This window comes from Metapseudomonas cellulosilytica (genome assembly GCF_049334135.1).
Classification (GTDB): Bacteria; Pseudomonadota; Gammaproteobacteria; order Pseudomonadales; family Pseudomonadaceae; genus Metapseudomonas.
Genome location: NZ_JBHZGN010000007.1, coordinates 110,486 through 224,017 on the forward strand (window position 1 = coordinate 110,486; position 113,532 = coordinate 224,017).

Here is a 113,532-nt window from a genome sequence, read left to right on the forward strand (position 1 = left end):
CAGCTATGGGGATGAAGACTGCTATCTGATTGCTGGTACCGGCGGCTCCCTGGCCGTGCCCACCATGCGCCTGAAGTGCTACGAGCGTCCGCAGGACCGCTCCTGGTGGAAGCCCTTCACCTGCGAGGTGGCCGAGTTGCGCCGCGAAGACCCGCTGGCGCTGCAGCTGGAGCATTTCTGCCAGGTCATCCGTGGCGAGGCCGAGCCCCTGGTCAGCGTGCGCGATGGCTTGCAGAACCTGCGGGTGGTGGAGGCCATCGCCCAGGCCGCGCGGGACGGCGGGGTGGTGACAGTGCCTCAGGGGATTGCCGGGCTTGCGTAGGTTGGCGCTGAGCCTGCGAAGCCCAACGTCAGGCGTTTGCTCCGGGCAGGTTGTTGGGCCTCGCTGCGCTCGGCGCCAACCTACGGTGCGGTATTTGTGGGAGCGAATTCATTCGCGATGAGCTCTCCACCGTGCATAAGCCGTGCAGGGTGGATAGCGCTTTTCTATCCACCAGCGAGGCATTGCAAGACACCGATGGTGGAAATCCTCAAAGGGATTTCCACCCTTGTACGACATGGAGTCCCCCACAGGAATTGTGGGAGCGAATTCATTCGCGATCGGCCTTTCACGCCCGATACGCATCCTGCAGGCATCGCGCACGTGGCCGATACCCCGCCCCCCGCACATACCCGCCCCAGGCAATTCACGCCTCGGCTTCGCGCTCCAGCAGGCGGCGTTTGCGTTCCACGCCCCAGCGGTAACCGGAGAGGTTGCCGTCGCTGCGCACTACGCGGTGACAGGGGATGGCCACCGCCAGGCTGTTGGCCGCGCAGGCCTGGGCCACGGCGCGCACCGCGCGGGGCGAGCCGATGCGTTCGGCGATCTCCGCGTAGCTGGCGGTGCTGCCGGCGGGGATTTCCCGCAGCGCCTGCCAGACACGCTCCTGGAAGGCGGTGCCGCGCACATCCAGCGGCAGGTCCAGGCCCAGCTTTGGCGCCTCGATGAAGCCGATGACCTTGGCCACCAGCTGTTCGAAATCGCTGTCGCCGCCGATCAGGTGGGCACGGGGGAACTTGTCCTGGAGGTCGCGCAACAAGGCCTCGGGGTCGTCGCCGAGCAGGATGGCGCAGACGCCGATGCCGCTTTGCGCTACCAGGAACGAGCCCAGCGAGCATTCGCCCAGGGCGAAACGGATGTCGTTGTTGGTGCCGCCGGCGCGATAGTCCGCCGGCTTCATCCCCAACACCTGGGCGGAGTCGGCGTAGAAGCGGCTGTTGGAGTTGAAACCGGCGTCGTAGAGCACGTGGGTCACCGAGGCGCCCGGGCCGAGCTGGTCACGCACCTTGCGCGCGCGGCGGGCGCGGGCATAGGCCTTGGGGGTGAGGCCGGTGACGGCCTTGAACACCCGGTGGAAGTGCGACGGGCTCATACCCGCCGATTCGGCCAGGGCCTCCAGGCCCGGCTCATCCTCGGCATCTTCGATCTTCCGGCAGGCGGCGGATACCAGGGCGGCGTGCTGCGCCGCCACGCAGGTCTTGTCGGCTGCGCTGCGGCGGCTGGGGCGGTAGCCGGCGGCCTCGGCCTGCGCGGCGCTGTCGAAGAACTCCACGTTCTCCGGGCGCGGCAGCCGCGTCGGGCTGCTGGGCCGGCAGTAGACGCCGGTGGTTTTCACGGCATAGACGAACTGCCGGTCGGCAGCCGGGTCGCGGGCCTGTACGGCGGCCCAGCGCGGGTCCAGCTCGGTGGCGATCTTGGCAGGGGCTTTCATGGCGCTATCCGCATGAGGTTCGGTCATGGCAGAGAGTATGCGGGCAGCGGGCCGCCCGCATCCTGACTCTTGCTGTCGAATTCAGGGACGGGAGTAGACCTTGAACAGAGTCTGATCCAATTCGCTCGGGGTGCCAAAGTACTTGCTGTAGAGCGGCATTATCCCGCCGGAGCGGTAGAGCTGGCTCAGCGCCGTATCCACCTGCAGGCGGAAGTCCTCGTCGCCACGGGCCATGGCCAGGGAGACCGGTTCGAACTCGAAGCGGCGGTCCAGCACCATCAGGTTGGTGTTGGCCGTGTCCCGCGCCACCAGGCTGCGCAGGATCATCTGGTTGGCGAAAAAGGCATCCACCTTGCCGCTGGCCACCTGGTCCACGCCTTCGACGGGGCTGGCCACAGTCTCCAGGGTGACCAGCAGCTTCAGCAGGCGCAGCTTTTCTCGCGCCCAGGTTTCCACCGGGGTGCCGCCCTGCACCGCGAAGCTGTGGGCGGCCAGGCCACGATTGAGGGTGGCGCGCCAGGTGGGGCCGGTCTGCTCCACTTCGCCATTGAGCACCTTGACCAGCGACAACGGGGCGTTCTTGCGCAGCACCACGCCGATTCCAGCGGTGTACACGGGTTGGGAGAAGGCGACGTCCTGGCGGCGTCTGAGGGTTTCCACCATCGGGCTGCAGAGCAGGTCCACGCCGCCGTCGCGGACCACGTCCAGGGCCTTGTCCGGCGCCAGGGGCACGAAGCGTACCTTGAGCGAGGCGAGGCCCGGCTGAGTGCGGAGCTGGTCGGCGACCTTCTGGCAGAGGTCGATGGCGTAGCCGGAGGCGCCTTCGCCCTCGGTAGCCGTGAAGGGTGGTTGGTTCGGCAGGTAGCCGAGGGTGAAGGTGCCGCTGGCGCGGACCCGGTCCAGGGTCTGGGCGCCGGCCAGCAACGGCAGCAGGGCAGCCAGCAGCAGCGCGGCGCGAGGGAGAAGAGGTTTCATGGCCGGACCTCCGCTTCCAGGGTCGCATGCCGTTCGAGGAACCGGTCGGCGATGTAGCCGAACATCAGGTAGCCGACCGCGGTGACGATCATGCCGCCGAACACCGCCTCGGTCCCCGAGGCATAGAGCGCATAGAAGCTGTAGGCCATGGCCACGAGCAACACGATGACGTTGCGGTGGTGCGGGAAACCCGTCACCCCGGCTTTCTGCATGATCACCAGCAGCGCCGAGAGCGAGGTGATGTAGGGGACGATATTGGTCACCGCAGCCAGGCTCACCAGCTTGCCGAACTGCTCCGACGCGTTGGGCGAGATGGTGGATATCGCCATGGCGCTCTGCAGGATGGCGTTGGCCACCAGCCCGGCGATGGGCGCGCCCAGCAGGGTGACCTTGGCGAACAGGGCCGGGAACATCTGCTGGTCGGCGGTGACCTTGGCGGTCTGTGCCAGGGTGAACTGCCAGCCCAGCAGCGAGCCGACGCAGGCCATCACCGCCAGGCCCATGATCAGGTTGCCCACCAGAGGGTTGAACATCTTCGCGTAGACGAAGGCGAAGGGCGCACTGGAGTTGGCCAGCTCGGGGTTCGGCACTATGCCCATGATCACCGAGGTGGAGAGCACGTAGATCACCGCCGCGCCGAGGGTGCCCAGCAGGCAGGCCAGCGGCACGTTGCGCTTGGGGTTCTCCACGGCATCGGAGTTCTGCGCGGCGGACTCCATGCCGAGGAAGGCCCAGAGGGTGAGCGGAATGCTCTGGGTGATGGCGTCGCCGGTGCTGATCTGGTTGGGGTTCCAGGCCGCCGCGAAGACCTCGGCGTCGAACCAGAACCAGCCGATGACCGACAGGCCCGCCACCGGGATGATCACGCCCCAGACCGTGATCGAACCGATATGTCCGGTGATTTTCGGCCCGCCGAAATTGGCCAGGGTGGTCAGCCAGATCAGCCCCACGGCCCCAATGAACAGTGGCCCCGCGCCGCTGCCCAGCCAGGGGAAGAAGGGCGTCAGGTAGCCGACGGCGGAAATGGCGATGGCCACGTTGCCGATGGCCAGGGACAGGAAGTAGAGGTAGGAACAGAGGAAGAAGGCCGACTTGCCGTGGGCCTCTTCGGTGTAGGCCGACATCCCGCCTGAGCGCGTGCAGTAGATGCCGCACTGGGCGAAGCAGTAAGCGATGGCCATGGAGCCCACTGCGGTGATCACCCAGGACAGCAGGGAGATCGCGCCCAACTGCGCCATGCTGGAAGGCAGCATGATGATGCCCGAGCCCATCATGTTCACCGCTACCAGGGTGGTGAGCCCGGTCAGGCCCATTTTCTTCTCGGAAGCTGCCATGCGCGAGTCCTTGGAAGGAAAGTGTCCCCAGAAAGATAGGTGCCGTCCGGCGATGTTGCCGCCAACCCGGGAGTAGAATTCATCTTCCCGCCACATGCCGTGCCGAGCCGCCCATGCCATTGCGTCCCGAAGACCTCGACAGCATCACCGCCACCACCCTCGACGACTACAACCGCAACGCCGAGGGCTTCCGCGAAGGCACTCGTGACCATGACGTGAGCCAGAACATCGAGGCGCTGTTGCGGCACATCCGGGGTAGCGCGCCCTTCACCCTCCTCGATTTCGGCTGTGGGCCGGGCCGTGACCTGCGGGCCTTCACCCGGCTGGGTCACCAGGCCATCGGCCTGGACGGCGCACAAAGCTTCGTCGCCATGGCCCGCGCCGACTCCGGCTGCGAAGTCTGGCACCAGGACTTCCTCCACCTCGACCTGCCCGCGAAGCGCTTCGACGGCATTTTCGCCAACGCCAGCCTGTTCCACGTCCCGCGCCAGGAGCTGCCCCGCGTCCTGCGCCAGTTGCGCGCCGCCTTGAAGCCCGGCGGCGTGTTGTTCAGCTCCAACCCCCGTGGCCATAACAACGAGGGCTGGAGTGGCAGCCGCTACGGCGCCTGGCACGACTACGAAAACTGGAAGGCCGTGGTGGAGGACGCGGGCTTCGAAGCCCTGGAGCATTACTACCGCCCGGCCGGCCTGCCAAGGGCGCAGCAGCCCTGGCTGGCGAGCGTCTGGCGCCGGGTGGGCTGAGCGGCGGCCGGCGCCCGCGGCCTATTCATGCCAGGGTGCCGGCGCCCCGACCAGGCGCCCCATGGCGCCCTGGATGCCCAGTTCCCGCAGCGTGTCCAGCTCGCCCCGGGTTTCCACCATCTCGGCGATCAGCGGCAGGTCGATGCTGTTGGTGGCGCGGAACAGCGCCTCGATGAACAGGCGCTTGTCGCTTTCCTGGTCGATGGCGCGGATGTAGGTGGCATCGATCTTCAGGTAGGCCAGGCCCAGGTGGGCGAGGTTGCCGATCAGGCTGAAGCGCCCGCCGAAATGTTGCAGGCCCAGGTTGTAGCCGGTTTCACGAATGGCCTGGCAGATCTGCGCCAGTTGGCTGGCTGGCGGCAGGTGGCGTTCGTCCAGCTCCAGGGTGAGCAGCGCGGCCTGCTGCGGGTGGGATTTGAGCAGCGCCACCAGGCGCTCGCGGTTGGCTTCTTCCCCCAGGCTGGCGGCGGACAGGCTGAGGGCGATGGGAGCGGGGTGCTGCTCCAGGTGGGCGAGGCAATGTTCGAGCATGGCCAGGTCGAAGCGCGCGGCCCAGCCGAGGCGTTCGATCCAGGGCAGGAAGCGGCCGGCCGCCACGGCCTCGCCCTGGGGATCCTGCAGGCGCGCCAGCACCTTGTGGTGCAGGGTTTCGCTGATGTTCGAACACAGCCCCACGGGCTGGAAGTACAGGCGCAGCTTGCCCTGGCTCAGCGCATCGTCGATCCAGGCGCGCCAGTCGTGCTGGCTCTGGCCGGGTGCGGCGTCGTAGTCGTCCAGGCGTACCCAGGAGCGATCCAGGCCTTGCGTGGCCTGGGCAAGGGCCTGGTCGGCGCGGCCCAGGACCTTCTGCATTTCTTCCCCCGGGCGATAGGCGGCGATACCGAGGTAGGCCACCGGGCTGCGGTCGCTGGCGCCGGTGGCGTGCAGGTGTTCCAGCTGATCGACGAGGCTGTGGGCCAGTTGCTCGGCGTCATCGCTGCCGAGGCCGGGGGCGAGCAGGGCGAACTCGCCGCCACGGCTGCGCGAGGCCAGCCAGTCCGCCGCGCCGCGCTGGCGCAGCAGGTTGTCGAGGGTCTGGCCGATGTCGCGGATCAGGGCGTCGGTGTGCTGCCCGCCGAGGCGCTGGTTGAGCCCGGCCAGGTCATTGACCCGCAGCAGCATCAGGTAGCCGGCGGCGTTCTGCTCGTTGGGCACCAGCTGGTTGGCCAGGCGGATGTCGAACTGGCGGCGGTTGGCCAGGCCCGTGAGGCTGTCCTGGTAGGCCTCCTCGCGCAGGCGTTCGCTGCGGGCCGCTTCCTCGGCGAAGAGGTTGCGCAGCTTGTCCACCATCTGGTTCATGGCCAGCACCACGCGGCGCAGTTCCGGCGTGCGCGGCACCTTGGGCAGGGCGAGGAATTCGCGACGGCTGATGGCTTCGGCCTGCTGCACCATGTTGTCGAGCGGGCGCAGCTGGGTACGTAGCAGCCAGGCGCCGACCAGGGCGCTGAACACGCCGCAGAGCAGCAGCCAGGCCAGGCTGCCGAGGGCGCTGTCCCACAGCTTGGCGAGGGCGAACTGGGGGTGGCTCAGCACCTCCACCCGTGCCGCCTGCTGCCAGCCGCGCATGATCAGCGCATCGCCGCCCTGGGGCCGCAGGTTGACCAGGTGGGCGAACCAGTTCGGCACCTGCTCGCTGCTGGTGGTGGCGCTGCGCTCGGCGATCACGCCGCCATCGGGAATGCGCACGACGCGGATGCTGGCGAAATAGCCGCTGTCGAATATGGAGCTGACCATCAGCTCGATCATCGCCGGGTCGTCGACATGGGGTGTCATGGACAGGCCGAGGGCGGTGGCGGCGTCCTGGGCATGGGAACGCAACTGGCTGAGCAACTGCTCGCGGGAGCTTTCCACCCCGGCGAGGAAGCTGCCGGCGAAGGCCAGTGCGAGCAGCAGGCAGATGGCCAGGAACAGTTGCTTGAGTAAGGACATGGGCTAACCCTCTCCAATGGCGAAGCCTTCGGCTTTCATCTTTTTCAGCAGGTCCTGCCAGCGCGACAGTTTCTTGGTGTCCCCGGCGCGCTTGGCGCCGGTGTAGAGCCCCTCGGCGTTGAAGGCGTACACCGGCAGCAGGTCGCTGCGCTGCGAGGCGGGACTGATGTCGCCGACCAGGTTGTCCAGCACCAGGGGATCGGCGGTGGGCGTCTTGTAGTAGGTCAGCACCATGTGCGCCTGGTTCTGCCGCAGGGCCTTGACGTAGGTGATGCGCAGCTTCTCGGCGGGAACGCCGAGGCGGCGCAGGGTGAAGTACTTGGCGATGGCGTAGTCCTCGCAATCGCCGGCCCCCTGGACCAGGGCTTCGACCGGGGTGGCCCAGTAGTCGTTGTCGCGCCAGATGCGGGTGTCGTCGGAAAAGCGCAGTTCATGGTTGAAGAAGCGGTTCACCGCGCCGAGCTTTTCCGCCTCGGGCAGCTCGACGCTGGCCTGGATCAGATCGCTCCAGGCGAGGATGCGTGCCTTGGCCGGGCCCAGGTCGCCATAGTGCTTCTCGGCGTTGCGGATGATCAGGTCGAAGTCCCAGTTGGCCAGCACGCTGGCCAGGCACAGCAGCAGGCCGGCGAGCAGGCAGGCGCCTTGCCATGCCAGCCACGAGGGTTGTCGCAGTCCCATTGCCACCCGCCGTTGCCGCATCGGCCTTCTCTCCGCCCGGGATGGAGAGATTCTAGGCAGGCATTCGCGGGTCTGCCGGCTGGATGCCGGGTGTCACTGGCTGCGCAGGGTCTTCTGGCGAAGGATATAGATGCTGACCAGCACGGCGCTGGTGAGCATGAAGCCGCGTGCCCAGGGCAGGGGCACGAGGAAGCAGGAGAGGCTGATGCTGGCCCACATCAGCACCAGGGCGTAGACCTTGCCCTTGAGCGGGATGCCCTGGCCTTCCAGGTAGTCGCGGATCCAGGGGCCGAGCTTCGGGTGTTCCACCAGCCACAGGTAGAAACGCCGCGAGCTGCGGACGAAACAGGCCGCGGCGAGGAGCAGGAAGGGCGTGGTGGGCAAGACCGGCACGAAGATGCCGATCACGCCCAGGACGACGCTGAGCCAGCCAATCAGCAGCAGGATCATGCGCAGCGCCGGGTGGCGCTGCTGCTGGATATCGCTGTGCGCCATCCGCGCCGGCCTTAGTGGTGGCGGGGCTTGAGCAGTGCGGGCTTTTCTTCCGGGGCGTTGCAGAGGAGGAAGAGGGCGGTCAGCAGTTCGGGGATCTGCTCGACCATTTCATCCACCAGGTTGCGGTCCTTGGCGATATCGGCGAACTCGGGCTGTTCGTCGAACAGGCCGGAACCCACCATGATCGGCAGCAGCAGCTCGCTGACTTCCTCTTCGGCGTCCTCGAACCAGGTCTCCTCGCGCAGGAACACGCCTTCCATGAAGCCGATGCACCAGCCGCGCAGGTCGGAGTCATCCGGGTCGTCACCCAGGTCCAGGTCGCAGGGCAGCTCGGGGTCGTCATCGCTGGCCAGCTGGCGGGCAATGTGGGCCTTGAGGGCCAGCAGGGTGGCTTCGATCTCTTCGCGCTCGGCGTCGCTGCGGTAGTGCGGCGGCTCGGCGAACAGGGCGTCGATCCACTCGCGCTCCGGCACCTGGTTGGGGCAGATCGACAGGGCCGTCAGGTAGCCGTGGGCGGCCACATAGTCCAGAGCCTCCTCGTGCAGGTCATCGGCATCGAGGAAAGCTTGCAGGCGGGACAGTTGCTCAGCGAAGGACATCGTGGGACTACCTTGAGAAAGAATCGACGCTGAATTCTAGTCGAGTGCGAGGCCCGCGGCAAAAGCGGGGGCGATGGGCGTGGGCACCTTGCCGGTTCTGCTGACGTATAATGCGCGGCTTGTTCCGGAGACCCCCATGCTCGACCAGGCACAGCGCATCCTCAAAGACGTATTCGGCTACGACGCTTTCCGCGGCAACCAGGCCGCGATCATCGACCGTGTCGCTTCGGGCGGCGATGCCCTGGTGCTGATGCCCACCGGCGGCGGCAAGTCGCTCTGCTACCAGGTGCCGGCGCTGCTGCGCGACGGCCTGACGGTGGTGGTTTCGCCGCTGATCGCCCTGATGGAGGACCAGGTCGCCACCCTCGACGAACTGGGCGTGCCTGCGGTTGCGCTGAACTCCACGCTGTCGGCCGAGGCCCAGCGGGATATCGCCGAGCGCATCCGCCGCGGCGAGATCAAGCTGCTCTACCTCGCCCCCGAGCGCCTGGTGCAACCGCGCATGCTGGCCTTCCTGCAGCGCCTGCAGATCGGCCTGTTCGCCATCGACGAAGCCCACTGCGTGTCCCAGTGGGGCCATGATTTCCGCCCCGAGTACCTGCAACTGGGGCAGTTGGCCGAACTCTTCCCCAACGTGCCGCGCATGGCCCTGACCGCCACCGCCGACATGCGCACCCGCGAGGAGATGGTCCAGCGCCTGCACCTGCAGAACGCCGAGCGCTTCCTCTCCAGCTTCGACCGACCGAACATCTTTTACCGCATCGTCGCCAAGGACCAGCCGCGCAAGCAGTTGCTGGGCTTCCTCGCCGAGCGCCGCGGCGATGCCGGCATCGTCTACTGCATGTCGCGCAAGAAGGTGGAGGAGGTGGCGGCCTTCCTGTCCGAGCAGGGCTTCCCGGCACTGCCTTACCACGCGGGCCTGGCCAATGACCTGCGGGCCTATCACCAGAAGCGCTTCCTCAATGAGGAGGGGCTGATCATGGTGGCTACCATCGCCTTCGGCATGGGCATCGACAAACCGAACGTGCGCTTCGTGGCCCATCTCGACCTGCCCAAGTCCCTCGAGGCCTATTACCAGGAAACCGGCCGCGCCGGTCGTGACGGCCTGCCGGCGGATGCCTGGATGGTCTACGGGCTGCAGGATGTGTTGCTGCTCAAGCAGATGCTGAGCAATTCCGAAGGCGACGAACGACACAAGCGCATCGAGCAGCACAAGCTGGATGCCATGCTCTCCCTGTGTGAGGAAACCCGCTGCCGCCGCCAGGCGCTACTGACCTACTTCGACGAAGTGCTGGCCGACCCCTGCGGCCATTGCGACATCTGTACCGACGGCGTGCAGACCTGGGATGCCACCGAGCCGGCGCGCCAGGCGCTATCGGCCATCTACCGCAGCGGCCAGCGCTACGGGGTCGGCCACCTGGTGGACCTGCTGCTGGGGCGTGACAACGAGAAGGTGCGCTCCGCCGGCCACCAGCACCTGTCGGTGTTCGGCGTGGGCAAGGGTATGTCCGAGGGCGAGTGGCGCACCTTGTTCCGCCAGATGGTGGCGCGCGGACTGGCCGACGTCGACCTGGAAGGCTTTGGCGGCCTGCGCCTGACCGAGGCCTGCCGCTCGCTGCTGCGCGGCGAGGTACGCCTGGAGCTGCGCCGGGATCTCTCGGCCAAGGCGCCCAAGCCCGCGGCCAGTGCCGCCAGCCAACTGGTGCGGGGCGAGGAGCGCGCGCAGTGGGAGGCCTTGCGTGCATTGCGCCGCAAGCTGGCCGAGGAGCACAGCGTGCCGCCCTACGTCATCTTCCCCGACGCCACGCTGCTGGAGATGCTGCGCAGCCAGCCGCGCAGCCTCGCCGAGATGGCGCGCGTCAGCGGCGTTGGTGCGCGCAAGCTGGAGCGCTACGGCGAAGCGTTCCTCGAAGTGCTCAATGGCGCGGGTGAGGCGCCCCGCGCCGTTACCGACCTGCGCCATGAACTGGTCAGCCTGGCCCGCGCCGGCATGACCCCGGCGCAGATCGCCCGCCAGCTCGATTGCAGCGAGAAGAACGTCTACAGCCTGCTGGCCGAAACCATTGGTAACCAGCAGCTCAGCCTGGAACAGGCCCTGGACCTGCCGGAGGACCTGCTGAGCGAGATCCAGGACGCCTTCCTCGACGGCGAAGGCGAGCTGCCAGCCGTCGCGGAAGTGGCCGAGCTCTTCGCCGGCCGCGTGCCCGATGGCGTGCTGCATTGCGTGCGTGCCGCCCTGCAGGCGGAATTCGAGGCCTGATCGGGGCGCAAGCCTGTGTAGTGCCAAGGGTGGATCACGCTTCACCGATCCACCATCGGAGCCAGGTTTGGCCGCGTTGGTGGATATAAAAAGCGACATCCGCCCTACGAAGTCCGGAGCGCGGGGTAGTGGGGCGTGCATGGCGTCGGAATCATGACGGGGCAAAACGACGAACTTGTGACGCATCTCCCAACCAGCTAATGTGCGTCAGAGGCCTCCGATAGAAGAGGTAGAAGTGTCCTACAGCAACATTGCCTGGCTGAATGACGTTCGTCCCAACCCCTATGCTGACCAGCTCGCCCTGGGGTTTCGCCAATTACGTTTCGCGCCCTCCCTGGAGCGCGAATACCGCGATTATTTCCTCGAAGAGAATTTCGACCTCAAACGCATCGCGCTGAGCGTCGGCCTGGTGATCTGGCTGGCGTTCGCCGTGCTTGATTTCTACCTGGTCAGCAGCGAAACGCGCTGGTGGTTGCTGGCGGTTCGCCTGGGCGTGCTGGTCCTGCTGCTGGGCTGCGGCGTGCTGATGATCCAGCGGCGCCATCGCAACCTGCTGGCCCCCCTCAGCCTGACCTGTATCGGTGCCCTCGGCATCGGCGCCGGGGCGGTCGTGGCGATAGCCCATCGCAGCGCCCCGTCCTTTCCTTATGAAGGGCTGCTGCTGGTGTGCATGGCCGCCTATTTCCTGGTGGGACTGCGTCTGGTGGAGGCCCTGGGTGTTTCACTGGTGATACTGGTGGCTTATGTGGGCCTGGAGCTGTGGGCCGGGCTGCCCTGGGTGCGGCTGATCAACAACCTGCTGTTCCTGTTGTTCGGCAACCTGGCCGGCGCCGTGGGTTGCTACCTGCTGGAGTTCAAGTCTCGCGAGCAGTTCCTCGTCAGCCGCCTGATGCGGGTGCTGGCCGATCACGATAGCCTCACCGGGCTCTGCAACCGGCGCAGCTTCAACCGCCAGCTGGAACGCCTGTGGCGCCAGGCCCAGCGCGAGCAGCACGGCCTGGCGCTGCTGCTGTGCGACGTCGACCATTTCAAGGCCTACAACGACCGCTACGGCCACCAGGCCGGCGACCAGGTGCTGCAGCAGGTCGCCCGGGTGCTGGAGGACACCGCGCGGCGCCCGCTGGACATGGCGGTACGCCTGGGTGGCGAGGAATTCGCCGTGCTGCTCTATGGCATCAATGACGAGGAAGCGCGGTACTGTGCCGAGAAGCTGCGAGACGCCCTGGAGCGCCGGGCGATCCGCCACGAGGCATCGCCCACCGCACAGGTGTTGACCATGTCCATTGGCGTTGCCTGCGTGCGCCCGGGCCCGGGCATGCCGCTGGACAGGCTGTACGAGCTCTATGAGCAGGCGGATCGTGCCTTGTACGAAGGCAAGGCACTCGGTCGCAACCGCGTTGTGGCCTGACGTCTGACGAAAGCGGCCTTCGCTCGGCGACTTTTCCTGCAGAACTCAATTCGTCGCTCGCCTTGGCGCGGCCGGTGACTGTCCGGGGCCACCGCCGGTGCTAGCATCGCCGCTCCTCCTGCCATGAGCGATCCGCATGGACAAGCTGATCCGGGCCGACGGCCAGCCGCACTTCGGTATCTTTCCCGCCGCGCCGGGCCTCATCAATTACCGTGACTTCGACTTCCGCTCGCCCATGGGCCGCCGCCTCGGAGCCCTGGCCAAGTGGCGACGGTTCCACCAGTTCCAGTACTTCGGCCTGATCAGCGACGAGCTGATTGGCGGCTGCGCCCTGGCCAACCTGAGCCTGGTGGGCATCGGTTTCGTCTACCTCTACCACCCCGCCAGCGGGCGCATGGTCGAGCGCCAGTTCAAGCTGCCGCTCGGCCTGGGGATGCGCTTTTCCCAGTCGCCGGATGACGGCGTCTGCGAGCTGCGGCAGGGCCGCAATCTCCTGCGCCTGGAGAACAGCGCGCTTGCGGGCGAGAAGCGCCTGCTGGTGGAACTGGACGACGGCACCCGTATCGACGCCTGCTTCAGCGACCGGCAACCGGCCTTCCAGCCCATGTGCATCTGCACCCCGGCCGCGGTGAATGGCTGGGTCTATGCGCAGAAGGTGGCCGGTGTCACCTGCCGTGGCGAGGTGCAGAGCGCGCTGGGTCATTTCGACCTCGGGCGGATCGGCGCCTTTGCCCATCACGACTGGTCCGCCGGCTACATGCGCCCGGAGACCAACTGGAACTGGGCCTGCCTGTCCGGCCTCGCCGCTGGGCAACGTGTCGGGCTGAACCTGTCCTGCGGGGTGAACGAGACCAGTTTCACCGAGAACTGTTTCTGGTTGGATGGCCAGCTGTTCAAGGTCGATACCGTCAGGTTCACCTTCGATCGTGACCGGCCGTTGGACTCTTGGACCATCCGTTCCCATGATGAGCAGGTGGAGCTCCGCTTCGTGGGCGCGGGGCTGCATCAGGAGCGGCTGAACCTCGGCTTTATTGCAAGCAATTTCCGCCAGGTATTCGGCCGTTTCAACGGCACCCTGCGGCCGCCGGGGCGGCCAGCGCTGTCAATCGATGGAATCTGGGGGTTCGTCGAGGACCAGTATGTGAAGTGGTAGAGGAGGGGGCTTGCTCGTGGCTTGCGGCTATGATTAGCTGGCTAATAATTAGTATAAGAAGTCCGAGTCAATTCCGATGTCCTACCCCGATCAACACCGCTTCGCCATGCAACTCGCGCAGATGTCCCGTGCCTGGCGCGCCGAACTCGACCGCCGGCTGGCCGGCATGGGGCTGTCCCAGGCCCGCTGGCTGGTGCTGCTGCACCTGTCCCGTTTCGAGGATTTACCCACCCAGCGCGAGCTGGCCAAGAGCGTCGGCGTCGAGGGGCCAACCCTGGCGCGTCTGCTCGACAGCCTGGAGGCCCAGGGCCTGATCCAGCGCATGGCCGTCGCCGAGGATCGCCGGGCGAAGAAGATCGCCCTGTGCCCGCCGGCCCGTCCCTTGATCGAGAAGATCGAAGCCATCTCCAGCCAGCTGCGCCAGGAGCTTTTCGACGGTATCGACGACGAAGAACTGCGCCACTGCCAGCAGGTCCACGCCCGGATACTGACCAATCTGGACCGTCTCTGATGGCCGAGGATCTGGAAGCGCTCCAGCAGCGCTTCGGAGCCCGCTATCCGCAATGGCTGCTGGGGCTGCTGATGCTCGGCAGCATGGCGATGATCCTCGCGTCCACCAGCATCAACGTCGCGCTGCCGGCGATCATGGCCGATTTCTCGATCGGCCGTCCGCTGGCGCAGTGGCTTGCCACCGGTTTTCTCGCCGCCATGACCGCCGGCCTTCTGCTGGCCGCCTGGTGCCAGGCGCGGCTGGGGGCGCGGCGAACCGTACAGATCGGGCTGGGCCTGTTCGGCCTGGCTTCAGTCCTGGCCCTGGTGGCCACTTCGGCCTGGCAGCTGATCGCCCTGCGCATCCTCATGGGCGCCTGCGCGGGCATCATCCAGCCCCTGGCCATGGTGCTGATCTTCCGCGTCTATTCCGACGGCGGCCGCGGCATGGCCCTCGGTATCTACGGATTGGGGATCATGGTTGCACCCACCCTGGGGCCGACCGTGGGTGGCTACCTGATCGACCATTTCGGCTGGGGCGCGGTGTTCTGGCTGCCGTTGCCGCTCTGCCTGATGGCACTGGTCGGCGCCCAGTGGCTGATGCCCAGCGACCGCGATCGGCGAACGCCTGCCGTGGACCTGCCAGCGTTCGCCTTGCTGAGCGTCGCGCTCTTCACCCTGCTCGGTGCGCTGGCGGAGGCACAGCGTTTCGGCTGGCTGGCCCCGAGCGCCTGGTTGCCGGGGCTGATCGGACTGGGTTGCGCCCTGGCCTTCCTGCGTCGCAGCCGGTCCAGCGAGCGGCCCCTGTTGCCGCTGCAACTCTGGCGGCATGCGGCGTTTCGCAAGGCCAGCTGGGTGGCCCTGGTGCTTGGGCTGGGGCTCTACGGCTCCACCTACCTGATTCCACTGTTCCTGCAGACGGTAGAGGGTTACAGCGCTGGCGAGGCCGGCCTGCTGCTGCTGCCGACCGGCGTGGTGCTGGGGCTGTCCTCTTTCCTTGGCGGCTGGGCCAGTGATCGGCTGTCGGCAGCTTCCATGCTGGTGTTCGGCCTGTTGGTATTCGCCTTGTCATCCGCCGCCCTGGGGTTGGTGGGGGCGGGGGCGTCATTCCTGGCACTCTGCGCCTGGGCCTGCGTCGGCCGCCTGGGGCTCGGGTTGCTCCTGCCGGCGATGAGCACCGGTTCGCTGGACGTCCTCAGCCGTGACGAACTGGCCCTGGGGGCGGGCGCCATCACCTTCGTTCGTCAGTTGGGTGGCGCCTTCGGTGTCAACCTGCTGACCTTCTTCCTGGAGTGGCGTCATACTGCGGGCGGAGGCGATGCTGCGGCTGAGGCGATGGCGTTCGAACAGAGCTTCTGGCTGGTTGCGCTGCTCTTCCTGGTGGCGGTTGTACCTGCCCGGGGCGTGCGTCCTGCAAGGGTTTGAGCGTGCAAATCGCACGATGAAAAATTTGTCAAGACCCTAGCGAAATCTTTCCTATAGTGGAGTAAGCTACAGGCCTGGCTTGTGGCCAGCTGCCATTACGGTGGGTGAAGGAGCAGGGAGCCCGCCATCACGGATCTTCAGTGGGATGGATAAGGAGCATTATCCCGCTATCACTGTTGTTTTGAGGTCTGCGTTTCTCACGTCACCTCGAGAACGTCCAGGCAGGACGTCGAAGGTGCAACTCGTGGGTGCGAATGGCCGGGGAGGACATATGGCAAGGGTGCACAAGCTCCTTTTGACGCTTGCTTCAGGTTCTGCGCTCTATTCGGGCCTGGTGCCGGCGCTAGGGCTAGGCGAAATCTCCCTGCACTCTGCCCTTAACCAGCCACTGAATGCCGAGATCGAACTCCTTGAGGTCGGTGATCTCGACGACAGCGAAATCAAGGTCAGGCTGGCATCCGCCGAGGCCTTCGAGCATGCCGGCGTCGATCGCTTCATCTTCCTCAACGACCTGCGTTTCAGTCCGATGATCCGTGGCGCGGGCAGCCGCATTCGCGTGGTGTCCAGCCAACCGGTCCGCGAGCCCTACCTGAATTTCATCGTCGAAGTGGCGCGCCCCAACGGCAAGCTGCTGCGCGAGTACACCCTGTTGCTGGACCCGCCCGGTTCCGCCTATACCGCGAGTGCCGCGCCGGTCGTCCAGGCTGATGCCGTTCCCGTTCCTGTCGCCGCGCCGCGCCCGGCACAGGTGCAACCCGGCCCCGCACCGGCTGCCACCGAGGGCAGGCGCTACCAGGTTGCACAGGGAGATAACCTCTGGCTCATCGCCAAACGCCTCAGCGCCGCCAGCGGCATGACCCAGCGGCAGATGCTGGACGGCATCTATGCCCTGAATCCACAGGCCTTCCCCGGTGGCGATATCAATCGCCTGCACGTCGGCCAGTCGCTGTTATTGCCGGATGCGGCGGCGCAGGTGGCAACGCCGGTGGCTGCCGCCGCGACCGTCCAGCCGGCCGAAGCGCCGGCCCAGCCCGCCGCGCCGTCCGGACCGACGCTGGACGAGCTGACCCAGGCCCAGCAGCGCGTCGATTCCAGCATCGCCCAGGGCGAAGCCGAGCGCGCCGAGCTGCGCCAGCAAATCGCCGAACTCCAGGCCAAGCTGGACTCCATGCAGAATCAGTTGAGCGGCAGCGACCAGCAGATGGCCGAGCTGCAGACCCAGGTGCAGCAGATGGCCGCCGTGCCGGTCAGCGACGCTCCGCAGGCCCAGCCGGCCCCGGCCGCCGTGGCGATCCCGGCCGCCCAGGCTGTCGAGCAAGCGACCCTGGCTCCGGTGCACGAAGGCAATTCCGGCATCAGCCCCGTCTGGTGGGCGATCATGGTGTCCGGCCTGGTCCTGCTGTTCCTCCTGGACTGGGTGCTGCTGCGTCGTTCCCGCCGCGAGGCGCAGGAACAGGAGCTGCAAGAGGCCCAGACCACCGGCAAGGCCAAGGTGGCCTTCCAGCACCGCCATCAGGATCTGCAGCCTGTCGCCCCGACCAGCCCCGAACCGGCTCCGGTCGTCGTGCCGTTGCCGGTGGCTGCTGCATCCAGTTCCAAGGTCAACGCCGACGCCCTGGAAGGCGCCAACATCTACATCGCCTATGGCCGCTGGCGCGAAGCGCTGGGCGTGCTGCGCCCGGCCGTCGCCCACGAACCGCAACGCCTGGAACTGCGTTACCGGTTGCTGGAGGTGCTGGGTGAATTGCGCGATCCGGTGGCCTTCACGCTCGAGGAGGCTGCGCTGCGTGACCTGCAGGCTGACGAAGAGCGCCTGGCGGCCATACGTGCGCGCTACGCGGATGTCGGTTCGGCTGCCGTAACCCCCGTCGAGCCCGTTTTCGTGCTGGACGAAGCCACGCCTGGCCTGGCCGTGGCAAGCAACGAGCCCATGGACGGCGTGCAGATCGATTTCGATGGTTACCCCCTGGATGCGGACTGGGAACAGGTCAGCCCGTTCAGGACTGCCGAGCCCAAAGGCAAGGCTGCCGTGGTCCAGGCCTTCCCGACCGTGGAAGAGGACGTGGGCTTCCCCACCAATCTCCAGGAACTGCCGGAAGTCTTCGAGCTGACCCTGGACGCCGACACCCTGACCCCGTTCGGCGAACTGCCGGAATTGTCCCGTGCCGAGGGCCTGGACGAGTTCACCGTCGAGTTCGCCGACCCCCTGGTCAGCCTGGAGGAACTGGACAAGCTGGACGCGCGCCAGGAGAACCTCATCAAGCTCAACCTTGCGCTGGCCTACATCGAGCAGGGCAATATCGAGGCGGCCTGCAGCATCCTCAATGAGGTCATCATCGCAGGCGACGACCAGCAGAAACAGGAAGCACGGGACCTGCTGGCGAAGATTGCCTGAAGCCTGTCAGCCTGAACGAAGAAGCCCGGACCTGATCCGGGCTTTTTCATTTGAACTCGGGAAACCACGCCCTTCGGACGTAGCCATGAGTCACCGGCTCTGCCTATTACGACTCAAGTTGTCTGGCTGAAGCGGGGTAGGGTGCGCCGTGCGCACCAATGGTGGTTGAGCGAGGCGCAGGGGCTGATCCGGTAATCGGTGCGCGTGGCGCACCCTACGGTGGAGTCGGTAGCCCGGATGAAGTCCGGGTTTCGTACCTCTGGGATTCCCGATGGGCAGCCCTTCGGCCTGCTTGGCGAATGAATTCGCCCCTACAAGGTCCCTGAGGCCGCCCGCTTCGCCAGGCCCAGCATCCGCTTGGCCGCCAGCACCAGCCAGCAGGCGAGGATGAAGGGCGCGGTCATGGCTGGCAGGCCAATGGCCGCGAAGCCCGGCTGCAGCGTGACACCCAGCGCGATGCCCGCCAGCGCACACCAGGGGCGGCGGAAGTCCTTGCCCAGGGCCAGGGCGATCAGTGCCCCATTGAGGCTGAACAGCCCACCCAGCACCGCCTGCTCAGGCATGCCCTGGAGCAGCGCGAGGAGCAGGGCGAGGGTCGAACCCAGCAGCGCCCAGAGCGCAACCCGCCAGCCGGCGAGGAAGAGGGCGCCCAGCACCAGGGCCCCGGCCAGGGGCTGGTCGAGGAAGATGACCTGGCCGATGCCGCGCACGATCGCCAGCGGTGTGTCTACCCAGCCGGCTTGCAGGGTGGCGGCGGCGATGGACGAGGGCGCCAGCTCCAGCGGAGCGCCCAGGGCCAGTAGCAGCCAGCCGAGTCCGACGAAGGGCGAGGTGTAGGCCGGCAGCCAGTTGCGCTGCCGCACTGCTTTCAGCAGCGCATTGAGCAGCAGGCTGGACAGCCCGCTGGCACAGAAGATCAGCAGCGCCAGATAGAGCGAAGGTTCGAAACGGACGCTGAGCAGCAGGCCCAGCAGCACGCCGTTGTAGCCGTAGAGGCCGGCTTCGATGTCTTCGCGGGCGTAGCGCCGGCGCACGGCGGTGAGCCAGGCGGTGGCGCCGCCGAGCAATGCGCCGCCCAGCAGGCTCGGTGCGCCCACGGCGATGGCGAGCAGGATCAGCGCGCCGCAACCGGGATGGCGCTGGAGGAATATCTGGCTGAAGCCGTTCAACTGGGCGGAGGCCCAGTTGCGGACTTCGGGTCGTAGAGGCAGTCGATGCATGGCTGTTTGAAAAAAGAGGCGCCCCGGTAAAGGGGCGCCGACTAACTGGCAGTGGCCAGATGGGATGCTCAGGTCCGCCCGGCCTGGCCGGTGCGGGGAGCGCGGGTTCTCATCGGACCCCCGGCGCTCCGGGTAATTCACATCAAATCAGGGTTTCGATCCGCAGGCTGTTGGTACTGCCCGGCTGGCCGAAAGGCACGCCGGCGGTAATTACCACGGTATCGCCACGTTTCGCCATACCCTGGGCCTGGGCGATCTCCAGCGCAGTGCTGGTGACCTCCTCGACCTTGTGCAGGCGTTCATTGACGACCGAATAGATGCCCCAGGCCACAGTCAGACGACGCGCGGTGTTGAGATTCGGCGTGAGGCTGAGGATCGGCGCCTTGGGCCGCTCGCGGGAAGCGCGCAGGCTGGAGCTGCCGGACTCGGTGTAGTTCACCAGGGCGACCACCGGCAGGATGCTGCTGATGCGGCGGATGGCGCAGCTGATGGCGTCGGAGGCGGTGGCTTCGGCCTGTGGACGGCTGACGTCGAGCTGGCTCTGGAAGTCCGGGCCGTTCTCCACCTGGCGGATGATCTTGCTCATCATCTGCACGGTTTCCAGCGGGTAGTCGCCGGACGCGGTTTCGGCGGAGAGCATCACCGCATCGGTGCCTTCGGCCACGGCGTTGGCGACGTCGGTCACCTCGGCGCGGGTCGGGGCCGGGGAGAAGCGCATGGACTCCAGCATCTGGGTGGCTACCACCACCGGCCGGCCGAGCTGGCGACAGGTGCGGATGATGTCTTTCTGGATGCGCGGCACGTTCTCGGCCGGCACCTCGACGCCCAGGTCGCCGCGAGCCACCATGATGGCGTCGCACAGGCGGGCGATCTCTTCCAGGTGCACGACAGCGGACGGCTTCTCGATCTTGGCCATGAGGAAGGCGCGGCCCTTGATCAGCTCGCGGGCTTCGACGATGTCTTCGGGGCGCTGCACGAAGGACAGGGCCACCCAGTCCACGCCCAGGTCCAGGCCGAAGTCCAGGTCACGGCGGTCCTTGGCGGTCAGCGGGGAGAGCTGCAGCACCGCTTCCGGCACGTTGACGCCCTTGCGGTCGGACAGCTCGCCACCGGCGATGACCTTGGTCTCCACCGCGTCGGCATGCTTGGCGGTCACCTGCAGGCGCAGGCGGCCGTCGTCCAGCAGCAGGTTCATGCCCGGTTCCAGGGCTTCGATGATTTCGGGATGGGGCAGGTTGACCCGCTTGGCGTCGCCCGGGGTGGCGTCCAGGTCCAGACGGAAGGCCTGGCCGCGTTCGAGGTTGACCTTGCCATCGGCGAAGCGGCCTACGCGCAGTTTCGGGCCCTGCAGGTCCATGAGGATGCCGATGGGGTAGTTCAGCTGGCGTTCTACCTCACGCACCCACTGATAGCGCTGGGCGTGGTCGGCGTGCTCGCCGTGGCTGAAGTTCAGGCGGAAAAGGTTGACGCCGGCCTCCACCAGTTGGCGGATGTCGTCGATGCCTTTGATCGCCGGACCGAGGGTGGCGAGGATTTTTACTTTCTTGTCAGGCGTCATTTTTCAGGGCTCTCGAGGATCAGGATGGCGCGGAAGTCGTTCACGTTGGTGCGGGTCGGCTCGGTGACGATGAGATCACCGAGGGCGGCGAAGTACCCGTATCCGTTGTTGTTGTCCAGCTCATCGCTGGAAGAAAGCCCCTGCTTCGCGGCGCGGGAGTAGCTGCAGGGGGTCATGAAGGCGCCGGCGTTGTCTTCCGAACCGTCGATGCCGTCGGTATCCCCGGCCAGGGCGTAGACGCCCGGCAGGCCCTTGAGGGTGTTGGTCAGGCTCAGCAGGAACTCGGCGTTGCGCCCGCCGCGGCCGTTGCCGCGCACGGTCACGGTGGTCTCGCCGCCGGAGAGAATCACGCAGGGCGGCTTGATCGGCTGGCCGTGCAGCACCACCTGGCGGGCGATGCCGGCATGGACCTTGGCCACTTCGCGGGACTCGCCTTCCAGGTCGCCGAGGATCAGCGGGGTGAGGCCGGCGGCGCGCACTTTCTCGGCGGCGGCGTCGAGGGACTGCTGGGGTGTGGCGATCAGCTGGAAGTGGCTACGCGACAGGCACGGGTCGCCCGGCTTGACGGTTTCCGAGCGCGGGTCCTGCAGCCAGGCGCGGACGTGGGCCGGTACCTCGATCTCGTAGCGGGCGAGGATGGCCAGGGCCTCGGCGGAGGTGGTCGGGTCGGCCACGGTCGGGCCGGAGGCGATGACGGTGGCCTCGTCGCCAGGCACGTCGGAAATGGCGTAGGTGTAAACGGTGGCCGGCCAGCAGGCCTTGGCCAGGCGGCCGCCCTTGATCGCCGAGAGGTGCTTGCGCACGCAGTTCATCTCGGAGATGGAGGCGCCGGACTTCAGCAGGGCCTTGTTGATCGCCTGCTTGTCCTTGAGGGTCAGGCCTTCGGCGGGCAGGGCCAGCAGAGAGGAGCCGCCGCCGGAGAGCAGGAAGATCACCCGGTCGGATTCGGACAGCCCGCTGACCAGCTTGAGCACGCGCTGGGCGGTTTCCAGGCCGGCGGCATCGGGCACCGGGTGCGCGGCTTCCACCACTTCGATCTTCTTGCAGTCGGCGCCGTGGCCGTAGCGGGTCACCACCAGTCCGGAGATCTCGCCCTGCCATTCGCGTTCGATCACTTCGGCCATGGCGGCGGCGGCCTTGCCGGCGCCGATGACGATGACGCGGCCGGAGCGGTCGGCAGGCAGGTGGTCGGCCAGGACCTGGCGCGGGTGGGCGGCGGCGATGGCGGTGGCGAACAGGTCGCCCAGGAAGGCTTTGGGATCGAGGGACATGGCTGGCTCCAGGTGGCCGGATGCTTCTTGCAGGACGGCGTGCCGGCGAGCGGCGTCGCCGGGCGTATGTGGCCGATTTCAGTCCCGAACCGCCGCGCACGGCGGCTCGGGACTGGAATCGACCTTCCTGGACCTTGGCGCCGTGTCACCGCGGACCAGGAGGGTCGAAAGGGGCCCACCGGCAAGGTCGGGCTTTGGTAGGTTGGTGCCGAGCCTGCGAGGCCCAACGATCGGAGCTGCCGGCTCAATGTTGGGCTTCGCTTCGCTCTGCACCGACCTACGGGGTATTCCAGCTCAACCTTGCAGTGGGTAACGCATCACTCCTCGCGAATCGAGAAGTTGGCCATGTGCTCCAGGCCCTTGATCAGGGCGGAGTGGTCCCAGTTGCTGCCGCCGATGGCCGCGCAGGTGCTGAACACTTGCTGGGCATTGGCGGTGTTCGGCAGGTTCAGGCCCAGTTCGCGGGCGCCGGACAGTGCCAGGTTCAGGTCCTTCTGGTGCAGGCTGATGCGGAAGCCCGGATCGAAGGTGCCCTTGATCATACGCTCGCCGTGGACTTCGAGGATCTTCGAGCCGGCGAAACCACCCATCAGCGCCTCGCGCACCTTGGCCGGGTCGGCGCCGTTCTTGGCGGCGAACAGCAGGGCTTCGGCGACGGCCTGGATGTTCAGGGCGACGATGATCTGGTTGGCCACCTTGGCGGTCTGGCCGTCGCCGTTGGCCCCGACGCGGGTGATGTTCTTGCCCATGGCCTGGAACAGCGGCAGGGCGCGTTCGAAGGCATTCGGGCAGCCACCGACCATGATGCTCAGGGTCGCGGCCTTGGCACCCACTTCACCGCCGGATACCGGGGCGTCCAGGTAGGCGGCGCCGGTGGCCTTGATCTTCTCGGCGAAGGTCTTGGTGGCGGACGGGGAGATGGAACTCATGTCGATCACCACCTTGCCGGCGCCAACGCCTTCGGCCACGCCGTCCTTGCGGAACAGGACGTCTTCGACCTGGGGGGTGTCTGGAACCATGATGATGATGAACTCGGCTTCCTGGGCCACTTCCTTCGGGTTGGCCAGGCCGACGCCGTTGTCGCCCAGCAGGTCAGCCGGAGCCTTGTCGAAGTGTTCGGAGAAGAACAGGGTGTGGCCGGCTTTCTGCAGGTTCTGAGCCATGGGCTTGCCCATGATGCCGGTGCCGATGAATCCGATCTTGGCCATGTTGAATACCTCGTTCTTAGATGGCGTTATGGGTTTTCAGCCAGCCCAGGCCGGCGACGGTGGTGGTGGCCGGCTTGTATTCACAGCCGATCCAGCCCTGGTAGCCGATGCGGTCCAGATGCTGGAAGAGGAAGCGGTAATTGATCTCGCCAGTGCCCGGCTCGTTGCGGCCCGGGTTGTCGGCGAGCTGCACATGGTTGATCGCGGCGAGGTTGGACTCGACGGTGCGCGCCAGGTCTCCTTCCATGATCTGCATGTGGTAGATGTCGTACTGCAGGAACAGGTTGGCGCTGCCGACCTTCTCGCGGATGGCCAGGGCCTGCTGGGTGTTGTTCAGGTAGAAGCCGGGGATGTCGCGGGTGTTGATGGCTTCCATCACCAGCTTGATGCCGGCGGCCTCGAGCTTCTCGGCGGCGAACTTGAGGTTCTCGACGAAGGTCTGCTCGATGGTTGCGCAGTCGTAGCCTTGCGGGCGGATGCCGGCCAGGCAGTTGATCTGGGTATTGCCCAGCACCTTGGCGTAGGCGATGGCCTTGTCGACGCCGGCGCGGAACTCTTCCACGCGATCGGGGTGGCAGGCGATGCCACGTTCACCCTTGCCCCAGTCGCCGGCGGGCAGGTTGAACAGCACCTGTGTAAGCGCATTGGCGTCCAGGCGGGCGCGGATTTCCTCGACCGGGAAATCATAGGGAAACAGGTATTCGACACCACTGAAACCGGCTTCGGCGGCAGCGGCGAAACGGTCCAGGAAGTCCACTTCGGTGAACAGCATGGACAGGTTGGCGGCAAAACGGGGCATGAATGTCTCCTTCTGGTTCCCTTCTCCCGCGAGCGGGAGAGGGGAGGTGAAAGCCCCTCTCCCACCACGAACGGGAGAGGGGAAGACGGCAATCAATCCAGCAGCGAGATGGCGGTCGGGGCGTCGGCGCCGGTCAGGGCCAGTTCCTCGAACTCGTTGATCGCGTTGATCTCGGTACCCATGGAGATGTTGGTGACACGCTCCAGGATGACCTCGACCACGACCGGTACGCGGAACTCTTCCATCAGCTGCTTGGCCTTGGCGAAAGCGGCTTGCAGGTCGTTGGCGTCGTGCACGCGGATCGCCTTGCAGCCCAGGCCCTCGACCACCGCGACGTGATCCACGCCGTAGCCGTTGAGTTCCGGTGCGTTGACGTTCTCGAAGGACAGCTGCACGCAGTAGTCGATCTCGAAGCCACGCTGTGCCTGGCGGATCAGGCCCAGGTAGGAGTTGTTCACCAGCACGTGGATGTAGGGCAGGTTGAACTGCGCACCTACGGCCAGCTCTTCGATCATGAACTGGAAGTCATAGTCGCCGGACAGGGCCACGACCGGACGGGTCGGGTCGGCCTTGACCACGCCCAGGGCTGCCGGAACGGTCCAGCCCAGCGGGCCCGCCTGGCCACAGTTGATCCAGTGGCGCGGCTTGTACACGTGCAGGAACTGGGCGCCGGCGATCTGCGACAGACCGATGGTGCTGACGTAGCAGGTGTCCTTGCCGAAGAACTCGTTCATCTCTTCGTACACGCGCTGCGGCTTGACCGGCACGTTGTCGAAGTGGGTCTTGCGCTGCAGGGTGCGCTTGCGCTCGCGGCAGGACTCGACCCAGGCGCTGCGGTCCTTCAGCTTGCCGGCGGCCTTCCACTCGCGGGCGACTTCGAGGAAGGCGTCCAGTGCGGAACCGGCGTCGGAGACGATGCCGAGGTCCGGGGTGAACACGCGGCCGATCTGGGTCGGTTCGATGTCCACGTGGATGAAGCGGCGACCCTTGGTGTAGACGTCGACGGAACCGGTGTGGCGGTTGGCCCAGCGGTTGCCGATGCCGAACACCAGGTCGGATTCCAGCATGGTGGCGTTGCCGTAGCGGTGCGAGGTCTGCAGACCGCACATGCCGGCCATCAGCGGGTGGTCATCGGGGATGGTGCCCCAGCCCATCAGGGTCGGGATGACCGGTACGCCGGTGATTTCAGCGAACTCGACCAGCTTGGCGGAGGCGTCGGCGTTGATGATGCCGCCACCGGCGACCAGCAGCGGGCGCTCGGCGTCGTTCAGCATGGCCAGGGCCTTCTCGGCCTGGATGCGGCTGGCGGACGGCTTCTGTACCGGCAGCGGCTGGTAGGCGTCGATGTCGAATTCGATCTCGGCCATCTGCACGTCGAACGGCAGGTCGATCAGCACCGGGCCGGGGCGGCCACTGCGCATCTCAAAGAAGGCCTTCTGGAAGGCGTAGGGCACCTGGCCCGGCTCCAGAACGGTGGTCGCCCACTTGGTCACCGGCTTGACGATGCTGGTGATGTCGACGGCCTGGAAGTCTTCCTTGTGCAGGCGTGCACGAGGAGCCTGGCCGGTGATGCAGAGGATCGGGATGGAGTCGGCGGATGCCGAGTACAGGCCGGTGACCATGTCGGTGCCGGCGGGGCCGGAGGTGCCGATGCAGACGCCGATGTTGCCCGGGTTGGTACGGGTATAGCCCTCGGCCATGTGCGAGGCGCCTTCGACGTGACGGGCCAGTACATGGTCAACGCCGCCGATCTTGTTCAGGGCCGCGTACAGCGGGTTGATGGCAGCGCCGGGGATGCCGAACGCGGTGTCGATGCCTTCGCGGCGCATCACCAGGACGGCAGCCTCGATTGCTCTCATTTTGGCCATGTTTTGTGCCTCTTTCTTGTGAAGATTGTATACAAGCGTCGTGGCTGGATTCTATGCAGCAGCTGACTGATGGGTCAAGGCCATTCGTGAGGTCAAAGGTCGCAGGGTGGCGACTCTTTTGAAACGCCCGTTTCATGGGGGTCTCAACGTATGGTCAGAACGCTGACGAGCACACTGTATACAAAAAATAGTGTGATTGTATCTATGTGTTGATTTTTTTGTGTTCGGTGGGATAGTGGTCTACAGCTTTCGGATGCGTCGCAGGACGGGCTGGAAAATGCCCGCATGGCCGTAGGGCTTTCTGTAGCCCAGGCCCGGACGACGCCGCACATGGTTCAACCACTCACGAGGAACGCTTGAAAATGACCACCCTGACCCTGGAAACCGCTGTGAGCATTTCCAACCACGCCCTGGCCACTGGCCGGGAGCTGCGCACGGCGCCGCTGACCATCGCCGTGCTGGATGCCGGCGGGCACCTGATCACCCTGCAGCGCGAGGATGGCGCCAGCATGCTTCGTCCGCAGATCGCCATCGGCAAGGCCTGGGGCGCCGTGGCCCTGGGCAAGGGTTCGCGCCTGATCGCCGCCGACGCCCAGCAGCGCCCGGCCTTCATCGGTGCGGTGAACAACCTGGCCGATGGCAACCTGGTGCCGGCACCGGGTGGTGTGCTGATCCGCGATGGTCAGGGGCAGGTGATCGGTGCCATCGGCATCAGTGGCGACACCTCGGACATCGACGAGCAGTGCGCGGTGAGCGCGGTGGAAGCGGCCGGCCTGAAGGCGGACGCCGGCGCGGCCTGATGCTTGATGGGGGCCGCTGCGCGGCCCTCAGCGAATGAATTCGCCCCCGCAGGGAGTGGGGCGAATCTCATTTGTGGGGGGCGAAACGTATTTTGTAGGGGCGAATTCATTCGCCAAGCAGTCCGAAGGGCTGCCCAATCCGGTTGTTGGTGTGGAGAGAAGGACGGCTGGGGCTGCTGCGCAGCCCCTGGCGAATGAATTCGCCCCTACAGGGAGACGCCTCAGGCGCTCTTCGCCCGAGCCTTCTCCTCAACCTCGCAACCCTTGATCACCAGGCGGATGATGGTTTCCGCCGCGGCGTCGTAATCGGCATCGCTGAGCGCGGATTTGCCGGTGACGGTGGAAATCTGCCAGTCGAAGTCGGCGTAGGTCTGGGTCGCGGCCCAGATGCTGAACAGCAGGTGGTGGGGGTCGACCTTGGCCATCAGGCCCTGGTCGATCCAGCTCTGGATGCACTCGATGTTGTGCTTGGCCTGCAGGTTCAACTGCTCGGTCTGCTCGCTGGAAAGGTGCGGAGCGCCATGCATGATCTCGCTGGCGAACACCTTGGAGGCGTAGGGCAGATCGCGGGAGATGCGGATCTTCGAGCGGATGTAGGCGGTCAGCACCTCAAAGGGATGGCCGGCCTTGTTGAAGGGCGCGGAGGCCTGCAGGAGCGGCTCGACGATACTCTCCAACACCTCGCGGTAGAGGTTCTCTTTCGACTTGAAGTAGTAGTAGACGTTGGGCTTGGGCAGGCCGGCCTTGGCCGCGATGTCGCTCGTCTTGGTGGCGGCGAACCCTTTGTCGGCGAATTCCTCGCTGGCCGCGCGCAGGATCAGGTCTCTGTTGCGCTCGCGAATGCTGCTCACATCGGCTCCTTGTTTGGCTCACCGAAGCGCCAGGAAGGCCGGCCGGCGAGAGGTCGGGCATGTTAGCACCGGGTTTGCGGGACCCTCAAGCGAGCCCCCTGGATGAATTTCCTGTATACAAAGTTTTTCGATTCTGTTTCCATTCGGCATCCGTCCATGTCACCGGAGCCCTGTCCGGTGCGTGTTGCGGCAGACTTCACCCATGCAAGACAACCACTTGCTCGACCCCTTCGGGCGTCGAATTTCCTATCTGCGCCTCTCGGTCACCGACCGGTGCGACTTCCGTTGCACCTATTGCATGAGCGAGGACATGGTCTTCGCTCCCCGGGCGCAGATCCTCAGCCTCGAGGAGCTGTATGCCGTCGCCGATGCGTTCATCGGCCTGGGTGTCAGGCGCATCCGCATCACCGGCGGCGAGCCGCTGGTGCGCAAGGGCCTGACCTCGTTGCTTTCCCGCCTCGGTGCCCGCAGCGAACTCGAGGACCTGGCCATCACCAGCAACGGTTCCCAGCTCGGGCACATGGCGGCCGGGTTGCGCGCGGCTGGCGTGACCCGCCTGAACATCAGCCTCGACTCCCTGCGGCGCGAGCGTTTCGCCGCTTTCACCCGCCGCGACCGCCTCGACCAGGTGCTGGCCGGAATCGAGGCCGCACGGGCGGCGGGGTTCCGCCGCATCAAGCTGAACACCGTGGTGCAGAAGGGACGCAACGACGACGAGGTCGAGGACCTGGTGGCCTTCGCGGTGGAGCGCGGGCTGGACATCAGTTTCATCGAGGAAATGCCGCTCGGCAGCATCTCCAGCCATGAGCGCAAGGTCACCCTCTGCACCTCGGAAGAGGTGCGCGAGCGGCTGGAACAGCGCTTCCGGTTGCTGCCCAGCAGCTACCGCACCGGCGGGCCCTCGCGCTACTACCAGGTGGTCGGCAGCGATAGCCAGGTCGGCTTCATCTCACCCCACAGCCGCAACTTCTGTGGCGACTGCAACCGCGTGCGGGTCACCGCCGAAGGCAAGCTGGTGCTTTGCCTCGGCCACGAGGGCGCGCTGGACCTCAAGGCGCTGATCCGCCGCCATCCCGGTGATGACGAGCGGCTCCGCGCGGCGCTGATCGATGCCCTCAGGCTCAAGCCCGAACGGCACCACTTTGAAGCTGATTCGCAGGTTCAAGTAGTCCGCTTCATGAGCATGACCGGCGGCTGATCGAGGCCCCTGGGTTAGCCCTGGCTGCGTTGCTTCATCTCGCCGTAGGAAACCTACTGTCTTCGATGAAGCGCCTTGCCATGGCGTCCCCAGGAACCTCGATCCCTTTCTGACCAGTTTTCGTAGGGTGCGCCGTGCGCACCGAAATTTTCCTGCCCGCAATCCGGTGCGCATGGCGCACCCAACAAGGAGCCCCGAATGGCCAAGACACTCTTGATCAAGAACGCCGACCTGCTGGTGACCATGGACGGCCAGCGCCGGGAAATCCGGCAGGGCGGGATGTTCATCGAAGACAATCGCATCAAACAGGTCGGCCCGAGCGCCGAGCTGCCGCAGACCGCCGACGAGGTGCTGGATATGACCGGCAAGATCGTCATTCCCGGCCTGATCAACACTCACCACCACATGTACCAGAGCCTTACCCGCGTGGTGCCGGCGGCCCAGGATGGCGAGCTGTTCAACTGGCTGACCAACCTCTACCCGATCTGGGCGCGGCTGACCCCGGAGATGATCCAGGTCTCCACCCAGACCGCCATGGCCGAGCTGATCCTGTCCGGCTGCACCACGTCCAGCGACCACCTCTACATCTACCCCAACGGCTGCAAGCTGGACGACAGCATCCATGCCGCCAAGGAGATCGGCATGCGCTTCCACGCCGCGCGCGGCAGCATGAGCGTCGGCCGCAGCCAGGGCGGCCTGCCGCCGGACTCGGTGGTGGAAAAGGAAGCGGACATCCTCAAGGAATCCCAGCGCCTGATCGAGGACTACCACGATGCCGCCCACGGTTCGATGCTGCGCGTGGTGGTGGCGCCGTGCTCGCCCTTCTCGGTGAGTCGCGACCTGATGCGCGAGGCCGCGGTGCTGGCGCGCCAGTACGGCGTGTCGCTGCACACCCACCTCGCCGAAAACGTCAACGACATCGCCTACAGCCGCGAGAAGTTCGGCATGACCCCGGCCGAGTACGCCGAGGACCTGGGCTGGGTCGGCCATGATGTCTGGCACGCCCACTGCGTGCAGCTGGACGAGCACGGTATCGAGCTGTTCGCCCGCACCGGCACCGGGGTCGCCCATTGCCCCTGCTCGAACATGCGCCTGGCCTCGGGCATCGCCCCGGTACGGCGCATGCGCGATGCCGGCGTGCCGGTGGGGCTGGGGGTGGACGGTTCTGCTTCCAACGATGGCGCCAGCATGATCGGCGAAGTACGCCAGGCGCTGCTGTTGCAGCGGGTCGGCTTCGGCCCCGATGCCATGACCGCCCGCGAGGCCCTGGAAATCGCCACCCTGGGCGGCGCCAAGGTGCTCAACCGCGATGATGTCGGCGCCCTGGCGCCGGGTATGGCGGCGGACTTCGTCGCCTTCGACCTCAACCACATCGCCTATGCCGGCGCCTTGCACGACCCGCTGGCGGCGCTGGTGTTCTGCACCCCGACCCATGTCTCCACCAGCGTGATCAACGGCAAGGTGGTGGTGCGTGACGGCCAGATCGTCACCGTCGACCTGCCGCTGGTGCTGGAGCGCCACAACCGTCTGGCGCGGCAACTGGTGTCGGGCGAGTAACACCTGCAGGAGTCAGCTTGCTCGCGAAAAACTGGCGCATGCCCGTACGTGAGCAAGCTCGTTCCTGCCTGTCAGTACCCCAAGAAAACAAGGAGAAGGTAATGAAGCCTCAGGTTTTCGGCTGGCTGGCTGCCGGCCTGTTGTCCGCGAATGGCGCCCTGGCGCAGACCTATGTGATCGGAGTGGAGAGGCAGTCCTTCCAGCCCCACTACTGGGTCAACGATCAGGGCCAATACCAGGGCTTCGCCCGCGACCTGCTGGACCTGTTCGCCCGCGAGGCCGGGCTGGATATCCAGTACCAGCCATTGCCGGTCAACCAGCTCACCCGACACCTGCTCAATGGCAGTGTCGATTTCAAGTATCCGGACCATCCGAACTGGGCGCCCGACCTGAAGGTCGGCAAGGCCATCACCTACAGCGCCCCGGTGGTGGAGTACGTGGATGGCGTGCTGGTGGCGCCCAAGCGGCAGGGCAGCGGTGTCGACCAGCTCGGTCGCCTGGCGGTGGTGGATGGCTGGACGCCCTGGGCCTACCAGGCGCGCATCGAGGCCGGCCAGACCCGGCTGGTGCACAGCGCCGACCTGGGCGAGATGATCAAGCAGGCGATGAAGCAGCAGGCCGATGGCGCGTACTACAACGTGGTGGTCGCCACCTACTACCTCGACAACATCCGGGCCCGTCCCGGCGCCCTGGTGTTCGACCCGAAGCTGCCCCACACCCGCGGCACCTTCAACCTTTCAAGCCTCAGGTATCCGGAGCTGGTGGCGCGCTTCGACCGCTTCCTCGCCGAGCACCGGCAGGAGGTGGACGCCCTCAAGGCCCGCTATCAGGTGGAAGCCAACCTGGACTCCGAGTACCTCGGCATGGAGCAGTGGAAGGTGGATTTCCTCAAGCGGCAGAAGGAGAAGGCCAATCCCTGAGCAGGCCGTCCCAGAGCCGTCCGGAAGCTTTATCCGGTCAAACGGCTGGGGATTTTGTACACAATCCTGAAAGAAACTGTTGTTTGTGATGTTCACAACGTGTATATAGTTCGAAAAATCCTGACCGCCAGATCAGCTTTTTCAGAAGCAACTGCATGGGGTGTCCATCTCCACCCTGTAAGCCCACGACCGAAAACAACAATAGGCAGGCTTTACCCATGAGTTCGTTCGACATTTCCGGGGCTCGCCCCGAACGCCATCGCCTGGATGACGCCCTTGCGTCCTGGCGCTACTGCGCGGGCTGCGCCCGACAGCGACCCGGCATGGCCACCTTTGCTCCGCAGGCATCGGCAAACGCTGCTACCGGCGCCATTGAATTCGATTTCCCGACTTCCATCATCGAGGTTCTGTCGAACCTCCTGGACGCAGCCGAACAGCGCAATGCTGAAGACAGCCCGTCCGGCGCCGCCCGCCACTCTCGCCTCGGCCTGACCGGCTGACGCGCGGCGCGCGCAACCCCCTCCAAAGCCGACTCCATCAGCAGCCTGCCTCGACCCCGAGGCGGGCTCCGGGTGGGCGCGGGACGGAAAAACCTGAAACCCACTACAACAAGGGAACAACCATGAATGCCAAGTATCTGCCGCACTGCCTCGCCCTCACGACCGGAATGCTCGCGGGCGGCCAGGCCATTGCCGGTGACCTGCTGTTCTGGCAGAACAACAGCCTGACCTACCTCTACGGCCAGAACTACAAGATCAACCCGGAGATCCAGCAGACCGTGACCTTCGAGCACGCGGACGGTTGGAAGTACGGCGATAACTTCTTCTTCCTGGACAAGATCTTCTACAACGGCGACAAGGACCCCCTGGTCGGCGACAACACCTATTACGGCGAATTCCAGCCGCGCCTGTCCTTCGGCAAGATCTTCGACCAGAAGATCCAGTTCGGACCGGTGACCGACGTACTGCTGGCCATGACCTACGAGTTCGGCGAAGGCGATGTCGAGTCCTACCTGATCGGCCCGGGCTTCGACCTGGCCATCCCCGGCTTCGACTACTTCCAGGTCAACTTCTACAACCGCCAGACCGATGGCAGCCGCCCGGGCGACGACGTCTGGCAGATCACCCCGGTGTGGAGCTACACCATCCCGGTGGGCAATTCCGACATTCTGATCGACGGCTTCATGGACTGGGTGGTGGACAACGACGAGAACGACCGCGGCACCTACCACGCCAACCTGCACTTCAACCCGCAGGTGAAGTACGACCTGGGCAAGGCCATGGGCTGGGGCGAGAAGCAGCTCTACGTCGGCTTCGAGTACGACTACTGGAAGGACAAGTACGGCATCGACAGCGAGAGCTTCCTCGGCGACGAGATCCTCGACGGCACCGACCAGAACACCGCCAGCCTGCTGGTCAAGGCACACTTCTGATCCGACGGGAAAAAGACCGGGGGAAGACACTCCATGTCTTCCCTGCGGTTGGAAGGGGAGGTGGAACATGTCTGTTCCTGTAGGGGCGAATTCATTCGCCAAGGGCCGCGCAGCGCCCCCCAGCCAGGCAGTGTGCCGTGGGCCGGGGGCAGGCCGTTGGCCTGCTTGGCGAATGAATTCGCCCCTACAGATGAGGTCATGCGATCACGAGCAGGCCCGTCTTGCGGCGGGCCAAGGCTCAGAAGCTGATTTCCATGTTCACCGTCGGCGTCGAGGTGCGGCTGCCGCGGCCGCCGTCCACGCCGAACTTGTTGTGCCAGTACTCGTAGCCCACGCCCAGCCAGAGGTTCGGCTTGCGCTTGGCGCCGGGGAAGGTGGCCACCATCAGCGAGGTGCGCATCAGGGTTTCCGGTGCGGTGTCCTTGTCGAAATAGTCTTCACCCTTCTCGCCGACATAGTTGACGAAGCCCTGGAACTTGGCGTCGTGGTCGCCCAGCTGGAAGGGCTTGAGCCAGGTCAGGTTGACCATGTAGGTGGTGTCGAAGGTGTGGTCCGGGTGCTTGGCCCCGGGAATGCCCGAGTGGTTCTTCTCGCGGTAGTAGAACAGGCTCAGGTCGAGGACGCCGGCGCCGTTGAACTTCAGCGTCGGGCCGAATACCAGGGCACGCTTCTTGGCCGACGCGCGGTTGTTGTTGCGGTTGGCGTCGAAGCCGAAGGTGAAGGCGTAGTCCTTCACCAGGCCGGTGCCCAGCGGCTGGTCGAACACCCGCGAAGCGAACAGTTGGTGCCGGTACACCGCGTAGACCTCGCTGCCGCCGTGATCGGTGCCCTTGCGCGGGTCGCGGCTGTCGGAGAGGAACACGTCCAGGTTGAAGAAGTTGCTGCCGTAGCGGTACCCATCAGCGTGGGTGAAGCTGTAGATGCGCTTGGCGAACTTGTCCGGATTGTTCGGGTTGGTGAACTGCTGGCCGTAGCGGAAGCCGACGCTGTTGTTCATCCATTCGAAGACTTTGCCCTGTTCAGCGGCAAAGCCCGCTGGGCTGGTGGCGAGCAAAGCGGCGCCAAGCGCCAGGCTGGGGTAGCGAAGCATTCAGGTTTTCCTTCTTGTTGTATTTCTGAAATCACGCCGGGACCTGCACGGAGTCTCCGCGTGGCCGGAATGGTCGTGCGCAGCGCACGGCCGGGTACCTGGGGCAGGGTTAAAAGAGCCCGCCGGGTAGGCGGGCTATGGAGTTCCGGACAAACCTCTTGGGTTCAGCCGGATGGGAGCGAATTCGTTCAGTGGGCAGCGCACTGCCGGCTGCGTTCCTTCTCGCCGAGGATGTTGAACAGCAGGTTGAGGGTGAGGGCGCTGACCGTGGCCATGGCGATGCCGCTGTGGGTGATGGGCTCCATCCAGTGCGGCAAGTGGGCGAAGAGCTCGGGACGCACCACCGGGGCCATGCCCATGCCGATGCTCACGGCCACCAGCAGCTGATTGCGCCGGTCGGTGATGTCCGCTTCGTGAAGGATCTTGATGCCGGTGGCGGCCACCATGCCGAACATGGCGATGCCGGCGCCGCCAAGCACCGCGGGCGGGATGGAGGCGACCAGGAATGCAGCTTTCGGCATCAGGCTGAGGCCGATCAGGAAGCCGCCTGCCGCCACCGTCACATAACGGCTGCGCACGCCGGTCATCTGCACCAGGCCGATGTTCTGGGCGAAGGACGAATGGGTGAAGGTGTTGAAGAACCCCGCCAGGAAGGAGGCGCCGGCGTCGCACATCAGGCCGCGGCGCAGGGCGTTGGGGCAGATCTCGCGGCCGGTGATCTTGCCCAGGGCAAGGAACATGCCGGTGGACTCGACGAAGATGATCACCACCACCAGGCACATCGACAGCACCGAGGCCAGCTCGAACTTCGGCGCCCCGAAATGCAGCGGCTCCACCACCTGGAACCAGGGTGTCTGGTCCAGGCCGTTGAGGTCGACCATGCCGCAGGCGCCGGCCAGGGCGTAGCCCAGGGCCATGCCGATCAGCACCGAGACATTGACCCAGAAACCCTTGAGGAAGCGATTTACCAGCAGGATCGTACCCAGCACCAGGGCGGCGATGGCGAGGTACTCCAGGGCGCCGAACTGGGTGGCCTGGTTGCCACCGCCGGCCCAGTTGACCGCCACCGGAAACAGGCTGAGGCCGATGGAGGTGATCACGGTGCCGGTCACCAGGGGCGGGAAGAAGCGCACGATGCGCGACATGAAGGGGGCGAGCAGCAGGCCGAAGGCGCCAGCGGCGATGGTGGCGCCGAAGATGCCCTGGATGCCGACGCCGGGCATCCCGGCCATCACCACCATGCTGCCGACGGCGGCGAAGCTGGCGCCCATCATCACCGGCATGCGGATGCCCACCGGGCCGATGCCCATGGACTGCACGATGGTGGCGATGCCGGCGACCAGCAGGTCGGCATTGATCAGGAAGGCGATTTCTTCACGGGAGAGACCGGCGGCCTGGCCGACGATCAGGGGTACGGCAACAGCACCACCGTACATCAGCAGGACATGCTGGATACCGACGAGCAGCAATTGCATCAGGGGCAGGCGCTGGTCAGCGGGCGAAAGGGCGATTTCTCGCTCTGTCGGAGTGGTCATGCAACACCTCGGGCGATTTTTTTCTTGTAAGTCGCTTGGCAACGCCGCACCTCGTGGGTGCGGTATGCCGGGTATTCATGTTGCGGGCCGGGTGGGTGCACCCGGCCTGGGTACTGCCTGGAAGAAAAAAAGCCCGCCTGGGGGCAGGCTTAAGAGCGGACGGTGCTTGGGGTCACCGCCCGCCGTGGTCTTGCGCGGGGGCTGAAGACCACTGCGCCGGGTCTTCAGTCCCCTGGGGAACGGCTCAGTTGGTCTTCGCTCCCTGGGCGATCCAGCGACCGATCAGGTCACGCTCTTCCTGGGTCATCTGGGTGATGTTGCCCAGCGGCATGATCTGGCTGGCGACTGCCTGGGCCTGGATCTTCGGGGCGAGCATCTGGATCTGCTGCGGGGTGTCGAACATCACGCCGCCCGGGGCCGAGGTGAACATCGGGCTGGTGGGCTTGGCGGAGTGGCAGACGGCGCAGCGTTCCTTGATCACGCTGTGGACCTTGTCGAAGCTGGTGCCCGCAGCGCTGGCCTGGGCCGGTTGCGCGGGAGCGGCAGCCGGTGCGGCAGCCTGGGGCTTGCTCTCGGTGCCAGCCGGTGCAGCGCTGGTGGTGGGCGCGGCCTGCTCCTGGTGGGCGGGTTCCACGGCAAGGCTCGGTTCGGCGGCCTTGTAGTTCGGCGCGGTGACGAAGGCCAGGCAGATCATGCCCAGGGCGCCGGCCGGCAGGGTCCAGGCAAACTTGTTGCTGTCGTGGCGGGTGTTGAAGTAGTGGCGCACCAGCACTGCGATCACCGCGATCCCGGCCAGGATCAGCCAGTTGTACTGGCTGCCGTAGGTGCTCGGGAAGTGGTTGCTGATCATGATGAACAGCACCGGCAGGGTGAAGTAGTTGTTGTGGCGCGAGCGCAGCAGGCCCTTGGCCGGCAGCACCGGGTCGGGGGTGCGGTTCTCTTCGATCGCCTTAACCAGGGCACGCTGGGCCGGCATGATGATGCGGAACACGTTGCCGACCATGATGGTGCCGATCAGCGCGCCGACGTGGATGTAGGAACCACGGCCGCTGAACACATGGGTGAAGCCCCAGGCGGCGCCGACCACCAGCACGAACAGCACCAGGCCGAGCAGGGCGGGGGTCTTGCCCAGCGGCGAGTCGCAGAGGAAGTCGTAGATGAACCAGCCTGCGACCAGCGAGCCGATGCCGATGGCGACGGCGGCAGCCGGGGAGATGTCCACGCCGGGGGCGATCAGGTACAGGCTCGGATTCAGGTAGAACACCACGGTCAGCAGGGCGACGCCCGACAACCAGGTGAAATAGGCTTCCCATTTGAACCAGTGCAGGTTGTCCGGCATTTTCGGCGGGGCGAGCTTGTATTTCTCCAGGTGGTAGATGCCGCCACCGTGGATGGCCCAGAGGTCACCCGACAACCCTTCGCGAGGGTTGGAACGATTGAGGTTGTTCTCGAGCCAGACGAAATAGAACGACGCGCCGATCCAGGCGATGCCGGTGATCATGTGAACCCAGCGAATGCCCAGGTTCAGCCATTCGGTCAGATGTGCTTCCACAGTTGTAACCTCTTTCCCGCCGACCGGCACGCCGATCGTTGGGCTTCTCTTATTAGTGGTGGGGATCGAGGAGGAGCTGCTCGTCCTCGGTGAAGTAATGCTCATCGCAGTTGTTGCCAGAACCGCTGCGATCAACCACCAGGAAGTCATCCCGCTTTTCGATCGTCAGCACCGGGTGGTGCCAAACGCCGCGATGGTAATTAACGCCCTGCCTGCCATTGGAGATGAAGGCACGGACCAAGCCCGGTACAGGTACATCGCCAAGTGGCGCGACCACGACCAGAAAGGGGTTGCCGAGCAGCGGAATGAAGGCCTGGCTGCCCAGCGGATGTCGTTCAAGCATGCGGATGCGCAGGGGCATCTCGAGGGATTCGGCACTGAAGATGCTGATGATCGCCTTGTCGTCCGGCTGCGCGGTCTCGACCGTGGCCAGCTTGTGGTAACGGCGGGTGGAGCCGTTGTTGATCATGAAGTAGTCGCTGCCGTCGGTTTCGATGACGTCGCCGAAGGGGGCGAAGGCTTCTTTGGTCAGGGGCTCGATCTTCAGGGTGCGCATGGCTGTTCTACTTGTTCGTTACTGGTTCCCATCCCGCTTTCGGGAGGGGCCGGAGGGGGAGGCGGTCATTCCATCCTCTCCCCTGGCTCTCCGGATCGGTGGAGAGCCGATGGGCGGGCCGTGGCCCGCCCGGCTGCCGCATGGGGGCGGTGCGCCTGCGGCTTACATCTGCTGCAGACGGAACAGCGCGATCTTGTTGATCTCGGTCAGGGCCCGGTTGAACTCGGCTTCGGGGGAGTTGTGGATGCGCTCCTCGAAGGCCGCCAGGATCTGGTGCCGGTTGCTGCCTTTCACCGCCATGATGAAAGGAAACCCGAACTTGGCCTTGTAGGCGTCGTTCAGCTCGGTGAAGCGTGCGAACTCTTCAGCCGTGCACTCTTGGATGCCGGCGCCAGCCTGTTCGCTGGTGCTGGCTTCGGTCAGCTCGCCACGGACGGCTGCCTTGCCGGCCAGGTCCGGGTGAGCATTGATCAGTGCCAACTGGGCTTCACGGCTGGCGCTGAGCAACAGGTCGGCCATGCGCTGGTGCAGGCCGTCGATTTCGTCGATGCGGTCGTCCTGACCCAGGTCGAAAGCCTTCTCGGCCACCCAGGGGGAGTGCTCGTAGATGTCGGCGAAGGCCTTGACGAAGGCTTCGCGGGACAGGCTGGACGGGGTCAGGGTCTGGAAGCGGCTCATTTCACTTGCTCTTTGAAAGGGTGGGTGGCGTGCCAGTGGCGGGCGATGTCGGCGCGGCGGGCGAACCAGACCTTCTCGTGGCCTTTCACGTAGTCGATGAAGCGCGCCAGGGAGGCGAGGCGGGCCGGACGGCCCAGCAGGCGGCAGTGCATGCCGATGGACAGCATCTTCGGTGCGCCGGCGGTGCCTTCGGCGTAGAGCACGTCGAAGGCGTCCTTCAGGTACTCGAAGAAGTCGTCGCCCTTGTTGAAGCCCTGAACCTGGGTGAAGCGCATGTCATTGGTGTCCAGGGTGTAGGGGATGACCAGGTGGGGCTTTTCAGCGGTACTGGCCGGGTCCCAGTAGGGCAGGTCGTCGTCATAGGTGTCGGAGTCGTAGAGGAAGCCGCCTTCCTCCATCACCAGGCGGCGGGTGTTCGGGCCGGTGCGGCCGGTGTACCAGCCCACCGGGCGTTCGCCGGTCAATTCGGTGAGGATGCGGATGGCTTCGAGCATGTGCTCGCGCTCCTGGGCCTCGTCCATGTACTGGTAGTCGATCCAGCGGTAGCCGTGGCTGCAGATCTCATGGCCGGCCTCGACCATTGCACGGATCGCGTCCGGGTGGCGCTGGGCGGCCATGGCGACGGCGAAGATGGTCAGGGGGATGTCGTGTTGCTTGAACAGGTTCAGCAGGCGCCAGACACCGGCGCGGCTGCCGTACTCGTAGAGGGATTCCATGCTCATGTTGCGCACGCCCTGCAGCGGCTGGGCGGCCACCATCTCGGACAGGAAGGCTTCGGATTCCTTGTCGCCGTGGAGCACGTTGCGCTCGCCGCCTTCTTCGTAATTCAGCACAAAGGAGAGGGCGATGCGGGATTCACCCGGCCAATGCGGGTGCGGGGGGTTGTTGCCATAACCGATCAGGTCGCGTGGGTAATCAGCGCTCACTGCAGTCTTCCTTCTTGTCTATTGGGCGATCCGCGACAGCCTGGGAAGTGGTGCGCGACCGTGGATGGGGTGATTGTATACAAACTGTCTTGCGTTTTGTAAATCAAAACTTTGTCAAAATCGTCATCCGCCGATCGAGCCTGGAAGCTGTCCATGTGGTCAGGACCTGGAGGCGGAAGGCTCGGCCCCTGGCCGATGCGTACAAATCCGCATTGGGCGTGGGATGGCCGAGGTTCAGCAGGATACGAGGCGGATATTGTGTACAATTTTTTGAGTTTATGTCTTACATTTCGTCAGGCGCATGTTATTCTGCGCACCGTACCGGGGCCTTGGCCCTGACCACGCACCTATTTGAACAAGCAGAGGAGGTGTGGCGTTCCGATCCTGGCCCGCTCGACGGCCCGGTGGACGCCCAGCGAGCAATGGGACGTTTGACCACGCATGTACTGGATGCCGCCCACGGCTGCCCTGGCCGTGACATCAAGATCGAGCTCTACCGCGTGGAAGGCGCGGGCCTGGAGCTGGTCGCCACCACCACCACCAACGACGACGGCCGCTGCGATGCGCCTCTGCTGCAGGGCGCCGACTACCAGACCGGCGTCTACCAGATCCATTTCCACGCCGGCGACTACTACCGCGCCCGCGGTGTTGCACTTCCCGAGCCCGCTTTCCTCGATGTAGTAGTGCTGCGCTTCGGCATTTCCGCCGAGCAGGACCACTACCACGTGCCGCTGCTGATCTCCCCGTACAGTTACTCCACCTATCGCGGCAGCTAGTTCTCGACTCTCGTTACCCTCGACTCACTGGAGTCTTTAACGGCCCGTCCACACTGCGGGCCTTTTTTTCGCCTGCAGAAAAGTGAAGGTGCCAGCTGAGCCGTCATGCCGGTTGCGCCGGGACTGCGAGGCCCAGCAGAGGGTCTGTGGGTCAGCACAGGCGCTGCGTCGTTGGATACCCCGTAAAAAAGAAGCCCGGCACGCGGCCGGGCTTAAACGCATCACGGGGAGATGCGCAAGGGATCGGAGCAATCCGAAAGGCAAGACCTCTGCGCCAGCCTTCAAGGGCTGCTCGGGGCTGGGCTGAAGTGCGGATCAGGGATGAGTCTAGGCGGCATTTACGAGTTCGCTGGCCAGCAGTCGGAAATCGAAAGTGCGCGTCGTTACCAGATAACGGACAGGGATTGTCGTGCGAGAGGGAAGGGGCGCCAGCGCGACAGCAGGGACGCAGCGCCTGCACCGCCGAACAGGGTGGCACCGGTGCGGTTGAACCAGGCTTGTAGGATGGGTGGAGCGGAGCGATACCCATCAGCCCTGTCCGCATAGGCATCGCTCCGCTCGCAGAACGCCGCCCGACCCATCCTAATGACTACGAAGCACACCAAAGCCACCCCGACCCCAAATGAAAAGGCCCTGCCGCGGTGCGGCAGGGCCCGGTGTTGCTGAGCGGCGCTTACAGGAAGATGAACTTGGCCACGAAGATGGCGCAAAGGGCATAGAGGCTCACCGACACGTCCTTGTACTTGCCGGTGAAGGCCTTCATGGCCACGTAGGTCACGAAGCCCAGGGCGATACCGTCGGCGACCGAGAAGGTCAGCGGCATCATGATGACGGTGACGATGGCCGGGATGGTTTCGGTGTGTTCTTTCCAGTCGATGTGGGCCATGCCGCCCATCATCAGCATGGCGACGTAGATCAGCGCACCGGCGGTGGCGTAGGCGGGGATCATGCCTGCCAGCGGGGCGAAGAACATGGCGGCGATGAACAGGATGCCCACGGTCACGGCGGTCAGGCCGGTACGGCCACCGGCGGCAACACCGGCGGCGCTTTCCACGTAGCTGGTCACCGGCGGTACGCCGAGCACGCCACCGAACACGCTGGAGGCGCTGTCAGCCTTCATGGCTTTGGACAGGTTCTCGATGCGGCCGTCTTCCTGCACCAGGTTGGCACGCTGGGCCACGCCCATCAGGGTACCGGCGGTGTCGAACATGTGCACGAAGAGGAAGGCCAGGATCACGCTGACCATGGTCACGTTGAAGGCGCCGCTGATGTCCATGGCCATGAAGGTCGGGGCCAGGCTCGGCGGCATGGAGAACACGCCGCCGAACTTGACGATCCCCAAGCCGACGCCGATCAGGGTCACGGTGAGGATGCTGATCAGGATGCCGCCGAAGATGCGACGGTATTCCAGCACCGCGATCATCAGGAAGCAGATGGCGGCCAGCAGCGGACCGGGGGAGGTCAGGTCACCGATATGCACCAGGGTGGCGGGATGCGCGACTACGATGCCGGCGGTCTTCAGCCCGATCAGGCCGAGGAACAGGCCCACGCCAGCACCCATGGCGAAGCGCAGACTGCTGGGGATGCTGTTGAGCAGCCATTCGCGGATGCGCGAGAAGGTCAGGATCATGAACAGCACGCCGGAGAGGAACACCGCGCCAAGCGCGATCTGCCAGCTGTAGCCCATGGTGTTGACCACGGTGTAGGTGAAGAAGGCGTTCAGGCCCATGCCCGGGGCAAGACCCACCGGCCAGTTGGCGTAGAGGCCCATGAGGAGGCAGCCGAAGGCTGCGGCGAGGCAAGTGGCAACGAAGGCCGCGCCATGATCGATCCCGGCATCGGCCATGATGTTCGGGTTGACGAAAATGATGTAGGCCATGGTGATGAAGGTCGTCAGACCTGCAGCCAGTTCGGTCTTCACGGTGGTGCCGTGAAGGCTGAGCTTGAAGAGACGTTCAAGCAGGCCGTTGGCGGGCGGTGTTGCGGCGTACGTTCCTTGTTCTTGTTGTTTGATGCTTTCCACAGCGTGGTACTCCTCATCTCTTTTGTTTTGGTCACCCAGAGCCTGGAGCGGGCTCCGGACTGACTGAGGCGGATGGCGTGAGTGGTGCACTTCCACCAATACTTGACCGCAGGGTCAGGAAGTCACGGCGCGATTATGCCTTTGTATACAAAAAAAACAAATAATGTTTTCAATGTTCGACAAAACGAACCAATCCCCGAAAGCTGACTTTTCGGGCAGGTTTTGTCGGGACAATTTGCACCCTAACGAACTAACTAAACTGTTAAAAAACAATAAGTTATGAATTTGTATGAATTGCGCGGCGCTGGTGGGCGTGAAGGGGGAAAGGTCGGAATGGAGCAGATGCGGCCGTGCTTATGAGAAAAAGATGTAGGAAAAGACGGCCATTGGTCTTCTCGGGCTTCCTCGGAAATGACGGAATCGGATCCTTCTGGAAAACCTGTGCAACTGGTCAGGAAATAGGCTTGACATGCGGCGAATCTGTTCAAGGCGGGATGATTGTGTACAATATCTCTCGCTTTTTCCCTGATTTCCCTCGCTGACAGACCTGCTCAGCCCGGCGGAGAGGGGCAAAAAGGGCCCTGGAAGACCGCCGACCCCACTGACGCGAGCCCCCATGAACGAACAGTTGCAGCCACTGAAGAAGCAGCCGCGCAGCGCCAAAAGCACCCGCAGCGGCACGCAGGACGACGTCGTCTACGCACATATTTTCGATGCCATTCTCGAACAGCGCCTGGCGCCCGGCACCAAACTGAGCGAAGAGGCCCTGGGCGAGATTTTCGGCGTCAGCCGTACCATCATCCGCCGCGCCCTGTCGCGCCTCGCCCATGAAGGCGTGGTATTGCTGCGGCCGAATCGTGGCGCCGTGGTGGCCAGTCCCAGTGTCGAGGAAGCCCGCGAGATCTTCTACGCCCGCCGCCTGGTGGAACGTGCCATCACCGAACTGGCCGTGGAGCATGCCACCGCCGAGCAGTTGCAGGAACTGCGGCAGATGGTCAACGAGGAGCAGGCGTGTTTCTCCCGTGGCGATCGTGGCGCGGGTATCCGCCTGTCCGGCGAATTTCACCTGAAGCTGGCCGAAGCGGCGAAGAACGCTCCCCTGGTGAGCTTCCAGCGCAGCCTGGTGTCCCAGACCTCGCTGATCATCGCCCAGTACGAAAGCGGCAGCCGCTCCCACTGTTCCTTCGACGAGCACAATCGCCTGATCGATGCCATCGAGTCCCGGGACGCCGAGCGTGCAGTGATGCTGATGATGCATCACATGGACCATATCGACGACAAGCTGAACCTGGACGAAGGCGGCGCTTCGGATGACCTGCACGCGGTGTTTTCCCACCTGCTGCAGACCAAGAAGAAGCCCGGCCGCGGCAGCAGCCGCAGCGCCTGAGTCGGCCTGAACGAAAAAGCCCCGCCAACGCGGGGCTTTTCGTTTGGGTGAAACAGGGGCGCAAGAACAGGGCAACGCGAATTCGTCGTTCAGGTAAGGGGGCAGATCGTAGGGGGCATGCGGTACCCAGCGAGTCCTTGGCTGTTGGGCATCGCGTCCCACCACGCACGATTGGCCCCGAAGGTGGGGCTTGCTTCAGCCAGGATTGGGTCCCAAGTCCATTTGTCCATGCTTATGGAACATCGTATCGACCCGTGTCGAACTACTGCCAACTCGCCAGCCGACGCGGTCCTGCCATTCGAAGCTTCCGGCGTCCCTCCCTCAGGTGTGACCCTTGCATGGGTCGCGTCAGCGTCTTCAGGGTTCAAGGCAATCCGGGCGTGGGGAATCGATGTCGGCAACCCGACCGCGATCCAGGACATTCGCATTCAGGGCAAAACAATGGATAGAGAAACCTTGGTCCTGTTGGAGGGAGTACTCGAGCGAGCTGCCGCAAAGGTAGCGGCCGAAGGCTTTGCCAGGGAGAGCGTCAAGCTTGCGAACCCGACCCGCGAGCGGATTCGGCTCGCGGGGGAATATTTACTGGAGCGGGCGGCGGACAGGCTCCCGGCTCTTGATGCTTATGTCTCATCCAGTGTGGATGGCAACATCACCCTGGTCCTGGATCGCCAGAAGACCAGGTGATGCAGGGTGCCGTCGTGAGGAGCGGTAGGGGGCATCCATCCGCCCCATATGGATCGTCCTAGACCGACTGCACCACCCCCGCGTCCACTGCCGCACCCGGCTCCGCATCGATCGCTTCCATCCCCAGGTGCGCGGTCTCCTTGAGCAGGAAGGAACACAAGGCCACCAGCGCCAGCGCCGCCGCACCATAGGCTGCCACGCCGAAGGGACTGCCGGTGGTGATCAGGATGGCCGTGGCCAGGCTGGACGCCGTGCCGCCGCCGAAGGCCGCGCCGATCTGGTAGGCGGCGGACATCCCGGAGTAGCGCATCGAGCGGGGGAACTGTTCGGCGAGGAAGGCCGGGATCGGGCCCTGGGTCGCGCCCATCAGGGCGCCCACCACCACGTAGGCGGCGCAGGCGACGGCCAGGCTGTGGCGGCCCACCAGGGCGAAGAAGACGAAGAAGCCGGCGGCCATCAGAACCGAGCCGAGGATCATCACCTTGCGCCGGCCGAGGCGGTCGGAAAGGGCGGCGAACAGCGGCGCGCTGATGACGATGGCGATGGACAGGGACACGTCGAACAGCAGGGCCTCGGTGCTGCCGTAGCCGACCTGGGTGGCGTAGGCGAGGAAAAAGGTGCTGCCGATGTAGGCGATGGTCACGTAGCCGAAGGCGATGCCGGTGCACAGCAGCATTTCCCGGGGGCGCGAGCGCAGGGCGGCGAGCAGCGGCATGCGGACGTTTTCCTCGCGTTGCAGGGGCTTGCCGGCGGGGTTCGACAGGCGTGCGTAGAGGCCGATCAGCACCAGCACGCCGCCCAGCCAGAAAGGGATGCGCCAGGCGAAGTCGGCCAGGTTGTCGTCATAGGCGGCGCTGACGATGGCGAACACCGCCGAGCCGAGGATGCCGCCGATGCCGATGCCCATGCTGGTAAAGCTGCCCCAGAGACCGCGCTTGCCGCGTGGAGCCGATTCGATGCCGAACAGGGCCGCGCCGCCCCATTCACCGCCAGCCGCGAAACCCTGTACCAGGCGCAGCAGTACCAGCAGGACGGGCGCGGCGGCGCCGATGCTCGCGTGGGAGGGCAGGCAGCCGATGGCCAGGGTGGAAAAGCCCATCAGCAGCAGGGTGATCACCAGGGCCTTCTGCCGCCCGGCCTTGTCGCCCAGGTGCCCGAACACCATGCCGCCCAGGGGGCGGGCGAAGAAGCCGGCACCGAAGGCACCGAACGCCACCAGGGTGGCCGTGAGGCGGTCCAGGTCGGGGAAGAACACCTGGGGGAAGACCAGGGCGGCGGCGACGCCGTAGATGACGAAGTCGTAGAACTCCAGGGCGGTGCCCATGCCCGAGACGAAGAAGGTCCGGAGCGCCGATTGCGATTGTTGTTGGTTAGCCATTTGCCTTTGCTCGTCTTGTCGTTGTTGGGGCTGCAGGCGGCCGCCGACTATGGGGTCGGCGGCCGGGGTTCAGGCTTCAGAACCGCACATGGCCGCTGCGCGCGAGGGCCAGGGGAGTGGCTGCCGCGTACTCCAGGGCGAAGTGTTCGGTGTCGATGCCGATGGTGAGCAGGGTTTCCCAGCGCTCGGTCGGCGGCAGGGCCAGGTCGGGGATGAAGCAGATCGGCGCCGCATCCCCCAGGCCGCCGCACATGGCTTCGGCGCGGCTGGCCAGGCTGGCGCCGGTCATCTGGCCACGCGCGGCGTTCACGTGGTCCAGGCGCGCGTAGGTGGTGGAGACATCCAGGGTTCGCTCGCCCGGCACCAGCCCGGGGGCGAGGAAGTGGTTGGTGTGGGTGATCCAGCCGTCTTCGCCCGGTAGCACCACGGCGGTGGCCTGGGGGGAGAGTTCGATGCTGGCGGCGCGCGGGGCGCGGTCGTGGCGGGAGAACACGGTCAGCACGGTGGAGGCGCTGACTCGCGCGGAGCGGGCGAGGGCGATGGCTTCGTCCACGCTGCGCGCCTCTTCCAGCAGGCGGCGGGCGACGGCGTGCACCGGCACGCCGGCGCTGCCGTTGTCGCTGGCGTGGTGGAGGATATTGAAGTGCAGGCCGAGGCCGGCGCTGTTCACGCCGATCTTGCCGAGCATGCCGAACTCGGTGAACAGCTTGACGTCGAGGCCGGCGGCGCCGGTCAGCTGCAGCATCAGGCCGTGGGGCACCAGGGAGTCGTGCCAGTCCCAGGTCTGCACGGTGCGTGGGGCGTTGGCGCCCAGCGGCGCGAACACGGCGGTGGAGCACTCGCCCTCCGGCGGGGTCGGCATCACCGCGAGGATTTCCGTGCGGGCATTCAGTGCCGCCAGCTGCCAGAAGGGCAGCCCCGCACCGATGGCGATTCCCGCCACTTCCTGGGCCAGGTTCGGGCTCCAGGCCTCCAGGGCGCCCAGGCTGGCCTCGCCCAGGCTGCGCACCCGCTCAGGGGCCACGTCCACCTGGGTGAAGAAATTGAGGTAGAGCGAGACCGTCTGGCGGATCTGCTCCGCCCACCGTTCCCCGATCTGGCGGCCACGGAGCTGCGGGTTCTGGGTGTCGGTGACGAAGGTATGGAGTTTCACGGCATATTACCTGTTCAGCGTTGGAGTATTTCGGGATGACGCGGCCGCAGGACACCGAAGCGGCGCCCTGTGGCTTCAAGCAAAGAGGTCAGCGATTGCGGGTGTAGATATCGCCGCCAGCGAACCAGGTCTTCAGCACCTGGGTGTCGCGCAGGGCCTCGGGCTCGACCTGGAACACGTCGCGGTCCAGCAGGATCAGGTCGGCCTGTTTGCCGGGGGCGATGGAGCCGATGCGGTCGTCCAGGCGAATGGCTCGTGCCGCATTCAGGGTGTAGGCCTGGAACATGGTTTCCCGGTCGATTTCCTCGGCGGCGTTGAGCACGCCTTTCGGCCCCTTGCGGCTAACGGCCTGGTAGATGGCCTTCCAGGGTTCCGGGGTGGTGATCGGCCAGTCGCTGGCGCCGGCGATGCTGGCGCCGTTCTTCAGCAGCGAGCGGGCCGGGTACTGGTACTGGAAGGCCATGGCGCTGACGTAGGGCTTGACCAGATCCACGCTCAGCTCGTCGGCACTGGCCCAGTAGAGCTGCATGGAGGCGATCACATCCAGCGGCTTGAAGCGGGCGAACTCCTTCGGGTTGACCATCTGCAGGTGGGTGATGGAATGGGGGATGCCGCTGTTGCGCGCCTTGCGGGCCTGCTCGATGCCGTTGAGGGATTCGCGCACCGCGCGGTCGCCGATCGCGTGCACATGCACCAGCCAGCCACGGGCGTCGGCCGCGTTGACCAGTTCGCCGAACTGGGCCGGGTCGAAGAGCAGCTCACCGCTCTTGTCGGAGTTCTTATAGGGCTCCAGCATGGCCGCGCTTTGCGCCGGGTGCTCCGCCACGCCGTCGGCGAACACCTTGATGCCGGGCAGGGTAAGGTTGGGCACGCCCTGGAATTGCTGGCGCACCTTGTCCAGCTCATCGAGGTCCGCAGGGGTAGCCTTGGAGTCGGCCATCAGCAGGGCGGCGACATGGGCGGTCAGCTCGCCGGATTCGGCCAGGGATTTGTAGGTGGGCAGCACGCCGACGGAGCTGTTGTCGATCGGGCCACCGGGAATCTCGTTGGCCAGCGGGTCCATCCAGGCGGTCAGCCCCAGGCTGTTGTAGTAGTGCAGGGCGTCGCGGCCGCCGGCCAGCAGCTCTTCCTGGGAGGGCAGGGGAATCAGTTCCTGGACGGCGTAGAGGCCGGCGTCGACGAGGAAGCCATTGGGCTGGCCGTCCGCGTGGTGGCCGATGGTGGCCAGTGCTTCGCCCTTGAGGGATTTCACCTTGGCGGCGTCGATGCCAGCGCGCTTGAGCATGGCGCAGTTGGCCCAGCCGGTGTGGTAGTCCCAGCCTGCCAGGAGGATCGGCGTATCGGCCCATTCGCCCTTGTTGAAGCGCTCCTCGAAGGCGTCGAGCCGGTCCCAGTAGCTTGTGGGCAGGCCGCCCACCACCAGGAACTCGCCGCGCCTGGCCTTGCCGTCTTCACGCCATTGGCGCAGGCGCTGCTCCAGCTCATCCAGCGGAACCTCTTCGCCATTGAGGCTGGCCTGGCGCATCTGCAGGCCGCCCTTGATCACGTGGGCATGGGAGTCGATGAAGCCCGGCATCAGCACCTTGCCGCCGAGGTCCAGCACTTGCGTATCCGCCTGCTTGAGGGGAAGCACCTCGGCGTCGGCGCCCACAGTCAGGATCTTGCCGTTCTCGATGGCGACCGCCTGTTGCAGCGGCTGGCCCGGCTCGGCGGTGTAGACCTTGGCGTTGTGCAGGATGAGATCGACAGCTGCCATAGTTTCCGTGGAAGAAAAGGCGAGGGCGACAGAGAGCGCCAGGGATGCAATCGGCTTCATGGGTGTTGGCCTTGATTCTTGTTGGTCTGCGGCGAAGACTACCCAGTCGTGGCGCCGGGAATAACGCTGGGCCCGGCATAACTTCTTTTCTGAAGCGGAAATAAAAATGGACCGATTGACCGCGCTGGGCATGTTCGTGGCCGCCGCCGAACAGGGCAATTTCAGCCGCGCCGCCGAGCAGCTCGGCACTACGCCGTCGTCGCTGACCAAGGCCGTGGCCCAGTTGGAAGAGGGGCTCGGCGCCAAGCTGTTCGAGCGCACCACCCGTCGGATGTCGCTCACCGAGGCGGGTCACATCTACCTGGAAGGCGCCCGCCAGGCGCTGATGCAACTGCAACTGGCCAGCGAGGGCGTCGAGCAACTGCAGCACGAACTGCGCGGAAGCCTGCGCATCACCGCGCCACCGTCCTTCGCCCCGGCCTTCCTCAACGCCGTGTGCTGCCGCTTCCTCCGCGAGCATCCCCATGTGCATCTGGATGTCGACCTCTCCGACACCTATGTCGACCTGGTGGACGGCGGCTACGACCTGGCCCTGCGTGACGGCCCGACGGACCTGCCCGGGGTGATCGCCCAGCCGCTGGTGGAGAACCGCATCACCCTCTGCGCGACCCCGGAATACCTGGCGCGCCGGGGAGGGGAAGTGACCCTGGAAAACTACCTGCAGCACGACTGGCTGACCCTCCGCCATCCGCTGCTCAACCGGCATTTCTGGTGGGTGACCCGGGGCGACCAGCGCATCCGCCTCAACCAGCCGGTGCCGCGCGTGTCCAGTGACAACTACGACTTCCTCCTCGCCTGCCTGCTGGACGGCCAGGGACTGCAGTTTATCCCGCAGTGGAGCGCCGCCCCCTATCTGCAGCGCGGCGAGTTGGTGGAAGTCATGCCCGAATACTGGCGCGAGCCCAGCGGCTTCGGCCCGATGGTCTACGTGCTCTACCTCACCCACCGGCGCAACACGCGCAAGGTGAAGGTGTTCATCGAGTGCCTGAAGGCCTATTGGGAGAAAAGTGAGCTTGCCGGTTGACGGCCACGGTTGCGTTTCATCGCGAATGGACAGCACGCCATCTACGAAGCTTCGATGCCATCGGTGATGCGGCCTATTTGGCGAACAGCTGGCCGATGTCCTTGAACGCCTTGAATTCCAGGGCGTTGCCGCAGGGGTCGAAGAGGAACATGGTGGCCTGCTCGCCGACCTGGCCCTTGAAGCGGATATAGGGCTCGATCACGAACTTGATATCGAAGGATCGCAGGCGCTCGGCCAGGGCTTCCCACTGGTCCCACTCCAGTACAACGCCAAAATGCGGTACCGGTACGTCATGGCCGTCGACCGGGTTGCTATGCACGCTTTCCTGCGAAGAGGTCTTGGGGTGTTCGTGGATCACCAACTGGTGGCCGAAGAAATTGAAGTCCACCCACTGGGTGCTGGAGCGGCCTTCTTCCAGGCCGAACACCTCGCCGTAGAAGGCTCGGGCGGCGGGGAGGTCGTAAACGGGAATCGCCAGATGGAACGGGGAAAGGCTCATCGAATTCTCCGGTAGGGATGCTGTCGTTGCAGACAGAGGCTATATGGGCAGGCAGGTCGAGCGCTTGATCTCCTTGAGCGAGAAACCGGTGTACATCTCCTTGACGTTGCCCAGGGTGCGGATGCGATGCAGGGCGAGTTCGTGGAAGGCCGCCATGTCCTTCACGACGACCTGCAACAGGTAGTCGTAGCGTCCCGAGACGGTGTGGCAGGCCACGACATTCGGCAGCTTCTGGATGCCCTGTTCGAACTTCAGCATCGCCTCCTCCGAGTGGGAGTCCAGTGTGATGTTGATGAAGGCGAAAAGGCCAAGCCCCAGGGCCTCCTGGTTCAAGGTGGCGTGATAGCCAACGATGACCTCTTCTTCCAGGCGCTTCAGCCGCTTCCAGCAGGCTGGCGGCGACAGGTTGATCCGGGATGCCACCTCCGCGTTGGTCAGCCGGCCGTTGATCTGAAGAATCTCCAGGATCGCGCGATCGACGCTGTCCAGTTCCGTCATGCCTTGTCCTCCCGTTGATTGTTGGGTCCGCCTCAGCCGCGTCAGGGCCTGCATTCCCTGTTGAATGGATAATTTTATTAACCATAAACGCGAAAAAACAAAATAAAAGGAAAGAACATTTCCTGATCAAAAAAATAACATTCCATTACGGCCCGAGCTTTCTCCGCAGTGCTGATGTCGCCTTTACCCAGGTCTTCGGCACGGAGACAGGCCGCCTGCAGCCCAACAAAAACAAGTAGCCCCGGAGGCAGCTGTGAGCCTATTCAGAACCAAAAACCTCGACGCAATGGTCATGAGCAGCCAGGCACCTGGCGGATTGAAGAAGGTCCTCGGCCCCTTCGATCTCGTATTGATCGGCATCGGTGCAATCGTCGGTACAGGGATCTTCGTGCTGACGGGAACCGGAGCCCTGACCGCCGGTCCCGCCCTGACCATTTCCTTCGTCATCGCAGCCATGGCCTGCGCCTTCGCCGCGCTCTGCTACGCCGAATTCGCTTCTTCGGTTCCGGTTGCCGGCTCCATCTACACCTACAGCTACGCGACCATGGGCGAACTGGTCGCCTGGATCATCGGCTGGGATCTGATGCTCGAATATGGCCTGGCCAGTTCGGCGGTATCCGTCGGCTGGTCCGGGTACTTCCAGTCATTGCTGAGCGGCTTCGGGATTTCCCTGCCGGTTGAACTCACGGCGGCCCCGGGTTCGGTCCCCGGCGTCGAGACCTGGATCAACCTGCCCGCGCTGCTGATCATGATCGGCCTGACCGCCATGCTGTCGTTCGGCATTCGCGAATCGGCGCGGGTCAACAACCTGATGGTGGCGATCAAGATTGCCGTGGTCCTGCTGTTCATCGTGGTGGGCGCCAACCATGTGCAGCCGGCCAACTGGCAGCCGTTCGCACCTTTCGGCTACAGCGGCGTCTTCAGCGCGGCGGCCCTGGTGTTCTTCGCCTTCATCGGATTCGATGCCGTTTCGTCGGCGGCCGAAGAGGTCAAACGCCCGGATCGGGACCTGCCTATCGGCATCATCGGTTCGCTGGCGGTCTGCGCCATTCTCTACGTCGCGGTGTCCATGATCATGACGGGCATCGTTCCGTACCAGGAGTTCCTTGGCGTGGATCACCCGGTCTCCCTGGCGCTGCAGCGAGCCAACGAAAACTGGTTCGCCGGCTTCGTCGACCTGGGCGCCATCCTCGGCATGACCACGGTGATCCTGGTGATGGCCTACGGTCAGACCCGGATCATCTTCGCCATGTCGCGCGACGGTCTTCTGCCCAAGCGCCTGTCCAGCGTTCACCCCGGCTTCGGCACGCCGTTCTTCGCCACCTGGATGGTCGGCATCGTCTTCGGCCTGGTGGCCGCGCTCGTTCCCCTGAACGTCCTCGCCGAGCTGATCAACATCGGTACCCTGGCCGCCTTCTGCCTGATCGCAGTCGCGGTGATGGTGCTGCGCAAGAGCCGCCCGGACCTCCCCCGCGCCTTCCGTTGCCCGGCCGTCCCTGTCGTGCCGCTGCTGGCCATCGGCTTCTGCCTCACGCTGATGACCTTCCTCCAGGCCGCCACCTGGATCGCCTTCGGCGCCTGGCTCGTCATCGGCCTGGTGGTGTACTTCGCCTATGCGCGCAAGCGCTCGTTGCTGAACTGACCGCTCGGGTCTCTTCACCGCCCAAACCATCCTGCGAAGCCAGGGCCCCAGGCCCGCAGGATGGGGCGGGCACAGACCCTTGTGGGGGCGAATTCATTCGCCAAGGGCAACGCAGTTGCCCCCGACAACTTCCCGGAGCGTCCAGACGGTCAAAAGCGATTACGCATCCGGCCTGCCCTGGTGGGCCGGCAACGCTGCGGAAAATACGGCAGCCACGACCACGAAAACCGTCGACGTCCACAGGCACGCCTCCAGCCCGTAAGCCTGGAAAATCCAGCCGGACAGCAGGGTTCCGATCAGCCGTCCCAGGGCGTTGGACATGTAGTAGAAGCCCACATCCAGCGACACCCCGTCTTCCTTCGCGTAGCTGACGATCAGGTAGCTGTGCAGCGAAGAGTTCACCGCGAACAGCGCACCGAACAGCAGCAGTCCACCGAGCAGTGTGGCCTGGGCCGGCCACCCCGCGGCGAGGCCCACGGCGATGGCGGCGGGCAAGCCGGCCAACAAGGCCGCCCAGGCAAAGGCGGCTCGTCCATCCGGCACATGCCCGCGCTGCTTGCCGGTGATGGCTGGCGCGAGGGACTGCACGATGCCGTAGCCGATGATCCAGGCGGCGAGGAAGCCACCGACCTGCCAGAAATCCCAGCCGAACGCTGTGCTCAGGTAAACCGGCAGCGCCACCACGAACCAGACATCCCGCGCTCCGAACAGGAACAGCCGCGCCGCCGAGAGGATGTTGATCGCCCGGCTCTTGGAGAGGATGTCGCGGAATTTGGGTTTGATCCTGGCCTTGCCGAGATCCTTCTTCAGCAGGAACAGGCTGGAGAGCCAGATCAATCCCAGCACGGCGGCCATGGCCAGCACGGAGCCGGTGAAGCCGAGCAGGGCGAGCAAGGCGCCGCCGAGGAAGAATCCGACGCCCTTGAGGGCATTCTTAGACCCCGTGAGGATCGCCACCCACTGGTACAGCCTGCCCTGTTGGCCGTCCGGCACCAGGAGCTTGATCGAGCTCTTGGCGCTCATCTTGTTGAGGTCCTTGGCGATACCGGAAAGCGCCTGCGCGCCCATCACCCAGGGCACGGTCAGCAGCGGAGCCGGCACGGTCAGCATCAGCAGTGCCACCACCTGCAGGGCGAGGCCAAGGTTCATGGTGCGGTTCAGACCCAGGCGCGCGCCCAGGTAGCCGCCCACCAGGTTGGTGACGACGCCGAAGAACTCGTAGAAGAGGAAGAGGGCGGCGATCTCAAGCGGCGTGTAGCCCAGGCTGTGGAAGTGCAGCACCACCAACATGCGCAAGGCGCCGTCGGTAAGCGTGAAGGCCCAGTAATTGCCGGTCACCAGCAGGTACTGGCGCACCTCCGGAGCCAAGGCTGACAAGGTATTCATGCTCGCCGCTCGCTCCTGTTAGCCGGCCTGGCCGACCAGCCGGGCCAGCTCGACGGTGCGGTTGGCGTAGCCCCATTCGTTGTCGTACCAGGCGTAGAGCTTCACCTGGGTGCCATTGACCACCAGGGTGGACAGGGCATCGATGATCGACGAGCGCGGGTCGGTGCGGTAGTCGATGGACACCAGCGGACGTTCCTCGAAGCCGAGGATGCCTTTCAGCTCGCTCTCGGCGGCGGCCTTGAGCAACTGGTTGACTTCCTCCGCCGTGGTTGCGCGTTCCACCTCGAACACACAATCGGTCAGCGAGGCGTTGGCCAGCGGCACGCGCACGGCATGGCCGTTCAGCCGGCCGCGCAGCTCGGGGAAGATTTCCGCAATCGCGGTGGCCGAGCCGGTGGTGGTGGGAATCAGGCTCATGCCCGAGGCGCGGGCGCGGCGCAGGTCCTTGTGCGGCTGGTCGAGGATGCTCTGGGTGTTGGTCAGGTCGTGGATGGTGGTGATCGAGCCGTGGCGGATACCGAGCTTCTCGTGGATCACCTTGACCACCGGCGCCAGGCAGTTGGTGGTGCAGGACGCGGCGGTGACGATGCGATGTTCGGCGGCATTGAACAGATGCTGGTTGACGCCCATGACCACGTTCAGCGCGCCCTTTTCCTTCACCGGCGCACTGACCACCACCCGTTTCACGCCCTGGTCCAGGTAGGCCTGGAGCACGGCGACGGTTTTCATCTTGCCGCTGGCCTCGATCACCAGATCGCAGTCCGACCAGTCGGTGTCGGCGATGGCCCGGTTAGCGGTGACCTGTATCCGTTTGCCGCCGATCACCACGCAATCCCCATCGGCGCCGGCTTCGTGGTGCCAGCGGCCATGCACCGAGTCGAAGTTCAGCAGGTGGGCGTGGGTGGCGGCGTCGCCGGCGACGTCGTTGATCCGGACGAATTCGAACTCCGGCCAGTCCCAGGCGGCGCGCAGTGCCAGGCGACCGATGCGACCGAAACCGTTGATCCCGACTTTGATGCTCATGCTTGTGTTCTCAGATGGTTATTCGGGGAAATGCGAATGCCAGGCGGGGCCGCTCAACCAGCGGTCGGCGCCTGACAGCAGAAAGTGGCCCGTTCAGGACGGTCGCCCATGGCGTCCAGGCGCCTGGCATCGGGACTCATCCAGTGCTGGTTGGCCGCCAGCGCGGTGCTCAGCACGCTGCGCACCCAGTCAGGGAGATCGGGATGGAGGCGGTAGTACACCCATTGGCCCTGGCGCCGATCCGCCAGCAGGCCACAGGTGCGCAATTGCGCCAGGTGGCGTGAAACCTTGGGCTGGCTCTCGTCCAGGGCGCAGGTGAGTTCGCACACGCACAACTCTTCCTCGCGGGTGATGAGCAGCATCAAGCGGACGCGGGTTTCATCGGCCAGGCACTTGAATACGGTGGTCGGGGTCAGCAGATCAGCCATGGGGCGAATCCCGGTATATGCGGAAAGCCGAATATATGGATTTTCGCATGTGCGTCAACCGAGTCTCGCAATTCCCCACAGCACAGCAGCGGATTCACCGCGCAATCGCGCAGTGACTCGGGCGATTACTGGACCATGCCGTTCGGCGCGCCCTGAGCAGCGGCGCCCTTGCTCGCCAGGCGTTCCCGGCAGAAGTCCACGAACAGTTGCGCCGGCTTGGTCAGCTGGCCGCGCTTGAGGCGCGCGGCCACGAGGCCCGAGGTGGCCACGGGTTCGCTGATGTCGACGGTGACCACCTTCTTGCCGTCGTAAGTGCATTCCGAATGCGGGCGGGTGACCAGCAGGGAGAAGCCGAAGCCCTGGCCGACCATGCCGCGCACCATCTCGATGGATGGCGAGCTGAAGACGATGTTGGGCGTCAGGCCGAGTTCGTGGAACAGGCTGACGAAGTAGGTCCGGCTGGGTTGCACGTCCAGCAGGATCATCGGCTCCAGGCAGAGGTCGCGCAGGGAGACCTGGGCCTGGCTGGCGAAGCGGTGGTTTTCCGGCAGCAGGGCGTAGGGCTTCTGCGGCGGCATCAGTGGCTCGGTCGCGATGGTGCTGTCCAGGTCGTGGTCGTAGAGGAAGGCGAGGTCGAAGGTGCCGGCGGTGAGCCCCTGCACCAGCTCCTGCTGTTCGCCGTCGCGGATGCGGATGTCCACGCCCGGGTACTTCTCGCGAAAGCCCGCGATCAGCTGCGGCAGGTAGAGCGGGGCGACGGTCTCGAAGCAGCCGATGTCGATCTGCCCGGCGACGATGTCGTTGTCGGCCAGGGCGTTCTGCTCGAACTCGCGGGCCACCCGCAGCAGCTCCTGGGCCTTCTGGTAGAAGCGCGTGCCGCTGGGCGTCAGGGACACGCCCTGGGCGTGGTGGCGGATGAACAGCTGCACGCCGAAGCTTTCTTCCAGGCCCTTGATGGCGGTGGAGATGGACGGCTGGGCGATATACAGCTTGCGCGAGGCCTCGGCCACGCTGCCGGCTTCCACCGTCGTCACGAAATACTTGAGTTGTCGCAAGGTATAGGTAGCCACGGGCACCTCTGTCGCTGGGCCGCGGGCGCTCGCGCGGGCGGCTCGTTGTGCTTGTCGTTGTGGGTTGCACCTTACCCCAGACGGCGCCTGTGGAACCGCGCGGGCTGCCGAGTTTTTTCATATGACTCGAGCATATTTTTAATAATTTTCCTCTGCCGGAAGCTGTCGCACCATCTGCCTCGACCCGAATAACAACATGACCGCGCAGACGGTCGACTGGGAGTGCAGCGTGTTCGATCTCGGCTATTGGCAGCAGAAGGCTGCCCGGCAAGCATTCAACGACAAGGCACTGATCGGTGGCCGCCAGGTGGCCGCCGCCTCCGGTGCCACCTTCGACTCGATCAACCCGGCCACCAACCAGCTGCTGGCCCGCGTCGCCGCCTGCGGCGAGGCCGAGGTGGACCTGGCCGTACGCACCGCCCGCCGCGCCTTTGACGAAGGCCCCTGGGCACGCATGGCGCCGGTGGAGCGCAAGAAGGTGCTGTTGCGTCTGGCCGAGCTGATGCTGGCCCACCGCGAAGAGCTGGCCCTGCTGGATTCGCTGAACATGGGCAAGCCGGTGATGGATGCCTACAACATCGACGTGCCCGGCGCCGCCCATGTGTTCGCCTGGTACGGCGAGGCGCTGGACAAGCTCTACGACCAGGTGGCGCCCACCGCGCCGAATGCCCTGGCCACCATCACCCGTGAGGCGCTGGGCGTGGTCGCCGCGGTGGTGCCCTGGAACTTCCCCCTCGACATGGCCGCCTGGAAGCTGGCGCCGGCGCTCGCCGCCGGCAACAGCGTAGTGCTGAAACCCGCCGAGCAGTCGCCGTTCTCCGCCCTGCGCCTGGCCGAACTGGCCCTGGAAGCGGGCATCCCGGAAGGGGTACTGAACGTGGTGCCGGGGCTGGGCGAGAGCGCCGGCAAGGCCCTCGGCCTGCACCCGGATGTGGATTGCCTGGTGTTCACCGGCTCGACCCAGGTGGGCAAGTACTTCATGCAGTACTCGGCCCAGTCCAACCTCAAGCAGGTCTGGCTGGAGTGCGGTGGCAAGAGCCCGAACCTGGTGTTCGAGGATTGCCGCGACCTCGATCTCGCCGCCGAGAAGGCCGCCTTCGGCATCTTCTTCAACCAGGGCGAGGTCTGCTCGGCCAACTCGCGTCTCTACGTGCAGCGCTCCATCCAGGAAGAGTTCACCGAACGCCTGCTGGCCAAGGCCCGCGCCTGGATGCCCGGCGACCCGCTGGACCCGGCCAGCCGCGCCGGCGCCATCGTCGACGCCGGGCAGACCGCCCGCGTGATGGCCTTCATCGAGGGCGCGCAAGGGGAGGGCGCACGGCTGCTCGCCGGCGGCAAGCGCCTGACCTTCAACGGCTCCAGCAACTTCGTCGAGCCTACCGTTTTCGCCGATGTGCACAGCGACATGCAGCTGGCACGGGAAGAGGTGTTCGGCCCGGTGTTGGCCATCAGCACCTTCGACGACGAGGAAGAGGCCGTGCGCCTGGCCAACGACAGCATCTACGGCCTGGCCGCCTCGGTGTGGAGCGATGACCTCAGCCGCGCCCACCGCGTGGCCCGCGCGCTGAAGGCGGGCACGGTATCGGTGAACACGGTGGACGCCCTGGACGTCGCCGTGCCCTTCGGCGGCGGCAAGCAGTCCGGCTTCGGCCGCGACCTCTCGCTGCATTCGTTCGACAAGTACAGCCAGCTGAAGACCACCTGGTTCCAGCTGCGCTGAGGTTGCGATGACGACCCGGTCGCGTGCCTCTGCAGCAAGCGGCCGTTCACAACAAGAAATCCAATCCCGTCGCGTGGTGCACGCGCGGGCTCCGGCCGCCTGGCCACCACTGCCTCAGCAACTGACCACAACTTACAAGTAGTGAGGGAGTAACCATGTTCAAGTCCTTGCCCCCGTGCATCCGCGCCACCCTCGGCCTTGCCCTGCTGGCCGCCGCCAGCGGTTCGGCCCAGGCCCAGTCCGACAAGCTCACGGTGATCTCCTTCGGCGGCGCCACCAAGGCCGCGCAGGATGCCGCCTATTTCAAACCCTTCGAACAGAGCGGCGCCGGCAAGGTAGTAGCCGGCGAGTACAACGGTGAGCTGTCCAAGGTCAAAGCCATGGTGGATATCGGCCAGGTGACCTGGGACGTGGTGGAGGTGGAAAGCCCCGAACTGCTGCGTGGCTGCGAGGAGGGCCTGTTCGAGCGTATCGACCCGGCCGTACTCGGCGAATCGGCCAGCTACATGCCCAATACCGTCAGCGAATGCGGCGTGGCCAGTTACGTCTGGTCCATGGTGCTGGCCTACAACTCCGACAAGCTGGCCAGCGCGCCCAGCTCCTGGGCGGATTTCTGGGACGTCCAGCGCTTCCCCGGCAAGCGCGGCCTGCGCAAGGGCGCCAAGTACACCCTGGAAGCCGCGCTGCTGGCCGACGGGGTCAAGCGCGAAGACCTCTACAAGGTGCTGGAAACCCCGGACGGCGTGGCCCGCGCCTTCCGCAAGCTGGACGAGATCAAGCCGCATATCCAGTGGTGGGAAGCTGGCGCCCAGCCGCCGCAGTGGCTGGTGGCCGGCGACGTGGTGATGTCCGCGGCCTACAACGGCCGCATCGCCGCCGCGCAGAAGGAGGGCTCCAAGCTCGCCATCGTCTGGAACGGCAACCTCTACGACCCGGACCACTGGGCCATCGTCCGCGGCAGCCCGAACAAGGCGCTGGCCGAACGCTTCATCGTCTTCGCCAGCCAGGCGCAGACCCAGAAGGCCTTCTCCAGCCAGATCCCCTACGGCCCGGTGCACAAGGACGCCCTGGCGCAATTGCCGGCCGCCACCCAGGCGCAGTTGCCCACCGCGCCGGCCAACCTGGCCGAGGCGCAACTGGTGAGCGCGGAGTTCTGGGTCAACCACGGCGAGGAGCTGGAAGAGCGCTTCAACGCCTGGGCGGCGCGCTGAGCGAGATGCGTAGGGTGGGCTTCAGCCCACCTTGCGGATGTGTGCTGCGCGTAGGCATCGCAGGGGGCGGGCGACGCGGAGCGAGAAAGGCGAGGGCGCCAGCTGGCGCGCATCGCAGCATGAACCCACCGGCCCTCGGGCCGGCCGGGCAATAACAAGTACAAGATTGGAGAGTGTCATGAGTGCAAGTGTGTCCGTTCCTGCCCATGGGCAGGCGGAAGCCGGCGGTTTTCGCCGGGTGCTGGGTCTGGGGGCGCTGCTGTCCGTCGCCATCGGCCTGGTGGTGTCACAGGGGGTAATGGTGCTGATGTTGCAGGGCGCCGGATTCTCCGGCCTGGGCTTCATCGTGCCGCTGGGGCTGGCCTACCTGCTGGCCCTGAGTTACGCGTTTTCCTTCTCCGAACTGTCGCTGATGATTCCCCGCGCTGGCGGCCTTTCCAGCTACACCGAAGTGGCACTGGGGCATTTCCCGGCCATCCTCTCCACCTTCTCCGGCTACGTGGTCGTGGCCATGTTCGCGCTGTCGGCCGAGCTGCTGCTGCTCGACCTGATCGTTGGCAAGATCTACCCGGGCGTGTTCCCGCCGTTCACCATCGCCTTCGGCGTGCTGGGCCTGTTCACCGTCCTCAACCTGATGGGCATCGACATCTTCGCCAAGCTGCAGACCGCGCTGGCGGTGGTGATGGTGTTCGTGCTGCTGTTGCTGGGCATTGCCGCCATCGTCGAAGGCGCGCCGAGCGAAACCGCCAGCACCGTGATCCAGGGCGACTGGAACCCCATGGGCGCCGGTGTGCTGACCCTCACCGCGCTGGCCGTGTGGGGTTTCGTCGGCGCCGAGTTCGTCTGCCCGCTGGTCGAGGAAACCAAGCGGCCGGAGCGCAACATCCCGCGCTCGATGATCATCGGCCTCACGGTGATCTTCCTCACCATCGGTCTCTACTGCCTGGGTGCGCTGTTCATGGTGCCGCAGGAAGCGCTGACCACCGACGCGCTGCCGCACTACCTGTTCGCCACCAAGGTATTCGGCAAGGCCGGTGAGCTGTTCCTGGTGATCGCCTCGGTGACCGCCACCTTCAGCACCCTGAACTCCTCGCTCGCGTCCATTCCGCGCATGCTCTACGGCATGGCGCAGAACGGCCAGGCCTTCCCGATCTTCAAGCGCCTCAGCCCACGTGCCCGTACCCCCTGGGTGTCGGTGCTGTTCGTGTCGGCCATCACCGGCCTGCCGATCCTGGTACTGGGCCAGGACGCAGCCTCGGTCAACCTGCTGCTGCTGGCCGCCGCGCTGGCCTGGCTGCTGGCCTACATCATTGTCCACCTGGATGTGATCGCCCTGCGCCGCCGCTACCCGGCCATCGCCCGTCCGTTCAAGACGCCGTTCTATCCGCTGCCGCAACTCTTCGGCATCGCCGGGATGCTCTACGCCATCTGGTACGCATCGCCGAGCCCGGACATGACCGGGAAGATCTTCGGCATCGCCGGCGTGGTGCTGGGGCTGGTGTCGGTGATCGCGGTGGTGTGGATCAAGGTCGTGATGCGCAAGGACCTGTTCCGCCCCGAAGCCCTGGAGGGCACCCACTGACCCAGTGACCGATTCACCCGGGGCCGGTCCGGCCCCGATCCCGCCCGGCAGCATGCCGGGCCCCTGCCTGCCGCCGGCCCACCAGAGGCCGGCGCAGTGGAACGACCTTGGCCTTCTGGCCAGCAACTGCCCTGCAATCCAACAACAAGCAAAGCCATCAGGCTGCGGGAGACTGTTCCATGTTCAAACTGCATCGCATCACCCAAACCCTCTGCTGCACCGCCCTGGCGGCCGGCGTCGCCACCGGCGCACAGGCCGGCACCCTGTCCATCGGCCATACCACCTGGGTCGGCTACGGCACCCTGTACCTGGCCCGCGACCTCGGCTTCTTCAAGGAGCAGGGCCTGGACGTCGAGCTGACCACCATGGAAGAGGCCTCGATGTACATGGCCGCCCAGGCGTCCGGCCAGCTCTCCGGTTCGGCCTCGACCATCGACGAAGTGCTCAAGTACCGCTCCGGCGAGTTCTGCTTCAAGGCCGTGGCCGCGCTCGACGACAGCTACGGCGGCGACGGCGTGCTGGTGGGCGACAAGGTCGCCAGCCTGAAGGACCTCAAGGGCCAGTCGGTGGCGGTCAACGAAGGTTCCGTCTCGCAGTTCTGGCTGTCCTACCTGCTCAAGCACAACGGCATGAGCATGGCTGACCTGGATATCCAGAACATGACGGCCGACGACGCCGCCACCGCCTTCATCGCCGGCCGCGTGCCCGCCGCCGTGACCTGGGAACCGCACCTGTCGATGGTGCGCCAGAAGGGCCAGGGCAAGGTGCTGATCGACAGCACCGAGACGCCCGGCGTGATCGTCGACGTGGTGGCGCTGTCCTGCGACGTGATCGAGAAGCAGCCGGAAGACGTCAAGGCGCTGGTCAAGGGCCTGTACAAGGCCGTGCAGTTCACCCGCGACAACCCCGACAAGGCCCACGAGATCATGGCCAAGGGCGTCGGCGGCTACCTGTCGGACCCGAAGGAACTGGCCAATGCGGCCAAGGGCGTGCGCTTCTACGACCAGGTCATGAGCGAGGCGCTGCTGGGCACGCCCGGCAAGCCGGGGCAGATCAAGGGTGTGATCCGCCTGGCCAACGAAACCTGGAGCAGCCTGCAGGGCAAGCGCTTCGATGTCAGCTATGACGACCTGGTCGATACCCGGTTCGTCACCCCGTAAGCGGAGAGCATCATGACTTCCAAGCAGAACTGGCTCAGCCGCTGCCTGACCCCCAAGGTCGAGTTGCCGGCGAAGCTGATATTGAGCGCCAGCACCCTCGGCTGGCTCCTGGTGCTCGGCCTCTGGGCCGGGCTGTCCTACGGCGGCCTGGTGCCGGCGATGTTCCTGCCCACCCCGGGCGCGGTGCTGGAGGCGGCCGGGCGCCTGGGCGCCGACGGCACCCTCGGCAAGCATGTGCTGGCCAGCGTCGAGGTGGTGCTGATCGGCTTCATCCTGTCGTCCCTGGTGGCCGTGCCGCTGGGGCTGCTGATGGGCAGCTTCCGCATCGTCCAGGCCTTGCTCGAACCCCTGGTGAACTTCATTCGCTACCTGCCGGTGACCTCCTTCGTACCGCTGTTCATCCTGTGGATCGGCATCGGCCTGGAGCAGCGGGTGACGGTGATCATCTTCGGCGTGTTCTTCCAGCAGCTGGTGATGATCGCCGACGTCTCCAAGGGCGTGTCCAAGGACCTGATCAACGCCTCCTACACCCTTGGCTCGAACCGCCGCGATGTGATCTTCCACGTGCTCGGCCCGGCATCCTTGCCCGGCGTGCTGGATACCCTACGGGTGACCATGGGCTGGGCCTGGACCTACCTGGTGGTGGCTGAGCTGGTCGCCGCCAGCAGCGGCCTGGGCTACATCAGCCTGAAGGCCATGCGCGGCTTCCAGGTGGACGTGATCTTCCTCGCCATCGCCATCATCGGCCTGCTCGGGCTGGTGACCGACCAACTGTTCCGTCTGCTCCGACTGAAGGTGGCCTCATGGGCGCAGTAACCGCAATGCACAGAGATTCCCCGGTCGGCGTTGCCGCGACCGACAACCAGCAGGCCCGGCTGCGGGTGGAGCAGGTCAGCCTGCGCTACCAGACGCCCGATGGGCAGACCTTCACCGCCCTGGAGAATGTCTCCCTCAGCGTGCCGGACCAGCAGTTCGCGGTGCTGGTGGGCCCCTCCGGCTGCGGCAAGTCGAGCCTGCTCTACCTCACCGCCGGGCTCGCCGAACCCACTTCGGGCAGCATCTTCGTCGGCGGCCAGCGGGTGGAGGGGCCGGGCGCCGACCGCGGCATGGTGTTCCAGAGCTACACGCTGTTCCCCTGGCTCAGCGTGCGGCAGAACATCGAGTTCGGCTTGAAGCGCAAGGGCATGCCCGTCGCCGAGCGCGAGGAGATCGTCGACTTCTACCTCAATGAGGTGGGCCTGGCGCAATTCGCCGACCGTTATCCCAAGCAGCTTTCCGGCGGCATGATGCAGCGGGTGGCGATTGCCCGGGCCTTGGCCAACGACCCGCAGATCCTGCTGATGGACGAGCCCTTCGGCGCGCTCGACAGCCAGACCCGCATGCAGATGCAGCAGTTGCTGCTGCGGGTCTGGGAGCACAGCAAGAAGACCGTGGTGTTCGTCACCCACGACATCGACGAAGCCATCCTGCTGGGTGACCGGGTCTATGTCATGGGCGCGCGGCCGGGGCGGATCAAGCGCGAGATGGACGTGCCCATGCCACGCCCGCGGGACATGGACATGGTGATGGAGCGCCAGTTCATCGAGATGAAGCGGGAAATCCTCGGCCTGTTGCACCACGAGATGGAAGAGCCTCACTGACGCTGCGAGGGACGGGCGGCGTGCACTTCGTCGCCCGTCATCCTGCCCCAGTGCCCGGCACCCAGCCGGGCAGCCGCCGTCTGGGCGTCCGGCGGGCAAGGCAGTTTTTTCATATAGCTCGAAGACAAATTAAGTATTTTCCCTGCCCGGCGGCTTCGGCCAGCATCGGTGCAACAGAAAACGGGACGAGGAGACCCCATCGATGAACGCAGAATTCAAGGCCCAACGCGAAACCCGTGACTACCAGGCAGCCGATGCGGCCCACCACATCCACGCCTTCCTCGACCAGAAGGCGCTGAACGCCGAGGGTCCGCGGGTGATCGTCGGCGGCGAGCGCCTCCACCTCTGGGACAACGACGGCAAGCGTTACCTCGACGGCATGTCGGGCCTGTGGTGCACCAACCTCGGCTACGGCCGCAAGGACCTCACCGCCGCGGCCACCCAGCAGCTGGAGCAGCTGCCGTACTACAACATGTTCTTCCACACCACCCACCCGGCGGTGGTGGAGCTGTCCGAGCTGCTCTTCAGCCTGCTGCCGGGCCACTACAGCCACGCCATCTACACCAACTCCGGCTCCGAGGCCAACGAGGTGCTGATCCGCACCGTGCGCCGCTACTGGCAGATCCTCGGCAAGCCGCAGAAGAAGATCATGATCGGCCGCTGGAACGGCTACCACGGCTCCACCCTGGGCGCCACCGCGCTCGGCGGCATGAAGTTCATGCACGAAATGGGCGGCATGCTGCCGGACATCGCGCACATTGACGAGCCGTACTACTTCGTCAATGGCGGCGACCTGACCCCCGAGGAATTCGGCCTGCGCGCCGCGCGCCAGCTGGAGGAAAAGATCCTCGAGCTGGGGGCCGAGAATGTCGCCGCCTTCGTCGCCGAACCCTTCCAGGGCGCCGGCGGCATGATCTTCCCGCCGGAAACCTACTGGCCGGAAATCCAGCGCATCTGCCGCAAGTACGACGTGCTGCTGTGCGCCGACGAAGTGATCGGCGGCTTTGGCCGTACCGGCGAATGGTTCGCCCACCAGCACTTCGGCTTCGAGCCGGACACCCTGTCCATCGCCAAGGGCCTGACTTCCGGCTACATCCCCATGGGCGGCCTGATCCTCAGCAAGCGCATGGCGGAGGTACTGGTGGAGCAGGGCGGCGTGTTCGCCCACGGCCTGACCTACTCCGGCCACCCGGTGGCGGCGGCGGTGGCGATCGCCAACCTCAAGGCGCTGCGCGACGAAGGCGTGGTCAGCCAGGTGAAGAACGACACCGGCCCCTACCTGCAGCAGTGCCTGCGCGAGGTATTCGGCAACCACCCGCTGGTGGGCGATATCCAGGGCACCGGCTTCGTCGCCGCGCTGCAGCTGGCCGAGGACAAGGCCACCCGCAAGCGCTTCGCCAACGAGAACGATATCGCCTGGCGCTGCCGCACCATCGGCTTCGAGGAAGGGCTGATCATCCGCTCCACCCTCGGCCGCATGATCATGGCGCCGGCCCTGGTGGCCACCCGTGCCGAGATCGACGAGCTGGTCGGCAAGACCAAGATCGCGGTGGATCGCACCGCACAGGAGCTGGGACGGTTCTGAGCCCCCGGCGCCCCGGCTCGCTGACGAGCCGGGGCGCCACCTACCTGATCCGCGCCTGATACGGCGGCTCCTCGGTTCGCGCCGGGCCACCGCGGCGGCGCTCATCCGCGAAAAGCCGTGTGAGACCTGGCATGAACAACAATGACAATCCGCAGGCTCCAGCCCTGGAGTTGAGCACCATCCAGCCCATTTCCCCCGACGAGCGCCATGGGCGCCCACGGGACCTGTTCACCATCTGGTTCGGCTGCAACCTGATCCTGCTGACCGTGATCACCGGCGCGCTGGCGGTGACCGTGTTCAAGCTGCCCTTTTTCTCCGCCCTGGCGGCCCTGGTGCTGGGCAACCTGGTGGGCGGCGTGTTCATGGCCCTGCACTCGGCCCAGGGGCCACAGCTCGGCGTACCGCAGATGGTGCAGACCCGCGGCCAGTTCGGTTCCGTCGGATCCTTGCTGGTGGTGGCCCTCGTCGTGGTGATGTACCTCGGCTTCTTCGCCTCGAACCTGGTGCTGGGCGGCCAGTCGCTGCACGGCCGCTTCCCGGCGGTGGACACCAACGTCGGCATCCTCCTGGTGGGCTTCATCAGCCTGGTGGCGGCGTCGGTGGGCTATCGCCTGATCCACGCCTACACCCGCGTCATGACCTACCTCTCGGGCGCGGTATTGCTGCTGGCCTTCGTCTGGCTGGTGGTCATCCACGGCTTGCCGGCGGACTTCCTGCAGCGCAACGAAACCACCCTGGCCGGATTCCTCGGCACCCTGTCGGTGGCCGCGCTCTGGCAACTGGCCTATGCACCCTACGTGTCTGACTATTCCCGTTATCTGCCGGAAGCCACAGGTTCGCGCAGTGCTTTCTGGTCCAGCTACTGGGGCTGCTGCCTGGGCTCCCTGCTGCCCATGCTGCTGGGGGTGATGGTGGCCCTCGGTATCGAAGGCGATGACGTGGTGGGCGGCCTGATCGCGGCCACCGGCGGCCTCAGCGCCCTGCTGGTGGCGGTGCTCTCCGTCGGCATTGCCGCCACCAATGCCATGAATCTGTACTGCGGCGCCCTGTCCACCATCACCGTGGGGCAGACCCTGGTGCCGTCCTGGTCGGCCGGGGCCGGCGCACGCATCCTCATCTCGCTGATCCTGTTCTCGGGCTCCCTGGCGTTGGCGCTGCTGGGGCAGGACGACTTCATGGTCAACTACACCAACTTCATCCTCCTGCTGCTCTATGTGCTGGTGCCCTGGAGCGCGATCAACCTGGTGGACTACTACCTGGTGGCCCATGGGCGCTACGACCTGCCGTCCTTCTTCCGGCGCGATGGCGGCATCTACGGCCGCTGCAACTGGACGGCGGTGAACTGCTACCTGCTGGGCATCCTGGTACAGATTCCGTTCATGTCCACTGCCCTCTACACCGGCCCGGTGGCCGAGGCCATGGGTGGCGCCGACATCTCCTGGATCGTCGGCCTCGGCGTGATCTCGCCCATCTACTACTTCGCCTGCCGCTTCGGTGGCCGCACCCGCTCGCTGCAACAGGCCGCCCAGGGAGGTGCCCGATGAGCCGCCGTACCGGATTCTTCTTCGATGAGCGCTGCTTCTGGCATGCGGCCGGCCTGCACAGCCTGGTGCTGCCAGTGGGTGGCTGGTTGCAGCCGCCCAGCGGCTCCGGACACGCCGAATCGCCGGAAACCAAGCGCCGGCTGAAGAGCCTGATGGACGTGTCCGGGCTGAGCGATCGGCTGGTGCTGTCCAGCGCGCCGATGGCCAGCGAAGAGGACTTGCTGCGGGTCCACCCGGCCCAGTACCTCGCGCGCTTCAAGGCCATGAGCGATGCGGGCCACGGCGAACTGGGCGAAGAAGCCGCGGTGGGGCCGGGCACCTATGAAATCGCCCGGCAATCGGCGGGCCTGGCCATCGCCGCGGTGGACGCGGTGCTGCGCGGCGAGCTGGACAATGCCTATGCGCTGTCGCGGCCGCCGGGCCACCACTGCCTGGCGGATCGCGGCATGGGTTTCTGCTACCTGGCGAACATCGCCATTGCCGTGGAGACTGCCAAAGCCCGCCACGGTGTTGGCCGCGTGGCGGTGCTGGACTGGGATGTGCACCACGGCAACGGCACCCAGTCGATCTTCTACGAGCGCGACGACGTGCTGACCCTGTCGATCCATCAGGACAACTGCTTCCCCGTCGGCGAAGGCGCGGTGGAGGAGCGGGGCAGGGGGGCGGGGCTTGGCTACAACCTCAACCTGCCGCTGTTCCCCGGCAGCGGCGACGATGCCTATCGCTACGCCATGGAGCGGGTCATCGTGCCGGCGCTGGAGCGTTTCGAACCGGAGCTGATCGTGGTCGCCTGCGGTTTCGACGCCAACGGCGTGGACCCGCTGGCGCGGATGCTGATGCACAGCGAATCCTTCCGCGCCATGACGGCCACCCTCCGCGAGGCCGCCGATCGCCTCTGCGGCGGGCGCCTGGTGCTGGTGCACGAAGGCGGCTACGCGGAAGCCTATGTCCCCTTCTGCGGCCATGCGGTGATCGAGGAGCTGTCCGGCATCCGCACCGAAGTCACAGACCCCTTCCTGCCCATGCTGGAAGGGCAGCAACCGAACGAGGAATTCCGCGCCTTCCAGCGCCGGGCGATCGACCGGATGGCCTTGGCGTTCCAGGTCTGAAAGAACACAGCGGTGCTCGCCACCGCCCAGAAGTCGGGGCTGTTCCCAGCCCGACGACGAACCGCCGGTACAGGGCCGGCAGTTCGCTCACCACAGCTGCTAGGCAGTGTTACGGCGCTCGGGGTGCTGCCCGCGCGCCGTTTTTTTATGGGCGGGTTGTGCAACAGGGCAAATCCTTTGTAGGGGCGAATTCATTGGCTATGTCTGCATTAAGTGTTGCTAGAACGTCCTGAGCCAAGCTGATTATCGAGCGGGCGGCGAGTCCCTGTTTCGCCCTCCCGGGCGAGTCCCTTTTTCAAACGACGGATGGCCGCCCCCCAAAAAGGAACCAAAAGGCTTGCCCCTACATCCGGGTTTGGCTTCGCCAAACTCCCCTCGCTCCATCGTTGCGCCGGGGGCCCGGCGTGAGGGGCCATCCATGGCCCCGCACGCCTCTCGCGGCATCCATGCCGCTCGTCCCCCTGCGCAACGCTTCCGCTCGGCCTCCTGACGGGGCGCAGTCGCTGCCCCACCGCTTCTGCGCCGGTTCAGGCACTGACCAGGCATCAGGACTGCCGCGCCCTGTCAGGCGCGAGTCACCCCTCTCCCGGCGGGAGAGGGGCCGGAGGTGAGGGAAGTGTCAGGCGGGTACGAAGGTCTGAAGGGGCCGTACTAGACGCCTCTATTCGGTTCTGCAACAGCTAGCGCAGACATAGCCAATTCATTCGCCAAGCAGACCGGAGGTCTGCCCCACACGTCCCATGGGGGCTGCTTCGCATCCCTTGGCGAATGAATTCGCCCCTACAGACCGTAGGATGGGTGGAGCTTGCGATACCCATGCGGACAGGACTGATGGGTATCGCAAGCTCGCGGAACGCCGCCCGACCCATCCTTGAAATGGCTCGGTGCTTGCCTGATTCGCGAATGAATTCGCCCCCACAGGAAAACCACGACTCCCGGGCCGGCAGGGGAAATTGCGGCCAACCCCGAAGCCACCTGGCCAGTCGCATTGTTCGCGATCCGCAAACTCTGATATCGGCAAAAGCGGCATTGTTGGAGGAGGGCGCCTTTTGTAGTTTGGGCCTGCCGCACGGGCCGTGCCGGCGGGGCTGCCTCCCCGCGGGGGCGCGGTCGCGGCCACCGGCAAACACATAACAACAAGGTCAATGCCATGCGTCCTCACCCATCCCGCTCCCGATCGATTTCGCTTGCTTCCCGTTCCCGCGCCCCGATTCCGGCTGGCCGTCCAGACGTGCGGCAGCGCCGTGCCTAGCCGGTGTCCGGCTGGCTGACGCCGGCACCGCAACCCCGATAGCAGATGCCCCATCGCGCGGCCCGCGAAGTCGCGCGAACGGGCGGCCTTTGCCCCGAAAACAAGAACACCAGCAGGAACATCCTGAATGCGCGTCAACAACAGCCGGGTCACATCATCGGCGCTGGGCACCCTGATGCTGGGTGCCGGCCTCCTTTCCTCCTGGAACGCCCAGGCCTCGGGCATCCCCTTTGCGGGCAACCGGCCGCAGAGCTTCCAGTTCAGCTCGGACTTCACCGAGCCCTACGATTCCTTCGGCCAATACGTGCAGTGGAACGACGACAGCAAGCGCTTCGACGATGACGGCGACAAGGTCAAGGGCAGTGGCACCGACACCTACGTGGGCCTGTCCTCGCTACTGCACTACTGGAAAGTCGACGGCCTGCCGAACAACGGCTTCATCGCCAGCATCACCGTGCCGGAAGTGGCGGTGCGCGGGAACGGCGTGCGCGTCAGCGGCCTGGGCGACCCGCTGGTCGGCGGCCTGGTCTGGTACAACCCGACGCCGCTGCGCACCCTCGGTGCCCAGGCCTACGTCCAGGTGCCGGTGGGCGCCGACTCGGTGAGCAGCGACACCTGGTCCTTCTGGCCGTCGCTCTTCTACAACGAGTGGTTCGACAAGGTGAACGTCGACCTGCTGGTGGGCGGCATCCTCCGTGGCGACGGCCCGCACGATACCGAACCGGGCAACACCTTCCACGCCAACCTGCGCCTTGGCTACAACGTGATCGACCGGCCCACCTACCAGATGACGCCGTTCTTGAGCTACGACCACCAGAAGACCTGGGGTTCCGACGACCGCTGGGGCCGGATCATCCCCGACTCCGAATCCAACGAAACCGCCCTCGGCGCCGGCGTGCTGTTCCAGCTCAAGCCGGGCATCCAGAGCCTCTACGCCCAGAAGATGTGGGACCAGGTCTCGCTGCACTACTCCAAGGGCGTGCACGGCCGCAATACCAGCGTCACCGACGGCCTGTTCCTGCAGCTCTGGCACTACTGGTGAGCCCTCCATCCCGCTGATTCCTCCCGCCGCCAAGCGCGCGGCGGGCCTTCGATCCCCTGGAGAATCGACATGAACGACGAACAGAAACTCGCCACCTCGCGGCGCAACTTCATCAAGGCCGCCGGTGCCGGCACCGCCGCCATGGCCCTCGGCGGCCTGGTGGCCAGCAAGGCGAGCGCCGCCGAAACCCCCTTCGACAGCGAACACGACATCGTGGTCTGCGGCGGCGGTGGCGGCGGCCTGCCCACCGCGCTGTTCGCCCGCTGGCTGGGCAACGATGTGGTCATCCTGGAGAAGGCCGCGAGCCCTGGCGGCACGGCGGCCAAGGCGGCGTTCTGGTACTGGGTGCCGAACAACAAGGCCATGCGCGACGCCGGCATGAGCGACCCCAAGGCAGACTTCCTGCGCTATGTGGCGCGCCTCACCCGGCCGCAATCCTTCGACCCGGCGTTGCCGAAACTCGGCCTGAGCGACTGGGAGTACGAAATGTGCGAGGCCATCTATGACAGCGCTTCGCCCGCCGCCGAGCTGCTGGCCGAGAAGGACGCCTTGCCCTATCGCCATTGCGCCGACGTGCCGGACTACTGGTGCGAGATGCCCGAGGACAAGGCCCCCAAGGGGCGCGTGCTGGTGCCTCGCGATGCGCGCCCGAGCATGTCCGACGGCGGCCGCGTGGCGATCCGCACCCTGACCGCCGCCGCCCGCCGCGATGGTGTGGTGATCCGCACCGGCCATCGGGTCACCCGCGTGATCACCAACGAACAGGGCGCCGCCATCGGCGTCGAGGTGGAGACCGAGGAAGGCACCCTGCAGCGGGTGCGTGCGCGCAAGGCGGTGATCTTCGCCAGCGGCGGCTTCACTCACGATGCGGAGCTGCGCCGCAACTTCCTCAACGCACCGGTCTACGGCGGTTGCGCCACCCTCACCAACGAGGGCGACTTCATCCGCATCGCCAGCGAACTGGGTGTGCAGCTGCGCAACATGAACTATGCCTGGCATTGCCCGATCCTGCTGGAGAAGGCGCTGGCCAAGGACGGCTCCATGTCCGGCATCTTCACCATGACCGGCGATTCCATGCTCATGGTGAACAAGTACGGCAAGCGCGTCATGAACGAAAAGACCGTCTACAACGAGCTGGTGCCGGGCTTCTTCCAGTGGGATGGCAGCAAGGCCGAGTACCCCAACCTGGTGATGATCTCCGTCTGGGACCAGCGCGCCCAGACCTACTGCGCCAGCGACGAGTACGGCTCGCCCATCGTGCCGGCCGGCGGCAACGACCGTCATGTGATCAAGGGTGACACCCTGGAAGCCCTGGCCAAGGCCATCGGCGAGCGCCTGGAAAAATACCGCTCCGAAACCGGCGGGCTGACGCTCGCGGACGACTTCCTCACCAATCTGAAGACCAGCATCGGACGCTTCAACGAACTGGCGAAGGCCGGCAAGGACAGCGACTTCCATCGCGGTGAGCTGACCGTCGAACAGCTCTTCAACGGCAGCGTGAAGCCGGGCGAGAAGCGCGAGAACCCGACGCTCCACCCGCTGGCGGGAGAGGGGCCGTACTACGCCGCGCTCATCACCGGCGGCAACCTGGACACCAAGGGCGGGCCCAAGACCAACTCCCACGGCCAGGTGCTGGACAACGCCAACCAGCCCATCCCGGGACTCTACGGCGTCGGCAACTGCGTCGCCTCGGCCTCCGGCCGCGCCTACTGGGCCGGCGGTGCGACCCTCGGGCCGATCCTGGCCTTCGCCTACCGCGCCGCGAACAAGGCCCACCTCGAATCCAAGAAGGCCTGACGGCCGCCACTTCCGCGAGGTAATCACCATGCGACACCTCATCGAATCCGCGCTGGCCCTGGGCATGCTGCTCACCGTCGGCGGCTTGGCCCAGGCCGACGACCTGGCCCTGGCCGAAAAGCTGACCAGCAATCACTGCGCGGTCTGCCACACCTTCAAGCAGGGCGAGCCCCATGGCCAGGGCCCCAACCTCTACGGGCTGATCGGCCGCAAGGCGGGCAGCGCGGCCGGTTTCACCTACTCCGACGGCTTCCGCCAGGCCATGGCCGACAAGACCTGGGACAGCCAGTTGCTCGATGCCTGGCTGGCCGACACCCAGGCCGTGGCACCGGGCAATGCCATGACCTACTTCCAGGATGACCCGGCCAAGCGCGCGCGGATCATCCAGTACGTCCAGTCCCTGCACTGATTCCTTCGACAGCGAACCGGGAGATTCCCATGCTGAGTACACAGACCATGACCGACGAGCAGCGCAAATCGGTTGCCCTGGAATACCTGAAAGCCTTCGACAACGGCGGCATCACCTCCACCGGCGGCAGCATCCTCGACCTCTTCGCCGAGGACGCCCAGGTGCTGTTCCCCAAATGGGGCCTGGCCACCGGCCGTGAGCAGATCGGCCGGATGTTCGGCGACCTCGGCGGCCGCCTGAAGTCGATCACCCACGACTACTCGCACTTCAACTGGATCTTCTCCGGCGCAGACACGCTGGTCTGCGAAGGCACCAGCTTCGGCGAGCACGTCGAAGGTCCGTGGCGGGCCGGCGTGCCGAGCTGGGGGGCGGGGTACTGGTGCGATGTGTTCGAGATTCGCGACTGGAAGATCCAGCGCTGCTTCATCTACCTCGATCCCGACTACGGCGGCCGCGACACCGCGCGCTATCCCTGGCTGAACCTCTGAGGGCGCGGGCGGGCGTTCCCGGCGAGCGTCCGCCTCATCCGACTTTCCCGCGAGGAGCGAACATATGGGTATCACCGACTGGAAGCATTGGCTGGTCATCATCGTCGTCGCCGTCCTGCTGTTCGGCACCAAGCGCCTGAAGACCCTCGGGCCGGACCTGGGCGAGGCCATCAAGGGCTTTCGCCGGAGCATGGGCACGGAAGCGGCGGACAGCCCGCCGGTGGCGCCGGCCCCGTCGCCCGCCATTGGCCAGACGGTGGTGCAGGCAGCCAGCCCTGACGCCGAGGTGCCGGCGCCCTCGTCCAGGGGCTGAGGTGGTTCGATGGGATGACGAGTGGTGATACAGCTATATTGCGCTCGTAATATTACGAATGTAATTTAAGTCCATCGCTCGAATCCCCGAGCCCTATCCCTGGAGTCATGAACATGAGCGAACAGAAGCACCAAGGCGTTGCCCTGATCACCGGCGCGTCCACCGGCATCGGTGCCACCTATGCCAAGCGCCTGGCCGAGCGGGGTCACGACCTGCTGCTGGTCGCCCGTGACCAGAACCGTCTGGAAGCCCTTGCTGCTCAACTGCGCGAGCAGTCCGGGGTGAAGGTGGAAGTGATGAAGGCCGACCTGACCGACAAGGCCGATCTGAACCGCGTGGCCCAGCGCCTGCGTAGCGACGCCGCTATCAGCACCCTGGTGAACAACGCCGGTGTGGCCGTCAGTGGCAGCCTGCTGGACGCCGACCTGGACCGCTTCGACGCCATGATCCAGCTCAACGTGGTGGCCGTGACCCACCTGGCTGCGGCGGCCGCGGCGAACTTCGTCGCCCAGGGGCGCGGTACCCTGATCAACATCGCCTCGGTACTGGCCCTGGCGCCGGAAATGTTCAACGGCACCTACAGCGGCACCAAGGCCTATGTGCTCAACCTCAGCCAGTCGCTGAACAAGGAAGTGGGGGACAAGGGTGTGCGTGTGCAGGTGGTGCTGCCGGGGGCGACCCGTACCGAGATCTGGGAGCGCTCGGGCACCGGCATCGAGAACATCCCCCAGGAAATCCTGATGGACGTGGGCGAGATGGTGGACGCCGCGCTGGCCGGCCTGGACCAGGGCGAGCTGGTGACCATTCCTTCGCTGCCCGAACAGGCTGACTGGGAACGCTTCACCGCCGCGCGCTTCCACATGGCGCCGAACCTGTCCCGGTCGGAGGCCGCCGCCCGTTACAAGGCCTGACCAGGTACATGAAAGCAAAGGCCGGGCAATTGCCCGGCCTTTTCGCGAATGAATTCCCTCCTACGGGGGAACGTGGCGCGTAGGGGGGTAGGGTGGGCTTCAGCCCACGCGACTCCCTTGGTGGGCTGAAGCCCACCCTACAGCCGCTGCATCAGGCAAACACGAAGTACTTGCGCACCGTCTCCACCACTTCCCAGGTGCCTTTCATTCCGGGTTCGATGACGAATACGTCGCCGGCCTTCAGGTGCTTCGGCTCTTCGCCTTCGGGGGTGATGATGCAGTAGCCATCGAGGAAATGGCAGAACTCCCACTTCTCGTAGTTCACCTCGAACTTGCCGGGGGTGCAGATCCAGGTGCCCATGATCTTGCTGCCGTCCTGGGAGACGTAGGCGTTGAGGTTCACGGTGTGCGGGTCGCCGCCGATGCGCTTCCATTTGGTGGCATCCACCACCGGAGTGGGGCAGGTTTCGCGCAGAACGGTGATGAAGTCGGACATTTCAGCTCCAAACGATCTGATGAAAGGTCCGTCACCATAGGTCTAATACCGTGCCGGGAGTTGTCTGGATTCGACCCCGAGGTGCCTGTATGCGCGCCAGCAGAAGTGGCAAAAGGGCGCTAAGTTGAATTCCAGGGGTCAGGTCTCCGGCCTCAGGCGGCGGCCCGCGACGGGTTGCCTTGGCAGTAACCCTGTGGGGCGGTCGCTCCGCAAGGAGGTGCTCCCATGAACACCCAGTGGTTCAGGCACGATAACGCCGCCTCGGATGGCAGCTTCGACAAGTGGTGGGATACCTACGGCGAGTGGTTCGACTCCCAGGACCAGCTGTTCAGCGGCGAGAGCGGTATCCAGCGCCTGCGAGCCCCGGACGGCCAGGTGCTGTACAGCAAGCGCCAGATCAACCATTTCCACCGCGATCTGGTCCATCCCTTCGGTGAACCCACCATCCTCCATGAGATGAAGGCCTTGCAGGCACTGGCCCAGCTGGGTATCCGAGTGCCCAAGGTGGTGTTCAGTGCCGCGCGCAAGACCGAGACCGAATGGCAGGCGCTGCTCATCACCGAAAGCCTGGATGGCTTCATCAGCCTCGAGCAATGGTATGGCCAGCCGGCATCGCCCGAACTCCGCCAGCAACTGATCCAGCAACTGGCCAACACCGTCGGACGCATGCACCGCGCCGGCTGGGAGCATGGCCGGCTCTACCCGAAGAACATCTTCGTCAAGGTCAGCGGCGATCAGGAGAAGAAGGTGGAGATCGCCTTGCTGGGCCTGGCCAAGAGCTGCCACCGCCTGACCGCCCACAGCGCCTCCCTGCATGACTTCGAGCAGTTCAAGCAGCACCGCAAGCCCATGCCGGATGATGACTGGAAGGCCTTTGCCAGCGCCTACGGGGATGTCATGGAAAGCGACTACGTGCGTTGAATGGCCGCCGGCCAATCGCGAACAGGTTCGCGGTGGCCGCCCGGTCCTGCAATTTTGTCCAAGAAAGCCGACGTGCCACGGAGTAAGGTGGCGCCCATGGACCAGAGCAATCACATTCCCAGCTGCCTGCCCGGCGTTCGCCTGATCGACGCCCAGTACCAGCACTTCAGCTTCCCCCGGCACTTCCACCTGGAGTACCACCTGGGGCTGCTGGTGCGCGGCGGGCAGCGTTACCTGCACCAGGGTGAACGCCACCAGGCCGGCGCCGGGGATGTGCTGCTGATGGCGCCGGAACAGATCCACGATGGTGCCAGCATCGATGGCGCGGGCTACCAGCTTCGCGTGCTGGCGTTCGACCCGCAGTGGCTGGACGAAGCCAGCCGCAGCCTCAGCGACGGCCGTCAGGGCGCGCCGCGCCTGACCACCAGCATCCTCCGCGATGCCGGCCTGCGCGGCCAGCTGCAGGGCCTGCACAGCGCCTTGCTGCAAGGCTCGCGGCTGGAGCAGGAGAGCCTTCTCTGGCCGGCCCTGGCCAATCTGCTGGAGCAGGGCTCCACCCTGCGCATCCGCGAGCCGGAGCAGGGCTTCGACGCGCGCACCTGGAAACAACTGCGGGAGTGGCTGGAATCGCGCCTGGATTCGCCGCCTTCACTGGAGGAACTGGCCGCGTTCTGCGGCCTCAGCCCCTGGCAGGCCCTGCGTCGCTTCAACCGCCAGTGCGGCCTGCCGCCGCACCAGTGGCTGACCCAGTTGCGACTGGAGCGGGCGCTGCCACGGGTGTTGCGCGGCGAGAACCTGAGCGAAGTCGCCCTGGACCTGGGCTTCTACGACCAGGCGCACTTCTCGCGACTGTTCCGCCGTACCTACGGCGTGCCACCGGCCAAGCTGCGCAACCGCTGACGCCCATCCCCGCTTAACCCTCACGATCCTGGAGAATTTTCATGCAGGAGACTTCCGTCTTGCTGTCGCTGGCGGCCGTGTTCGCCATCGCCCTGGTCAGCCCCGGACCCGACGTCGCGCTGGTGGTCCGCACCGCCGTGCACCAGGGCCGCCGTGCCGGCCTGCTCAGCGCCCTGGGCCTGGCCTGCGGCATCCTCATCCACGGCACCCTGGTGCTGACCGGCGTGGCGCTGCTGGTCAGCCGCTCACCCATCCTCTTCGATCTGCTGCAGCTGCTGGGGGCGAGCTACCTCGGTTGGCTGGGCGTTAGCGCGGTGCGGGCCTGGCTGCGGCGCGGGCAGGGCGGTGGCGGGAGCCTGGACGGCGCACTGGCACCGTCCGCCCTGGGACCCTGGCTGCGCGGGCTGGCCACCAACCTGTTCAATCCCAAGGCCCTGGTGTTCTTTCTCGCCCTGCTGTCGGGGCTGATCCCGGCGGACATGTCCGTCGCCGGCAAGCTGGGGGCCGCCGCCATCCTCTTCGGCATGGGCCTGGCCTGGTTCAGCCTGCTCGGCCTGATGCTCACCCGTGGCCGCAACCAGCAGCTGCTGCTGCGCGCCGCGCCGGCCATCGACCTGGCCTGTGGCCTGGTGTTCCTGCTGGTGGCCCTGGGGCTGGTGGGGCGATTGCTGGCACCGGGGGTTTGGCAGTAGAGCCATCATCACTGGCGGTTACGGTCATTGCCGCGCGCTCTGGGCTGCCGGACAATCCCGGCATTCCCCGACGAGCCGGACGCCATGCACACCATATTCTTCGCCCATGCCAACGGCTTTCCTTCGGCCACCTACGGCAAGCTCTTCGCCGCGCTGGCGCCGGACTTCCGGGTCGAGCACCTGGAGCAGCACGCCCATGACCCGCGTTTCCCGGTGAACGACAACTGGGAAAACCTGGTGGACGAACTCATCCACCACCTGCAGGAGCGTGGCGAGCCGGTGTGGGGGCTGGGCCATTCCCTCGGCGGCGTCCTGCACTACCACGCCGCCCTGCGCCGGCCGGACCTTTATCGCGGCGTGGTGATGCTGGACTCCCCGGTGCTGACCCTGGCCGACCGCATCGTCATCCGCGCCGCCAAGCGTTTTGGCTTCATCGACCGCATCACGCCCGCCGGGCGCACCCTGGGCCGTCGCGAGGAGTTCGGCGATTTCGACGAAGCCCGTGATTATTTCGCCGGCAAGACCCTGTTCCGCCGCTTCGACCCGGACTGCCTGGACGCCTATGTCCGGCACGGCCTGGCGCGCCGGGGCGAAACCTTGCGGCTGAAGTTCGATGCGGCCACCGAGATCAGCATCTACCGCAGCGTGCCGCACTGCACGCCGGGGCGCCCGCAGCAGCTCGAAGTACCGCTGGCCCTGGTGCGCGGGCGCCACAGCCGCGTGGTCCTGCCGCACCATGCGCGACTGGTGAAACGCGTGCCGCAAGGCGAGTACCTGTCGCTGCCGGGCGGACACATGTTCCCCCTCGAGCGCCCCGAGGAGACCGCCGATCTGCTCAAGACCCTCATCGATCGCTGGAACGCCCGTCGTCAGGAGGCTCGCGCATGACTGCCCAGGTCGAAGAAATCCGCCTCAACCTGCCCCATATCGAGTTGGCCGCGCACCTCTACGGCCCGGAGGACGGGCAGCCGGTGATCGCCCTGCATGGTTGGCTCGACAACGCCAACAGCTTCGCCCGCCTGGCCCCACGCCTGCCGGGGTTGCGCATCGCCGCCCTGGACTTCGCCGGCCACGGGCTTTCGTCCCATCGCGCCCCGGGCGCCAGTTACCTGCTCTGGGATTACGTCGCCGATGTGCTGCTGGTGGCCGAACAACTGGGCTGGGAGCGTTTTTCCCTGCTGGGCCACTCCATGGGCGCCATCGTTTCGGTGATGCTGGCCGCCTCCATGCCGGACCGGATCGAGCGCCTGGCGCTGATCGACGGTCTGATGCCCTACACCGGCGAGGCCGAACAGGCGCCCGCGAAACTGGGCGAAGCCCTGCGGGCGCAGCTGGCGCTGCCGGACAAGCGCAAGCCGGTCTACGCCGATATCGACCGTGCGGTGCAAGCGCGCATGCGCGGCACCGGTGCGGTCAGCCGCGAAGCTGCCGAACTCCTGGCCCGGCGCGGGCTGATGCCGGTGCATGGTGGCTACACCTGGCGCACCGACAGCCGCCTGACCCTGCCATCGCCGCTGCGCCTGACCCGCGCCCATGCCCTGGCCTTCGCCCGGGCGGTGCAGTGCCCGGCCATGCTGGTGCTGGCCGAGGAGGGCCTGCTGCACGTGGAGCCGAACTTCGCCAGTCTTCTGGAGGGGTTGTCCTTCGAGGTTCGCCTTCTCCCCGGCAAACACCACCTGCATCTGGACGACGAGGCGGGCGCGCAGGCCGTAGCAGACTGTTTCAATCCCTTCTTCGCGATTCCTTGACTTGCACCCGCCAACCGGGAAGGCTGGCGGCTTTTGGTCAAGGAGCAGGGGTATGAGCGACCATCGCGGCAAAGGAGCGCAGGGCGGTGCGGCCAGGGGCCATCGACAGGAAAAGGCTGCGAAGCTGGTCCAGACTGCTCAATCCAGGATTCATCGATAAGGATGCGCATGCGCCTCACCTTTCTTGTCGGCCTGCTGCTGACCACGTCCGTCCAGGCTGCCGACCTGCCCGACAGCCATGACCTGGCGGCCCTGCCACGCTTCTCCCACGCCGAGATCACCGATTTCAGCGAGTCCCCCGCTCAGGAGCGGGTCTTCCCGCAGAGCTCGATCCGCCGCATCAGCAACCAGCTGCGCATGGAACGCAAGGTGGATGCCGAGGGCAAGCAGACCTCGGTGACCTACCGCCTGCCCGCCGGCCACAGCTCCTTTGATGCCTTCGACCGCGCCCGCCAGGACCTGCTGGCCGGCGGCGCGGAGCTGCTCTACTGGTGTCAGGGGCGAGACTGCGGCTCGAGCAACCTCTGGGCCAATGCCATCTTCGGCAACTCGAAGCTCTACGGCCCGGACGAGCAGCAGGCCTACCTCCTGTTGCGCCTGGCCGAGCCGCGCCAGGACAGCCTGCTGGCGCTCTACAGCATCACCCGCGGCAATCGCCGGGCCTACTTGCACGCCGAGCAACTGGACGCCAGCGCCCCCCTGGGCGACCTGCTGCCCACGCCCGACACCCTGATGCGCGAGCTCAAGAGCAGCGGCGAACTGCACCTGGCGCGCCTGCCGGCCGAACCGCCGGCCACCTGGGCGACCCTTCTGGCGCGTTGCCTGAACCTCGACAGCACCCTGCGCATCAGCCTGTCCGGCCCCGGTGCCGAGGCCTGGCGCGAGGCGCTGGTGGCGCAGGGCGTGCGCGCTTCGCGGCTGGAACTGGGCGAGGGCGGCGAGCCCGGCCTGCATCTGAACCTGCTGCGCTGAGTAACAGCCAGCATCAGTCTCTATGCTTGTGCCTGCCGAATGCGCGTTGCGTGCAGGCAGGCACGGCCTTTCCCTTGTGTAAGCCGGAGTGATCCACGGATGTTCAACAACGACCGACTTTTGGTGCAGATCCTCCTGTTGGCCTTGCTCGGCGCCAGTCTCTGGGTGCTTGCCCCCTTCGTCTCGGCTCTGTTCTGGGCCGCGGTGCTGGCCTTCGCCAGCTGGCCGCTGATGCGCCTGCTGAGCCATGCCCTGAACGGCCGCGAGTCCACTGCCGCCGCGTTGCTCACCGCAGGCTGGATGATTTTGGTGGCGCTGCCCTTGGTCTGGTTGGTGAGCAACGTGGCCCAGCATGTGCGCGATGCCACCGAACTGGTGAAGGACGTGCAGATGGAGGGCCTGCCGCCACCGCCGGACTGGTTGATGCATATTCCCCTGGTGGGCGAGCGCCTGGTGCGCGTCTGGCACTCGATCGACGCCCAGGGTGCGGCCTTCTTCGCCAGCCTCAAGCCCTACATGGGGCAGGCCGGCAACTGGGTCCTGGCGCGCACTGCGCAGGTGGGCGGCGGCATGATGGAACTGGTGCTGAGCCTGGTGCTGGTGTTCTTCTTCTACCGCGACGGGCCGCGTATGGCGGCCTTCGTCGAACGCGCCCTGGAGCGGCTGATCGGCGACCGCGCCGAGCACTACCTGGCACTGGTGGCCGGTACCGTGCAGCGGGTGGTCAACGGCGTGATCGGCACCGCCGCCGCCCAGGCGCTGCTGGCCCTGATCGGCTTCTGGATCGCCGGCGTGCCCGGCGCCCTGCTGCTCGGCATCGTCACCTTCGCATTGAGCCTGATTCCCATGGGCCCGCCGCTGGTCTGGGTGCCGGCCACCGCCTGGCTGGTCTGGCACGGCGACTACGGCTACGCGGTGTTCCTCGGTATCTGGGGCATGTTCATCATCAGCGGCGTGGACAACGTGCTCAAACCCTACCTCATCAGCCGCGGCGGCAACCTGCCGCTGGTGGTGGTGCTGCTCGGGGTGTTCGGCGGCATCCTCGCCTTCGGCTTCATGGGCCTGTTCCTCGGCCCGACCCTGCTGGCCGTGGCCTACAGCCTGATTTCCGACTGGATCGGTCAGCCCCATCCGCAACTGGTGGTCCCCACCGACGCCAAGGACAAGGAAGACCGGCCCTCCTGAGGATTGGGGGGGCTTGCCATTCCAGAGGCTGGAGGGGGCATGCCTCGCCAGGGCAAGGAACCTCATCAGGAACTATTGGATGACGCACTGGAGATGTCGGAACAGACCGACGTCTGAACATCCATAGCAGTGATCCAGGTTAGATCGTTGCTAGCCAACCGAAGCACTCATGCATCGATCTTGTGCTATCAGCAGCCTCCTCGGTATTCGCGGAGGATACCTATCGGCTGCTCAGTATTCCGCCAAGAAATAGCGCACCGCTCATTCTGTGCTCGCACCGTAACCGTCTTCACCCAGGAAGCGAACAATCTGCTCGCGCAGCCAGCGCTCGGCGACATCGCAGTCCTGCATGCCGCTCCATACCATTGACAACTTCGCCGGCACTATTTCGAAGGGTGGCGGCTCCGCGCGCAACTCCCCGCCCGCGACCAACTCGCCCGCGGCATAGTCCGGCACCGTGGCGATCATCTCGGAGTTGGCCAGTAGCGCACGCAGACCGTTGAACTGGGGTATGGCTAGCGCCATTACCGCTGGCGGTCACCCGGAAGCGTGCTGCTTCGCCCGTCTCATTGAGCAAAACTGGGGTCAGCCAGCCTGTCCAGACAACAGGTGGTGGATCTGAATCGCAATGCCTTCGGTTTGGTAACGCCTGGCCCGCGCCTCAATGCGTTGTTCGGCACGGGTGACTCGGTTGTGGTGGCGCAGATGTTCTAGCCAGGACTCGTCGAAGAAGAACTCCGACCAGCGGCGGGGGTTCTCCGTATCCTGCATCAGCCCCCAGGAGAACGAGCCGTTGCGCTGGCGCATACGCTGTACGTCGACCATCGCCGCCTGGAAGGCCAACCAGTGCTCGGGGGCGATGTCGTATTCGAGGGTGACCATCACAGGCCCGTGGTCAGGGTCGTGGCCGGCGATCAGCACTGGTACCGGCCAGTGCAGCGAGGGAGCCAGGTCTTCCGCCTCGGTGATCGGCAACTTGAACCATACAGTGGTGCCGACACCCAACAGCAAAGCCGCGGCGGCGGCACAGAGCGCCAGTGGAATCGAGCTGTGACTGGCGATGAAGCCCCAGAGCATGCCTCCAGCGGCCATGCTGCCGAAGAACACCAGGATGTACACCGACAGCGCCCGGGCCCGGACCCAGCTCGGCACCGAGGTTTGCGCCGCAACCTGCAGGTTCGACAGCACCGCGATCCAGGCCGAACCACTGAGCAGCATCACTGGAATCAGCAGGTACAAGTCGCGCACGAAAGCCAGGGCGACTATCACCAGCGCGTACACCAGGCTGGCCAGGGCAACCATCCAATCAGCGCGGATATAGGGACGCAGACGCGGCAGCAGCATGGCCCCAGCGATCGCGCCGACGCCGACGCTGCCGAGCAACAGCCCGAAGTCGGTGGCGCTGCCCGCCAGTTCGGTGCGCACGATCAGCGGCAGCAGCGACATGCCGGCACTGGCACCGAAGAAGAATGCCAGGGCGCGGACCATCACTGCCTGCAGCGGCTTTGAGGCGCGGCTATGGCGCCAGCCGGCGCGAATCGCACCGAACAGCCGCTCCGCTGGCAATACCGCCGGAGCCACTTCACGGTGCCAGAAGAACAGCACCGCGATCACTGCGAAGAACGACAGGGCATTCAGGGCGAACGTCGCCCAGGGACCGCTCAGGCTGACCAGTACCCCGGCGATCGCCGGTCCGACAGCGCGCGCCACGTTCACCCCGACGCTAGACAAGGCGATGGCGGCCGGCAGCTCGGTCTTGTCCACCAACTCGGGGGTCAGGGCAGACCAGGCGGGCATCATCAAGGCTGTGCCGATGCCCATGCCGAGCGTCAACAGCAATAGCAGCGGTGCCGTGATCAACCCAATCAGGGTCAGCAGGGCCAGCCCCATGGCGACCAGCGCCATCCACAGCTGCACCCGCAGCAGGTAGCGGCGCCGGTCGACGATATCAGCCATGGCCCCGGCCGGTAGCGCCAGAAAGAACATCGGCGCGGAGCCGGCGACCTGGACCAGCGCCACATGCATCGGGCTGGCGGACAACGAAGTCATCAGCCAGCCGGCGCCCACCTCGTGCATCCAGGTGCCGATGTTCGAGGCGATGCTTGCCAGCCACAGCCAGCGAAAGGTGGCATGGCGCAGTGGGCTCCAGGGGGAGGTGGCGGGTGGGGTCATGGTCAGAGCCAGCCTTTCAGAGGGTATTCGAGAATCAGATATATACGGTCGATATCATCCGCAGCCTGGGCGTCGTTGCCACGATGGATAACGTGCGACAGGTTCAGCATGAGGTCCTTCGCTGGACCGGACGGGATGACATAGCGCAGGTCAAGATCGCGCTCCCAGTGACGTCCACCCTTGCCTTGCTGTGGGATGGGCAGGCCGCTGACCGGATCCAGCGGGTTGTAGGCACCACCGACGGGAGCCTTGCTGCCATCGATGCCACGCCCACTGACGTAGCGAGCCATAAAGGTCAGGCCGGGAATACCGAGGTCGCCCAGGTCCAGGTCATAGCGGGCCTGCCAGGAACGTTCGTGCGGGCCGTTGAAGTCAGCGTATTTGATCGAGTTGGCCAGGTAGATCGAATCACCGCCAACGAAATCGAATGGTGTATCGCCCTGGACCTGCTGGAATGCGAGGGTAAAAGCCTGGCCACCGATCTGGTACTTCGCCAGCAAGCTGTACGCCAGGACATCGATGTCGCCGGCGCGGGCGTCGCCTTGGTCGCCTGTCTTGTAGAGGTTTCCGTCTAGCGTCAGGGCATCCTGCTGGAAGTGCAGGTTGAGGTAGGCCTGGCGCCAGGTATCGTCCAGTCGTGAGGCATAGAGCGCGGCGCCGAACGGTGCCTCGGTAGCGAGTGACGCGCCTACGAAGCTGATCGCGCTGCCTCGCGTGGACACCCCAGAGCCCGTGAACTCGTCGTGCCCCGAGCTGGCGTTCTGGTTCTTAAAGCGGGTGAAGCGTCCGGCCTGGACATGCAGGTTCAAGAGGTCGCGGCTGTCGAGCAGCAAGCCGGTGGCGTATTCCGGTTGCAGGCGCTTGTCTGCCGTGTCAAATACCGGTGTCTCGACCGTCATCTCGCCATACCTGATCTGGCTTTGCCCCAGGCGCAGCTTCAACGCGGCTCCGGCGCTGGAGAAGTTGTCGGCGGCGCGGCCTTCGGCATCGCGCGGCAGCAGGCCGGTACCGGCATGTCCGCGACCGCCGTCCAGCTTGAGACCGAGAAAACCGTGGGTGTCGATACCCAGGCCGATGGTGCCGGGCGTGAACCCGGACGTAACGTCGGCGATAAAGCCTTGTGCCCATTCCTGCTGGTAGCTCTGGCCAGTAGGAGATGAACCACGAAAATCGTTATGCAGGAAGTAGTTGCGGCCAAGCAGGGACCAAGCTGTATCCCCGGGCTGACTCGCCGTGCCTGCCTTGGCTTCGGGCGTATCGACCAGAACTGCCAGCAGAGCCAGACGTGCCAGTGTCAGGGCCATGTCTGCAGATCCCCTCGACAAGGAAGCGAACCGGAAACCCGGCTCGCTCGTGGGGGCAGCTTAACCAGGTCAGAAGGCAAAGCAGGAACAACCCAAGGCACCCCAGAAGCCCTGGAAGTCACTCACCGGCACGCTGGACTGGCGCGCCCGCTCGTGGCTGTGGGCGTGCACCGCGCAGGCGCCGACGCACTGGTGCACCTGGGCGGTCAGCGGCGCGGCGGGCTTCCAGTGGCCGGGCACCTTGGCCACCGGCGACCAGTCCGGCAGCACCGGCAGTTGCCGGGGGCCGAGCTGGTCGAACTCGCCGGCGGCGTAGACCACCTTGCCGTCGACCACGGTCAGCACCGACTCGATCCACTTGATGGCTTCCTCCTCGACGCTGAAGAAGTCCGCCGACAGCGCCGCCAGGTCGGCCAGCTGGCCCACCTTGATCTGGCCCTTCTTGCCCTGCTCGCTGGAGAACCAGGCGCTGCCGTGGGTGAACAGCTCCAGCGCGGTGTCGCGGGACAGGCCCTGGGGGTAGAGCTCCAGGCCGCCGACGGTGCGGCCGCTGACCAGCCAGTAGAGCGAGGTCCAGGGGTTGTAGCTGGAGACGCGGGTGGCATCGGTGCCGGCGCCCACCGGCACGCCCTCGGCGAGCATGCGCTGGATCGGCGGGGTCTGCTCGGCGGCCCGGGCGCCGTAGCGGTCGACGAAGTACTCGCCCTGGAAGGCCATGCGGTCCTGGATGGCGATGCCGCCGCCCAAGGCGCGAACGCGCTCGATGTTCTTCGGGCTGATGGTCTCGGCATGGTCGAAGAACCAGGGCAGGCCGTTGAAGGGAATGTCGCGGTTGACCTTCTCGAACACATCCAGCATGCGCGCGATGGATTCGTCGTAGGTGGCATGCAGGCGGAACGGCCAGCGCTGCTCGACCAGGTGGCGCACCACCGGCTCCAGTTCCTGTTCCATGGTCTGCGGCAGGTCCGGGCGCGGTTCGAGGAAGTCCTCGAAGTCGGCGGCGGAGAACACCAGCATCTCGCCGGCGCCGTTGTGGCGCAGGAAATCGCTGCCGTCCCCCGGCTTGACCTGCTTGCTCCAGGCCTGGAAGTCGGCCAGTTCTTCCTTGGGCTTCTGGGTGAACAGGTTGTAGGCGATGCGCACGGTCAGCTGGTCCTGCTGGGCCAGCTCCTGGATCACCTGGTAGTCGTCCGGGTAGTTCTGGTAGCCGCCGCCGGCGTCGATGGCGCTGGTCAGGCCCAGGCGGTTCAGTTCGCGCATGAACTGGCGGGTGGAGTTGACCTGGTACTCCAGCGGCAGCTTCGGCCCCTTGGCCAGGGTGGCGTAGAGGATGGTGGCGTTGGGCCGGGCGATCAGCATGCCGGTGGGGTTGCCGTTGGCGTCACGCTGGATCTCGCCGCCGGGCGGGTTGGGGGTGTCCTTGGTGTAGCCGACGGCCTTCAGCGCGGCGCGGTTGAGCAGGGCGCGGTCGTAGAGGTGGAGGAGGAACACCGGGGTGTCCGGCGCCGCGCGGTTGATCTCGTCCAGGGTGGGCATGCGCTTCTCGGCGAACTGGAATTCGTTCCAGCCGCCGACCACCCGCACCCACTGTGGGCTGGGGGTGCGCTCGGCCTGGTCTTTGAGCAGGCGCAGGGCGTCGGCCAGGGACGGCACGCCTTCCCAGCGCAGCTCCAGGTTGTAGTTGAGGCCACCGCGGATCAGGTGCAGGTGCGAGTCGTTGAGGCCGGGGATCACCGTGCGCTGCTTGAGGTCGATCACCCGGGTGGCGTCGCCGCGCAGGGCCATGGCGTCGGCGTCGGTGCCGACGGCGAGGAACTTGCCGTCCTTGATGGCCACCGCGCTGGCGGTGGGCTTGGCGCGGTCGACCGTGTGCAGACGGCCATTGAATAGGATCAGATCGGCGCTCATGGCACTCCCCTTGGGGTTGGTGGGTGATAGGCCGGCAGCAGCGGCAAAAGGCAAGGCGGACCATAGGGCGCCTGTCACACCGAGCACGGAGCTGCTGGCGAGGAACTTACGGCGCCCGGGGTTGGTGTCATCATGGTTCATGGATTGTTCCCTCCCTCAGCGCGCGTTCAGCCAGGCGGAGAACAGCCGCGTGACCTTGGGCATGAACAGGTACACGACCATTACAACGATGCTGAGGGTGATGACCACGTTGCTCGGCACGTAGCCACCGAGCCAGGGCAGCCGGGCGAACACCGGCTGCCACAGTAGCGGCACCAACAGGCTCAGGGGCAGGATCACCAGGAAGGTGATGCAAGCCTGCTTCCAGCGCGGCGGTTGCGGCGCAGAACTCGGGGTGAACCAAAATTCGTGGCTGGTCTCGGTTTCGGTCTGGTCGCCTTCGACCAGCAGTGGCGTCACCTCGTCGATCAGGTGCCGCCGCTCGCTGGAGTCCAGCCAGCACTGCAGCTCACGAGTACCGACGAAACGCAGCACGCAGACGAACCGCTCCGTATCGCGCATCACGTTCACCCCCAGATGACCCGGGTAGGTACTGGCGATGCGGGTGGTACGCCGCAGCCATTGCTCGTAGGCAGCTTCCTGACCCGCTTTGACCCGGTGCCGCACGATCAATGTGACTACGTCGAGTTCGTTCATTAGAAAGTCCTGTGGTCGTCCACGCCTCAATAGAGCCTGAGCGCCCTGCCCAGTGGACCGGCAACGCGCTGACCGAGAGCAATGGCACCCGGCCCGGAGATCGCCAGGGTTACGAAGATGATCAGCAACAGCCAGCCGAACTGCCCCTCTGCCAGGCTCCACTCCGGGTGCACCAGCAGCAGCGACACCAGCAGCAGCACCAGAATCGGCAGGCAGGCCAGACGAGTGAAAACGCCTAGCAGGATCAGCAGAGGGCAGAGCACCTCGGCGAATATCGCCATGCACAGCGTCAGCCCCGCCCCCAGTCCAAGGGGGTCCTCGATCCGTTGCAGCTCCTCGCTGAACTGCAGCAATTTGGGCATGCCATGCACCTGCAGCAACAGCAACGAGCCACTGCTTCTGAGGAACAGCAGGGCCCAGTCAACGGGATGGCGCATGCTCGTGGCTCCGTCGAACGTTCGAGGAAAGCGCCGCACGGCGGACGTGCGGCACCGACGCTTAGTGGCCTTCGGAGGCGTTGAACATGGTCTTGGCGTAGATCAGCCCCAGGCCGTAGGCCCCGCCGTGCTCGATGGAGGTCTTCACGGTCTGGTCGTAGGTTTCGCCACGGGCCCAGTCGCGTTGCAGTTCCAGCAGGTATTGCAGCGAGGTCATGGGGCGGGCGCCGAGCTGGATCATGCGCTGCATGGCCATCTCGTGGGCTTCATCGGAGACATCGCCGCAGGCATCGGCGATCACGTACACCTCGAAACCCTGGTCGAGGGCCGACAGAGCCGGGCCGACGATGCACACCGAGGTCCACAGGCCGGCCAGGACGATCTTCTGCTTGCCTGCCGCGTTCACCTCGACGGCGATACGCTCGTCTTCCCAGGTATTCATGCTCGTCCGGTCGATGACGTGGTGATCCGGGAAGACCGACTTGATCTCATCGAAGATCGGCCCGGAGAAGCTCTTTTCCGCGACGGTGGTGAGGATGGTCGATACCGCGAATTCCTTGGCGGCCTTGGCCACCAGAGCGGCGTTGTTGCGCAGGGTCACCGCGTCGATCGACTTGGTGGCGAAAGACATCTGCGACTGGTGATCGATCATGATCAGGGTGTGATTGGTCGGGTCGAGCAGGGTCTTGCCGGGAGCAGCTTTGGCGATTGCCATGGTGGTTTCCTCTTGGTTAAAGCGGGTGGTGTAGGTGAGTGTCACCGGCTACGCGTTAAACGACTGGCGCCTGATGGACGGAGCGAGCGCGAAACTGCACCGCCGAGCTCAGCCCGAGCTCAGATTCAGGCACCGTTGTGGCGCGGTATCGGGGCCCATGAGTGAAGCCCCCGATGGGTCCGTATCGGGTGGCTTACCGCAGGTTCTTCTTCAGCTCCACCCCGGCCTGCAACATGGCCGACTGCGTAGCGTTGATATGCGCCAGCGGGTTGAGCAGGCCGAAGTCGTGAATCATTCCGTTGTAACGAGTAGCGGTCACCGCGACGCCGGCTGCGTCGAGCCGGCGCGCATAGGCTTCGCCCTCGTCGCGCAATACGTCGAACTCGGCAGTCTGAATCAGAGCGGGCGGCAGCCCCTGGAGTTGCTCGAGAGAAGCGCGCAAGGGCGAGGCATCGATTTGCGCGCGCTGCTTCTGGTCGGTGGTGTAGCTGTTCCAGAACCACTTCATCAGTGGCTTGGTCAAGAAGTGGCCTTGGGCGAACTGGTTATAGGAGGGAGTTTCCAGATTGGCGTCCGTAACCGGCCACAGCAACAGCTGGAAACGGATCTTCGGGGCTCCCTGTTCCTTGGCCATCAGGCTGACCACCGCCGCCATGTTGCCTCCCACGCTGTTGCCTGCTACCGCCAACCGGGAAGAATCGACACCGATCTCGTCACCATGCGTGGCTACCCATTGAGTAGCGGCGTAGGCCTGATTAATCGCTGTCGGGTATTGCGCTTCTGGAGAGCGGGTATAGTCGACGTAGACAGCTACCGCCCCGGAATTGACCACCAGATCGCGAATCAGGCGGGAGTGGGTTGGGTAATCACCCAGCACCCAGCCTCCACCATGGAAGAACATGAACACCGGCAAACTGCCCCCAGCTCCGTCAGGGCGAACGATGGTCAGCTTGATCGGCTGACCGCCCGCCTGGATGGTCTTTTCCTCGGTGCGGATTCCGGAGAGGTCAACCTTGACTGAGGCCTGCGCGCCCACCAGAACGGAGCGTGCTTCCTGTGCGGTCATCTGCTCAAGCGGCTTGCCGCCAGCTGCCTCCAGGGCGTCGAGAAACCTCTGCGTGTCCTGTTCCACTCCCGGACTGCCGGCGGCAAAGGCAACACCGCCAGCCAGGCCAAGTACAGCGGCAATAAGGCTTTTCTGCAGATTCATGCTGCATGTCCCCTGATGGATTGAGTGAGGCTGCCCTGAGTGCGGCGCCTGGTCGCTAGTTTTGGCCTTGCCTGGCAACTAGGCGAGTTAATGGTTGTTAATCCTCGCTGCTTCGCCAATTGGTTGTCTGTTTGGCAGCACACCGTTGCACCAGAGGAAAAGTCCTTGCAAAATTTCTGAGAACTAGCGGCACGGACCTATGCCCCTTCACCCGTCAAAGACGAGGATTCGCGCATGGATTTGGACGGAGTTGCCGCCGTGGTTGAACCGGCTCCAGTCGGAGGAAACGACCAGCAGGTGCAATCGCCCTTTGCCACTGATCGAGTGGCCCGAATTGGAAACCTCCAGATTCTCCCGCACAAACGCTTGGTGCGGGCCAACGGCCTTCCCCTGCATCTGGGCAGTCGTGCGTTGGATATCCTGCTGGTACTGCTGGAGCACGCCGGCAATGTGGTCAGCAAGGAGCAGCTAATCGCTCGGGTGTGGCCTCGCAGCGTAGTGGAAGACATCAACCTGCGGGTGCATATCGCCGCCCTGCGCAAGGCACTTGGCGAGGATCGAGACGGCCGGCGCTATATCGCCACCATTCCCCTGCGCGGCTACAGCCTGGTCGCACCGGTGTCTTGGCACGCGCCTGCAGACTCGCTCGATGCGCACACGCACAATCTCCCCCGCCGACTGAACCCCGTGATCGGTCGCGGAAAAATGGTCGACAGTCTGGCCCGGAAGATACGTCAGCAGCGGTTCGTCACCCTGGTGGGCCCAGGAGGCATCGGCAAGACCACCTTGGCGCTGCACGTCGCTGAACGGCTGCTGGCAAACTACCCGCAGGGCGTCCGACTACTCGACCTGGCCCCGCTCGACAAGGCTGCGCAACTACCTCAAACCCTTGCTGCGGCGTTCGACCTGACCCTGCAGGGCGATGAGCCGATAGACGAATTGGCCCATTACTTGCGCGATAGGCAGATGCTGCTGATTCTGGACAACTGCGAACACTTGGTTGAATCGGTGGCCGGGTTGGCAGAAACCCTGCTCAAGGCGGCTCCGCTCATCGACATCCTGGCCACCAGCCGTGAAGTCCTGCGTGCCGAAGGCGAACATGTTCAACGCGTGGGGCCACTTACCTGTCCACCACCCGCGCCGACTATGGCTATGTCCCAGGCGCTTGGCTTCCCGGCACTACAGCTGCTGGTGGAGCGGGCAATCGCCAACGAGGGCCGGTTTGAACTGACGGACAGTGAACTGCCGGCGGCCGCCGAGCTGTGTCGTCGACTGGACGGTATACCCCTGGCGATCGAAATGGCCGCTGCGCAGATTAGTGCCTTGGGCGTGGCCGAAGTGCTGTCGCAATTGGCCGACAGCTTTCGCCTGCTCAACAGAGGGCGGCGCACTGCCCCCGCTCGCCAGCAGACACTCCGCGCCACCCTGGACTGGAGCTATGAGCTGCTGCCGGCGTCAGAAAAGGCCAGCCTGCGCTGGCTCAGCGTGTTCCCTGCAAGCTTCTCCCTGGACGCCGCAGCTGTCCTGATTGGAACCGACGAATCAATGGTCCCGCCGTGCCTCACGATTAGCCAACTGGTAGCCAAATCACTGGTGAGCACAGAGGTGACCGACGAACAGGTGCATTACCGACTGCTCGATACGACCCGCACTTACGCTCTCGGCAGGCTGCGTGAAGCAGCAGAGGAGCAGCAAGTACGCCGGTGTCACGCGCAGTACTGCCTGACACTGATGAGCCAGGCTCAGCGGGAGTGGGAAGCCACCCCTCCCCAGTACTGGATCAAGCGCTTCGCACCGCGCCTGGACGATCTGCGCTCCGCGCTCGACTGGGGGTTCTCGACACAAGGCGATGAAGAGATCGCCATCCGCCTCACCGCCTGTTCGACACCGCTCTGGCAGGAGTTGTCGCTGCTCAAGGAGCACGGCGACTATGCGACCAGGGCCCTCGCCATACTGCAAGCCTGCGACCAGCCCTGCCCGACACTGCAGATGACGCTCTCGCTGGTACTGGGCAGCATCTGGTACCACACCCGCGGCGGTACCCCGGAGACGATCGATGCCTTCGTCAACGCGGGGCGACTGGCGGAGCGCTGCCAGAACGTGGCCGGGCAGCTCAAGGCCACTTCGGGGCTAATGGCAGTCAACCTGAGCCGCGCCGACTATACAGCGGCGCTGGAGCAGACTCGGCACTTCGACCGACTTTGCCGGCGTGACGCCCCTGAACTGTTCCTCAGCTTGCAGCGTATGAGCGGACTGGCCCAGCACTTTGCCGGCAATCAGCAGCAGGCCAGGCAGCATGCCGACTACGCACTGGCGAATATCGCCTGTAACCCACCAGCCGGCCATTTCACCAACGGCTTCGGCGTACAGTACGACCAAAAGGTCGCCGCCCTGACCCTGCTGGCCCGCGTCCTCTGGCTGCAGGGCTTCCCGGAGCAAGCTTGGCACCATGCAATGCAGGCGCTGGACCTGGCCCAGCGCATTGAGCACGGCACCTCGCTCTGCTACACGGTGGCGCTGTCGGCCTGGGTAATCGCGCGCTACAACGGCCACGTCGTAGCCAGCCGCGAACTGCTCGCGTTGCTGCTGGAGCAGACTCGCAAGCTGTCCATGAACATGTTCCACGGCTGGGCCCAGCACTACGAACGCGAAACCCTGACACCGGGTTCGCCCCCAGGGAGCGAACCCGCCCTACCAGGCGAAGGGATAATCAAGGACATCATGGTCACCCTGAACCCGGCCTATGTCGATGGCACGCTGCTTGCTCGCGCGCAATCCGGCCAGGCCGGGTGGGTCACCGCGGAAGTGCTCCGCGCCGGGGCCGTGGACCTGCTGGCCCGCGAGACCCCCGAATTGAATCGGGCGGAGTCGATCCTAGGGGAGGCGCTGACCATCGCCCGCCACCAAGGCGCCCTGGCCTGGGAGCTGCGTGCGGCCTGCAGCCTCGCACGGCTGTGGCTGCAACAAGGCCGCCGGCAGGAAGCCCGCGCGCTGCTCAAGCGGGTGTATGACCGCTTCACCGAGGGTTTTACCACCCCGGACCTGCTCAGCGCCCGGCAACTGATCGACGAATGCTCGGCCTAGCTTGCCGTTTCCGCCTGAGCCTGCACTCAGGGCAGTTTTTAGCCCTGGATCACTTGCGTGTTGCTGTGTCGGGCATAACGCTCCTGGCTCTGCCAATACTCGGCACTGACCCTGAGCTTCTCTAGCGCATAGGCACGCGAGGTGTTCAGCAGGCGGTAATGCACCACGGAATCGATCAGTTCCACCGACAGCCAGGATTTGGCCACCAGTTGGGTAATAGCCTCGAACACCTGCGCTTCGTCGATTGCCCGGCAGGCGATGAGCCCGACCGCCTGGTCCAGTGAGAGTGCTACCTTGAACACCGCTAATCGGTGCAGCACGGCTTGCTCCAGCGGACTCAACAGGGCATGGCCCCAATCCAGCACCGCCCACAGCGACTGGTGGCGGGGCGCCGCCGTTCTTCGCCCAAGAGCCAGCAGTTGCAGACTGTGCTCCAGTTGCCCCAGCAGACCATGCAGTCCCAGCACCTCGACCTGCGCGGCGGCCAACTCGATCGCCAGTGGCATGCCATCCAGCCGACGACAGATCTCCGTGACCACGGCGACATCCTGGGCGCGCAGGACAAAACCGGGGAGGTATGCTGCCAGCCGGGTGACGAACAGGCGCACGGCCGAATAGGTTAGCGCCATCTCGCTGGGCAACGACGTCGCGGGCGCGGGGACGGTCAGCGCCTCCAATCGTTGCACGCACTCGCCCTCCGTCAGCAGTGGCTCGCGGCTGGTCGCCAGGATGGCCAGGCGCGGGGCGCTCATGAGCAGGCCCACGGCCAGCGAGGCGCAGCTCTCGATCAGGTGCTCGCAGTTGTCCAGCACCAGCAGCATGCGGCGATGATGCAGATAGCGTTCCAGGCCGCGCAAGGCGTCCTCGTCGGGCAGCGCGAGGCCAAGGGTGCTGGCGACCTCGGCTGCGACCAGCGCCGGGTCGGCCAGGGTGCTGAGGTCGATGAAGTAGACGCCGCTCTCGTAGTGCGGTAACAGCAGTTCAGCGACCCGCAGGGCGATGCTTGTCTTGCCCACCCCCCCTGGCCCGACCAGCGTCATCAGATGCCGTGCTGGCATCTTGCGCACCAGGTCGTCGACGATGGCATCCCGTCCGATGAGCGGCGACAAGCGTCCGGGCAAATTGTGCGGTATCTCGCCAGATGGCCGGGCCGGGACGACTTCGGCGGCTTCGTTCACCTGCACGTCGGCGACGAAGCTGTAACCACGCAGCGGGATGTTGGCAATGTAGCGCTGGCCACCCTTGCCGTCGGACAGGGCGCGGCGCAAGGCGGCGATATGCACCCGCAGGTTGATCTCCTCGACCACCGTCGTCGGCCACACCCGCGCCAGGATGGTTTCCTTACTGACCACGCTGCCGGCGTGTTCGAGCAGCAGGTGGAGGATTTCCAGGGCCCGACTGCCCACCCGCAGCGGTCGCTCGCCTTGCAGGATAAGCCGGCGCTGCACGTAGTAGTGGAACGGGCCGAATTTCAACACCGCATCGGTATGGATCGTTCTGAGTTCGTTCACGCAATCACAGGCGCCGAAACACCCAGCCAGGTTCACCGCAGCCAACTACAGGCAATGCAATCTCCCGCCCGAGGTCGAGCACCTCTCCAAATCGAGGCTTCACGCATAGCATGTCAGTCATTCACGACCGGACAACCTCGACACGGAGACGAAGACGGCCAAACAAAGGCGCTATACGGACATCGTCTGCCTAGCTGAACTGGCGCCGGTATTGCGCGGGCGTGAGCCCAAGCTTGTTGCTGAACAGCTCGCGCATCTGCCGCACACTGCCGAAACCACTGCGATAGGCCACAGTCTTTAGCGGGGTATCGGTAGCTTCCAGCAGGCTCCGGGCACGATCAATACGCGCGCGCTGGACGAACTCCATGGGCGTCATATTCACATCGCGGATAAACACCCGGGAGAAATGACGTGAACTCATGGCAGCCAGTCCGGCCAATCGCTCGACACTGAAGTCCTCGGTCACATTTTCCAGCACATAGTTCTGTACTTTGGTGATGGGCGAATCCTCCTTGGCGACAGCGGCAACCAGGGGACTGAACTGCATCTGCCCGCCCTGACGCTTCATCACCACCAGCAGTACTTTGGCGACCGCCAGCGCAATCTCCTTCCCGTGATCTTCAGCCACGATGGACAGTGCCAGATCGATGCCGGTGGTAACCCCACCGGAGGTAATTAAGTTTCCGTCTCTCACGAAGACCTGGTCCGTTTCGACTTCGGCCTTGGGGAAGCGTTTGGCCAGCATCTCGGTGTAGTTCCAATGCGTTGTGACGCGTCGACCATCGAGCAGCTCAGCCTGCCCCAGGATGAAGGCCCCAGTACAGATGGAGGCCAGGCACCTGACCCGGGGGGCAACGGTGCGCAACCAACCCTGCAGTCGCGGGAACACCTGGTTGTACGCACCCGGGCCGCCCGGCACCAGTAATACGTCATAGGTCTCGGGCGCATGCTCGATGGGCGTGTCAGCGGTAAGAGCTATTCCATTGGAAGCGCGCACACGCAGTTCATCCGAACCAATCGTCGTTATCTCGTAGGAATCCGCCGGATCGAGGAAACGATTGGCGATAGAAAACACCTCTGCCGGCCCGGCCACATCGAGCAGAAGAAGGTCTTGAAACAACACAATTGCGACGCTTTTCATGGACTACAACCAACGGGAATACGAAAGGGCGTAGCTTGCTCCCGGCGGCGTCGATTGATCAAACGCGCTCTGGCTCTCTGCGCACAAAAGCGACCAGGGTGATAACCGGCAACACGCCCCCACAAGCATGACCGCAGGCCAGCCAGCTGCCTCGTAGAGTGGACCGGCCAGCGCGGAACCGATGGCGCCGCCAATGAAGATGCTGGTCATGCACGGCGCATGACGCCGAGCTGGCCTGCGTGGCGAGCAAGGTGCCGACCTTCGAGTCGATGGGGTTTCAGGTACTGGCAGCGCAGGGGCCGCACGTGCTGCTGAACACCCGCGATCACCGCTCGGACGGCATGGTGGCGGTGCAGGATCTGGCCCCGATATTCCAATCCAAGGAAGTGCGGCAGATCCACGCCTACTTGGTGCAGCAACACGGCAAAAAGGCCATGAGCGAGGCCGAGTGCAAACGCGACCGCCTGCTCGATCAGATGGCCCATCAGGCTCAGGCATTGGTGAAAGAGCGTCTCCCTACGATTCACTGACGACCAAGGGGAACAAGTTTATTTTTCCTGCTTTGAAGGTCCGTTACCGGCCAGCAACTTGCGTGTTGATTAGCGACGTCAGCGCATCCTCAAGCTCCGAGCAGGTGCAGCCTCAGCCTCAGCCTCACTCCCTTACATTCATATGGTCCCGCGCCCAGGTGATGTAGTCGTCGGGGTAGGTGTATCGGGTGACCAGTTCCGAGGCACTGAGGCCGTTACCGCTTGAGATGCCGCGCTGCTCACGCAAACTGTCGTAGGTAGCCTTGATCGCCGCAAAGTAGGCGGCATGGCCATCCACCACGATGCGCACGCCCAGCTCCGCCAGGCGGACGTCATCGCGCAGTTCCGGGTTGCCGTAGGTCACCAGCATCAGCGGCACGTGCAGGTCCTCGGCGATGGCCTCGAGATGGGCGAAGTCCTTCACGCCGACCAGGCAGATGCCGTCAGCGCCGGCATCCTGGTAGGCCCGGGTACGGTGCACGACCTCGGCAAGCGGCTGCACCCCGGCGTGGGTGCGGGCAATGATGGCCAATGCCTTGTCGTCGCGGACTTCCTGGGCGGCGCGCAGTTTGCCGATGCCTTCTTCGACGCTGATCAGGTCGTAGGATTTGCGTCCGAACTGGGCCGGCAACAGCGTGTCCTCCAGTGTGAGCGCGGCCACACCGGCGCGCTCCAGCTCGATCACCGTGCGCATGGCGTTGAGGGCGTTGCCGTAGCCGTGATCGGCATCGGCGATCACCGGCAGGCGGGCGACCCGGCCAATGCGGGTGGCCTGCTCGGCGAACTCGCTGAGGGTGATCAGGGCGATGTCCGGTGCGGCGAGCACTTGCAGGGACGCGACCGAGCCGCCGAGGATGCCGACCTCGAAGCCGAGGTCGGCGGCGATGCGTGCCGACATGGGGTCGAACACGGAGGCCGTGTGATAACAGGCGGGACTGTCGAGCAAGGCACGGAAGGCGTTGCGCAGATCGTGGTGACAGGCTTTCTGCATGGTCTTATCCCTTGGAACTTTTATCGGGTCTTCTTGTTCGAGCGTTGCAAGTCCTGTACCTGACGGCCGAGACGCCCGGTACTTCGCCGATTCGACCGGCGTAACTGACCGGCGAATGGAGGAAAGCCGCCGCAGTCCAGGGAAAGGAAGGCGGAAACCCGCCGCAAGCCGGTCCATGGCCCCTTGCACGGGCAGCATGATGAGGGGCGATCACGGCATCCGGGCCGAGACCGCCCAAAGGGTCACTTGATGAAGCGCACCTGGCTGTTGATCTTCTCGATGACAGCGCCCTTGCGTTCGTTGAAGCGCGCCTTGTTCTGCTCGAAAAGGTTATTGCCCTTGGTGTCGATGGAGATGATCAGCGGGCCGAACTCACGAACACGGTTGACCCACAGGGTTTCCGGCATGCCCAGGTCCTGCCATTCGGCGCGTTCGATTTCCTCCACCTTGGTGGCCGCCAGTACCGCGCAGCCGCCGGGGAACACCGCGTGCACAGCCTTGTTTTCCAGACATCCGGCGGTGGTTTCCGGGCCCATGCCGCCCTTGCCGATGATCAGCTTGACGCCGGTTTCCTCAATGAACTGACGTTCGAACTTCTCCATGCGCATGCTGGTGGTCGGGCCGATGGAAACCATCTCGAAGCTACCGTCATCCTTCTTGCGCACGATCGGCCCGGCGTGGAAGATCGCCCCGCCGCGCAGGTCAACCGGCAGTTCGCGTTTGAGCTCGATCAGGCGGCGGTGCGCCACGTCGCGGCAGGTCACCAGCTGGCCGGTCAGGTAGACCACATCGCCGACATTGAGGGCGGCGAGGTCTTCGTCCTTGATCGGGGTCGAGAGAACTTTTTTCACAGTACTACTCCTTCGTGGGAGAGGATGTCGTAGGACAGGTCGGCGTTGATGCGGATCTTGCCGCGGCGGTGCGCCCAGCAGCCGGTGGAGACGGCGACGCCGATGGTCGACGGGTGCCGCGCCGAGGATTCGATGTTCACACCCATCACGCTGCTGTTGCCGGTCAGGCCCTGCGGGCCGATGCCGATCTCGTTGAGGCCTTCCTCGAGGAGCCTTTCCATCATCGCCGCGTTCTCGTTGGGGTGGCTGGAGTCCACCGGGCGCAGGATCGCCCGCTTCGACAGGCGTGCGGCGGTCTCCACCGAGGTGGACACGCCGACACCGACCAGCAGCGGCGGGCAAGCGTTGACGCCGCGCGAGGTGATCACGTCGAAGACGAATTCGGTCACGCCCTCGTAGCCCTGGCCGGGCATCAGGACCTTGGCCGATCCCGGCAGGGTGCAGCCGCCGCCGGCCATGTACACGTCGATCAGTGCATAGTCGGCGTCGGGGATGATTTCCCAGTCCAGCCACGGGATCTTCGAGCCGGTGTTGGTGCCGGTGTTCTTCTCGTCGAAGGTCTCCACGGCGTTGTGGCGCAGCGGCCCCTTTTTGGTGGCTTCCAGGGTCGCGTTCTGCAGGATGCCTTCCAGCTCGCCCAGCAGCGGGAACCTGGCGCCGGCGGAGATGAAGTACTGGATGACCCCGGTGTCCTGGCAGCTCGGACGGTCGAGCTTGTCCGCGTAGTCCTGGTTCTCGGCCATCGAATCGTAGATCTCGATGGCCAGGGAATTGGTTTCCGCGGCGCGCAACTTCGCGGTCTTTTCCTTGACGTCCTTCGGCAGGCGCTTGCCGATATAGGCGGTGAACTTGGCCATCACGTCGGTAAGCGATTGAACGGCTGATTCGTTATCCACTTTGATTCTCCTCACTGCATCACAAGGCGTGTCTGTTGGTGTTTCTGGCGTGCCCGCTGATCAGGCGCCGGTGGTTGTCGTGACCGGGTTTACGCTGTGGCTTGGCGCCGGTGATTCCTGCGCCTGCTTCTGTTCCGGCAGGTCGGTGCCGTCCAGCACCTGTTCCATTCGGGATTTGTCGAGGGCGCCGACCCACTTGGCGATGGCCATGGTCCCGACCGCGTTGCCGATGGTGTTGGTGATGGCGCGCGCCTCGGACATGAAGCGGTCGACGCCGAGCAGCAGCACCATGCCTGCGACCGGAATGTTGTCCAGCGAAGCCAGGGTGGCAGCCAGGGTGATGAAGCCGGAGCCGGTGACGCCCGCCGAGCCTTTCGAGGTGAGCAACAGCACGCCGAGCACGATCAGCTGGTCGGTCAGGGTCAGCGGTGTGTTGGTGGCCTGGGCGATGAAGATGGCCGCCATGGTGTAGTAGATACACTGGCCGTCGGGGTTGAAGGTCAATCCGGAGGGGATCACCAGGCCCACCACCGGCTTGGAGACGCCGGCGTGCTCCAGCTTGTTCATCAGCTGCGGCACCACCGATTCCGAGGAACTGGTGCCCAGCACGGTGAACAGCTCTTCCTTGAGGTACTTGAGGAACTTCCACAGGCTGAAACCGGACAGGCGAGCGATGAAGCCGAGGACGATGACCACGAACAGGAAGCAGGTCAGGTACATGGTCGCCATCAGCTTGCCGAGCGACACGATCGAGCCCAGCCCGTACTTGCCAACGGTGAAGGCCATCGCGCCGCAGGCGGCCAGCGGGGCAACGCGCATGACCATGCCAACGATATGGAACATGCCGTGGGAGAAGGCCTCCAGCACATCGACCATCGGCTTGCCGCGCGGTCCGAGGTGGGACAGGGCGATGCCGAACAGGGTGGAGAACAGCAGGATCTGCAGGATCTCGTTCTTCGCGAAGGCATCGGTGACGCTGGCAGGGATGATGTGCAGCAGGAAGTCGGTGAAGCTGCCGGAGCCACTCGCGGCCGTGGCGGTGTAGGTGGCGATGCTCTTGGTGTCGAGGGTGGCCGGATCGACATTCATGCCCTGGCCGGGCTGCACGAAGTTGACCACCACCAGGCCCAACACCAGGGCAAAGGTCGAGAGGACCTCGAAGTAGATCAGCGCACGGACGCCGACCCGGCCGAGTTCCTTCATGTTTTCCATCTTGGCGATGCCAAGGACCACGGTGGCGAAGATGATCGGTGCGAAGACCATCTTGATCAGTTTGATGAAGGCATCGCCGACCGGCTTGAGGTCGGTACCGAATTGCGGCCAGAACACACCGAGCAGGATGCCGATGGTCACGCCGATCAGCACCTGGACATAGAGCTTTCCTAGGAATCGCTTGGCCATGGTTTTCTCCGAATTATTGTTGTGAGTCGGATTCAGGACACCCGGGCGGCTATACCGGGCTGAGGCTGGAAAATGCCCCAGGTTTCGTGTGGGCAATTCACGGAAGCAAAATTAATGGTTTCCTTGAAATTGAGTAATACAATGAAAGTTATTTCATTGTTTCTCTGGAGTTACTAATGAATCCGGTGTCCGAATTGGCCTTCTTCACCCAACTGGTCAGGCTGGGCAGCCTTGCGGCCACGGCGCGTGAGCTCAACCTGACGCCGCCGGCGGTCTCCAAGCGGCTGGCACAATTGGAGCAGCGCCTGGGTGTGCGGTTGCTCAATCGCACCACGCGCAGCATCAGCCTCACCGCCGAGGGCGAGCTCTATCTGGTCAACGCCCAGCGGATCCTCGGCGAGATCGAGGAAATGGAGAGTCAGATATCCAGTAGCCGCGCGGAGCCCAAGGGATTGCTGCGGGTCAACGCGCCGCTGGGCTTCGGCCGCACCCATGTCGGCCCGGCCATTTCATCCTTCGTCTCGCGCTATCCGGAAGTGGAAGTGCAACTGCACCTGACTGACCGGCCGATCAACCTGCCGGACGATGCCATCGACGTCGCCATTCGCTTCGGTGAGCTGCCCGACTCCCGGCTGATTGCCCGCAAGATCGCTGAGAACCGGCGTCGCCTTTGCGCAGCGCCTGCTTACCTGGAACGTTTCGGTTCGCCGGAAACGCCCAAGGACCTGATGCGCCACAACTGCATCGTGCTGCGCCAGAACGACGCGGCCTTCGGCATCTGGCGGCTCAGCCGGGGCAAGCAGAGCGAATCGATCAAGGTACGTGGCGGCCTCAGCACCAATGACGGCGAGGTGGCATTGAACTGGGCGCTGGAGGGGCACGGCATCCTGATGCGCGCCGAATGGAACCTGGCCAGTCACCTTAGGGATGGCCGCCTGGTGGAGGTCCTGGGCGATTATGAAACGCCGCCTGCGGACATCTATGCCGTCTACCTGGAGCGTCTCAACCTGTCTGCGAAGGTGTCTCTCTTCGTCGATCACCTGCGCGACGTTTTCCAGCACAAAGCGAAAGGACAGAGCGATAGCCTCGGCAAATGGCGGTAACGATCCGCCCGTCAACCCAATCGGTGCGAACGCGCATCACCTTCGGCGTTCTGCCAGGGGTGAATTCATTTGAACTTGGGCAAGTTGTCCGAGTAGAGCGACGGAGTCGACCAGGTAGGGTGCGCCGTGCGCACCAAGGGCTGAGCGAGGCGCAGGGGGAACCCGTGATCGGTGCGCATGGCGCACCCTACGGTGGGGCAAGTGCAGAAGTTGTGCCCCGGATGCGCAGGAAGGCCCCGCCCCCTTATAAGGGGGCAAAAGCAAGTCCATGTTCTACGAACGTGGATGTTTACCCGTGATCAAACACAATCCCGATCCCGACCCATCCTACAGTCAGTCGAAAGCCTGCCGCGCCCGGATTTAATCCGGACTACAACCTGCACGTAGCATTGGTGTTCATGGCTTGTCCTCCGCGTTAGGGGAGGACAAGGATGGATAGGCCACGGTGCTCGGTCGCTAGCCGACCCATAGCTGCCGGTGGGAACCGGCAGAAACCGGCCAAAAGCGGAACTAAGGAACGCCTCCATTGAAAATCGACAACCAGACAGCTAAAAGTCTACCTTCTGACTAGCCTTACCTGATCCCACATCCCCTATGTCGAATAAGAATCTGTACGAGCAAGCGTTAGAGCATATGGAGCGTACAGTTAATGTGTTTGCAACGCGCGTCCCTGCACCAAGGCGTGTCCCGTACAAGGACTCTTTTGTTTATCGCTATGTAGAGAAAACGGTGCATCAAGCATTGGTGCAGAAGCTCGCAAGATTGGTTAGCGGACTTCATGCCGCAAGGCTCCTCTTGGAAGCAGGTTTTGTCCAAGAACAGGCTGCCTTACAGCGAATTCTTGACGAGATCACCGAAGATATTTCATTTCTATCCTTTTCGGTAATATTTGGAGAATCAACTCCGCTACATAAGAAATACCTAGATGATTTCTTTCAAGAGGAGTTTGATCCCAGCGACGCTGTTGCGTCGTCCAAAGACCGGGCGATGGTTCCGAGGAAGAAAGTCCGGGCGTACCTGGATCGATGCGTAAATGGCCCCAAAGGCTCTAGCAAGAACTTGGACGCATCAAGAACTGTCAGCAAGTCCTATTCTGGATACGTACATGCGGCGTCACCGCAAATCATGGATATGTACGGAGGTTTTCCGCCGGAGTTCAAAATGCGCGGCATGCATGGAACCGAAAGGCAAGCGGAGCACAGAGCCGATCTTTGGAACTATTTCTATCGTGGCATCGTAGCTTTTTGCTTGGCAGCAAAGGCCTTTGGTGACGAAGAATTATTTATCTCAATCCGCAATTTCGAAGACGCATTCTTGCGAGAAACAAGCAACGACTACCAGTCAAATGAGTGGCCATACGAATAGCCCTCCACTCAGTCTAAGGCATGTTGACGCGAAAGCTAAATTCATTCCTTCAGAGGACCGCTTCTGGCCGATATCTGCGGGTCGTGACTGGCAGAAGTCGACCCAGTGCGGACACTAACGATTGAGTTAAGCCGCACCACGAAGCGGCGTCGGCTTGGATAAATTGTTAGGTGTTACCCAAGTCTAGCTCCGACGCTAGATCGTGGATAAGTTTGTCGACTTCTATTCTGCCAAGATCTTGCAGTTGATGAATGTAATTCCACTTGGACTCGGCGCTGCGTCCGGCCTCACACTCTTCTATCAAGGAATAGAGCTCTCGGGAGCGAGCGTAAAGCTCGTGCATCCTCTGTGTAAAGTGGGTGGGAAGATACAAGTGGGCCGGCAATATGGCTTTGCGGTAGAAGTCTTGCATTTCCTCATCCGTCGGATGCATGTCCATGTCCACGAAGAGGGTCCGGTACTCAAAAATTGCCTTGAATATTTCAGCTCGCGGTTGATGTAGGCCGACACGGTTGGCGTCAATTGCTGCATCGACCGCTCGCTTGGCGTAGAAAGCGGAGGCCACTGACACGACAAGAGCTATCGAGGCTAAAACTTCCGTCCCAGAAATCTGCATCAGTAACACCTAACGTTGGAGTTAAGGCCACGCCGAAGGCGTCGGTCTTGAACGAATTGTTAGACTTGAGAATCACTTTGTAAGTGGAGCCTCAGAACAAAACCGTTGCCTAAACCGTATGGGCGCTTTAGTTCTTCGAAATGATTGCCAACCCTGTTTCCAGCGCCCATTGAACATATGCTACCGGTTGATTGCAGTGAAACCCATTTATTTGAGATGTACGGTTCAAGCTCTGAGATTGTTGCTGGGTTGAGTATGACCGCTATTTCGGCGGACTGCTTTTGAAGAAGCTCTGTTGCGACTTCATCCCCAAAGATCTCACCTAGAAGAAGAGATAGGGAGGCATGACTTGATGTTTTTAGAAGGCTTCTAAGTTGTCCATATATATTTTCGATTTCAGCATTAGTTAGTTTTGCTCACTCAAGAAAACTAGCATTCGTGGCTGATTGCTCACGTTCTGCCCAGATGGCGCCGCCACCAGAAATTGCACCGCCTACAAATGGGGTGGCACTAAGTACATTAAGGATGAAACGGAAAGCCTGCTTGCCGCCTGGTTTTTCAAATGTTTCCTGGAGCGTTGCCAGTGCACTTTCTCTTTCTTCTTGGTTCATGATATGCCTTGAATGAGCAAATCTAACGATTAAGCTAACGGGCAGACAAAAGCGCAGCTTTTGGCTGTCCAGCGAACGAAGCGAGCGAAAGTTGAGCGCATTTTTAGAGGTTAACCCCGCGCCTGACTAGAACGATGTGCTCGTTCTCTGCGTTTGTGTAATGCACGATACCGCCAAAGTCAGTATCGACGAGGGCACCTTCGCCAAGGTAGGACCAGTCACTTGCTGGGTATTGGCTGCTGTACTGGCCTTGGTCTATGCACGCGACGACGTTCCCTTTGTGCTTGCCTGCGATAAGAACCTCATCTCCTAAAAGGGCTTTCTGCCCGTCGATGTAGTTCATTGAAACCTCTAACTATAAGTAGACGACAAAAATGGCATGATTTTTACGCTGCTTGTGTCGCACAAGGTTCCTTGTCCATGCGCAACGCCTTTTGGGGCTTGAGTGTCGCGCCGGAAACGCGACATGAAGCGAGGAGGAAAAGCGATATGACTTATGTACACATTGCGAAGTCATAAGCAGCGCCGCCGCGAAGCGGTGGCGCCCCCTGGAACCGATTGTTAGACAGCAAGCGCTTAATGCGGAAGATCACGCCTCAACCTCCGACGAAGACATTTGCTTCCGCCGTGTGCTCAGGAACTCGGCCATAGCCTTTCTAGCTTGCTTAGCTTGACCCGGGTAGCGGCCGGTCAAAAGACGGTACGCCAGAGCGAAAAGCACGCCGGCAATCCAAAAGAACAACCCGATAGCGACGATCCACCAGGCATAGATGGCATTTGTTAGTGAGTCTGTGACCGTGAACCAGACTACGCCAAGGAGTATGCCTATTTGAAATAATGATCCAAGCCAGTCCCAAGCAGTCCGCAACAACCCACAGAGGTCAGACAGCCGATTACTCAAACGATCGTTACTAAAACGCTCGCATGTCAACTCAACTACCCTGGAGGCGAGCTTTTCATCGGCTAAATCCTCTACAGCCACACCTAGCTTTGTAGCGAGATCCTGCAACTCGGCTTTTTTATTTCTTTCCAACTCCCATGAAGAAATCAACAGCACGATCACGCCAAAGGTGACAGTCGCTAGCATGGCGCCCACTATATGCACTATAGCGATTAGCATCGATAGACTCCTTTCGCCTGACTACTACTACGCGACTTGCCATGTCGCGTTTCTTGTCGTGATGGTGTGTTGGATAACGTTTCTTGCCGTCCTGTAAGTCCTTGTCTAGCTCAGCGGTGGTCGCGGCAAACGCGACATCACCCAGAGAGAAACAAGAAAAGGGTGACGGTAAGCCCTGCGGCCTTCTAGATTCGAAAGCAGCATCGGTGACGCTACCCATTTGCCATCACTGTGTCCACCGTCCGATCCTGGCCGATCGCTGCAAGTCATAACCGGCAGAAACCGACCTGGAGCAGTAACTGACGGCCGGCCGAAACCGGTCAGAGATGGGCGTTTAGAGTGGGAAAATAAGACTGTCCCTTTTTGTTGGCTAATTCTGTTTTGGAAAAGGGACGGAAAAGGGCACCCGTTAGCCGGCGCGCTTTATTTCTTTCTTCCCCTGTAATTCCGCTGTTAGGGGCGACGTGCTTCCAGTTCGCCCAGTTCTTTCTGCAACTGACCCATCAGCTCACCAGTGGTCTGCGACTCATCTGTAATCAGATAGCCCCTGGCAAGAATCGTGAGCGGATGGACTCCCATGTTCGCGGCAAGCTCAGCGAGCTTCTCGATGGTCGGGCTTTTGATGCCGCGCTCGAGGTCGCTGATGTAGCTCTGGCTGGCTCCGACCGCTTCCTGCGAAAGCCCCTTGCTGATCCTGAGTTCCTTGAAGGCCAGCCCGAACGCTTGCTTCAGTTCCATTTCGCCTACTCGCAAAAAGGAACGATGAAGCCTTTCACCGTTCTATTTATCTATACTCAATAGAGTATTATTTGCTAATGGCAAGTCTTCTGACATGCAGACGGGTGTCTTCGCGACGGACCAGGGAGTGACCAATGCACGGACAGCTAACCGAATGGACCCAAGACATCGCCGATGTACTGGCGCGCGCCCCCGGCCGTCCTCAACTGCAGGCGCTCATCGACTGGCTGAAGCGCCTGACCTCCACCGACCACTTCTCGCTGTTCATCTACGAAGGGCAGTGTGCACCGCTGGCGCTGTTCAACACCTTCCCGTCGGACCTGCGGCAGCGCTTCGTCAGTGACTACCAGGCCGGGCCCTATCTGCTGGACCCGTTCTACCTGGCTTGCGTGTTCGGTACGGCCGATGGGCTGTACAGCATGCGGCGGCTGGCGCCTGAGCGCTTCTCTGCCACCGAGTATTTCCGTAGCTATTACCGCTATCTGGCGTTGTCCGAGAAGCTGGGGTTCATCATCAGCCTGGGCGAGGAGAGCAGGGCGGTGCTGTCGCTGTTGTGGCGGCGGGGGACGGCGCCTTCCACTGAGGAGGAGCGGCAATTGCTGCGCAGCGCGGCGCCCGTGGTAGCGCAGGTGGTGCGCTTGGCCTGGGAGGCGTATCGGCAGGACGGCCATCATGTTGTCGATGACCTGAACCAGAAGGTGGATGAGGTGTTCCAGCAGTTCGGCCGGGGCGTACTGAGCCCGAGGGAGCGTGAGGTGGCGCGGCTGCTGCTGGAGGGGCACTCCACTATCTCGGCGTCGCAGCTGCTGCGAATCGGCCCGGGGACGGTGAAGGTGCACCGGCGGAATCTCTACGAGAAATTGAGTATCGGCAGCCAGGCGCAATTGTTTGCCTTGTTCGTGCGGCAGTTGAAGGGCGTGTGAGAACGGGCCAGGAAAGGGCACAGCTCTATTTTCCCTACTCTAATGCCCCTCCTGGCCGGTCTCTGCCGGTTCCCACCGGCAACCTCGGATCGGGAAGCGACAGGCCGACTGCGGGACTAAAATCCATGACCGGTACCAATCGTGGAGAACCAGGATGATCAGCAAAAACACGATATGCCTCTGGTATGACGGCACCGCGTTGGAGGCTGCGACGTTCTATGCCGAGACGTTCCCTGACAGTGTGGTGGGCGCTGTCCATCGCGCGCCTGGCGACTATCCTGCTGGCAAGCAGGGCGATGTCTTGACCGTCGAGTTCACGGTGATGGGCATCCCTTGCCTTGGTCTGAACGGAGGGCCGGCGTTCAGGCATAACGAGGCATTCTCGTTCCAGGTTGCGACCGATGACCAGGCCGAGACCGATCGCTTGTGGAACGCAATCATCGGTCATGGTGGCCAGGAAAGCGCATGCGGATGGTGCAAGGACAAATGGGGCCTGTCGTGGCAGATCACGCCACGCGTATTGACGGCCGCCATTACCAGTCCTGATCGAACAGCGGCCAAGCGCGCGTTCGACGCGATGATGGGCATGCGAAAGATTGATATCGCCGCGATCGAAGCTGCGCTGAAGGGGTGACCAGCGCCCAGGGCCGCGCCGTCGGCGTGACGCCCCGTTCGCTAAGCCTTCAGCAAGCGGCATCGCTCGGCTGGAAGCGTCTCGTTGGTGTGGCGTTGTGGCGGTTGGCGATGCGCTTCCTTGCGCTTGCCGCTGCGCTCGCCACTTTGGCGGCATCAGCGCGTACAGGCCGTAGCTGAAGCTGCGCATCAGCAGCGTCAGCCACTCCAGTTCACCTGAGCACAGCCGAGCCACCGTATCAGACAGAACCCAGCCAAAAGCGGACGGAATTCGTCCCGCTGGAGTAACCCCATTTACCGACGTTCTGGGGCCGTATGATGCCGGTGTGGTTCTGTTACTTGCCCTGCAAGTTTCGTTCTTCCCACCAGTCAAAAGCCTGAAGTGCTCTACGGGCCACTCGGCCGCCGAAGTACGAAAGCGTGTCGTTCGGCATGGAGATGGATTTTCTGTTCACGATCCAGAAGTCCGTCAGTTCGGTTTTATTGCCATTGAGCAGGTCTGCGAGGGTTCGGCCATTGAGGTGCGTCAACGCTACGCCGTGACCAAAGCAACCGCCGGAATAGATGACTCGTTCGTCATTCACGAAGCTGATCTCGGGGACCATGTCGGTGTTCACCGAGACAGGGCCGCCCCATCGATAATCGATGCGCACGTCTTTCAGTTGAGGGTATATCCACTTCAAATGGGCTTCGCAGTGCTGCCAGCTCATGGGCGAGGGTACTTCGTCCATGGCGGGCGTCCGGTAGACGATCGCGTCGCCCCCACCCATGACGATGCGACCATCTGCGGTAGGGCGGTAGTAATGCAGCATTTGCCGGTTGTCTCCGAATGCCTGCCGGTCCTTCCAACCGATACTCTCCCATTGATCCGCAGTGAGGCGCTCGGTGACGACCTGATAGGTCCAGAGGGGGAACTGTCGGCTCTGCAGTCGGCGGGTGTCCGGCACCTGGCGGGAGTAAGCGTTGGTAGCGATCACGAGCTTGTCGGCGGTGACGTTGCCACCCGGGGTCTTGAGAACTATGGCCGAGGCGGTCCTTTCGATGTCCGAGACCGGACTGGCTTCGTAGATTGAAACACCCGCCGATTCGGCCAGGCGCTTGAGCTCTCGAACCTGCTTGCACGGGTTGAGTTGGCCAGTGTTGGACTCATAGATCCCTCCGATGAAGCGCTCGGAATGGAAGTCCTGCTGAATCCGGGATCTGTCCTGCCACTTGAGTTCGCCATCGATGCCCAGTTTCTGGAGCAGTTGATAGGTTTTCTCCATGCGGCCCAGTTGCTTCCCGGAGTAGCTGATGCGAACCATGCCGCTATGACGGTAATCCGATTGGAGACCTTGCTCCTCGATCAGGTTCTTCGTGTGGGCGACCGCCATGTCCAGGTAGTGGTGGGCTTCGATCACTTTCTGCTTGCCCCAGCGCAGCAGCACCATCTCAGGCTCAAGTCCGAAGAGTCTGGTACTGAAACCGGCGTTGCGGCCGCTGGCCCCGAAACCGATAACGGCGGCTTCAAGCACCACGACACGTGCGTTGGGGTTGTCCTGCTTGAATTGCCAGGCGGTGTTCAGGCCGGTGAAGCCGCCGCCGATGATGGCCACATCTACCTTCAGGTCTTCCTTCAGGGAGATGTTGGGCGAGTAGTGCCCGTAGTCGTGTTGCCAGAAGGACGTGTTGTCCAGGCGCGGGTCTCGGTGGGTCATGCTGTCGATCTCTGCCGGTGATGTGTCCGTCGGATTTCCTGGCGCGACATCGGATTCTCGCAGTGCGCCATCTTTTGCAGCGTGGGCTGAACTGAATCAGGAAGGTGCCGCAACGGAGCGGCGGATTCCGACTCGCGTTGGCGCTGCTCAGGGTAGCGGGTGGCTCAAGCCGTGAATTGGCAGGGGGTGCCAGTACTTTCAGCAGTTCGCGCCAGGCAGGCGCCGCTGGAGGGCCAGCGCCTGCCGGGGAAAGGCGCGAGCATCTGGCTGGAGAACGTTAGGGGAGGGGGTGGTTGGCGGCTCGGTACTGCTGCGGCGATTGCCCGGTCCAGCGCCGGAAGGCCCGGGTAAAGGAGCCCGACTCGGAATAGCCCACCAGCAACGAAATTTCCGTCATGGAGTACTCCGAATCCTTCATGTAGGCGAGCGCCAGCTCCCGGCGCACATCCTCCACCAACGACGAAAACTCTATCCCGTGCTCTTTGAGGCGACGCTGCAGTGTCCGCCGACTGACGCCAAGCTGTTCGCAGATGTCGACCAGCGATGGCACGCCGCTGCTCATGTCCGCTGCGATCATGCGGGTGATCTGCAGCAGAAGCTCGTCCGGTATGTAGCGTTCATGGCGCTCCTTTTCGAGGTAGGGCTGCAGAGCCTTGTACAGGCGCTCATTGCCATGCGGCACCGGCAGATTCAGCGTCTCGATGGGCAGGTAAAGTCGATTCGTGGGCTGATTGAAGTAGAGCGGGCACTGGAAGATGTGCTTGTGCTCCGACAGGTCGGCTGGCCGGTCATGCTCGAAGTCGACGCGAGACGGCCTTATCTGGCTGTTCGTGATCAAGGTGAGCTGCCGAAAGACGGATGCAATGGCGAACTCGGAATCCTGCCTTCGATGAATGACCGTCGGATCGGAGATCTGGTAGTCGACGTAGACGAAACGGGAGTCCATCTCGTACGTGAATGTCGACTCCTGGGCGAAGACCACGATGAACTGGTGGAGCGTCCTCAGGACCTTTTCGACGCTGGTTGCGCAGTGCATGGCATGTCCGAGCGCGCCGAAATCATCCGCTTCGGTCTGGTTGCCGAGCACGAGCCCGATATTGGGGTTGGTCTTGCCGGCGGCCTCCCAGAGCGCGACGTACTGTTCACCGGGTATCTCCACGTCCGCTCTTTCCAGTATCCGGGTGTCCAATCCGACCACGTCGAGATGTGGCGCGAAGACTTCACTGAATCGACGAAAAAAGTTCTCGGAGAGGACCGTACGCGCTGATTTCATTTGTTCCACAGCCTATCTGTTTGTGTCGCCGCTGATCCCCGGTTGCCGGGCGTGCTGCTTGGGGAGACCTCGACCAGGTCGGTGCTGGACATGCGCCTTTGCCCGCTGCTCGCGGGCGTTCGTCGGCTCAGCCAGCCGGCGCGGATCATCCTCTGCTCGTTGCCGAAGGGCAACGTGCCGTGGCCGTGCCAGCTGCCGCGACTTGCGCGTTCATGACCCGTCGGGAAGCCCTTGGCGCCAGATGCCAAACGGGCTGGCGCGAGCGGGCAATCCTTGGCGCCGGCCTTCCAATAGTTTTGTTCCCAAGGCGAGCCTGAAGATTTTGGCCAGGTCGTGGTGACTGGCCTCGTTTTCCCAGCGCAAGCAGCTCGCCTACCCGAACAAGAACAAGATTAGCGGGGCCGGTTCCATGACCGCAACGACACCCAGTACCGACTCGATGCCGGTATTCACGCCGCACGTCCTTTCCATGCCTCGGGCCTCGCCCTCTCGCTGACCCTTCGTGTCCGCGGAGTGCCGCGTTCCTGAAAGATCACAAGAAAAACCTCAGGAGAACCCCATGAGATTCTTCCCGCGTTCCTTGCTGGGCGGCGCACTGTGCGCGCTGTTCGGTGCCACTGGCCTGCAGGCCGCTTCTTCCGTCGACCCGAGTCGCCTCGGCAGCGACCTCACCCCCATCGGCGCCGAGAAGGCCGGCAATGCCGACGGCAGCATTCCCGCCTGGGACGGTGGCCTGACCAAGCCGCCGGCCGGCTGGTCCCCGGGCCACGGCGACCCCTTCGGCGCCGACAAGCCGCTGTACTCCATCGACGCCAGCAACGTCGCCCAGTACCAGGCGCAACTGCCGGAAGGGCAGGCCGCGCTGATCAAGACCTATCCGGGCTATCGCCTGGACGTCTACCCGACCCATCGCAGCTGCGCGGTTCCGGACGAGGTGGCCGAGCGCACCCGCGCCAACGCCGGGCAGAGCCGGATCGGCAGCGATGGCTGGCGCCTGGAGCAGGCAGTGGGCGCGGCGGTGCCGTTCCCCATCCCGCAGAACGGTGTGGAAGTGCTGTGGAACTTCAAGCTGCGCTACATGGCCAAGGCACGCCGGGCGCAGCTCTCCCTGTTGATGCGGGAGAAGGGTGGCGACCTTTTCGAAGTGAAACAGTGGGCCACCGAGTACTACCCCTATAACGACCCGGCCGTGAAGTCACCGGCCGACACCGACGACATCGAGGCCAAGCTCCTGTACGACGTACTCTCGCCGTCGTCCCGCGCGGGTGAGATGTACCTGCTGCACAGCCTGCTGGACCGCCCCCAGGACGCCTGGATCTACTTCCCGGGGCAGCGCCGGGTGCGCCGTGCGCCGTCCTTCGCCTACGACAACCCCGTCGCCGGCAGCGACAGCCTGTACTTCGTCGACCAGATCAACATGTTCACCGGCGCCCTGGACCGCTACGACTTCAAGCTGATCGGCAAGAAGGAGATGGTGGTGCCCTACAACTCCTACAAGCTGGTGGACAAGGCCAACAAGTACAAGGACCTGATGGGCGCGGACTACCTGAATCGCGACGTGCAACGCTACGAGAAGCACCGCGTCTGGGTGGTCGAGGCGACAGTGAAGGCTGACAAGCGCCACTCCTTCGCCAAGCGGGTGATGTTCTTCGACGAGGACAGTTGGAACCTGCTGCATGTGGACATGTACGACGCCAAGGGCAATCTCTGGCGCGTGCAGGAAGGCAGCCAGTGGGCCGACCCTGGCATCCAGGCCTGCACCAGCTTCGAGTACGTCAGCTATGACCTGGTGGCGCGCCGCTACCTGGCCGATGGATTCACCCAGGAAGGCGAGGTCCTCGACCTGACGGCGGGCCTGGAAGGGCGTGTCACCGACAGCCTGTTCAACCCCAGCGAACTGCGCCGTCGCGGCGAGCGTTGATCGGATCGGAGAACCCCTCGATGAACCACCACAAGCAATGCGCTGCCCCGGCAGCGCAAGGGACCCCGTGCGTCCGCAATCTGCTCGCCCTGGCCGTGATGGCCGCTTCCGGGCTGCTCTGGCCGCAGCCGGGACAGGCGTTCACCTTCGGCTCCGAGGACAGCATTTCGGGCAGCTTCGACTCGACGCTGTCCTACGGCTTCGCCACCCGCCTGGAGGCTCCGGACTGCCACCTGCTGGGCGGCGACAACGGCGGCTGCAACACCGGCACCCGCAACGAACTTGGCCGCTTCTACAACCTCAGTCGGGGTAACGGCTTTGCCAACGCCGACATCAACTACAGCAACGCCGACGACGGCAACCTGAACTACCACAAGCACGATGTGTTCTCCCATGTGATCAAGGGCACCCACGAGCTGAGCCTGAAGTTCGGCGATGGCTGGAGCGCCCTGGGCCGGGTGGCCTGGGCGAAAGACTTCAAGATGGACGACACGCGCCGCACCGAACTGGACGACCAGGCCGAGCGTGACGCCACCGAGCGCTTCGACCTGCTGGACCTGTGGGTGGCGAAGGGCTTCGACATTGGCGACATGCCGGCCAAGGTCAAGGTCGGCAATCAGGTGATCAGCTGGGGCGAGGAGATCTTCGTCACCGGTGGCATCAACCAGATCAACGCCCTCAGCCTGCCCAAGTACCACACGCCGGGCACCCAGCTGAAGGAAGTGTTCATCCCGGCGCCCATGGCCTCGTTCAACCTCGGACTCACCGACACCCTGAGCCTGGAGGCGTACTACCAGTTCAAGTGGAACGCCTACGGCCTGGACCCGGTGGGCACCTACTTCTCCACCGCCGACATCGTGGGGGAGGGGCGGAGGCCCATCTTTTACCCCAGCGGCTATGTGGATGGCCTCCTCGGCGCGGGTACCTGCGCCGCCGTTACGCCTACCGGTCATTGCGGCGATCCGCTGGTGAGCGGTCTCGACGATGCGACCCTGGTGGCCAGCGGCCTGGCGATTCCCTACGGCGGCGAGCGCGCGGCGAAGAACAGCGGCCAGTACGGCGTGGCCCTGCGCTGGACCGCTGAATCCATCGAGACCGAATTCGGCTTCTACTACCAGCGCTACCACGACAAACTGCCCTTCGTCGGCTACACCGCACTGACCAACCCGGACAACCTGGTGGTGGACAACTTCTTCATCAACTACGGCGAGGACAAAGACCTGTTCGGCCTGTCGATGAACACCATGGTGGGGCCGGTGGCCGTGGCCGGCGAGCTGTCCTACCGGCCCGACGACAGCGTCGGCATCGACCCCACGGTGCCCTTCGGCCAAGCCTTCACCGGCAGTTTCAACAAGTTCAGCGTGTTCGACACCGGGGTGCACAAGGGCTTCGTCGAGGAGAAGAAGTGGCAGGCGGACCTCAACGCCATCTACAGCTTCTCCGCCAATGACCCGCTGGGGTTCATCCCAAGCGCCCTGGGCGCCTCCGACGGCTTCATCCTGGCCGAGGCGGTGGTCGCCCACTACCCAGGGCTGGATACCTCCGGCAAGACGCCGTACTTCCTGCCGGACTACTCGCTGCCGGACAAAACCAGCTGGGGCTATGTGGCCGAGATCGGCATCAACTACCCGGACCTGTTCGGCACCGGCATCACCGTCACGCCGCAGCTGGACTTCAGCCACGACGTCAACGGCACCACGCCCAACGCCATGCCCTTTGTCGAGGGGCGCAAGTCGCTGACCACATCCTTGCTGTTCAACTACCGCGACCGCTGGAAGGGCAACCTGCAGTGGGTGCAGTACTGGGGCGGCGGTGACAACAACCTGATGGCCGACCGCGACTTCCTCGCCGGCAGCCTTTCCTACTCGTTCTGACCCAGCGGTGGCCGCGGGGCGCGTCGGCCGGAGGCAATCCGGCCCGGTGCGCCGCCGGGGCCTGCGTTGAATCGAGGCATTCCATGTTGGCTTCACTCGTGTGGGCGCTCGAGCGCTTCTTCTTCCGCCATCGCCTGGCGACCCTGGGCGTACTGGCCGCCGTCACCCTGGTCATGGGGCTGTTCGCCCTGCGCCTGGAAATGTCGGCCGGCTTCGACAAGCAGCTGCCGCAGCAGCATGCCTTCATCAAGACCTTCAACCAGTACCGCGACGTACTGTTCGGCGCCAACCGCATCATCGTGGTGCTGCACGCCAAACAGGGCGACATCTGGAACAAGGCGGCGCTGACCCGCCTGCATGACCTGACCCAGGCGCTGTTCTTCATGCCGGGGATCGACCGCCGCAGCGTCACCTCGCTGTGGACGCCGAACACCCGCGCGGTGCAGATCACCGAGGAAGGCATGAAGGCCGAGGACGTGGTCGGCGGCGATGTCACCGTCGGCACCCTCGACGACCAGGCCATCGCCGGCATCCGCGAGCGCACCCTCATCGGTGGTTTCGTCGGCAGCCTGGTGGCCAACGACCATTCCGGCGCGATGGTGATGGCCGAACTGGCGGACCCGGACCCGCAGACCGGCAAGCGCCTGAACTACCT

100 protein-coding genes and 2 pseudogenes (2 of these 102 only partly in view) are annotated in these 113,532 nt (G+C 64.5%); 50 read left to right on the top strand and 52 right to left on the bottom strand.

Annotated features, from left to right (window positions below):
* Positions 1-322, top strand: the end of a protein-coding gene (locus tag ACFW0H_RS11170) for a Gfo/Idh/MocA family protein (protein WP_422913968.1). Its footprint begins 746 nt before the window's first position; the window shows 322 of its 1,068 coding nt (coding positions 747-1,068); its start codon lies off the left edge, out of view; its stop codon occupies positions 320-322.
* Between the two features lie 364 nt (positions 323-686).
* Here ACFW0H_RS11170 and ada read toward each other — a convergent pair whose 3' ends face one another.
* The 3 genes from ada to potE form a co-directional block, all read right to left on the bottom strand.
* Positions 687-1,751: a bifunctional DNA-binding transcriptional regulator/O6-methylguanine-DNA methyltransferase Ada gene (ada, locus tag ACFW0H_RS11175; protein ID WP_422913969.1), complete on the bottom strand. Its 1,065-nt coding sequence runs from the start codon at positions 1,749-1,751 to the stop codon at positions 687-689.
* A gap of 81 nt (positions 1,752-1,832) precedes the next feature.
* A complete protein-coding gene (locus ACFW0H_RS11180) occupies positions 1,833-2,726 on the bottom strand; it encodes an amino acid ABC transporter substrate-binding protein (protein ID WP_422913970.1) in 894 nt (297 codons plus the stop codon).
* Positions 2,723-4,060: a putrescine-ornithine antiporter gene (gene potE / locus ACFW0H_RS11185; RefSeq protein ID WP_422913971.1), complete on the bottom strand. Its 1,338-nt coding sequence runs from the start codon at positions 4,058-4,060 to the stop codon at positions 2,723-2,725. The genes ACFW0H_RS11180 and potE overlap by 4 nt, the downstream gene beginning before the upstream one ends.
* Positions 4,061-4,173: 113 nt before the next feature.
* Here potE and ACFW0H_RS11190 point away from each other — a divergent pair, with 113 nt between their 5' ends.
* Positions 4,174-4,803: a class I SAM-dependent methyltransferase gene (locus tag ACFW0H_RS11190; RefSeq protein ID WP_422913972.1), complete on the top strand. Its 630-nt coding sequence runs from the start codon at positions 4,174-4,176 to the stop codon at positions 4,801-4,803.
* Between the two features lie 21 nt (positions 4,804-4,824).
* Here ACFW0H_RS11190 and lapD read toward each other — a convergent pair whose 3' ends face one another.
* The 4 genes from lapD to ACFW0H_RS11210 all read right to left on the bottom strand — a co-directional run bounded on the left by lapD (position 4,825) and on the right by ACFW0H_RS11210 (position 8,543).
* Positions 4,825-6,771 (bottom strand): cyclic di-GMP receptor LapD, encoded by a 1,947-nt coding sequence (gene lapD / locus ACFW0H_RS11195; protein ID WP_422913973.1) that lies wholly within the window; start codon positions 6,769-6,771, stop codon positions 4,825-4,827.
* Positions 6,772-6,774: 3 nt separating this feature from the next.
* Positions 6,775-7,470, bottom strand: a complete 696-nt coding sequence (lapG, locus tag ACFW0H_RS11200; protein ID WP_422913974.1) for a cysteine protease LapG — start codon at positions 7,468-7,470, stop codon at positions 6,775-6,777.
* A gap of 72 nt (positions 7,471-7,542) precedes the next feature.
* Positions 7,543-7,944, bottom strand: coding sequence for a YbaN family protein (locus ACFW0H_RS11205; protein ID WP_422913975.1), 402 nt, complete (start codon positions 7,942-7,944; stop codon positions 7,543-7,545).
* An 11-nt stretch (positions 7,945-7,955) separates the two neighbouring features.
* Positions 7,956-8,543 (bottom strand): UPF0149 family protein, encoded by a 588-nt coding sequence (locus ACFW0H_RS11210; RefSeq protein WP_422913976.1) that lies wholly within the window; start codon positions 8,541-8,543, stop codon positions 7,956-7,958.
* Between the two features lie 136 nt (positions 8,544-8,679).
* Here ACFW0H_RS11210 and recQ point away from each other — a divergent pair, with 136 nt between their 5' ends.
* The 6 genes from recQ to ACFW0H_RS11240 all read left to right on the top strand — a co-directional run bounded on the left by recQ (position 8,680) and on the right by ACFW0H_RS11240 (position 17,673).
* Positions 8,680-10,803: a DNA helicase RecQ gene (recQ, locus tag ACFW0H_RS11215; protein WP_422913977.1), complete on the top strand. Its 2,124-nt coding sequence runs from the start codon at positions 8,680-8,682 to the stop codon at positions 10,801-10,803.
* Between the two features lie 235 nt (positions 10,804-11,038).
* Positions 11,039-12,211, top strand: coding sequence for a GGDEF domain-containing protein (locus tag ACFW0H_RS11220; RefSeq protein WP_422913978.1), 1,173 nt, complete (start codon positions 11,039-11,041; stop codon positions 12,209-12,211).
* 136 nt (positions 12,212-12,347) lie between these two features.
* A complete protein-coding gene (locus tag ACFW0H_RS11225) occupies positions 12,348-13,364 on the top strand; it encodes a DUF2804 domain-containing protein (protein ID WP_422913979.1) in 1,017 nt (338 codons plus the stop codon).
* 76 nt (positions 13,365-13,440) lie between these two features.
* On the top strand, positions 13,441-13,875 hold the full coding sequence (locus ACFW0H_RS11230) for a MarR family transcriptional regulator (protein WP_422913980.1): 435 nt from the start codon (positions 13,441-13,443) through the stop codon (positions 13,873-13,875).
* Positions 13,875-15,278, top strand: a complete 1,404-nt coding sequence (locus ACFW0H_RS11235) for a DHA2 family efflux MFS transporter permease subunit (protein ID WP_422913981.1) — start codon at positions 13,875-13,877, stop codon at positions 15,276-15,278. The genes ACFW0H_RS11230 and ACFW0H_RS11235 overlap by 1 nt, the downstream gene beginning before the upstream one ends.
* Positions 15,279-15,573: 295 nt before the next feature.
* Positions 15,574-17,673 (top strand): FimV/HubP family polar landmark protein, encoded by a 2,100-nt coding sequence (locus ACFW0H_RS11240; RefSeq protein WP_422913982.1) that lies wholly within the window; start codon positions 15,574-15,576, stop codon positions 17,671-17,673.
* A 311-nt stretch (positions 17,674-17,984) separates the two neighbouring features.
* Here the strand turns inward: ACFW0H_RS11240 and ACFW0H_RS11245 are convergent, their stop codons facing one another.
* The 6 genes from ACFW0H_RS11245 to gcl form a co-directional block, all read right to left on the bottom strand.
* Positions 17,985-18,893, bottom strand: coding sequence for an urea transporter (locus ACFW0H_RS11245; RefSeq protein ID WP_422913983.1), 909 nt, complete (start codon positions 18,891-18,893; stop codon positions 17,985-17,987).
* Positions 18,894-19,035: 142 nt separating this feature from the next.
* Positions 19,036-20,451 (bottom strand): pyruvate kinase, encoded by a 1,416-nt coding sequence (pyk, locus tag ACFW0H_RS11250; protein WP_422913984.1) that lies wholly within the window; start codon positions 20,449-20,451, stop codon positions 19,036-19,038.
* Entirely contained in the window at positions 20,448-21,722 is a 1,275-nt protein-coding gene (locus ACFW0H_RS11255) for a glycerate kinase type-2 family protein (RefSeq protein WP_422913985.1), read from the bottom strand. Before ACFW0H_RS11255 ends, pyk begins: the two co-directional genes overlap by 4 nt.
* A gap of 317 nt (positions 21,723-22,039) precedes the next feature.
* On the bottom strand, positions 22,040-22,930 hold the full coding sequence (locus ACFW0H_RS11260; RefSeq protein WP_422913986.1) for a 2-hydroxy-3-oxopropionate reductase: 891 nt from the start codon (positions 22,928-22,930) through the stop codon (positions 22,040-22,042).
* Positions 22,931-22,946: 16 nt separating this feature from the next.
* A complete protein-coding gene (gene hyi / locus ACFW0H_RS11265; protein ID WP_422913987.1) occupies positions 22,947-23,729 on the bottom strand; it encodes a hydroxypyruvate isomerase in 783 nt (260 codons plus the stop codon).
* A 92-nt stretch (positions 23,730-23,821) separates the two neighbouring features.
* Complete coding sequence (gene gcl / locus ACFW0H_RS11270) at positions 23,822-25,597, bottom strand: glyoxylate carboligase (RefSeq protein ID WP_422913988.1); 1,776 nt, start codon at positions 25,595-25,597, stop codon at positions 23,822-23,824.
* Between the two features lie 362 nt (positions 25,598-25,959).
* Here gcl and ACFW0H_RS11275 point away from each other — a divergent pair, with 362 nt between their 5' ends.
* Entirely contained in the window at positions 25,960-26,397 is a 438-nt protein-coding gene (locus ACFW0H_RS11275; RefSeq protein WP_422913989.1) for a GlcG/HbpS family heme-binding protein, read from the top strand.
* A 221-nt stretch (positions 26,398-26,618) separates the two neighbouring features.
* On the opposite strand, the gene ACFW0H_RS11280 is transcribed toward ACFW0H_RS11275, so the two are convergent.
* Positions 26,619-27,248, bottom strand: coding sequence for a TetR/AcrR family transcriptional regulator (locus ACFW0H_RS11280; protein ID WP_459077297.1), 630 nt, complete (start codon positions 27,246-27,248; stop codon positions 26,619-26,621).
* 202 nt (positions 27,249-27,450) lie between these two features.
* Between ACFW0H_RS11280 and moaA the strand changes: the two genes are divergently transcribed.
* From moaA to ACFW0H_RS11305, 5 genes are all read left to right on the top strand, one after another.
* Positions 27,451-28,446, top strand: coding sequence for a GTP 3',8-cyclase MoaA (moaA, locus tag ACFW0H_RS11285; protein ID WP_422913990.1), 996 nt, complete (start codon positions 27,451-27,453; stop codon positions 28,444-28,446).
* Between the two features lie 198 nt (positions 28,447-28,644).
* Positions 28,645-30,003, top strand: coding sequence for an 8-oxoguanine deaminase (locus ACFW0H_RS11290; RefSeq protein WP_422913991.1), 1,359 nt, complete (start codon positions 28,645-28,647; stop codon positions 30,001-30,003).
* Positions 30,004-30,104: 101 nt separating this feature from the next.
* Positions 30,105-30,923 carry a substrate-binding periplasmic protein gene (locus ACFW0H_RS11295; protein ID WP_422913992.1) on the top strand — a complete coding sequence of 273 codons (819 nt, stop codon included), beginning with the start codon at positions 30,105-30,107 and terminating at the stop codon, positions 30,921-30,923.
* A gap of 218 nt (positions 30,924-31,141) precedes the next feature.
* Positions 31,142-31,423 (top strand): hypothetical protein, encoded by a 282-nt coding sequence (locus tag ACFW0H_RS11300; RefSeq protein WP_422913993.1) that lies wholly within the window; start codon positions 31,142-31,144, stop codon positions 31,421-31,423.
* A gap of 122 nt (positions 31,424-31,545) precedes the next feature.
* Positions 31,546-32,355 (top strand): outer membrane protein OmpK, encoded by an 810-nt coding sequence (locus ACFW0H_RS11305; RefSeq protein WP_422913994.1) that lies wholly within the window; start codon positions 31,546-31,548, stop codon positions 32,353-32,355.
* Between the two features lie 238 nt (positions 32,356-32,593).
* Here the strand turns inward: ACFW0H_RS11305 and ACFW0H_RS11310 are convergent, their stop codons facing one another.
* The 6 genes from ACFW0H_RS11310 to puuE all read right to left on the bottom strand — a co-directional run bounded on the left by ACFW0H_RS11310 (position 32,594) and on the right by puuE (position 38,692).
* Positions 32,594-33,445 (bottom strand): nucleoside-binding protein, encoded by an 852-nt coding sequence (locus ACFW0H_RS11310; protein WP_422913995.1) that lies wholly within the window; start codon positions 33,443-33,445, stop codon positions 32,594-32,596.
* Positions 33,446-33,633: 188 nt separating this feature from the next.
* Positions 33,634-34,980, bottom strand: coding sequence for a nucleobase:cation symporter-2 family protein (locus ACFW0H_RS11315; RefSeq protein WP_422913996.1), 1,347 nt, complete (start codon positions 34,978-34,980; stop codon positions 33,634-33,636).
* A 244-nt stretch (positions 34,981-35,224) separates the two neighbouring features.
* Positions 35,225-36,532: a urate hydroxylase PuuD gene (locus ACFW0H_RS11320; protein WP_422913997.1), complete on the bottom strand. Its 1,308-nt coding sequence runs from the start codon at positions 36,530-36,532 to the stop codon at positions 35,225-35,227.
* 52 nt (positions 36,533-36,584) lie between these two features.
* Positions 36,585-37,088, bottom strand: coding sequence for an ureidoglycolate lyase (locus ACFW0H_RS11325; protein ID WP_422913998.1), 504 nt, complete (start codon positions 37,086-37,088; stop codon positions 36,585-36,587).
* A gap of 162 nt (positions 37,089-37,250) precedes the next feature.
* Complete coding sequence (uraD, locus tag ACFW0H_RS11330) at positions 37,251-37,766, bottom strand: 2-oxo-4-hydroxy-4-carboxy-5-ureidoimidazoline decarboxylase (protein WP_422913999.1); 516 nt, start codon at positions 37,764-37,766, stop codon at positions 37,251-37,253.
* On the bottom strand, positions 37,763-38,692 hold the full coding sequence (puuE, locus tag ACFW0H_RS11335) for an allantoinase PuuE (RefSeq protein ID WP_422914000.1): 930 nt from the start codon (positions 38,690-38,692) through the stop codon (positions 37,763-37,765). The genes uraD and puuE overlap by 4 nt, the downstream gene beginning before the upstream one ends.
* A 422-nt stretch (positions 38,693-39,114) precedes the next feature.
* On the opposite strand from puuE, the gene uraH reads away from it, so the two are divergent.
* Entirely contained in the window at positions 39,115-39,468 is a 354-nt protein-coding gene (uraH, locus tag ACFW0H_RS11340) for a hydroxyisourate hydrolase (RefSeq protein ID WP_422914099.1), read from the top strand.
* Positions 39,469-40,141: 673 nt separating this feature from the next.
* On the opposite strand, the gene ACFW0H_RS11345 is transcribed toward uraH, so the two are convergent.
* The gene (locus ACFW0H_RS11345) at positions 40,142-41,491 is read right to left on the bottom strand and encodes an NCS2 family permease (protein WP_422914001.1); all 1,350 of its coding nucleotides are present in this window, start codon (positions 41,489-41,491) and stop codon (positions 40,142-40,144) included.
* A 616-nt stretch (positions 41,492-42,107) separates the two neighbouring features.
* Here ACFW0H_RS11345 and ACFW0H_RS11350 point away from each other — a divergent pair.
* Positions 42,108-42,878 (top strand): GntR family transcriptional regulator, encoded by a 771-nt coding sequence (locus ACFW0H_RS11350; protein WP_422914002.1) that lies wholly within the window; start codon positions 42,108-42,110, stop codon positions 42,876-42,878.
* A 234-nt stretch (positions 42,879-43,112) separates the two neighbouring features.
* The gene (locus ACFW0H_RS11355; protein ID WP_422914003.1) at positions 43,113-43,562 is read left to right on the top strand and encodes a hypothetical protein; all 450 of its coding nucleotides are present in this window, start codon (positions 43,113-43,115) and stop codon (positions 43,560-43,562) included.
* Between the two features lie 58 nt (positions 43,563-43,620).
* On the opposite strand, the gene ACFW0H_RS11360 is transcribed toward ACFW0H_RS11355, so the two are convergent.
* From ACFW0H_RS11360 to ACFW0H_RS11370, 3 genes are all read right to left on the bottom strand, one after another.
* Positions 43,621-44,940: an MFS transporter gene (locus ACFW0H_RS11360; RefSeq protein WP_422914004.1), complete on the bottom strand. Its 1,320-nt coding sequence runs from the start codon at positions 44,938-44,940 to the stop codon at positions 43,621-43,623.
* 76 nt (positions 44,941-45,016) lie between these two features.
* Positions 45,017-46,093, bottom strand: a complete 1,077-nt coding sequence (locus ACFW0H_RS11365; protein WP_422914005.1) for a C45 family autoproteolytic acyltransferase/hydolase — start codon at positions 46,091-46,093, stop codon at positions 45,017-45,019.
* Positions 46,094-46,181: 88 nt separating this feature from the next.
* A complete protein-coding gene (locus ACFW0H_RS11370) occupies positions 46,182-47,909 on the bottom strand; it encodes an amidohydrolase (protein WP_422914006.1) in 1,728 nt (575 codons plus the stop codon).
* 106 nt (positions 47,910-48,015) lie between these two features.
* On the opposite strand from ACFW0H_RS11370, the gene ACFW0H_RS11375 reads away from it, so the two are divergent.
* Positions 48,016-48,933, top strand: coding sequence for a LysR family transcriptional regulator (locus ACFW0H_RS11375; RefSeq protein ID WP_422914007.1), 918 nt, complete (start codon positions 48,016-48,018; stop codon positions 48,931-48,933).
* A 73-nt stretch (positions 48,934-49,006) separates the two neighbouring features.
* Here ACFW0H_RS11375 and ACFW0H_RS11380 read toward each other — a convergent pair whose 3' ends face one another.
* Complete coding sequence (locus tag ACFW0H_RS11380; protein WP_422914008.1) at positions 49,007-49,432, bottom strand: VOC family protein; 426 nt, start codon at positions 49,430-49,432, stop codon at positions 49,007-49,009.
* Positions 49,433-49,471: 39 nt separating this feature from the next.
* Entirely contained in the window at positions 49,472-49,930 is a 459-nt protein-coding gene (locus ACFW0H_RS11385) for an Lrp/AsnC family transcriptional regulator (RefSeq protein ID WP_377695759.1), read from the bottom strand.
* A 253-nt stretch (positions 49,931-50,183) separates the two neighbouring features.
* On the opposite strand from ACFW0H_RS11385, the gene ACFW0H_RS11390 reads away from it, so the two are divergent.
* The gene (locus ACFW0H_RS11390; protein ID WP_422914009.1) at positions 50,184-51,572 is read left to right on the top strand and encodes an amino acid permease; all 1,389 of its coding nucleotides are present in this window, start codon (positions 50,184-50,186) and stop codon (positions 51,570-51,572) included.
* A 159-nt stretch (positions 51,573-51,731) separates the two neighbouring features.
* Here the strand turns inward: ACFW0H_RS11390 and arsJ are convergent, their stop codons facing one another.
* The 4 genes from arsJ to ACFW0H_RS11410 form a co-directional block, all read right to left on the bottom strand.
* Positions 51,732-52,958 (bottom strand): organoarsenical effux MFS transporter ArsJ, encoded by a 1,227-nt coding sequence (gene arsJ, locus ACFW0H_RS11395; RefSeq protein WP_422914010.1) that lies wholly within the window; start codon positions 52,956-52,958, stop codon positions 51,732-51,734.
* 18 nt (positions 52,959-52,976) lie between these two features.
* On the bottom strand, positions 52,977-53,981 hold the full coding sequence (locus tag ACFW0H_RS11400) for an ArsJ-associated glyceraldehyde-3-phosphate dehydrogenase (RefSeq protein WP_422914011.1): 1,005 nt from the start codon (positions 53,979-53,981) through the stop codon (positions 52,977-52,979).
* Between the two features lie 53 nt (positions 53,982-54,034).
* Positions 54,035-54,409, bottom strand: coding sequence for a metalloregulator ArsR/SmtB family transcription factor (locus ACFW0H_RS11405; RefSeq protein WP_422914012.1), 375 nt, complete (start codon positions 54,407-54,409; stop codon positions 54,035-54,037).
* Between the two features lie 125 nt (positions 54,410-54,534).
* Entirely contained in the window at positions 54,535-55,479 is a 945-nt protein-coding gene (locus tag ACFW0H_RS11410) for a LysR family transcriptional regulator (protein WP_422914013.1), read from the bottom strand.
* Positions 55,480-55,708: 229 nt separating this feature from the next.
* Between ACFW0H_RS11410 and ACFW0H_RS11415 the strand changes: the two genes are divergently transcribed.
* The 15 genes from ACFW0H_RS11415 to ACFW0H_RS11485 all read left to right on the top strand — a co-directional run bounded on the left by ACFW0H_RS11415 (position 55,709) and on the right by ACFW0H_RS11485 (position 73,242).
* Positions 55,709-57,199 (top strand): aldehyde dehydrogenase, encoded by a 1,491-nt coding sequence (locus ACFW0H_RS11415; protein WP_422914100.1) that lies wholly within the window; start codon positions 55,709-55,711, stop codon positions 57,197-57,199.
* 155 nt (positions 57,200-57,354) lie between these two features.
* Positions 57,355-58,410, top strand: coding sequence for an ABC transporter substrate-binding protein (locus tag ACFW0H_RS11420; RefSeq protein WP_422914014.1), 1,056 nt, complete (start codon positions 57,355-57,357; stop codon positions 58,408-58,410).
* Between the two features lie 178 nt (positions 58,411-58,588).
* Complete coding sequence (locus tag ACFW0H_RS11425; protein WP_280375580.1) at positions 58,589-59,992, top strand: APC family permease; 1,404 nt, start codon at positions 58,589-58,591, stop codon at positions 59,990-59,992.
* A 179-nt stretch (positions 59,993-60,171) separates the two neighbouring features.
* Positions 60,172-61,152, top strand: coding sequence for an ABC transporter substrate-binding protein (locus tag ACFW0H_RS11430; protein WP_422914015.1), 981 nt, complete (start codon positions 60,172-60,174; stop codon positions 61,150-61,152).
* 12 nt (positions 61,153-61,164) lie between these two features.
* Positions 61,165-61,968, top strand: a complete 804-nt coding sequence (locus tag ACFW0H_RS11435; RefSeq protein WP_422914016.1) for an ABC transporter permease — start codon at positions 61,165-61,167, stop codon at positions 61,966-61,968.
* Positions 61,956-62,792, top strand: coding sequence for an ABC transporter ATP-binding protein (locus ACFW0H_RS11440; RefSeq protein WP_422914017.1), 837 nt, complete (start codon positions 61,956-61,958; stop codon positions 62,790-62,792). Before ACFW0H_RS11435 ends, ACFW0H_RS11440 begins: the two co-directional genes overlap by 13 nt.
* A gap of 202 nt (positions 62,793-62,994) precedes the next feature.
* A complete protein-coding gene (locus ACFW0H_RS11445) occupies positions 62,995-64,377 on the top strand; it encodes an aspartate aminotransferase family protein (protein ID WP_422914018.1) in 1,383 nt (460 codons plus the stop codon).
* Positions 64,378-64,508: 131 nt separating this feature from the next.
* Entirely contained in the window at positions 64,509-65,921 is a 1,413-nt protein-coding gene (locus ACFW0H_RS11450; RefSeq protein ID WP_422914019.1) for a purine-cytosine permease family protein, read from the top strand.
* Positions 65,918-67,030, top strand: a complete 1,113-nt coding sequence (locus ACFW0H_RS11455) for a class II histone deacetylase (RefSeq protein ID WP_422914020.1) — start codon at positions 65,918-65,920, stop codon at positions 67,028-67,030. The genes ACFW0H_RS11450 and ACFW0H_RS11455 overlap by 4 nt, the downstream gene beginning before the upstream one ends.
* Positions 67,031-68,409: 1,379 nt before the next feature.
* Positions 68,410-69,324, top strand: coding sequence for a transporter (locus tag ACFW0H_RS11460; RefSeq protein WP_422914021.1), 915 nt, complete (start codon positions 68,410-68,412; stop codon positions 69,322-69,324).
* A gap of 69 nt (positions 69,325-69,393) precedes the next feature.
* Positions 69,394-71,121, top strand: coding sequence for an FAD-dependent oxidoreductase (locus ACFW0H_RS11465; protein WP_422914022.1), 1,728 nt, complete (start codon positions 69,394-69,396; stop codon positions 71,119-71,121).
* 28 nt (positions 71,122-71,149) lie between these two features.
* Positions 71,150-71,530, top strand: coding sequence for a c-type cytochrome (locus tag ACFW0H_RS11470; RefSeq protein ID WP_422914023.1), 381 nt, complete (start codon positions 71,150-71,152; stop codon positions 71,528-71,530).
* Between the two features lie 29 nt (positions 71,531-71,559).
* Positions 71,560-72,018, top strand: coding sequence for a nuclear transport factor 2 family protein (locus ACFW0H_RS11475; protein ID WP_422914024.1), 459 nt, complete (start codon positions 71,560-71,562; stop codon positions 72,016-72,018).
* A 64-nt stretch (positions 72,019-72,082) separates the two neighbouring features.
* Positions 72,083-72,331, top strand: a complete 249-nt coding sequence (tatA, locus tag ACFW0H_RS11480) for a twin-arginine translocase TatA/TatE family subunit (RefSeq protein ID WP_422914025.1) — start codon at positions 72,083-72,085, stop codon at positions 72,329-72,331.
* A 113-nt stretch (positions 72,332-72,444) separates the two neighbouring features.
* Entirely contained in the window at positions 72,445-73,242 is a 798-nt protein-coding gene (locus tag ACFW0H_RS11485) for an SDR family NAD(P)-dependent oxidoreductase (RefSeq protein WP_422914026.1), read from the top strand.
* A 151-nt stretch (positions 73,243-73,393) separates the two neighbouring features.
* Here ACFW0H_RS11485 and ACFW0H_RS11490 read toward each other — a convergent pair whose 3' ends face one another.
* Positions 73,394-73,738, bottom strand: a complete 345-nt coding sequence (locus tag ACFW0H_RS11490) for a cupin domain-containing protein (RefSeq protein WP_377695790.1) — start codon at positions 73,736-73,738, stop codon at positions 73,394-73,396.
* A 225-nt stretch (positions 73,739-73,963) separates the two neighbouring features.
* Here ACFW0H_RS11490 and ACFW0H_RS11495 point away from each other — a divergent pair, with 225 nt between their 5' ends.
* The 7 genes from ACFW0H_RS11495 to ACFW0H_RS11525 all read left to right on the top strand — a co-directional run bounded on the left by ACFW0H_RS11495 (position 73,964) and on the right by ACFW0H_RS11525 (position 80,156).
* The gene (locus ACFW0H_RS11495) at positions 73,964-74,659 is read left to right on the top strand and encodes a lipopolysaccharide kinase InaA family protein (protein ID WP_422914027.1); all 696 of its coding nucleotides are present in this window, start codon (positions 73,964-73,966) and stop codon (positions 74,657-74,659) included.
* Between the two features lie 96 nt (positions 74,660-74,755).
* The gene (locus ACFW0H_RS11500; RefSeq protein WP_422914028.1) at positions 74,756-75,559 is read left to right on the top strand and encodes an AraC family transcriptional regulator; all 804 of its coding nucleotides are present in this window, start codon (positions 74,756-74,758) and stop codon (positions 75,557-75,559) included.
* Between the two features lie 41 nt (positions 75,560-75,600).
* Complete coding sequence (locus ACFW0H_RS11505) at positions 75,601-76,251, top strand: LysE family translocator (protein WP_422914029.1); 651 nt, start codon at positions 75,601-75,603, stop codon at positions 76,249-76,251.
* An 84-nt stretch (positions 76,252-76,335) separates the two neighbouring features.
* Positions 76,336-77,139: an alpha/beta fold hydrolase gene (locus ACFW0H_RS11510; protein ID WP_422914030.1), complete on the top strand. Its 804-nt coding sequence runs from the start codon at positions 76,336-76,338 to the stop codon at positions 77,137-77,139.
* A complete protein-coding gene (locus tag ACFW0H_RS11515; protein WP_422914031.1) occupies positions 77,136-77,999 on the top strand; it encodes an alpha/beta hydrolase in 864 nt (287 codons plus the stop codon). The genes ACFW0H_RS11510 and ACFW0H_RS11515 overlap by 4 nt, the downstream gene beginning before the upstream one ends.
* A gap of 168 nt (positions 78,000-78,167) precedes the next feature.
* Entirely contained in the window at positions 78,168-78,971 is an 804-nt protein-coding gene (locus ACFW0H_RS11520) for a DUF4892 domain-containing protein (RefSeq protein WP_422914032.1), read from the top strand.
* A gap of 99 nt (positions 78,972-79,070) precedes the next feature.
* Positions 79,071-80,156, top strand: a complete 1,086-nt coding sequence (locus ACFW0H_RS11525; protein WP_422914033.1) for an AI-2E family transporter — start codon at positions 79,071-79,073, stop codon at positions 80,154-80,156.
* 261 nt (positions 80,157-80,417) lie between these two features.
* Here ACFW0H_RS11525 and ACFW0H_RS11530 read toward each other — a convergent pair.
* The 8 genes and pseudogenes from ACFW0H_RS11530 to ACFW0H_RS11565 form a co-directional block, all read right to left on the bottom strand.
* A pseudogene (locus ACFW0H_RS11530) lies at positions 80,418-80,681 on the bottom strand (type 2 periplasmic-binding domain-containing protein); the annotation flags it as partial.
* Positions 80,682-80,741: 60 nt separating this feature from the next.
* The gene (locus ACFW0H_RS11535) at positions 80,742-82,328 is read right to left on the bottom strand and encodes an MFS transporter (protein ID WP_422914034.1); all 1,587 of its coding nucleotides are present in this window, start codon (positions 82,326-82,328) and stop codon (positions 80,742-80,744) included.
* A 2-nt stretch (positions 82,329-82,330) separates the two neighbouring features.
* The gene (locus tag ACFW0H_RS11540) at positions 82,331-83,632 is read right to left on the bottom strand and encodes an OprD family porin (RefSeq protein WP_422914035.1); all 1,302 of its coding nucleotides are present in this window, start codon (positions 83,630-83,632) and stop codon (positions 82,331-82,333) included.
* Between the two features lie 69 nt (positions 83,633-83,701).
* Positions 83,702-85,540 (bottom strand): amidohydrolase, encoded by a 1,839-nt coding sequence (locus ACFW0H_RS11545; protein ID WP_422914101.1) that lies wholly within the window; start codon positions 85,538-85,540, stop codon positions 83,702-83,704.
* A 156-nt stretch (positions 85,541-85,696) separates the two neighbouring features.
* Positions 85,697-86,236, bottom strand: a complete 540-nt coding sequence (locus ACFW0H_RS11550) for an antibiotic biosynthesis monooxygenase (protein ID WP_422914036.1) — start codon at positions 86,234-86,236, stop codon at positions 85,697-85,699.
* A gap of 26 nt (positions 86,237-86,262) precedes the next feature.
* A complete protein-coding gene (locus ACFW0H_RS11555; protein ID WP_422914037.1) occupies positions 86,263-86,673 on the bottom strand; it encodes a DoxX family protein in 411 nt (136 codons plus the stop codon).
* 61 nt (positions 86,674-86,734) lie between these two features.
* On the bottom strand, positions 86,735-87,388 hold the full coding sequence (locus ACFW0H_RS11560; RefSeq protein ID WP_422914038.1) for a hydrolase: 654 nt from the start codon (positions 87,386-87,388) through the stop codon (positions 86,735-86,737).
* A 193-nt stretch (positions 87,389-87,581) separates the two neighbouring features.
* Positions 87,582-88,598 carry an alpha/beta hydrolase gene (locus tag ACFW0H_RS11565; protein ID WP_422914039.1) on the bottom strand — a complete coding sequence of 339 codons (1,017 nt, stop codon included), beginning with the start codon at positions 88,596-88,598 and terminating at the stop codon, positions 87,582-87,584.
* A gap of 234 nt (positions 88,599-88,832) precedes the next feature.
* Here ACFW0H_RS11565 and ACFW0H_RS11570 point away from each other — a divergent pair, with 234 nt between their 5' ends.
* Positions 88,833-91,682: an ATP-binding protein gene (locus ACFW0H_RS11570; RefSeq protein ID WP_422914040.1), complete on the top strand. Its 2,850-nt coding sequence runs from the start codon at positions 88,833-88,835 to the stop codon at positions 91,680-91,682.
* Between the two features lie 38 nt (positions 91,683-91,720).
* Here the strand turns inward: ACFW0H_RS11570 and ACFW0H_RS11575 are convergent, their stop codons facing one another.
* On the bottom strand, positions 91,721-93,193 hold the full coding sequence (locus ACFW0H_RS11575) for an ATP-binding protein (protein WP_422914041.1): 1,473 nt from the start codon (positions 93,191-93,193) through the stop codon (positions 91,721-91,723).
* A gap of 190 nt (positions 93,194-93,383) precedes the next feature.
* The gene (locus ACFW0H_RS11580; RefSeq protein ID WP_422914042.1) at positions 93,384-94,334 is read right to left on the bottom strand and encodes a GlxA family transcriptional regulator; all 951 of its coding nucleotides are present in this window, start codon (positions 94,332-94,334) and stop codon (positions 93,384-93,386) included.
* A gap of 224 nt (positions 94,335-94,558) precedes the next feature.
* Here ACFW0H_RS11580 and ACFW0H_RS11585 point away from each other — a divergent pair.
* A pseudogene (locus ACFW0H_RS11585) lies at positions 94,559-94,864 on the top strand (GNAT family N-acetyltransferase); the annotation flags it as partial.
* Between the two features lie 124 nt (positions 94,865-94,988).
* Here the strand turns inward: ACFW0H_RS11585 and ACFW0H_RS11590 are convergent.
* The 4 genes from ACFW0H_RS11590 to ACFW0H_RS11605 form a co-directional block, all read right to left on the bottom strand.
* Entirely contained in the window at positions 94,989-95,855 is an 867-nt protein-coding gene (locus ACFW0H_RS11590) for an isocitrate lyase/PEP mutase family protein (protein ID WP_422914043.1), read from the bottom strand.
* A gap of 242 nt (positions 95,856-96,097) precedes the next feature.
* Positions 96,098-96,706: a L(+)-tartrate dehydratase subunit beta gene (gene ttdB / locus ACFW0H_RS11595; RefSeq protein WP_120650582.1), complete on the bottom strand. Its 609-nt coding sequence runs from the start codon at positions 96,704-96,706 to the stop codon at positions 96,098-96,100.
* Positions 96,703-97,602, bottom strand: a complete 900-nt coding sequence (gene ttdA, locus ACFW0H_RS11600) for a L(+)-tartrate dehydratase subunit alpha (protein ID WP_422914044.1) — start codon at positions 97,600-97,602, stop codon at positions 96,703-96,705. The genes ttdB and ttdA overlap by 4 nt, the downstream gene beginning before the upstream one ends.
* Before the next feature lie 60 nt (positions 97,603-97,662).
* Positions 97,663-99,003: a dicarboxylate/amino acid:cation symporter gene (locus ACFW0H_RS11605; RefSeq protein ID WP_422914045.1), complete on the bottom strand. Its 1,341-nt coding sequence runs from the start codon at positions 99,001-99,003 to the stop codon at positions 97,663-97,665.
* 176 nt (positions 99,004-99,179) lie between these two features.
* On the opposite strand from ACFW0H_RS11605, the gene ACFW0H_RS11610 reads away from it, so the two are divergent.
* Both ACFW0H_RS11610 and ACFW0H_RS11615 read left to right on the top strand, forming a co-directional pair.
* Complete coding sequence (locus ACFW0H_RS11610) at positions 99,180-100,106, top strand: LysR family transcriptional regulator (protein WP_377695182.1); 927 nt, start codon at positions 99,180-99,182, stop codon at positions 100,104-100,106.
* A 633-nt stretch (positions 100,107-100,739) separates the two neighbouring features.
* Positions 100,740-101,471, top strand: a complete 732-nt coding sequence (locus ACFW0H_RS11615; RefSeq protein ID WP_422914046.1) for a hypothetical protein — start codon at positions 100,740-100,742, stop codon at positions 101,469-101,471.
* Positions 101,472-101,637: 166 nt separating this feature from the next.
* On the opposite strand, the gene ACFW0H_RS11620 is transcribed toward ACFW0H_RS11615, so the two are convergent.
* The 5 genes from ACFW0H_RS11620 to ACFW0H_RS11640 form a co-directional block, all read right to left on the bottom strand.
* Positions 101,638-102,087, bottom strand: a complete 450-nt coding sequence (locus tag ACFW0H_RS11620; RefSeq protein ID WP_422914047.1) for a hypothetical protein — start codon at positions 102,085-102,087, stop codon at positions 101,638-101,640.
* A gap of 416 nt (positions 102,088-102,503) precedes the next feature.
* Entirely contained in the window at positions 102,504-102,698 is a 195-nt protein-coding gene (locus ACFW0H_RS11625) for a hypothetical protein (protein WP_422914048.1), read from the bottom strand.
* 103 nt (positions 102,699-102,801) lie between these two features.
* Positions 102,802-103,041, bottom strand: coding sequence for a hypothetical protein (locus ACFW0H_RS11630; protein WP_422914049.1), 240 nt, complete (start codon positions 103,039-103,041; stop codon positions 102,802-102,804).
* Between the two features lie 246 nt (positions 103,042-103,287).
* Positions 103,288-103,818 carry a hypothetical protein gene (locus ACFW0H_RS11635; RefSeq protein WP_422914050.1) on the bottom strand — a complete coding sequence of 177 codons (531 nt, stop codon included), beginning with the start codon at positions 103,816-103,818 and terminating at the stop codon, positions 103,288-103,290.
* 453 nt (positions 103,819-104,271) lie between these two features.
* Entirely contained in the window at positions 104,272-104,556 is a 285-nt protein-coding gene (locus tag ACFW0H_RS11640) for a helix-turn-helix domain-containing protein (protein ID WP_422914051.1), read from the bottom strand.
* A 134-nt stretch (positions 104,557-104,690) separates the two neighbouring features.
* On the opposite strand from ACFW0H_RS11640, the gene ACFW0H_RS11645 reads away from it, so the two are divergent.
* Positions 104,691-105,479 (top strand): response regulator transcription factor, encoded by a 789-nt coding sequence (locus ACFW0H_RS11645; RefSeq protein WP_422914052.1) that lies wholly within the window; start codon positions 104,691-104,693, stop codon positions 105,477-105,479.
* Positions 105,480-105,633: 154 nt separating this feature from the next.
* Positions 105,634-106,113, top strand: a complete 480-nt coding sequence (locus tag ACFW0H_RS11650; RefSeq protein WP_422914053.1) for a VOC family protein — start codon at positions 105,634-105,636, stop codon at positions 106,111-106,113.
* Between the two features lie 334 nt (positions 106,114-106,447).
* Here ACFW0H_RS11650 and ACFW0H_RS11655 read toward each other — a convergent pair whose 3' ends face one another.
* Both ACFW0H_RS11655 and qhpR read right to left on the bottom strand, forming a co-directional pair.
* A complete protein-coding gene (locus ACFW0H_RS11655; RefSeq protein ID WP_422914054.1) occupies positions 106,448-107,809 on the bottom strand; it encodes an NAD(P)/FAD-dependent oxidoreductase in 1,362 nt (453 codons plus the stop codon).
* 277 nt (positions 107,810-108,086) lie between these two features.
* A complete protein-coding gene (gene qhpR / locus ACFW0H_RS11660) occupies positions 108,087-109,082 on the bottom strand; it encodes an AraC-like transcriptional regulator QhpR (RefSeq protein WP_422914055.1) in 996 nt (331 codons plus the stop codon).
* Between the two features lie 559 nt (positions 109,083-109,641).
* Here qhpR and ACFW0H_RS11665 point away from each other — a divergent pair.
* The 3 genes from ACFW0H_RS11665 to ACFW0H_RS11675 form a co-directional block, all read left to right on the top strand.
* Entirely contained in the window at positions 109,642-111,003 is a 1,362-nt protein-coding gene (locus ACFW0H_RS11665) for a DUF1329 domain-containing protein (RefSeq protein ID WP_422914056.1), read from the top strand.
* Between the two features lie 20 nt (positions 111,004-111,023).
* Complete coding sequence (locus ACFW0H_RS11670; protein ID WP_422914057.1) at positions 111,024-112,877, top strand: DUF1302 domain-containing protein; 1,854 nt, start codon at positions 111,024-111,026, stop codon at positions 112,875-112,877.
* An 83-nt stretch (positions 112,878-112,960) separates the two neighbouring features.
* Positions 112,961-113,532 carry the 5' end (the start) of an efflux RND transporter permease subunit gene (locus tag ACFW0H_RS11675; protein WP_422914058.1) on the top strand. 1,789 nt of this gene lie beyond the right edge of the window, so 572 of the gene's 2,361 nt are visible here — the first part of the coding sequence; the start codon lies at positions 112,961-112,963; its stop codon lies beyond the right edge, outside the window.

What these genes read in the sequence shown, in the direction of transcription:
- ada (WP_422913969.1), bottom strand. Translation starts at nt 1,751, where the DNA reads ATGAAAGCCCCTGCCAAGATCGCCACCGAGCTGGACCCGCGCTGGGCC.
- ACFW0H_RS11180 (WP_422913970.1), bottom strand. Translation starts at nt 2,726, where the DNA reads ATGAAACCTCTTCTCCCTCGCGCCGCGCTGCTGCTGGCTGCCCTGCTG.
- potE (WP_422913971.1), bottom strand. Translation starts at nt 4,060, where the DNA reads ATGGCAGCTTCCGAGAAGAAAATGGGCCTGACCGGGCTCACCACCCTG.
- ACFW0H_RS11190 (WP_422913972.1), top strand. Translation starts at nt 4,174, where the DNA reads ATGCCATTGCGTCCCGAAGACCTCGACAGCATCACCGCCACCACCCTC.
- lapD (WP_422913973.1), bottom strand. Translation starts at nt 6,771, where the DNA reads ATGTCCTTACTCAAGCAACTGTTCCTGGCCATCTGCCTGCTGCTCGCA.
- lapG (WP_422913974.1), bottom strand. Translation starts at nt 7,470, where the DNA reads ATGCGGCAACGGCGGGTGGCAATGGGACTGCGACAACCCTCGTGGCTG.
- ACFW0H_RS11205 (WP_422913975.1), bottom strand. Translation starts at nt 7,944, where the DNA reads ATGGCGCACAGCGATATCCAGCAGCAGCGCCACCCGGCGCTGCGCATG.
- ACFW0H_RS11210 (WP_422913976.1), bottom strand. Translation starts at nt 8,543, where the DNA reads ATGTCCTTCGCTGAGCAACTGTCCCGCCTGCAAGCTTTCCTCGATGCC.
- recQ (WP_422913977.1), top strand. Translation starts at nt 8,680, where the DNA reads ATGCTCGACCAGGCACAGCGCATCCTCAAAGACGTATTCGGCTACGAC.
- ACFW0H_RS11225 (WP_422913979.1), top strand. Translation starts at nt 12,348, where the DNA reads ATGGACAAGCTGATCCGGGCCGACGGCCAGCCGCACTTCGGTATCTTT.
- ACFW0H_RS11230 (WP_422913980.1), top strand. Translation starts at nt 13,441, where the DNA reads ATGTCCTACCCCGATCAACACCGCTTCGCCATGCAACTCGCGCAGATG.
- ACFW0H_RS11235 (WP_422913981.1), top strand. Translation starts at nt 13,875, where the DNA reads ATGGCCGAGGATCTGGAAGCGCTCCAGCAGCGCTTCGGAGCCCGCTAT.
- ACFW0H_RS11245 (WP_422913983.1), bottom strand. Translation starts at nt 18,893, where the DNA reads ATGCATCGACTGCCTCTACGACCCGAAGTCCGCAACTGGGCCTCCGCC.
- pyk (WP_422913984.1), bottom strand. Translation starts at nt 20,451, where the DNA reads ATGACGCCTGACAAGAAAGTAAAAATCCTCGCCACCCTCGGTCCGGCG.
- ACFW0H_RS11255 (WP_422913985.1), bottom strand. Translation starts at nt 21,722, where the DNA reads ATGTCCCTCGATCCCAAAGCCTTCCTGGGCGACCTGTTCGCCACCGCC.
- ACFW0H_RS11260 (WP_422913986.1), bottom strand. Translation starts at nt 22,930, where the DNA reads ATGGCCAAGATCGGATTCATCGGCACCGGCATCATGGGCAAGCCCATG.
- hyi (WP_422913987.1), bottom strand. Translation starts at nt 23,729, where the DNA reads ATGCCCCGTTTTGCCGCCAACCTGTCCATGCTGTTCACCGAAGTGGAC.
- gcl (WP_422913988.1), bottom strand. Translation starts at nt 25,597, where the DNA reads ATGGCCAAAATGAGAGCAATCGAGGCTGCCGTCCTGGTGATGCGCCGC.
- ACFW0H_RS11275 (WP_422913989.1), top strand. Translation starts at nt 25,960, where the DNA reads ATGACCACCCTGACCCTGGAAACCGCTGTGAGCATTTCCAACCACGCC.
- moaA (WP_422913990.1), top strand. Translation starts at nt 27,451, where the DNA reads ATGCAAGACAACCACTTGCTCGACCCCTTCGGGCGTCGAATTTCCTAT.
- ACFW0H_RS11290 (WP_422913991.1), top strand. Translation starts at nt 28,645, where the DNA reads ATGGCCAAGACACTCTTGATCAAGAACGCCGACCTGCTGGTGACCATG.
- ACFW0H_RS11295 (WP_422913992.1), top strand. Translation starts at nt 30,105, where the DNA reads ATGAAGCCTCAGGTTTTCGGCTGGCTGGCTGCCGGCCTGTTGTCCGCG.
- ACFW0H_RS11300 (WP_422913993.1), top strand. Translation starts at nt 31,142, where the DNA reads ATGAGTTCGTTCGACATTTCCGGGGCTCGCCCCGAACGCCATCGCCTG.
- ACFW0H_RS11305 (WP_422913994.1), top strand. Translation starts at nt 31,546, where the DNA reads ATGAATGCCAAGTATCTGCCGCACTGCCTCGCCCTCACGACCGGAATG.
- ACFW0H_RS11310 (WP_422913995.1), bottom strand. Translation starts at nt 33,445, where the DNA reads ATGCTTCGCTACCCCAGCCTGGCGCTTGGCGCCGCTTTGCTCGCCACC.
- ACFW0H_RS11315 (WP_422913996.1), bottom strand. Translation starts at nt 34,980, where the DNA reads ATGACCACTCCGACAGAGCGAGAAATCGCCCTTTCGCCCGCTGACCAG.
- ACFW0H_RS11325 (WP_422913998.1), bottom strand. Translation starts at nt 37,088, where the DNA reads ATGCGCACCCTGAAGATCGAGCCCCTGACCAAAGAAGCCTTCGCCCCC.
- uraD (WP_422913999.1), bottom strand. Translation starts at nt 37,766, where the DNA reads ATGAGCCGCTTCCAGACCCTGACCCCGTCCAGCCTGTCCCGCGAAGCC.
- uraH (WP_422914099.1), top strand. Translation starts at nt 39,115, where the DNA reads ATGGGACGTTTGACCACGCATGTACTGGATGCCGCCCACGGCTGCCCT.
- ACFW0H_RS11350 (WP_422914002.1), top strand. Translation starts at nt 42,108, where the DNA reads ATGAACGAACAGTTGCAGCCACTGAAGAAGCAGCCGCGCAGCGCCAAA.
- ACFW0H_RS11355 (WP_422914003.1), top strand. Translation starts at nt 43,113, where the DNA reads ATGGAACATCGTATCGACCCGTGTCGAACTACTGCCAACTCGCCAGCC.
- ACFW0H_RS11360 (WP_422914004.1), bottom strand. Translation starts at nt 44,940, where the DNA reads ATGGCTAACCAACAACAATCGCAATCGGCGCTCCGGACCTTCTTCGTC.
- ACFW0H_RS11370 (WP_422914006.1), bottom strand. Translation starts at nt 47,909, where the DNA reads ATGAAGCCGATTGCATCCCTGGCGCTCTCTGTCGCCCTCGCCTTTTCT.
- ACFW0H_RS11375 (WP_422914007.1), top strand. Translation starts at nt 48,016, where the DNA reads ATGGACCGATTGACCGCGCTGGGCATGTTCGTGGCCGCCGCCGAACAG.
- ACFW0H_RS11380 (WP_422914008.1), bottom strand. Translation starts at nt 49,432, where the DNA reads ATGAGCCTTTCCCCGTTCCATCTGGCGATTCCCGTTTACGACCTCCCC.
- ACFW0H_RS11385 (WP_377695759.1), bottom strand. Translation starts at nt 49,930, where the DNA reads ATGACGGAACTGGACAGCGTCGATCGCGCGATCCTGGAGATTCTTCAG.
- arsJ (WP_422914010.1), bottom strand. Translation starts at nt 52,958, where the DNA reads ATGAATACCTTGTCAGCCTTGGCTCCGGAGGTGCGCCAGTACCTGCTG.
- ACFW0H_RS11400 (WP_422914011.1), bottom strand. Translation starts at nt 53,981, where the DNA reads ATGAGCATCAAAGTCGGGATCAACGGTTTCGGTCGCATCGGTCGCCTG.
- ACFW0H_RS11405 (WP_422914012.1), bottom strand. Translation starts at nt 54,409, where the DNA reads ATGGCTGATCTGCTGACCCCGACCACCGTATTCAAGTGCCTGGCCGAT.
- ACFW0H_RS11420 (WP_422914014.1), top strand. Translation starts at nt 57,355, where the DNA reads ATGTTCAAGTCCTTGCCCCCGTGCATCCGCGCCACCCTCGGCCTTGCC.
- ACFW0H_RS11425 (WP_280375580.1), top strand. Translation starts at nt 58,589, where the DNA reads ATGAGTGCAAGTGTGTCCGTTCCTGCCCATGGGCAGGCGGAAGCCGGC.
- ACFW0H_RS11430 (WP_422914015.1), top strand. Translation starts at nt 60,172, where the DNA reads ATGTTCAAACTGCATCGCATCACCCAAACCCTCTGCTGCACCGCCCTG.
- ACFW0H_RS11435 (WP_422914016.1), top strand. Translation starts at nt 61,165, where the DNA reads ATGACTTCCAAGCAGAACTGGCTCAGCCGCTGCCTGACCCCCAAGGTC.
- ACFW0H_RS11440 (WP_422914017.1), top strand. Translation starts at nt 61,956, where the DNA reads ATGGGCGCAGTAACCGCAATGCACAGAGATTCCCCGGTCGGCGTTGCC.
- ACFW0H_RS11445 (WP_422914018.1), top strand. Translation starts at nt 62,995, where the DNA reads ATGAACGCAGAATTCAAGGCCCAACGCGAAACCCGTGACTACCAGGCA.
- ACFW0H_RS11450 (WP_422914019.1), top strand. Translation starts at nt 64,509, where the DNA reads ATGAACAACAATGACAATCCGCAGGCTCCAGCCCTGGAGTTGAGCACC.
- ACFW0H_RS11455 (WP_422914020.1), top strand. Translation starts at nt 65,918, where the DNA reads ATGAGCCGCCGTACCGGATTCTTCTTCGATGAGCGCTGCTTCTGGCAT.
- ACFW0H_RS11460 (WP_422914021.1), top strand. Translation starts at nt 68,410, where the DNA reads ATGCGCGTCAACAACAGCCGGGTCACATCATCGGCGCTGGGCACCCTG.
- ACFW0H_RS11465 (WP_422914022.1), top strand. Translation starts at nt 69,394, where the DNA reads ATGAACGACGAACAGAAACTCGCCACCTCGCGGCGCAACTTCATCAAG.
- ACFW0H_RS11470 (WP_422914023.1), top strand. Translation starts at nt 71,150, where the DNA reads ATGCGACACCTCATCGAATCCGCGCTGGCCCTGGGCATGCTGCTCACC.
- ACFW0H_RS11475 (WP_422914024.1), top strand. Translation starts at nt 71,560, where the DNA reads ATGCTGAGTACACAGACCATGACCGACGAGCAGCGCAAATCGGTTGCC.
- tatA (WP_422914025.1), top strand. Translation starts at nt 72,083, where the DNA reads ATGGGTATCACCGACTGGAAGCATTGGCTGGTCATCATCGTCGTCGCC.
- ACFW0H_RS11485 (WP_422914026.1), top strand. Translation starts at nt 72,445, where the DNA reads ATGAGCGAACAGAAGCACCAAGGCGTTGCCCTGATCACCGGCGCGTCC.
- ACFW0H_RS11490 (WP_377695790.1), bottom strand. Translation starts at nt 73,738, where the DNA reads ATGTCCGACTTCATCACCGTTCTGCGCGAAACCTGCCCCACTCCGGTG.
- ACFW0H_RS11495 (WP_422914027.1), top strand. Translation starts at nt 73,964, where the DNA reads ATGAACACCCAGTGGTTCAGGCACGATAACGCCGCCTCGGATGGCAGC.
- ACFW0H_RS11500 (WP_422914028.1), top strand. Translation starts at nt 74,756, where the DNA reads ATGGACCAGAGCAATCACATTCCCAGCTGCCTGCCCGGCGTTCGCCTG.
- ACFW0H_RS11505 (WP_422914029.1), top strand. Translation starts at nt 75,601, where the DNA reads ATGCAGGAGACTTCCGTCTTGCTGTCGCTGGCGGCCGTGTTCGCCATC.
- ACFW0H_RS11510 (WP_422914030.1), top strand. Translation starts at nt 76,336, where the DNA reads ATGCACACCATATTCTTCGCCCATGCCAACGGCTTTCCTTCGGCCACC.
- ACFW0H_RS11515 (WP_422914031.1), top strand. Translation starts at nt 77,136, where the DNA reads ATGACTGCCCAGGTCGAAGAAATCCGCCTCAACCTGCCCCATATCGAG.
- ACFW0H_RS11520 (WP_422914032.1), top strand. Translation starts at nt 78,168, where the DNA reads ATGCGCCTCACCTTTCTTGTCGGCCTGCTGCTGACCACGTCCGTCCAG.
- ACFW0H_RS11525 (WP_422914033.1), top strand. Translation starts at nt 79,071, where the DNA reads ATGTTCAACAACGACCGACTTTTGGTGCAGATCCTCCTGTTGGCCTTG.
- ACFW0H_RS11535 (WP_422914034.1), bottom strand. Translation starts at nt 82,328, where the DNA reads ATGACCCCACCCGCCACCTCCCCCTGGAGCCCACTGCGCCATGCCACC.
- ACFW0H_RS11540 (WP_422914035.1), bottom strand. Translation starts at nt 83,632, where the DNA reads ATGGCCCTGACACTGGCACGTCTGGCTCTGCTGGCAGTTCTGGTCGAT.
- ACFW0H_RS11545 (WP_422914101.1), bottom strand. Translation starts at nt 85,540, where the DNA reads ATGAGCGCCGATCTGATCCTATTCAATGGCCGTCTGCACACGGTCGAC.
- ACFW0H_RS11550 (WP_422914036.1), bottom strand. Translation starts at nt 86,236, where the DNA reads ATGAACGAACTCGACGTAGTCACATTGATCGTGCGGCACCGGGTCAAA.
- ACFW0H_RS11555 (WP_422914037.1), bottom strand. Translation starts at nt 86,673, where the DNA reads ATGCGCCATCCCGTTGACTGGGCCCTGCTGTTCCTCAGAAGCAGTGGC.
- ACFW0H_RS11560 (WP_422914038.1), bottom strand. Translation starts at nt 87,388, where the DNA reads ATGGCAATCGCCAAAGCTGCTCCCGGCAAGACCCTGCTCGACCCGACC.
- ACFW0H_RS11565 (WP_422914039.1), bottom strand. Translation starts at nt 88,598, where the DNA reads ATGAATCTGCAGAAAAGCCTTATTGCCGCTGTACTTGGCCTGGCTGGC.
- ACFW0H_RS11570 (WP_422914040.1), top strand. Translation starts at nt 88,833, where the DNA reads ATGGATTTGGACGGAGTTGCCGCCGTGGTTGAACCGGCTCCAGTCGGA.
- ACFW0H_RS11580 (WP_422914042.1), bottom strand. Translation starts at nt 94,334, where the DNA reads ATGAAAAGCGTCGCAATTGTGTTGTTTCAAGACCTTCTTCTGCTCGAT.
- ACFW0H_RS11590 (WP_422914043.1), bottom strand. Translation starts at nt 95,855, where the DNA reads ATGCAGAAAGCCTGTCACCACGATCTGCGCAACGCCTTCCGTGCCTTG.
- ACFW0H_RS11605 (WP_422914045.1), bottom strand. Translation starts at nt 99,003, where the DNA reads ATGGCCAAGCGATTCCTAGGAAAGCTCTATGTCCAGGTGCTGATCGGC.
- ACFW0H_RS11610 (WP_377695182.1), top strand. Translation starts at nt 99,180, where the DNA reads ATGAATCCGGTGTCCGAATTGGCCTTCTTCACCCAACTGGTCAGGCTG.
- ACFW0H_RS11615 (WP_422914046.1), top strand. Translation starts at nt 100,740, where the DNA reads ATGGAGCGTACAGTTAATGTGTTTGCAACGCGCGTCCCTGCACCAAGG.
- ACFW0H_RS11620 (WP_422914047.1), bottom strand. Translation starts at nt 102,087, where the DNA reads ATGCAGATTTCTGGGACGGAAGTTTTAGCCTCGATAGCTCTTGTCGTG.
- ACFW0H_RS11625 (WP_422914048.1), bottom strand. Translation starts at nt 102,698, where the DNA reads ATGAACCAAGAAGAAAGAGAAAGTGCACTGGCAACGCTCCAGGAAACA.
- ACFW0H_RS11630 (WP_422914049.1), bottom strand. Translation starts at nt 103,041, where the DNA reads ATGAACTACATCGACGGGCAGAAAGCCCTTTTAGGAGATGAGGTTCTT.
- ACFW0H_RS11635 (WP_422914050.1), bottom strand. Translation starts at nt 103,818, where the DNA reads ATGCTAATCGCTATAGTGCATATAGTGGGCGCCATGCTAGCGACTGTC.
- ACFW0H_RS11640 (WP_422914051.1), bottom strand. Translation starts at nt 104,556, where the DNA reads ATGGAACTGAAGCAAGCGTTCGGGCTGGCCTTCAAGGAACTCAGGATC.
- ACFW0H_RS11645 (WP_422914052.1), top strand. Translation starts at nt 104,691, where the DNA reads ATGCACGGACAGCTAACCGAATGGACCCAAGACATCGCCGATGTACTG.
- ACFW0H_RS11650 (WP_422914053.1), top strand. Translation starts at nt 105,634, where the DNA reads ATGATCAGCAAAAACACGATATGCCTCTGGTATGACGGCACCGCGTTG.
- ACFW0H_RS11655 (WP_422914054.1), bottom strand. Translation starts at nt 107,809, where the DNA reads ATGACCCACCGAGACCCGCGCCTGGACAACACGTCCTTCTGGCAACAC.
- qhpR (WP_422914055.1), bottom strand. Translation starts at nt 109,082, where the DNA reads ATGAAATCAGCGCGTACGGTCCTCTCCGAGAACTTTTTTCGTCGATTC.
- ACFW0H_RS11665 (WP_422914056.1), top strand. Translation starts at nt 109,642, where the DNA reads ATGAGATTCTTCCCGCGTTCCTTGCTGGGCGGCGCACTGTGCGCGCTG.
- ACFW0H_RS11670 (WP_422914057.1), top strand. Translation starts at nt 111,024, where the DNA reads ATGAACCACCACAAGCAATGCGCTGCCCCGGCAGCGCAAGGGACCCCG.